Genomic DNA, 106,215 nt, shown 5'->3' with positions numbered 1-106,215 from the left:
GGTGATAACGTTGAGATGGGCGTAGAGCTTATCCACCCAATCGCTATGGACAAAGGTCTTCGCTTCGCTATTCGTGAAGGCGGCCGTACTGTAGGCGCTGGTGTTGTTGCTAACGTTAACGTTTAATACTGACCCTAGTATTTAACGCGTTAGTCAAAAGCCGTTCTCTTTATTGAGAACGGCTTTTTTTATGGGGGTTTATAAGTAAAGAAAAGTTATGGGTTTAGCCATATATAGACATACTCATTACAGAATTGAAATTCTAGATAAAATCGATCGATTGCATACAGAATCAATTTATTTCTATTCTAGACTATTGTAATCTGCAGTATAGCTTGATATATTAACGCAGCTTCTTATCAGGTACTCACATTATCAGCCTAATTAAACGGTCAGTTAATGGAGTAGGTGTGCTGAATAAGAGCAAACTAGGTAAAAGTAACAATTTTACCGCTAAAGGCTTGCATTTTATGCTCAATATTGTATAATGCTGTCCTTTACACCCATAGGCGATTGGCTCAATTGGTAGAGCATCGGTCTCCAAAACCGAGGGTTGTAGGTTCGAGTCCTACATCGCCTGCCATCTTCTTATCACATCTTTGTTGTACCCCACCATCTCCGAAGCGAGTTCTTTATGAGCAATAATCAAGATAACCTCGAGACTAAGTTATCTGATGCCAAGGCGGTTGCTGGTGGAATGCTGTCTAAAGATAAGCACATCTCAGCGGTCAATACTTCTGCTGTTGAAGTTGCTAAGACTGGCTCAATCAAAGATTTGATCTTGTGGCTACTTGCTGCAGCAGTTTTAATTAGCGCGACTCTGGTTAACCAGTATTTACCTGGCTATTGGCAACCTGCCAATGATGTTTGGGTACGTATTAGTATCATTGTCGCTCTTATTGTATTTGCATTAGTATGCTTGGCATTAACGCATCAAGGCCGCGCTTTTAAAATATTATTAAAAGATGCCGCTGTTGAGCTACGCCGAGTAACATGGCCAGGTAAAGACGAAACCTTTCAATACACATGGCAAGTTATTGTCGTGATTGGTATTGCTGGGCTTTTTGTTTGGCTGTTAGATAATTTTTTCAATTGGTTCGTTGGCATATTTATCGGTTAAATGTTTGAAGTTGAGCACACTATCGTGTATTACGATTCGCTCTAACTTAAATATTGTAACTCAACATTTTACTTATAACGATTAGGAGCGTGACATGCGTTGGTATATTGTCCAAGCGTTTTCAGGATATGAAAAGCAAGTACAGCGTTCATTAACTGATCGTATCAATCGTAGTGACTTCGCTGAATCATTCGGTGACGTATTAGTTCCTACTGAAGAAGTCGTCGAAATGAAAGACGGCAAAAAGCGTAAAAGTGAGCGTAAATTCTTTCCAGGATATGTTTTGATCCAAATGGAAATGAATGACAATACTTGGCACATCGTTAAAGAGTGTCCACGTATTATGGGTTTCATCGGCGGTACGCCTGAAACACCAGCGCCGATTACGCAAGTAGAAGCAGATCGTATCTTAAATCGTTTGAATCAGACTGAAACCGATCCACGTCCTAAAACATTGTTTGAGCCGGGCGAAGAGTTATTGGTTATCGACGGTCCATTCACTGACTTTAAAGGTATGGTGGAAAAAGTCGATTACGAAAAGTCTAAACTACATTTGACAGTAAACGTATTTAATCGACCGACTCAGGTTGAGCTTGAGTTTAGTAAAGTTGAGAAGCTAGACTAAACCCACAAAAATTCATCAACCGGGGAGCTATTAGTCAATCGGATATATATATCAGTTTGATTTAGCGTTATTACCCATTTAGGAGAGTATCATGGCTAAGAAGATTGATGGTTACATCAAACTGCAAGTGCCTGCAGGCAAAGCAAATCCTTCACCACCGATTGGTCCAGCATTGGGTCAAAAAGGCGTGAACATCATGGCGTTCTGTAAAGAATTTAACGCTGCGACCTCAAACCAAGAGCCGGGTCTACCGATTCCTACTGAGATCACTGTATATAGCGATAAGTCTTTTACCTTCATCATGAAGTCACCACCAGCTTCATACTTACTACGTAAGGCTGCTGGTGTTGCTAAAGGTTCAGGTACACCTAACACTGCTAAAGTCGGTAAAGTTGACCGTGCACAGTTAGAAGAAATCGTTAAGACCAAAGATAAAGATCTAACTGCAGCTGACCTTGACGCTGCTGTTCGTACCATCGCTGGTACTGCACGTTCAATGGGTATTACCGTGGAGGGTGTGTAAATGAGCAAGCTAACCAAACGTCAAAAAGAAATTCAAAGCCGTGTTGATAACGAAAAGCAATACACTATGGAAGAAGCCGTTCAAATCTTAAATGATTTGCCTGCGCTAAAATTCAAAGAGTCTATTGATATCGCAGTAAACTTGGGCGTTGACCCACGTAAATCTGATCAAGTGGTTCGTGGCGCTACCAACTTACCTGCTGGTACTGGTAAAACCAAACGCGTTGCTGTATTCGCTCAAGGCGCTGCTGCTGAAGCCGCTAAAGAAGCTGGTGCAGATATCGTTGGTTTTGAAGACCTAGCAGAATCAATCAAAGCCGGTAACATGGACTTTGATATCGTTATTGCTGCTCCTGATGCAATGCGTGTTGTTGGTCAATTAGGTACTATCCTAGGTCCACGTGGCCTAATGCCTAACCCGAAAGTCGGTACAGTAACGCCAAACGTTGCTGAAGCTGTGAAAAATGCTAAAGCTGGTCAAGCACAGTATCGTGTAGACAAAGCAGGTATTATTCATACTACTATTGGTCAAGTTGGTTTCACTGCTGAGCAAGTTATTCAAAATGCTGAAGCACTAATCACAGATCTAAAACGTGCTAAGCCTGCTACTTCTAAAGGTACTTTCATTAAGAAAATCACCTTGTCTAGTACTATGGGTCCAGGTATCACTATTGATGCTGTTCCTTATCGCACTGCTAAATAATTAAGTATTCACTCTTCAAATATTATTGAATAATGAGTACAAACAAATTCTAAAAAATTAGGTCAGCGTAGCATATGCTACGCTGTCTAAGACCGTAGGTAGAGAGTGGTTTAGCGTCATAGATAGCAATTTTCGAATGGTTAAATATGATAACAAGCTGCTTTTTTTAATCGGCTACAGATGAAAATCTCAGTTGTCCTACGCAGACGGTGATCCACCCAGTTGTTGATAAGAGCCGATAGTTCAATCTATCACTTGATGTCATTCTGATAACGGTGCCGTAATCAGTCGTTACTAATAAAATCTATTGCTATAGAGTTTAGAAGTAACGTGTCGTATCAAGTCAGTCTAATTTAGTCGTTTAATAATTGAAAACTTCGGTTTTTAAGAATTAAAATACTGAGCAGATTGATAAGATTAAAGGAGTCAACTTATGGCATTAACGCTAGAGCAAAAACAACAAGTTGTGGCTGAAGTGTCTGAAGTTGCTGCTAATGCTTACTCAGCAGTAGCTGCCGAATATCATGGTATTGGTGTTGCAAAGCTTACTAAGCTACGCGAACAAGCCCGTGAAAAAGGCGTTGTTTTGAAAGTGGTAAAAAATACACTAGCAAGACGCGCTTTTGAAGGCACTAAGTTTGAGAGCATGTCAGACCGTATGACTGGTCCACTACTTTTGGCTTTCTCTATGGAAGACTTGGGTTCTGCTGCTAGAGTCGTTTTCGACTTCAGCAAAGAAAACAAAGCTTTAGAGACCAAATTGGTATCAGTTGGTGGTGTTGTTTATGGTCCAGAAGAGCTAGAGCGCGTATCGAAGCTACCAACTCGCGACGAAGCACTCTCTATCTTGATGGCTACTATGAATGCACCAGTGACCAAGCTTGTCCAGACTATGAACGCAGTTCCTGGCAAGTTCGTTCGCACTGTCGCAGCAATCAAAGACGCAAAAGAAGCTGCTTAATTGCTTGTTTTAACGTAACTTTGACATCGTTGATTGCACTATATTGCCAACACTATTTGAAAATTTGGCAAGCAATCCAAGCGATATTAAAATCAATTAATTTTTATCAGATAACGGAGAGTTCTCATGGCACTATCTAAAGATGATGTGTTAAACGCAATCGCTGAAATGTCAGTAATGGATATCGTTGAATTAATCAGCGCTATGGAAGAAAAATTCGGCGTAACAGCTGCTGTTGCTGCTGCACCTGCTGCTGCTGGCCCTGCTGCTGCTGCTGCTGAAGAAAAAGACGAGTTTGACGTAGTTCTTGCCAGCTTTGGCGAGAAGAAAGTTGGCGTAATTAAAGCCGTACGTGAAGCTACTGGTCTTGGCCTGAAAGAAGCGAAAGATTTGGTTGAAAGCGCTCCAGCTCCAATCAAAGAAGGCGTTAACAAAGCTGAAGCTGAAGAGTTGAAAAAGAAACTTGAAGAAGCTGGCGCAACTGTTGAACTAAAATAAGTTTAACAGCTGTACGAAAAAAAGCTGGTAATGCCTTGCATTGCCAGCTTTTTTTTACTATAATTCGTAGCTTGACCTTTTGTGTCTGCCAACATACGTATGCAACAACACGGTGGATACCCATCAAAAGGACAGACGATATACATGCAAGCACACATGCCAGTTATTAAAATCAGTTAATATGAGCTAAACGTCCGTAGATGTTTGGCATTTTTTTGTGTCTGCATGCTTTCCTATTAACACTATAGTTTATACTGATTCTGAAAGTTATAGTTACCCCGATTATTGTTATTTCTGAAAAGCTATTGATCTTAGGTTATCCATATAGAATGATTTTACTGTCAGTATGTAGGCTCGTAGACGGTATATATCAGCGACGATAACAGTTTTGATGATGAATTTTAAACCGCAGTACAAGATATTTTAAATGTATTTGTAAATTGAGCCATAAGGGCAATGTATTGTAGATTATATGATATTGAAATTGTCAGTTTGAGTAGGCATATAGACTGACCTAGATACCAATTCCAAGATTGAATGAAGTGTGCTAAATAAGTATTGATTAGTAAAGTAGTAGTTGACCAAAAGACATGAACTGAACACGAACACCCGTTTTATATTATCGTTTACGTCGCCAAGATACATAATATCTATGCATCATGGCCTCGATTTTAATTTGTTTCCACGTTTACTGTAAGGACTCTCGATGGCATATTCTTATACTGAAAAAAAGCGTATTCGCAAAAGTTTTGCTGAATTGCCCACTGTGATGGACATTCCCTACTTATTGTCTATTCAAGTAGATTCTTACGAGCAATTTTTGCAAGAGCACAAAAAGCCAAAAGCTCGTGAGAATACTGGTTTGCAAGCTGCGTATTCCTCTATTTTCCCAATTGAGAGTCACTCTGGTAATGCTGAGTTACAATTTGTTGAGTACTATTTAGGCACGCCTGAATTTGATGAGCGTGAGTGTATCTTACGTGGTTCAACATTTGCTGCGCCGATGCGTGTCAAAATTCGTTTGATCATCAAAGACAAAGATAGCAAAGATAAAGACAGCAAAGCTGCGATCAAAGATATCCGTGAGCAAAGCGTCTATATGGGCGAAATGCCATTAATGACTGCTAACGGTACCTTTATTATCAATGGTACAGAGCGTGTTATCGTATCACAGCTACATCGCTCACCTGGTGTATTCTTTGACCATGATAAAGGTAAGTCGCATTCAAGTGGTAAAGTGCTTTACAACGCACGTATCATTCCTTACCGTGGTTCATGGTTAGATTTTGAATTTGATGCAAAAGATTTAGTATTTGCTCGTATTGACCGTCGTCGTAAGCTACTTGCTTCAATCATTCTACGTGCACTAGGTCTGACCACTTCTGAAATCTTAGATCTTTTCTTTGATAAAGTAGCTGTGTATAAAGGCGAAGAGACGTTTGAGATTGATCTGGTTGCTGATCGCTTGCGCGGTGAGATGGCTCAGTTTGATATCGTGTCGCCTGAAGGTGACGTCATCGTAGAGCAGGGCAAACGTATCAATGCACGTCGTATCCGTCAGCTAGAAGAAGCTGGTATGACGAAAATTGCTGTGCCTGATGAATATTTATATGAGCGTATCTTAGCTGAAGATATCGTGGTTAATGATGAAGTTATCGCTCGTGCTAACACCTTAATTGATCATGAATTATTGGTTAAATTGAGTGCATTTGAAGCCAGCGAATCTATCAAAGAATTCAGCATTCTGTTCACTAACGATATCGATCAGGGTAGTTATATTGCTGACACGCTACGTGCTGATAGCACATCAAGCCGTGAAGAAGCATTGATCGAAATCTATAAAGTGATGCGTCCAGGTGAGCCACCAACGGTCGAAACTGCTGAAAAACTGTTCGAAAGCATGTTCTTCAATGCAGATCGTTATGACTTGTCAAACGTCGGCCGCATGAAGTTTAACCGTCGTCTAGGGTTAGATTTTGATAATACAGATGATCCAGATATTCAGCGCGCACGTAGTGTCCTGACCAATGCTGACATCGTGAATGTATTAAAAGAATTGATTGAGATTCGTAACGGTCGCGGTGAAGTCGATGATATCGATCACTTAGGTAACCGTCGTATTCGTTCTGTAGGCGAAATGGCAGAAAACCAGTTCCGTGTTGGTCTAGTACGTGTTGAGCGTGCGGTCAAAGAGCGTTTGAGCTCAGCGGAATCTGATAACTTGTCACCACAAGATTTGATTAACTCAAAGCCTGTTGCGGCTGCGGTTAAAGAATTCTTTGGTTCAAGCCAGTTGTCACAATTTATGGATCAGAACAACCCGTTGTCTGAAGTTACCCATAAACGCCGTGTATCAGCACTAGGACCTGGTGGTCTGACTCGTGAACGTGCAGGCTTTGAAGTACGTGACGTACATGATACCCATTATGGCCGTGTATGCCCGATTGAGACTCCTGAAGGTCCAAACATTGGTCTTATCAACTCATTGGCAACTTTTGCTAAAACCAACAGCTTTGGCTTCTTAGAAACGCCATATCGCCGTGTGGTTGACGGTAAAGTAACGGATATCATTGAATATCTATCAGCCATTGAAGAAGTCGGTACGGTCATTGCACAGGCTGATTCACCATTGACTGAAGATGGTGCACTAAGTGACGAGATGGTCAGTGTCCGTAGCTATGGTGAATTCGTCCGTATGCCGCCAGAAAAAGTGACGCATATGGATGTGTCGCCAAGTCAGGTAGTATCGGTAGCAGCAGGTTTGATTCCGTTCCTAGAGCATGATGATGCTAACCGTGCCTTGATGGGCTCGAACATGCAGCGTCAGGCTGTTCCTACGCTACGTGCTGACAAGCCGTTAGTAGGTACTGGTATGGAGCGCTATGTTGCTCGTGATTCTGGTGTTTGTGTGATCGCTAAGCGTGGCGGTGTGATTGAAGATGTTGATGCATCACGTATCGTTGTTCGTGTAAACGAAGACGAGATGACTGCTGGTGAAGCGGGTATCGATATTTATAACTTAGTTAAATACACGCGCTCTAACCAAAACACTTGTATCAACCAACGTATCATCGTTAACCAAGGTGACGAGATTGCTTTGGGTGATATCTTGGCTGATGGTCCGTCAACGGATCTTGGTGAGCTAGCACTAGGTCAGAACATTCGCATCGCATTTATGCCGTGGAATGGTTACAACTTCGAAGATTCAATCTTGCTATCTGAGAAAGTGGTTAAAGAAGATCGTTTCACCACTATTCATATTCAAGAATTGACGTGTGTGGCGCGTGATACCAAGCTAGGTACAGAAGAGATTACTGCTGATATTCCAAACGTTGGTGAAGCAGCACTATCAAGTCTTGACGAAGCAGGTATCGTCTATATCGGTGCTGAAGTTGACGCTGGTGATATCCTAGTTGGTAAAGTGACGCCAAAAGGTGAAACGCAACTAACGCCAGAAGAGAAATTGCTCCGGGCTATCTTTGGTGAAAAAGCAGCTGATGTAAAAGACACGTCTTTACGTGTTCCAACATCAAGCAAAGGTACGGTTATCGACGTACAAGTCTTTACTCGTGATGGTGTCGAGAAAGATGCACGTGCAAAAGCGATTGAAAAATCACAGCTTGATAGCTATCGTAAAGATTTAAAAGAAGAGCTACGTATCTTCGAAGAAGCAGCACGTGGTCGTATTGGTAATCTATTAGATGGCCAAAAAGTCAGTGGTGGTTCTGGTCTAAAAGCCGGTACGGTTATGGCCTTGGCTGATATGAAAGATATGAGCCTTGAGACCTTGCTTGATATTCAGCCAGTTGAAGAAGAAATCTCTGAGCGTCTAACGCAAATCGCTGAGTACTTAGTTGATAAGCAAAAAGACATCGATGTTAAATTTGCTGAGAAAAAACGCAAATTGACCGCTGGTGATGATTTACAACATGGTGTCCAAAAAATCGTTAAAGTTTATCTAGCGGTTAAGCGTCGTATTCAGCCTGGTGATAAAATGGCTGGTCGTCATGGTAACAAAGGTGTCGTATCACGCATCATGCCAGTCGAAGACATGCCTTATGATGAACATGGTAATACCGTTGACATCGTATTGAACCCGCTTGGTGTACCATCTCGTATGAACATCGGTCAGGTTCTAGAGACGCATTTGGGTATGGCAGCCAAAGGTTTGGGCGAGAAAATCGATGGTATGCTCAAATCTCAAGCAGCGATCAAAGAGCTACGTGGTTTCTTGGACAAAATTTATAACCAAGTAGGCGGCGAGCAAGTTGATCTTGATAGTTTGAGTGACGATGACATCATGGCGCTATCAGACAACTTACGCGGCGGTGTACCAATGGGTACCGCAGTGTTTGATGGTGCAAGAGAGAGCCAAGTCAAAGACTTGCTAGAGCTTGCTGGTATGGACCGTGATGGTCAGCAGACATTGTATGATGGTCGTACTGGTCAGAAGTTTGACCGTAAAGTGACCGTTGGTTATATGTACATGCTCAAACTTAACCATTTGGTTGATGACAAAATGCATGCACGTTCTACCGGTTCTTACTCACTAGTGACGCAGCAGCCATTGGGCGGTAAAGCTCAGTTTGGTGGTCAGCGCTTCGGTGAGATGGAAGTCTGGGCACTAGAAGCTTATGGCGCGACTTACACGTTGCAGGAAATGCTGACTGTGAAGTCGGATGACGTTGAAGGCCGTACACGTATGTATAAAAACATCGTTGATGGTGAGCAGTATATGGATCCAGGTATGCCTGAATCGTTCAACGTACTGACCAAAGAAATCAAATCATTGGGTATTAATATTGAGTTAAAGCAAACCCATTAAGCACGGCTGGCTGAGGCTACCTTTAACATAGCTTCAGTTAATTATTATCCTTAGTGGTCAATCTAAAAGCAGTACGCGCATAGCTGCTGCTTTTAGTGATTTGTCTCAACCCTATTCATTGCCTTCATTCATCTTATTTGCGTCAACTATACGCTATCAGATGATTATAAAGATAACGGAGAAGCAACTTGAAAGATTTACTCGATATCATGCAAAGCCCTACCGGCAACGGTAACCAAGAGTTTGATAGCATTCAAATTACTTTAGCCTCACCTGACGTCATCAAGTCATGGTCACATGGCGAAGTGAAAAAGCCTGAAACTATTAACTATCGCACGTTCAAGCCTGAACGTGATGGTCTTTTCTGTGCCAAAATCTTTGGCCCAGTAAAAGATTTTGAATGTTTATGTGGTAAATATAAGCGCCGTAAGTTCCAAGGCGTTATCTGTGAAAAATGTGGCGTAGAAGTGACCACTGCTAAAGTTCGTCGTGACCGTATGGGTCACATCGATTTGGCTAGCCCAGTTGCGCATATTTGGTTCTTAAAATCATTACCAAGCCGCATCGGTCTATTGTTAGACATGACGCTACGTGATATCGAACGCGTTCTATATTTTGAAAGCTACATCGTGACTGAGCCTGGTCTAACCAGCTTAGAAAGATATCAGTTGCTTGATGATGAAGATTACTTTAAAGCCCTTGAAGAGTTTGGTGATGAGTTCACTGCTAAAATGGGTGCTGAAGCGGTTCAAGACCTATTAAAAGATATCGATTTAGATATCGAAATTGATGAGCTACGTGAAGCGATTCCGCAAACAGGTTCTGAGACTAAGCTTAAAAAGATGTCTAAGCGTCTTAAGCTATTAGAAGCATTCCGTGATTCTAATAATAAGCCTGAGTGGATGGTAATGAATATCTTGCCAGTACTACCACCAGATTTGCGTCCACTAGTACCACTAGAGGGTGGCCGTTTTGCGACTTCGGATCTAAACGATTTGTATCGCCGTGTCATCAACCGTAACAACCGTCTAAAGCGTCTGCTTGAGCTTAGTGCACCTGATATCATCGTACGTAACGAAAAACGTATGTTGCAAGAGTCAGTTGATGCATTGTTAGATAACGGTCGTCGCGGTCGTGCAATCACTGGTAGTAACAAGCGTCCATTGAAATCTTTGGCTGATATGATCAAAGGTAAGCAAGGTCGTTTCCGTCAAAACTTACTTGGTAAGCGTGTCGATTACTCTGGTCGTTCGGTTATCGTTGTAGGTCCAACATTACGTCTACATCAGTGTGGTCTACCGAAGAAAATGGCACTTGAGCTATTCAAGCCATTTACTTATAACAAGCTATTGTCTCATGGTTTGGCAACAACGATTAAAGCTGCCAAAAAGATGGTAGAGCGTGAAGAGCCACAAGTGTGGGATATGCTGGCCATGGTTATCCGTGAGCATCCAGTACTTCTTAACCGTGCACCAACGCTTCACCGTTTGGGTCTACAGGCATTTGAGCCAGTACTAATCGAAGGTAAAGCAATTCAATTGCATCCGCTCGTTTGTACCGCATTCAACGCCGATTTCGATGGTGACCAAATGGCCGTTCACGTGCCATTGACACTAGAAGCACAGTTAGAATCACGTGCGCTAATGATGTCTACCAACAACATCTTGTCACCTGCGAACGGTGATCCAATCATCGTGCCATCACAGGATGTTGTATTGGGCTTGTATTACATCAGTCGCTCGTCTATCAATGCTAAAGGCGAGAGCATGGTTTTTGCTACCGTTAATGAAGCATTGCGTGCGATTGGTTCAAACGATCTACATGTAAACGCTAAAATCAAAGTGCGTGTCACTGAGACGCATATTGATGAAGAGGGTAACCAAACAAAAGAAATCAGTATCAAAGATACGGTTGCTGGTCGTTTACTTATCTGGAACATCATGCCTAAAGGTATGACGTTTGATGAATGTAACCAAGAAATGACGAAGAAAAACATCTCTCGTCTGATTAACTCTTGCTACCGTAAAGTAGGCGTCAAAGAAAGTGTCATGTTTGCTGACCAATTAATGTATCTTGGTTTTGCTCAAGCGACATTGTCTGGCGTGTCTATTGGTATCGATGACATGGTCATCCCACCATTGAAAAAGCAAATCATCGAAGTGGCAGAAGGCGAAGTTCGCGAAATCGAAGATCAATTCGAGCAAGGCTTTGTGACTGCTGGTGAGCGTTATAACAAAGTAGTTGATATCTGGTCACGTACCAATGACAAAGTCGCTAAGGCGATGATGGATAACTTGGCAACAGATAAGATCTTGAATGCCAAAGGTGAAGAAGAAGAGCAGAAGTCATTCAACTCTATCTTTATCATGTCAGATTCTGGTGCTCGTGGTAGTGCGGCACAGATTCGTCAGTTAGCAGGTATGCGTGGTTTGATGGCTAAGCCAGATGGCTCAATCATCGAAACCCCAATTAAAGCTAACTTCCGTGAAGGTTTGACCGTACTGCAGTATTTCATCTCAACTCACGGTGCACGTAAAGGTCTAGCGGATACGGCACTAAAAACGGCTAACTCAGGTTACTTGACTCGTCGTTTGGTCGATGTCGCACAAGATTTAGTTATCACCACTGATGACTGTGGTACTGAGCAAGGCTTGCTCATGAAACCACATATTCAGGGTGGCGAAATCATTGAGAAGTTGGGTGAGCTAGTACTTGGTCGTGTCACTGCACGTGATGTGAATTATAACGATGATGCTGATAAAGTATTGATTCCAGCAGGTACGTTGATCGATGAGCATTGGGTCAATGTGCTTGACGAAAACGCTATCGATGATATCTGGGTACGCTCAGTTATTACCTGTAATGTTGAGCACGGTGTTTGTTCACAGTGTTATGGTCGTGATTTGGCTCGTGGTCATAAAGTGAACATTGGCGAGTCAGTTGGTGTTATGGCTGCACAGTCTATCGGTGAGCCTGGTACTCAGTTAACCATGCGTACTTTCCACGTAGGTGGGGCTGCAAGCTCTGCATCTGTGGACAATAGCATCTCTGTACGTAATGCTGGTCAAGCGCATTTCGAAAACATGAAAACGGTTCAACATACTGATGGCCATTTGGTTATCGTATCGCGTTCAGCTGAAATTGCATTGACCGATGATCTTGGCCGTGAGCGTGAACGTTATAAAGTACCTTACGGTTCTAGCGTTCTTGTGAAACACGAAGACCAGGTTGAAGGCGGTCAGACCATCGCTAAATGGGATCCGCACACGCATCCAATTATCACAGAATTTGCTGGTACAGCACGCTTCAGTGACATCACTGATGGTATGACTGCAACAGTGAAAGTTGATGATGCGACTGGTATGAGCTCATTTGAGATTCTAGCTACTCGTGACCGTTCAAGCTCAGCAAAAGACTTACGTCCTGCTATTATCTTGAATACTGATGAAGGTAAAGAAGTAGTTTACTTCCTACCTGCTGAAACTATCATTCGCGTTAGCGATGGTGAAAAAGTAGCAGCTGGTTCGATCCTAGGTCGTGTACCACAGGCATCATCAGGTACTAAAGATATTACCGGTGGTCTACCACGTGTTGCCGATCTATTCGAAGCACGTCGTCCAAAAGATCATGCGATCATGGCAGAAATGACAGGTGTCGTAAGCTTTGGTAAAGAGACTAAAGGTAAGAATCGCTTTATCATCACCAATGAAGATGGTGAGATTCATGAAGAGCTAATCCCGAAATGGCGTCAAATCAACGTCTTTGAAAACGAGACAGTAGCACGTGGTGAAGTTATCGCTGATGGTCCACAAAACCCACACGATATCTTGCGTCTGAAAGGACAAACTGCACTTGCTGATTATATCGTTAACGAAGTACAGGACGTTTATCGTCTGCAGGGCGTAAAAATCAATGATAAGCACATCGAAGTTATTATTCGTCAGATGTTGCGTAAAGTTGAAATCACTGACGGCGGCGATTCAAACCACTTCAAAGGCGATCAAGCAGAGTATGCTGATATCAAAGCATTGAATGAAAAACTGGAAGCGGAAGATAAATTCCCAGTACAGTTTGAGCGTCAATTACTGGGTATCACTAAAGCAAGTCTGGCAACAGAAAGCTTTATCTCAGCTGCGTCATTCCAGGAAACGACACGTGTACTAACTGCGGCTGCCGTTACTGGTAAAGTGGATGAGTTACGTGGCCTGAAAGAAAACGTCGTTGTTGGTCGCTTGATTCCTGCAGGTACTGGTCTTGCTTATCATAAAGCACGTAAAGAGAAAGCGGATCAAAAGCTACAAGATAAAGATCTTAATGCAGCGTTTGACATGACTGCTAGCACTGATAGTAAAGACTTTGCTAGCTTTGATGAAGCCTTTGCACAAGAGCTGAACCAAGATAACTAATAGTATTAGACATTTTTGATTCATTCTTAGCTTAATAAAAAAGCCAGCCTAAGTTGCTGGCTTTTTTACGTTTATAGATAAGCAAAGCAATGAGAATAATTGGCCTAATGCTATATCTAGTAAGCTAATAAGTCTTAATATAGCGCCGCTATTTTTTAGCTGATATACTTTCTAGCAAGGTTGTTCCAGTTAGTAGTACACTTAAAACAGCAGGACACTCAAAAAGTTATATCATAAGTTATGGATGTGCTAACTGGTCATATTTATGATTAATATAAGGATAAGTAGAAAATGGCAGGTAAAACCCGCGTTGCCAAGTATCAAGCTGATCGAACCAATCAAAAACTTTATTTTTGCCGTCTCTCTTGCCAATCAGCAGGAAGTACCAACGATAAGCAGTTGTATCAAGCACATTGTGAGACTGCTATTTTTCATCTATACGGGGCTTTTCTTGCATTTACTCAAGAGCTTGGTTATTTCTATAATTTGAATATGCCAGCACCAACATTGTCAGATATTGAACAAGCCTTGAGTGAAAGTACGCAAGTATCTCCTGAGATTCAGCGTCTCCAGCAGTTACAGCAGCAAGGATTTTTGGCCAATATAGAGCGTGCTTATCAGCGCTGTCTTTATGCGGTACCACCAGATACAGTCGTTGATGAACAATTAAGCAACGACACTAAGCAGTCGTCGGATCTTATTGTTAATGTGGTTACTTTATCGAACCAATGGTTACCAGATGAATCGACAATACGTGAATGGCGTCAGCAGTTTTTAGAGCTGATTGAACAGCTTCGTGCTGGAATGGTTGAGTTTTAGAAAATCTACCAGTAGAGTGGTGTAAGTTTGGTGTTGATAGAAAAGCTGACTGATAAGCTTCGTGAAGTAGGAGATCATTGCTATAATTTCCAGATATAAAAAAGCCTGTTTAGAATTGTCTAAACAGGCTTTTTATATTCAACATCAGTTAGTATTTTAGATAGTTTACTCTGGCATCGGTGGAAGCGTTTCAACTGGTGTCACCGAGAGAGGATTTTGCGGTACGACATCATTATTACGGCGACTTTCGGTTCTTGAGGTCTGTGAGTTATTTGATTCTGCAGCAGGTTCAGATGACAATTGCGTCCGCTGTTGTGTTTGCGTAGAAACTGGTTTCTCAGATGTATTGTCGTCAGCCTTACTGGTTCTTGCCGTTTTTTTCTTTTGTCTGGTAGATGTAAAACCTTTATCATTAGGCACCCACTGACGAGGCGTATCCTTAAGCTGGGCTCTCATAAAGTCCATCCAAACAGGTAATGCTGCTACACCACCGTATTCGTGACGACCCATAGTTGTTGGTTGATCAAAGCCCATCCATACAACCGTTGCATTGGTAGGGTGGAAGCCTGCAAACCAAGCATCTTTAGCATCGTTAGTAGTACCTGTTTTTCCACCAATATCATCGCGTCCTAGTGCTTTTGCACGTACTGCTGTACCACGCTGAACAACGTCACGCAAAATATCTGCCATATCAAAAGCAACTCTTGGTTTCAATATTCGAGGAGCTTGTTTGGCCAATGCATACTGAACCGCAGGTGCTTTTAAACGATCCGCTTGTGGGCTAGCATCATAGACACTTAAGTCGATGGCTTTATCATTTTGTTCAGTATCTTCTACATCTTGTTCTGCAACAATTACTTCGCTGTTGGCCGCTTTGCTCTCGTCTTCAATCGACTGATTATAATTTTCGATTGACTCTTTATTACGCTTTTCGAGATCTTTATTGAAGCATTTGGCACATGCTTGTTGTGGGTTCGCCTGAAATAATAGGTTATTACTATAATTATAGATTTGTTCGATAAAATAGGGTTGTACACGATGGCCACCATTAGCAAAAGTTGCATAGGCAGTTGCCATCTGTAAGGGTGTTGCTTGCCCTGCACCCAGTGCTAACGATAAAGTGGTTGGGAGTTTCTCTTTATCAAGGCCGAACTGATCTAATAGACTGCGGGTATCTGCGATACCAATGGCTTGTAATAGACGAATAGATACTAAGTTACGAGACAAATAAAGGCCACGGCGTAGAGTGATATCACCTAGGAAGCGTTGATCAGAGTTTTTAGGTTTCCATTCACCGACTTGAATAGGACTATCTGAAACAATAGTATCAGGACGATAGCCTTTTTCTAGAGCCGCTGTATAGACCAGTGGTTTAATCGTTGAGCCTGGTTGACGCCAACCTTGTAAAGCTCGGTTAAACTTGCTGTGATTAAAATCGAAGCCACCCACTAAGGCATTAACGGCACCAGTCGCTGGATTCAATGAAACGAGACTACTTTGTATTTTAGGTACTTGTGCCAGCTGCCAATTGCCATTACTAGTTGGGATTAAGCGAATAATATCATTCTTACTTACTATTTGGCTGGCATTGCTAGGAGCATAGCCAATACGATTAGCAGAGATGTATTTACTTGCCCAGCGCATGCCTGACCAATTAATGGTTACATTCTCACCTGAAGGCATGACGGCATCAAAACTACGAGAGTTTACCTTGGTTACTTTGGCGGGGGACATATTGCTATAGCGACGGAAGTTTTCCAAAGGCTCATCATTCGCTTCAGCACCTCGCCACCCATGACGATGATCGTAAGCAACGAGACCTTTGAGGACTGCCGCTTCCGCATCTGTTTGTGCTTTACTATCAACCGTAAGACGCACACGCCAACCACTTTGCATGACTTGTTTGCCGTAGCGTTGAACTAAAGTAGAGCGCGTCATTTCTGCCAAATAGGGCATATTGACGTCCAGCTTCTCTTTATAAAGGTTAATACCAATAGGAGAGGCAATCGCTTCATCACGCTGTACTTTAGTAATATAACCTAACTCATGCATGCGCCCGATAATCCAGTTACGGCGAGTTAATGCACGTTCAGGATTGGCCACAGGGTTGTATTTAGAAGGTGCTTTTGGCAGACCAGCTAACATTGCCGTCTCAGCAATAGTGAGATTTTCTAGTGATTTACTATAATATTTTTTAGCAGCGGCACGGACACCGTAGGCACCTTCACCTAAATAGATTTTGTTGACATAAAGTGTCAGAATGTCATTCTTACTTAGCTCATCTTCAATCTTACGCGCTAAGAATAATTCAGTTAACTTACGATTTAAAGTACGCTCTGAACTTAAAAAGTAGTTTTTGGCGACTTGCATTGTGATGGTAGAGCCACCTGTTTGACTATTATCGTCGGTAACTGCTTCAGTCACAGCACGGCCTAAACCTTTGATGCTAATACCACTATGTTGAAAAAAAGAGGCATCTTCTGCTGCTAGAAAGGCATGAGTAAGGTCTTCAGGAATATCTTCAAAAGTAATCGGTAGTGATAAGCGATTGCCATACTGACCAATTAGTTTGTCATCACTACTATATATTTGCAGTGGCATTTCTAACTTCGCCGTCTTAATCTCTTGAGTGCTAGGCAACGTTGGCGATAAATACATCGCCATACCGTAAAAACCGATAGGCACAGCAAGGGCTAAGATAACTGCTAATGCTAAACAGGCGACAAAAAGCCCTACCAAAAAATGAATGAGTCGGGCGGTAGCATTTTTTTTGATCATAAGAAGACTTATCAATTAAAATTTGCAACAGATAATGTATTATACCTTGAACAAAATAGGCAGGTCATAATAAATGTGTAAGTTAGACTGAATAACTTATTTAAATGCTTGAATCTATCTATTAAGTAAAGTATTGTATTCAATTATTACAAATAACTATCAGATTGTACACTTAATATAAGGTATAGAGTTTGTGAGGCTATTTACTTCCAAAAGTCAACATTTGATTGGTGTGGATATCTGTGCCACTTCAGTGAAGTTGGTTGACATACAGCGCCAACAAGGCATGTTTCATCTAAAATCTTATGGCATTGAGAGACTGCCGGAAGGTGTAGTCGTCGATAAACTTCTCTTAGATACGGAAGCGGTTGGTAATACGATTACCAGCTTAGCTAAACGTTGTCATGTTACTGGTGCTGACGCTGCTACAGCAGTCTCAGGGTCAGCTGTGATTACCAAAATCATTGACATGGATACCACGTTAAACGATGTAGAGCGTGAAGCTCAAATACGTTTAGATGCTGATCAATACGTGCCTTATCCGTTAGAAGACGTTAACTTGGACTTTGAAGTTTTAGGTCCTTCTTTGGCAAGTGATGAGATGGTGCAAGTGCTACTTGCCGCATCTCGCTCGGAAAATGTTGACCAACGAGTTGACGCATTAACCTTTGGTGGCTTGAAAACTAAGGTTATGGATATCGAGTCTCACGCCATTGAACGTGCTTTTGGGCTTATGGTAGATAACTTACCAAGTAACCCAGAACTGGTTGCATTGGTTGACATTGGGCATAATCAAACGACTCTATATGTCGCTAAAAATGGCGAATTCATATATAGTCGTGAGCAGTTGTTTGGTGGTGTTCAGTTGACAGAAGCGATACAAAATCGTTATGGACTATCTGCTGAAGAGGCCGCGATTAGTAAGCGTGAGCGTACATTACCTGACGATTACTACCTCGATGTGCTGACGCCTTTTATGGAAAATACCATTCAGCAAATCACTCGCTCATTACAGTTTTATTTCTCCTCAAGTCAATATAGTAGTATTGATCATGTAGTGTTAGCTGGTGGCAGCAGCTCTATCGCTGGTCTTGCAGGTATGGCACAACAAAAACTGGGTGTGACGGTTAGTATTGCTAATCCTTTTGCCAATATGACTATTGCGCCAAATATTGATAATGAGCAATTAACAATTGATGCACCAAGCTTAATGGCCGCGTGCGGTCTTGCGTTAAGGAGCTTCGACTAATGGCTCGTATTAACCTCTTACCCTGGCGACAAGAAGAACGCGAACGTCGCAACAAAGAATTTATAACGTTGGTAGTTGCGGTGATTTTGCTTAGCCTGTTGGCTGCATTTGCTTCATGGAGCTACTTTAACAATGCACTTGCTGAGCAGCGTGATGCGAATGCCTTGATAGAACAAGAAAACGTTCTTTTGGATACGGCATTGGTTGAAATTGATAGCTTAGAACAGCGCCGTGAAGATATCATCTCACGTATGCAGGTTATTCAGGACTTACAAGGACGACGTCCTGTACCTGTACGTCTATGGGACGATCTTGCTAAAGCTATGCCGCCTGCGCTTTATTTAAACAATCTAAAACGTGAAGGCGACACACTTACTTTAACAGGTCGTGCTGATAACCCTTATGTTGTGTCAAGATTGATTCTAAATCTTGATAATAGTAAGTGGATGGGTGATTCTGCAGTGAGCAACATTCAACAGAATATTAGCGCTTATGAATCTGCACCAGTACTTAACAATACCGTCACTAGTGGTGAGAGCTCTCGTCCTGTTTATCCTGAAGACAGCTATGTTCAGTTTGTGGTAACGACTAAAGTTCAGTCGGAGACCGCCGTACCTGATGATGCCAGTACTGGGCCTGGAGGTGAGTTATGAAACTTAGCCGTAAAAAAAGCCTAATCAAAACCAAAAAAACTGCCTCGAAATCAAAGAAACAGTTTGATTTACAGGAGTTTCGTCGCAGTTTTGAATCGTTAGATTCAGACAACTACGGCAGCTGGCCGCTACCCGTAAAAGTCACGGTAATTGGTCTTATCATTACGCTTATAGCAGCATTGTCATGGTCGCTACCGATTAGTAGTAAAATTGATGAAATAACTGCTGCTGAAAGCCAACAAAATACGTTGCTTGAGAGCTACCGTGAAAAAGAATCACGTGCGCGTCATTTAGAAGCGTATAAAGCACAAGTTGTTCAAATGGAAACAGAATTCAATACTTTATTGGACCAGTTACCAAAAGATACTCGTGTGTCAGAGTTGGTAGAGGGTATCAATATGACGGGTGTTGGCAGCAATATACGCTTCCAAGATATTTCTGTAGAACCTGAAATTGAGAATGAATTCTTTATTGAGCAGCCTATTCGTATTGCAGCTTTAGGTGAGTTTCATCAGTTTGGTAGCTTTATCAGTGGTCTTGCAGCGCTACCACGAATCATTACGATGCACGATTTCGAAGTTAGCAACCCACAGCCAACATTAGATGTCTTACCAGAACTTAATTTGGTACTGAACACAAAGACGTATCGCTCGAAAGAAACTGATCCTGAAGCGGTCGCTACTACTGATAATGCAGGAGGCAACTAATGACTATTCAAAAACTGCCTATGCTACTGGCTTTAAGTGTTGCTGTTTTATCAATGACAGGATGTGCTGATCGTATTGGTATGGCAGAGCAGGCAATGACGGACATCCGTAATAAGCCTGCAAAGCCCATCGATCCACCGCCCAAAGCTGAGCTCGTAGAAGACTTTGTCTATAGCGCCAGTGCACAGCGTAGCCCATTTTTGCCACCTAGTCTGGTCAATACACAAGGTCCTAGCACTTCTATCGATGGTGTTCGTCCTGACATTACCAGAGTAAAAGAGCCACTTGAGCAATATGAATTGTCACAACTGGTCTTTCGCGGCGTCGTTGTTTCACCTGAAGGTCAGCGATATGCGTTAATACAACGTCCTGATGGTTCAGTCGCGAGCGTTAAAGTAGGTGATTATCTTGGAGTAAATGACGGCCGTATTGTTGAAATCACGCCGACTCAGATTAACTTGATTGAAATTGTGCCAGACAGCCGCGCAGGGTTTGTTGAAAAACCCCAGTCGCTGGTTTCCCCTATAAGCTAAGTCGGCAGATTTTTGAGGAATAAATAATGACAGTACGCAATAACAAGGTAATGATGATGAGCAACCGCGTAACTTCTGCTTTTGCCATTTCAGCATTGGCAATCAGCATGGTAGCAGTGAGTAACAGTGCCAATGCTGCACAGCGCATTAATAACGTCTCTGTGGTACAAACTGCTCCAGCAGTAACGCAAATACGTTTAGGATTTGCAGGCGTGCCAGTATTACCTGCAGCCTATCAGCTTGATGATCCTAGCCGCTTGGTACTAGATTTTGAACAAGTGCAAAATGGACTTGCAAGCCGCTTTAGCGAATATAATATCGGTATGGTAAATGATGTTACTACCTTAAGTAGTGACAGTACCACGCGCCTTATTGTTGGTCTAAAACAGACAGGCACTTATACGACGACGATTGACGGTAATGATTTAGTATTGACCATTACTGATCCTAGCCGTTCAGTGAGGACTAATGACCCTGTCCAAGATGTACTTAATAATACAATCACAACGACACCGATTGTAGAGACGAGTAGCGCATATACCGCTGTTGATACAACCAATAAGACTGTGGCTAAAAATCAAGTACCAGCCGATACAATGGTTGTCAGAGTCAATCCATTGCTAAGTCCACAACTTGCTGCGTCGCAAGTAAGCAAGCAATATAGCTATGATGGTTTGAGTGCGGTTAATTTTGCAGCAGGAAAAGATGGTGGTGGTAACGTCAGTATCGCCCTGACTAATGAGGCCATTCCAGTTGACGTACAACGCCAAGGTAATAAATTGGTAGTAAACCTAACTGGTAGTACAGTGCCTAGAAACTTATTACGCCGTCTAAATATTAATAGCGGTCTTGTTAATAGCATTGATACCAAGAATCAAGGTCAAAATGGTGTCATTACTATCAATATGACTGAAGATTATGAGTATCAAGCCTATCAGTCGGGCAATCAACTAAATATTAGCATCAATAAGCCTGCGCTGTTACGTGAGCCGACGCTTGAAGAGCGAGTATATAGTGGTGAGCCTTTGTCTATGGAATTCCAAGACGTTGAAATTCGCAGTGTCTTAGATATCCTAGCTCAGTTTACTGAAATGAACATTGTGGCTAATGATTCAGTCTCTGGCAATATCACTTTGCGTCTTATCAACGTACCGTGGGATCAAGCGCTTGATATCATCTTAAAAAGTAAGAATCTAGGTAAGCGTGAAAATGGCAATGTCATTTTGGTAGCGCCTGCTACTGAACTGGCTGAGCAAGAAGCGAAAGAGCTTGAAGCACAGCAAGCGGTTGACTCATATTCGCCACTGCGCACTGAATACATTCGTTTAAGCTATGCCAAAGCGCAAGATGTTTTGACGCTGATTTCTCAAGGTAGTGGCTCATCGGGTGGTAGCAATAATGGCAACTCTAGTGATAGTAATAGTCTATTGTCTAACCGTGGTACAGTAACGGTAGATAACCGTACCAATACTTTAATTATCAAAGATGTGGCTGATAGTATTGAAAATATTCATAAACTGATTGCAAAGATTGATGTTCCAGTTCGTCAAGTCATGATTGAAGCGCGTATTGTCAGTGCTTCGGATAGTTTCAGTAAAGAAATTGGGGTAAGTTGGGGTATCTTATCTGATGGTGTTGCCAGTAACAGCAGTTTATTGGTTGGTGGTAGCGATCAGACATTATGGGATCTTAAAGACTTTGATACAGATAGTGATACTGGTGGGGTAACATACGATATCACTCGCCCTGACAACTTGAATGTTGATCTTGGGGTTTCTAATCCCGCTGGTAGTATTGCGTTTGGTTTGCTTGGTTTGTCAGGTTATACACTAGATCTTGAGTTATCAGCCATGCAAGCGGATAATCGTGGTGAGGTGATCTCTACGCCTAAGATTTTGACCGCAGATAAGCAAACGGCCAAAATCTCTTCTGGTACGCAAATTGCCTATCAAGAAGCATCGGCAAGTGGCGCGACCACAACTAGCTTTATAGAAGCAGCACTTAGTTTAGAGGCGACACCGAACATCACACCTGATGGCAAAATCAGTCTAAACTTAAACATCAAAAATGGCGCGCCAACGGTTTATAATGGTGCTGTGGCCATTTCTGAAGATTCTATCACGACCAATATCATCGTAGAAGATGGTCAAACAGTGGTACTTGGTGGTGTCTTCAAAAACCGTATCGCTGACGGTGTGGAAAAAGTGCCATTCTTAGGTGATCTGCCTTATGTGGGTCGTTTATTCCGCAAAGATACCCGTAGTAACGAAAAAGAAGAGTTATTGATTTTCATCACCACTAAACTGATTAATGATGGTGTTAGTCGTTTAGATTAATGATGATATTAGGTATGTAAAGCAAAATTCATACTTTGTGATTTCACAAAAGAAAAAAGCAAGCCTAAGAGCTTGCTTTTTTCTTGCCTTATTTTTACTATTAGCCAAGTTTTACTGGTAATAATAAAGCCTCATTACTAGCCAGAATATCGATGACGTTGTATGATAGCTAATTTAACTGAGTAAGTATTATGGTTGAGGAATTGCCATCGGTGTTTTTAGTAGGACCGATGGGAGCAGGTAAGACGACTATCGGTAAATTGCTTGCTAAGCAGTTAGGTCGCACCTTTGTAGATAGTGATTGGTATGTTGAATCGCAAACAGGCGCTGATATTGCTTGGATATTTGCTAAAGAAGGTGAGGCAGGCTTTCGTGAGCGTGAGACACGAGCCATCGATGAGCTGACCCAAAAAAACCAAATCGTATTAGCGACTGGTGGCGGTGCCGTTATGTGTGCTGAAAATAGAGCGTTTTTACAGCAACGCGGTATTGTGGTTTATTTAAATGCGCCCGTTGATGTGCAGATGGCTCGTACTGCTAAAGATAAATCACGCCCATTACTACAGCAGCCTAATCCTAGAAAAATACTGCAAGACTTATATAGCAAACGCGATCCACTATATCGTCAAGTCGCCCATATTATTATGCCAACCGGACATACTTATCCCCGTCATATGGTCAATCAGCTCTTACAGCAATTAGCGTCGTTTAATAACTCTGCGACGATAACGCCAGAACATAACGAAAATGAATCATAAGTAATAAGACACCAATAGCACCTCAATTATTATTACTCACATTTAGCGACTTTCATCTCATTAACAATGCTTAAGGAGTGTTGGCAATGCCACTGTTTCATGATGGTTTGACCGTTCATACGCAAAGTCATGACTATCCAATTGTCATTACTGAAAACACTGCGATAGATAATAACAGCATGGCAAAACAGGTAGCGCCATATATTAGTGGTCGCCAAGTACTGATTGTCACCAATGAGACGGTGGCGCCTTTGTATCTAAGTGCGTTAGAAGAAGCGTTGACAGAGCAGTTTACGGTTAGAGTCTGTGTACTGCCAGATGGTGAGCAATATAAAAATCAAGCCAGTATCAACCAAATTTATGATGCATTGATGGCGGATCACTTCAATCGAGATGTCACGCTTATTGCGTTGGGTGGCGGCGTCATTGGTGACATGACAGGTTTTGCTGCAGCAAGCTTTATGCGTGGGGTGAATTTCATCCAGATTCCAACGACGCTTTTGTCGCAAGTGGATTCAAGTGTGGGTGGCAAGACGGGTATCAATCATCCTCAGGGTAAGAATATGATTGGCGCTTTTTGGCAGCCCCAAATGGTGCTTGCTGACATGAGTACGCTCAAAACTTTGCCTGCTCGTGAGCTATCAGCAGGGTTGGCTGAGGTCATCAAATATGCGCTCATTATGGATGAGGCATTTTTAACCTGGCTTGAGGAAAACTTACCTGCAATGATGGCATTAGATTTGGCTGTACTTGGCGAGGCGGTCAAGCGTTGTTGTCAGTATAAAGCGGACGTGGTTGCACAAGATGAGAGAGAGTCCGGTGTGCGTGCGTTGTTGAACTTTGGTCATACTTTTGGTCATGTGATTGAAACGCATCAAGGATATGGTAATTGGTTGCATGGTGAGGCTGTTGCTGCGGGTATGTTACAAGCTGCCGAGCTGTCACAAAAAATTGGCTGGTTAACGGTCGAGGAAGTCGCTCGTATTAAACGTATTCTAACATTGGCAAATTTACCCACTACCGCACCACCTATTGATACACAGACTGCTTTAAATCTAATGGGGCATGATAAAAAAGTGAAACAAGGACAAATTCGCCTTATTTTGTTAAAATCACTGGGTAAGGCTGTATTGACCGATGATTTTGATGCCCAGCTTTTGACAGAAGTATTGTCACAACAGAGCGTATAATGTATCAAAAAATCAGAGTTCATAAGTGCATGCTAAAATTAAGCGCTTATAAGAGCTGATTCACAGTAATGCTAATGACCTGTGCATCTATTTAATGCAGTCAATTTTATTTTTACCAAGGATATTCCCATGGCAGCATCAAGACCGACGCCGCATAGCGCTAGCCAATCTTATCGACGTCAAGCATTGATCTGGCTGGTAGTGACTTTGCTGTTAGGCGTACTAACGGCTCTGATTTGGATGTTTAGTCAAACGCCAGCGATGGGTGCCAAAATTGAAAATGCTCCAATATCCGCACCGGAAACGCTGAGTACTGAGCTTGAGCAACCTTTAAAAATTGAATCGTTGCATGAGCTAGATACGGATGTACAGCCACTCAGTTTTGATGCAGCGATTCAAGACTTGCGTAATTATCCCGATGAATTCAAAGACAAGGGGTATTTGCTGGCCAATAAAGGTAAATGGACTGTGCAGGTGATGAATGTCGCTGAAAATGATGTGATTATTAATTATCTAGAAGGTCGCAAAGACCGTAGTAAATTCGCTTATTTCCGTTATCTCGATGATGAAAAGCAAATGCGTTATATGCTAACTTATGGACTGATGAGCAGCCCACAGGAAGCGGTTGGAGCAGCCAAGCTTATCGACTTTAGATTGCCTGCTGATGTGCGTGTGTTACCAGAAGAAATCAATCGATATGTTGGTATTATCGATAACTACACGCGTGCTGATCCAATGAAAGATTTGAGCACCAAACGTACTCGCTCTATTGACTTAAAACCGACTAAGCGTGAAGTACCAGTACGTCAGAAAAAACCAGTTGCTGAGACCGCAGAAAGCAACACAAATGGCAATGAAAGCATTCGTCAGTCAGCGGATACCTCTGACACCTTGTCTGTTAATGAGCAGCGTACTGTGGTGAACGAAGAGCAATCATCGTCTGTTACGACGACGAAAGATGATGGTGCTACTAGCAAAGCTGAGCAGGATAACAAAAAGCCTGCATCAGGTGCTGACACTACTCCTCCAAAACCTCCAGTAGTGCCAACACCGAAACCACCAACTGCTACGCCAAAGTCACCAGTAGTACCAGCAGCTAAGACGCCGAGTACGGCTAATAGCGCAAATTCTAGTAACACAACTGCTAATGCCAACACTCCTAAAAATGGTAATGACAGCATAAAAGCACTGATAGAAGCCAAAAGTAATTAATATTTCATTATCATTATAATTTAAAAACCCACTAACGAATAATTAGTGGGTTTTTTATGGCGCGCCATATAGCATTTTATTAACATCAAAAAGAAGGGCTTTGATGGGATAAGCTCAAATTAATTATTTCAGCCAACATAGTAATAGCTACTTCACATTAAGTTTTGCGCACGGTTTTTAGTTGTCTTATAACCAATAGTAATAAGTTCTCTTACAAAATATGGTTGATGAATCCGTAGAAAAGACTAGATTTTTTGGTCATCATTAACTAATATAACTGTGGGCGACGTTCTGTATAGTTATCGTAAAAACTACTTATTTAACAGTCAATTAGTAAAATCCCACTATTTATAAAATAGGTTACTAATTATTTTGGCTCAAGCGCTGCTACTTGTTATGCATATTCAAGCGATTACAAGTAGAGCAACCTCTCTTATTATCACCCTTTATTAGGATTGATAACGCGCTTGAATACAGAGCGTCAGATATTCAAGATTAATCAAATGCATTGTTATTAACTATTCAGCTAATTGGTTTTAAGTGCTGGACGGGGTTTAACAACAAGCGATACTCAAGATAACGATATTACGTTATTGATAACTAGGTAATTGGTATACAGGGCAGTACTTTCTCTCGCTGCCAACGGCAATTACTTACTATCTATTAAGACGCTAATTATTTATTGAGACAGATGCTATCCGTTAAAAGAGTCGAAGGTTTGACCTTACTCTTAACGCATGATGTCTATGAGCGTTGCATCATTTATTGAATCCTATATACGAATATTAACTATCAGCCCGTTCTGCTTACGGGGACTAGCTTATGTGCCGCATTGGATGTATAGGCAACCCGTTTACTCAAAAGGACCAGCTATGTCAATGATCTCCTCGCAAACTCACCTGGCTACGCCAGATGACTTTTCTGATAACTGTGGTTTTGGTTTGATTGCTCATATTGAAGGGCAAGCCAGTCATGATTTGGTAAAAACAGCTATTCATAGTCTAAGCTGTATGACTCACCGTGGTGGTGTTGCTGCTGATGGTAAAACTGGTGACGGTTGTGGTTTATTACTGGCCACGCCTACTGAGTTTTTTAGAAAGATTGCTGCTGAGCAAAAATTAGCCATCACCGAAAACTTTGCCGTTGGTATGGTGTTCGTCAATTTAGATGAGGCTAAAGCCAAGCATAGCCAGCAAGTGCTAAGTGATGAGATTGCAGCACAAGGGTTAGAGGTGGCTGGCTGGCGCGACGTACCGCTTGACCTTAGTATCGTTGGTGAGATTGGCCGTGAGACATTACCGGATTTCAAGCAGATATTCGTCAATGCCCCTGATGATTTGGCTGCGGATGACTTTAACCGTAAGCTGTTTGTGGCACGTAAAAAAGCAGAACAGCAACTGATTGATGACGAATTATTCTATGTTTGTTCATTGAGCTGTCAGACTATTATCTATAAAGGTTTGGTGATGCCATCAGACTTGCCAGCGTTCTTTTTAGATTTGCAAGATGCGCGTTTGGCGTCACATATTGTGGTGTTCCATCAACGTTTTTCGACCAATACTTTACCGCGTTGGCCATTAGCACAGCCATTCCGTTATCTCGCTCACAATGGTGAATTGAATACCATCACGGGTAACCGTAACTGGTCTGAAGCCCGTACGCCAAAGTTAAAATCAGACAAACTGCCTAACTTGAATGAATTGACACCGTTGGTAAATAGCAGTGGTTCTGATTCATCAAGTTTAGATAACATGCTTGAAGTGCTTATGTCAGGTGGCATGAACTTATTCCATGCGATGTCGATACTCGTACCGCCAGCGTGGCAGAACGTTGATAGTATGGATATGGACTTGCGTGCCTTTTATGAGTTCTATTCACAGCATATGGAAGCGTGGGATGGCCCTGCTGGTCTGGTCATTCAAGATGGACGCTATGCCGTCTGTATGCTCGATAGAAACGGTCTACGTCCTTCACGTTGGGTAACGACTAAGAATGGCTATATCACTGTCGCCTCTGAAGTTGGCGTTTGGGATTATGACCCTAAAGATGTGCTAGCAAAAGGGCGTGTCGGTCCAGGTCAGATGCTGGTCATTGATACACTAACAGGTCAGATTTTAGATACTAGAGCCATTGCTACCTTGCTCAAAAAAGCGCATCCATATCGTAAATGGTTACGCGAAGAAGCGACTCGTATCCGTGATGACGAACGCCTAGAAGAAGAGTTAGCAGCGCAATCATGTCGCGGCGATCAGCTAAAAACATTGCAAAAGATGTATCACATCACCAATGAAGAGCGCACCGAAATCATTCGTCCCAACGCCGAAAATGGTCAAGAGCCTGTCGGTTCGATGGGTGATGATACGCCAATGGCAGTGCTCTCGCAGCAAATCCGTCATGTCGGTGATTTCTTCCGTCAGCAATTCGCACAGGTGACCAATCCACCGATTGATCCATTACGCGAATCCATTGTCATGTCGCTACAGACTTGCTTAGGTGCTGAGACCAATGTGTTTGCGCCGTCAGCGCGAGACGCTCATCGTATTATCTTGTCATCGCCAGTATTGTCAGCCAGCAAGATGCAGCAGCTCGAAACCTTGGATGATCCAGCGTTCAAGATGGCTCGTATTGATTTGAACTACGATCGTACTCTAGAGTTATCAGAAGCCATCACTGCTATTTGTGAGCAAGTGGCAACTACTATTCGTGCTGGTAATACTTTAATCGTATTGTCTGACAGAGACATCGATGCGGATAAAGTACCAGCCAATGCCATCATGGTAACGGGTGCCGTGCATCATTATCTCATTGGTCAAGGTATTCGTACTGATGCTAACTTAATCATCGAGACAGGTCTGGCTCGTGACTCACATCAAGTAGCGGTATTGATTGGCTTTGGCGCGACCTGCGTGTATCCATACTTAGCTTATGATGTCATCGATGATTTGGTGGCAACTGGTGAGCTGCTCGGTGATCCGATTCAGGCGCGGGTTAATTTCCGTAAAGGCTTGGATAAAGGACTGCTAAAAATCTTATCAAAAATGGGTATCTCTACCATTGTTTCTTATCGTGCTGCTCAGTTGTTTGAAGCGGTTGGCCTCTCTGAAGAAGTGGTTAGCTTATGTTTCAAAGGCGTGCAAAGCCGTATTAAAGGTGCCACCTTTGCTGACTTGGCCGCGGATCAAGCACAATTAGCAGCCAATGCCTTTAAGCGTCGTGCACCGCTCGATCAAGGTGGTTTGCTCAAGTTTGTCTTCAATAAAGAGTACCATGCCTTTAATCCAGACGTGATCAACAGCCTACATACAGCGGTACGTACTGGTGACTATGAAAACTACCGCCGCTATGCGGATTTGGTCAATAGTCGTCCAGTCGCCACTTTACGTGACTTGTTAAAGTTAAAAACTGACAATTCCATCGATGTAAATGATGTCGAAGATATCTCTAAAATCTTGACACGTTTTGACTCCGCTGGCATGTCACTAGGTGCCTTGTCACCTGAAGCGCATGAATCAATTGCTATGGCAATGAACACCATTGGTGGTCGCTCAAACTCTGGTGAGGGCGGTGAAGATCCAGTACGTTATGGCACGTTGCGTAACTCAAAAATCAAGCAAATTGCTTCTGGTCGTTTTGGGGTGACACCTGCGTATCTACGCTCAGCAGAAGTCATGCAGATCAAAGTCGCTCAGGGTGCGAAGCCGGGCGAGGGTGGTCAGTTGCCTGGTGGTAAAGTTAACGCTTTGATTGCACGCTTGCGTTATTCGGTACCTGGCGTCACATTGATTTCACCACCGCCGCATCATGATATTTATTCGATTGAAGATTTGGCACAGCTCATTTTTGATTTGAAACAAGTCAATCCTGATGCCTTAGTTTCTGTGAAGCTAGTATCCCGTCCAGGCGTTGGAACTATCGCTACAGGCGTGGCAAAAGCCTATGCTGACCTAATTACTATCTCAGGCTATGATGGTGGCACAGCAGCCTCTCCGCTGTCTTCTATCCATCATGCAGGCTCACCATGGGAGCTAGGTCTGGCAGAGACTCATCAGTCGCTACGGGTCAATGGACTACGAGATAAAGTACGTGTGCAAACTGATGGTGGTCTAAAGACAGGACTTGACGTGGTCAAAGCAGCCATTCTTGGTGCAGAAAGCTTTGGGTTTGGTACCACGCCGATGATTGCGGTTGGTTGTAAATATCTACGTATCTGTCATTTGAATAATTGCCCAACAGGCGTTGCTACCCAAAAAGCCAAGTTACGCGATGAGCATTTCATTGGTGAAGCAGAGATGTTGATTAACTTCTTCAAGTTTGTGGCGACCGAAACTCGTGAGTGGTTAGCGGCACTTGGTGTTAGTAGTATGGAAGAGCTGGTCGGGCGTACTGACTTACTTGAAGTGCTAGAAGGCAACACTGACAAGCAGCGTCATCTTGATTTGACACCGTTATTGTTTAGTCATCCAGCGAGTGCTGGTAAAGCACAAACCTGTCAGGTAGAGCGCAACGAGCCATTTGATAAAGGTTTGCTAGCTGAACAAATGGTTAGCGATATGCTACTCAATATTCGTCAAGGAATAGGCGGTGATTATAGCTATTATGTTGGTAACTGTGATCGCTCTATCGGTGCCCGTATTTCTGGTGAAATCGCGCAAGTATGGGGCAATCTTGGCATGAGTGATATGCCAGTGAGATTGCATCTGACTGGTACTGCAGGACAGAGTTTGGGTGTTTGGAACGCAGGTGGTCTAAATATCGAGCTTGAAGGCGATGCTAATGACTATGTTGGTAAAGGCATGGCAGGCGGTGAGATTGTTATTTATCCACCGAAAGATTCAGTCTTTACTGCGCAAGATACCGCCATCATTGGTAATACCTGTCTATATGGTGCAACAGGTGGTAAGTTGTATGCAGCGGGTACGGCAGGCGAGCGATTTGGTGTTCGTAACTCTGGCGCACATGCTGTCATCGAAGGTACTGGCGATCATTGCTGTGAATATATGACAGGTGGCATCGTCACTATTCTTGGACGTACAGGTCTCAACTTCGGGGCTGGTATGACGGGCGGTTTCGCTTATGTTCTAGATATGGATGGCGATTTCTTTGACCGTTGCAACCATGAGCTGATCGATCTCAACCGTATCTCAAGTGAGCAAACTGAGGAACATCGCATTCACTTGCAACAAGTGATTGAAACGCATGTAGCTAAAACAGGCAGTGCATGGGGTCAGACGATATTAGATGACTTTGAACACTATGTTCGTAAGTTTTACTTGGTGAAACCAAAAGCGGCGAACATTGCAAGCCTTCTTAAAACGACAATGGCTGATCCGCAATAGTGTGATTGCCGATATATTTTAAGATACGTTTTAACTCACAAGTTTTAAGCAGGTAAGTGACAGCAATGATATTCATATCTTATATGTCAAATGAATCAGTCATCAAAGGCTGTCACCGCCCACTATAGAGAGATAGCATCATGGCAAAACGCTTAGAAAATAGTTTTCAGTTTTTAGATGTACCACGTCTTGAGCCAACCAAAAAAGACATCGCAACCCGTTCGACAGAGTTTGTCGAAATTTATAAACCATTTGAAAATGAAGCGGTGGCACAGCAGTCGCATCGTTGTCTTGAGTGCGGAAACCCGTACTGTGAATGGAAATGCCCAGTACATAATTATATTCCTAACTGGCTGAAACTAGCGACGGAAGGGCAGATATTTCAAGCTGCTGAGTTATGTCACCGTACCAACACGTTGCCTGAGGTATGTGGACGTGTCTGTCCACAGGATCGCTTATGTGAAGGTGCCTGTACCTTGAATGATGGCTTTGGGGCTGTGACGATTGGTAATGTAGAAAAATACATCAATGACACGGCATTTGCCCTTGGCTGGCGTCCAGATATGTCTGATGTGGTTTGTACAGACAAAAAAGTCGCTATCATTGGTGCAGGGCCAGCGGGTCTCGGTTGTGCAGATATTTTGGTTCGAAACGGTGTGAAGCCAGTTGTGTTCGATAAACGTCCTGAAATTGGTGGCTTGCTTACCTTTGGTATTCCAGAATTTAAAATGGAAAAAGATGTCATGCGCAATCGCCGCGTCATCTTTGAAGGCATGGGGATGGAGTTCCGTCTTGAGACAGAAATCGGTACTGATATCAGCATTGATGAGCTATTAAGCGAGTACGATGCTGTGTTTATGGGTATGGGTACTTATACTTATATGCGTGGCGGTTTTGCTGGTGAAGAGCTAGAAGGCGTATATGATGCACTAGACTACCTGATTGCTAATGTGAATCGTTGTAATGATTGGGAAAAGAATCCTGAAGAGTATATCGATTTTAAAGGCAAAAAAGTGGTCGTGCTAGGCGGCGGAGATACAGCGATGGACTGTAACCGTACCAGTATTCGTCAAGGCGCTGAAAAAGTGGTTTGTGCGTATCGCCGTGATGAAGAAAATATGCCAGGCTCACGCCGTGAAGTGGTCAATGCTCGCGAAGAAGGCGTTGAGTTCTTATTTAACCGTCAGCCAACTGAAATTATTGGCTTGAACGGTAAAGTCAACGGGGTGAAGGTCGTTACTACGCATCTGGGTGCACCAGACAACCGTGGTCGTCAACGTCCTGAACCGATTCCTAATTCAGAAGAAATCATCCCTTGTGATGCGGTTATTATGGCATTCGGCTTCCGTCCTAGCCCTGCTGATTGGTTTGAAACGCAGCAAGTCTCAATGGATAGCTCAGGTCGAGTATTGGCAGCAGAAAAGCAAACCTTTAAATTCCAGACCAACAATCCTAAGATATTTGCAGGTGGTGATATGGTGCGTGGTTCTGACCTAGTCGTGACCGCTATTTGGGAAGGTCGTGAGGCTGCTGAAGGTATATTGGATTTCTTAGAAGTGTAGTTAGCTTTACCTAAATTCAGTTAGATATCAATAAACTCTGAACGTGAACGTCTTTTGTCTTTCGATAGGCAAGAGGCGTTTTTTTTGATTATTGCTTTGTAAATAGAGTCGCGGCTGCTAGCATGTCCGTTAGTAACTTATGGTTTTTATCATTCGTCCTGCCTATCAACTAAAAAGAGTAACCTTGCGTGAAATCAATCCTTTGGCAGCGTGTGTCTGCTCCGTTTGTTGAGCCTTACGTCCGTTATCAATATGCAGATATTTTGCATGCCATACGCTTAGGTGTGGCTGTAATATTGGCCTTGCTAGTCAATGTCCTTACTGGTTTTCCACATGGTGAATGGACAACCATCACCGTATTCATCATTTTAGGTCTATTGCAGTATCAAGGTGCTATTTATACCAAGGCTAAAGAGCGGATACTTGGTACGCTATTGGGTATTGTCGCCGCTTTTAGTATTCTGTGGTTTAGCGACAGTGTGAATGCATGGACATGGGTTTATTATGCGCTGATTGGTTTGGTGAGTGGCTTTATCGGTTATTTAGCAGTCCGAAAGCTCGGTTATACAGGTTTGCTGACTGGTATCACGATGTTGATGATTGTCTCAAATTTGGGACAAAGCAATATGAGTCAAGACGGAATTTATCGTGCGCTGAATATCTTATTAGGTACTGGCGTTTCGGTAGCCGTGACACTTATCTTGCCACTGAAATCGACACTGATGTGGCGATTTTTACTGAGTAGCAACCTCGATGCCTGTAGCAACTTGTATGCTGGTGTGGGCAGGCATATTGATGACGCGACTGAGGACACGCCAGACAACGTGAATATAAAGCCTAACTCTGTTGTCTTTCCTGATGACGGTGTACCTGTAAATCAGACGTTGGTCAACGCATTACAACAGATTAATAAGCGTCTGCTAGCCGTTCGCCCACATATCGCGGCGACTGCCAGTGAGTCAGGCATTAACAAGACAACGCTGGAGACCATTCAACGTACTCACCGTAATATCATTGGCACCATTGATTTGTTGTTGAGTGCCGCTCCACGTTTGGCAAACATTGAAATCGATGATGACAATCATATCTTATTGATACATTATCAGAGTGAGCTGACGCAAGCCATGCAGCACATAGCAGCAGTATTGCGCAGTCCCAGTGATGAGGTGTTCCGACCCATTACTCGTATTGCTGTTTCAGAATATCCAAGTGTCAAGCATCTATCGTTTGAATGGCAAGGGTACTTTTGGTTGACTCAAACGTTACAGACTCAACTACAGCAGATGAGTGAGTTGTTACAAACAACTAAGCCACAATGGTATGCGGCATCTGGGCTTGGCTATCAACGCCGTGAGCAGCGTAGAATGAAAGAGCAGGGCGGCGAGGGAGACCTGCATTTATAACGCAAAAAAACGCTGACTATCTAAAGTCAGCGTTTTTTTGGTCTTATTTATCTTTTCGATTTTCAGAACGAAGGAGAAAACGGCGACTAACGTCCCGTTTTTAGCTTATCCCAATACTGCTGATAAAGCTGCAAGGCATCATCACCGACATCTTCTTGAAACTCAGCTTTGGCCAATACTTCTTGAGGAGGGTATATAGTTGGGTTGTTCTTCACATCATCTGGCATCATTTCACGTGCTGCAATATTTGGTGAGGCATAACCAATCTCTTCACTAACGATTTTCGAGTTTTCAGGGCGTAATAGGTAGTCGATAAATTTATGCGCGGCATCAACGTGTTTGGCGTTTTCTGGAATGACAAAGTTGTCCATCCATAAGATTGCGCCTTCGCTAGGATATTTATAAACCAAGCTGGTTAGACCTTCATCATTGGCGATTACCGCTTCGCCATTCCATGTCATACCCACTGAAGTTTCACCCTCCATATACGGCATACGTGAGGCATCTGAGTTGAAGGTTTTTACATTTGGCATTATGGTCGTGAGCTTATTATAAGCTGCTTCAATCTCTTTAGGATCGGTGCTGTTGCCCGAGTAGCCAAGCGTGAGTAGTGCCATGCCAAACACTTCGCGCATGTCATTCATCAGCATGACTTGACCTTTAAACTCAGGGCGCCATAAGTCATTCCAACTATTTACAGTCGCAGGATCGACGCTATCACCATTAATCGCTAGACCAGTGCTGCCCCACATATAAGGGATAGAGTACTTGTTCTCTGGGTCTACTTTGGTATTGGTAAATGATGTATCTAGATTTTTAAAGTTGCTTAATTTAGATTTATCTAGCTCTTGTAATAGGCCTTCTTTTGCCATTTTTTCGACATAATACGTCGATGGAATAGCCAAATCATATTGGCTAGAGTCATCGAGAAGTTTCAGCTTGGCATACATCGCTTCGTTAGAATCAAAAGTGGTGTAATTAACCGATATACCAGTCTCTTCCTCAAAGCCATCAAGAATTTCTTGCGGCATATACTCTGACCAGTTGTATAAGTTAAGAGTCTCATTGCTCGCAGTGGCACTGCCATCAGCAGCTGCATTGTCAGAGTTGCTACAGCTGGCAAGTGCAAAGCCGACAGCCATGGTCAATAGTGCTTTTGGTACGATACGGCCAATACGAGCCGACATGCTCGATGACGAACGGGGTGATGAACGGGTCAAAATATCTCTCCTAAACAAAGAATGATGCCAATCAGTGAAAAATACCGATTGATAAATGCTACTTAATATAGATAGTTACACTATTATGGCTATTTGTTTCAGTGATTTAAAGGGCAATTAAGGCAATCGATGCGAGTCGCTGTGATGAAGCGCTAATTTTCCGTTAATAATAGAGGCTTGATACGAGATATAAGGTTAGGTTTGCTCAGCCTAATGACGGTATATAATCATGCTATGATAAGTGCGGATTTGTAATGACTGTGCCATAAAATCTCTTCTCATGGCGCGCTACATAATAATAAAGGATGTAACCTCATGACTCAGAACCACTCAGTAGATGCAGCGATTCCAATGCTTCTCAAAGACAAAGTTGCTATTGTCACAGGTGCTAGCCGTGGTCTTGGCGCACAAATCGCTAAACAGATGGCCGCAGCAGGGGCCAATGTGTGTGTCAATTACCTGAACAGTAAAGACGCCGCCGAAGCGGTAGTGGCTGATATTAAGGCCATAGGCGGGCAAGCTTCTGCTTATCAAGGGGATGTGACTGACGCAATCCAAATGCAAGCAATGGCAGCGGCAGTGATTGAGCATTTCGGTGCGATTGATATATTGGTCAATAATGCTTTGCCTAGTTACCAGTTCAATCCTAGTGCGGATTACACCAGTATAGAAACCGTTAACTGGGCGCATTTCTCTCAGCAGATGGATGGCATCGTTAAGGGTGCAGTCAACACGGTGCAAGCGGTATTGCCGCAAATGAAAGCGCAGAAGATGGGCAAGATTATCAATATTTCAACCAACCTTGTCTATAATCCGGTGGTTACTTATTACGACTATACCACTGCTAAGTCTGCACTCATTGGGCTGACGCGTAACTTAGCGTCTGAATTAGGGCAATATGGTATCCGTGTCAATCTGTTGGCAGGCGGACTGTTAAAGACGACTGATGCGAGTAGCCTAACGACAGAAGAGGTATTTGATTATATTGCGACTACAACGCCGCTACGTCAAGCGACCTCAGTAGCTGACTTTGCTAATTCCGTGTTGCTAATGGCGTCTGACTTGAGTGCCGCTATCACAGGACAATCCATCGCTGTTGACGGTGGCTTGACCATGCCTTAACTGACGCCTTAACCGGTGCCTTAACGTTTGATTGGATTTGTAGAAGGGATAAAATGAATACTCGTCAAGGTGTTGGGGTCGTCACTGCTACGCTGGCTATCGTTGGCTTTATGACATTGCTTAATTCTGGCTCACCGATACCTATGATGAATTGGCCAGTTGAGACCTATATGGGTCTGACATTTACGATTGGCTGGTTGAGTGGCGTGCCTAATTGGCTGGCTTACGTGCTAGCGGCAGTGGTGCTTATTCTTATCATTGTAGGGTTTTATAAAATTGGTAGCTGGGTTTATGGTTTGGTAGCAAGTAAGCAGTAGATGTTCTAAAAGCCTTTCGCAAAAGAACGTCATTAAAAAACCCTTGTCAGTATCTGGCAAGGGTTTTTTAATGATTCTAGAAAGTACTCTTAATACGCTGTTTTCAACTGATCAAGCACTGTCTGTATGCCATATTCTTCAATCGTCCCAGTGACGAAATTAGCACGTTCTATCAGCGCGGGTTGCGCATCGCCCATCGCTACGGCAAATCCGACCAGATCAAACATCTCTAGGTCGTTCATACCATCACCAAATGCCATGCACTCGCTTGCATCTACACCATAGTATTTGCACACATCTTTAATACCTCGTGCTTTGGATGCTTCTATTGGCAATATATCGGCGCCAATATGATGCCAATGTACCAGTTTTAAATCGTATTGAGCAAAGTCAATGTCTTGCATTTTGTCTTCTTGACTATTAAAGAAAACAGAACATTGATACACCGTGTTTGATTTATAGTAATCAGGCGCAACGATAGAGTTGGGCGTGATGGCATTGAATTCACGCAAACGCTCGTTTTCACCTGACCAAGCGATATGAGTCGCTGAGTCAAATTTATGAATAAAGTCGCCCTTTAAGCACAGTTTCGCAATTTTATCCGTTTGTTCTACGGACAGTGGATAATGGCTAATTCGGCCAGCGTTGTCGAAGCTATATTGTCCATTCATACAAATAATAGCATCTAGCACATTTGACTCTAGCAAGGCTAAGATGTCATCTGGCAATATTGCTTTAGAGCGTCCTGTTGATATCACTAGTTTGATATCAGTCTCAGCAAGCTGCTTCAACGTCGCTTGGTTATGCTCAGCGATAATACCGTTGCGGCTGAGCGTATCATCGATATCAAAAAATATGATTTTGGGCATAGGTATGGGTGTGCTCTGAGCCATAATTTCTGTGGCCGTTTTATCTTCAACAAACATGATGATCCTATTATTTTTTATTCAGGGGTCAGTGACCTAAATACTACTATAACCACGTGAAGGAAGACCATAGCTATAAGGTAACGTACCCATAGATGATCTTGCTTGGTGAGCTGAGATAGGTCTACTACTCTGAATCTTATTTCTTTTTAATTCAAAGGATTAACAAAACTCTTTAAAAGATACAAGCAACTTAACAATAATTATCTATTATAAAGTTATCATTAATTATGTTTTACAAGTTTTATGATTGGTCAAAGAATGACATTTCTTGTCTGCGCTAATACACCAACTGTCTAAAGGAATGCTTATGAAAGTTTTTACCTTAAAAAAAGTGGTCGCCTCAAGTGCACTCGCTTTGTCTACCAGTACCTTTGCGATGGATGTTACGTTCAATGATAAGATGTGGAATGCTGATCACATACCTGAAGGCCAACAGTGTCTAGATTATGGTGGCAAAAGCCCAGCCACGCCGAGTATGACGGTCTCAAACATTCCTGATGGAGCTGATAGCTTAGTCTTTGTCTATAACGATGTGAGTAACAAACGTATGCAAAAGGGCGGGCATGGAATTGTCAGCTACGCATTGTCAGAGGGCAAAACCAGTGTCGAGGTGCCACGCGTGTTTGGTCACACTTATGAAGTGCCAGTCGGTGTAGAGATGGTGGCTGAATACCGTAGCCGTCAGGGCGATATCCGCGGCGCATACAAGCCACCCTGTTCAGGCGGTAAAGATCATTTGTATACGATAGATGTGCAGTCATGGCAGGGCGATATGATGACTGCTGAGACGACAATTGAGATGGGTCGGTATTAGTCGATTGGGCACTTTAGTCAGCGTAAAAAGCCGTCTATGTAGTGTGTAGGCGGCTTTTTCATGGTAGTAAGCTAAGTGCCATCTATCTATAAGATGTGCTAGCTTAGTCAATAGACAACGATTGGCCTGATACTTGCAGCATTTGACGCAATTCATAAGTGTAGGTCAGTCGTATGCTAGGGTAGAGGCAGGACTATAGGAAAATACAGATTAGACATTATAGTTATTAGAATAATGATATTGCACTGGTTGAGTCTAGTTTTATAGTACAATTGTACTCTGATAGATGCCGGTATATTATCTCACTAAAATCTCATGTCATCACAGAAAAAAGTCATGATAGATTATAAAGATTCATTGGAAGCTAAAAATATTATTGATTGTATTTTATTTTAAAGTATCTATCAATTTGGATTAATTTTTTATAAATGGATTTTCTTATGCATATAACGACAAGCCAACCTCCAGAAAATAGAAAAAGACATGGCGAGCATATTCTTATCCATATGACATATATCGCCAAAAATGTCGACCTAGATTCGGGAATTGAGCTGACTCGCGCACTTGAGTATTGGCGCAGATATTTTGAAGAAAATAATATAGTTTCAGCCTTAGTTATTAGTGAAGGTTATTTCGTTCAAAGTTTTCAAGGAACAAGGCCTGCTATTAATACTGCTTTAGAAAAAATACTTGACGAGCATTCAAGCATCTTTCCTAACATTGTTAATATAGAGGAAATAGAATCGCGTCAATGGAATGGGTTTTTAGTCAAGCATCTAACATCAAGCATTGAAGATGAAGAGTATGCTCTAAAAAGCTTCTCGGCAGGTTCTGACTACAATCCCTATCTCATGAAAAGCACTCAGATTGAAAGCTTTTTGAAGGCGGTATTTGAAGATACTGAATCTAATAAATTTTAAATGCGCTGCATTTATTTCCTAGATATTTATTTCTTAAGTATTTGTCTCTTAGGATAGTTATTTATTATAGTTAGAATAAAAAAGCCGTCTATATATGTGTGTAGGCGGCTTTTTGGTGATTCCTATTTTTGTCGTATTATTTTAAGGTGTAGACGATAAGAAACGGGTCAATTACCAAGAGTTTTATTGATTACACCTTATAATAGAGTGTATATTAATTTATATAACTATTATATAAATGGATTTTCTTATGCACATAACGACAAGTCAAACTTCAGAAAATAGAAAAAGACATGGCGAGCATGTTCTGATTAGCCTAACGTATATCGGTAAAAACATCGAAATGAAAACAGGTATAGAATTGACTCGTGCTCTTGAGCAGTGGCGAAGATACTTTGAGGAAAGTGGGTTAGTTTCAGCGCTTGTGATCAATGACGGTTATTTTGTTCAAAATATTCAAGGTTCAAGACCAGCTGTCAATACTGCTCTAGCGAAGATAGTTGATGAGCATTTCAAGATTCTCCCTAATATTGTTAAGTTGGAGGAAATAGAAGCGCTTCGGTGGGATGGGTTCGTAACCAAACACCTGACGGAAAGTGTCGAAGATGAGGAATATGCCCTAAAAAGCTTCTCAGCAGGTTCTGACTTTAATCCTTATCTAATGAAAAGCACTCAGATTGAAAGCTTTTTGAAAGTGATTTTTGAAGACGGTTAATTCAGAAAATTGTAAGCGCGTAGCATGCGCTCAGTATAAAAAAGCTGCCTATAAAGTGTCTTTTGATTTAGATAAATTTTTTATAAATAAGGTTTCTTATGCATATCGCTACTAGCCAACCTTCAGAAAATAGAAAAAGACATGGTGAGCATATTATTCTCAGCCTAACGTATATTGGCAAAAATAGTGACAGTAATAATGGAATAGAATTGGCTCGTCTGCTTGAGCAATGGCGAAGAAACAATGAAAAAAGTGGTGTAACCTCAGCGCTTGTCGTTAATGATAATTACTTCATTCAAAATATCGAAGGTCCAAGACCTCTTATCAATGAAATATTAGTAAAATTGATCAATGAATATTCTCACCTAGGACCTCATCTCAGTATGGTTGAAGAAGTAGAAGTACGTAGATGGGATGGGTTTTTATTAAAATATTTAACATCAAGCGTAGAAGACGAAGAATATACCCTAAAAAGCTTCTCAGCAGGTGCTGACTTTAATCCTTATCTAATGAAAAGTACTCAGATTACAAGTTTTTTGAAAGCGATCTTTGAGGATACAGAATCCAATAAGTCTTAGATAACTTCTCTATTTTGATTGGCGTAAAAAAGCCGTCTATACATTACATCGTATAGGCGGCTTTTTTTGTTTTCGATATCTCATATTTATAGATTTTAAAATTAAATATTTTAATTCTACATATGTTGTGTATTATCATCTGAGGCATTTGCTATTTGAATAACTTAAACGGATTATATGTATGAAGAAACTGTCTCTATTGCTCGTAACGCTTTTAGGACCATCAATCGTATTAAATGGTTGCGCGACTGCGGGTCTTGTAAATTACACCAAAACTGACCATGTGGAATATCATGAAAAAAATATTTTATCTGAGAAAGTTATTGCCGTTGGATATCCTAATAAGCCAATAACAGGATACGAGGATGCTATGATCTTAGCAGGTAAAAACTACAGCTTTTTAGTGCAACCTACGGTCAGTTCTCACACTTCGTCTGATATATTTAGAAGGATTTTCTCTCAAGTAGATTTAGGCTCACTATATATCGATACTAATCCATTATTCTATTACCCTGACCCCGATGCTCAGACAACATACGGAACTCGTGATATTCAGAAAAAAACTCAAGCTGATTCAAATGAGTTAATTCTTGATATAGATAGAGATAAATCCAGTCAAGTTAAGGATATACCAACCCTTATTAACTTAGTGTATGCAAAGCCGATAAATGAAGTAAAGAATAATGAGCAGCCACAGTTGGAAAATCTTGGTTTTAAGTGTCAGACATCAGTCATCGCTGAACAACAAAGTCTAGCCTGTCAGCGTCCAGTGTACATTGAGCTCACAGTAGCTTCTGCGGTACAGAATATTGATCAGATAAACCATAAGCTAAAGCAACCTATGACTATTCAATTGAATGAAAAATGGAGAACTAAGGACAATGCTAATAAACTTGGCGTTGCTTTGTTGCCAGTGAGTGTGGCAGTAGACATAGTTACTTTTCCCATCCAAGCTATAGGTGCTGGACTCTTATATGCAGCTCTTGCAAATGCAGATTGGTAAGTTTTAAGAGATTTAGTGGGGAAATAAGGCAGGTATGGTGCTATTAATGCACAGAATAGTTATTTGTTTTAATTAGCACCAAGAAGCAGTCTATACGTGTGTATAGGCGACTTTTTGTTAAAAATATTGTGAGCTTTAAATGTTAGCAGTTGGAGGGTGCTTTTCACGCACCTTTTTGAATCTTGTTCATATAATCAGTACGCGAAACTTCCACTACATTAGCTAATCAGCCCTACGTGCTAAAAGCATAGCCTATGTTTGTTGCTATAATTTAACCAACTACTTTACCCAATTCGTAAATAGGTAGATAAAGAGCAACAATGGTCAAAGGAATAAGAAGAATAGCCAAAGCTAAGAGAAAAAATACGATGATAGCTTGCCATCTTTTTGACTGTTCCGACAAGTAAACCAAGGGTATTGGGATCAAAGATAATCCTAGCCAGTATTTATGAGTACTTAATACTATTTTAGTAAAGACTGGTATATCAACACCAAAGCTTCTATATAATTCCTCAAAAGTGGGAATGACGAAAATTCCTGCAAGTGCGCAGAATAAAAATAAAAAAGATACAACTATCGCTAAAAATTTCATATAGTCATTAATAATTAAAGTCGTGGGTCGCGTCCAGTGTGCGATTTTTTAATGTTAATCTCATCGGTGCGTGGCGCGCACCTTACGCGCTTATTTCACCCCAAAAAAACCGACCTCATATCCTGCTTGACGCAAAACTTTCGTACCTTTTACGCTTAAGACAATAAGTGTAATAAGGTTGATGAATGGAACAAATAAAAGTACGATGACTAAAACCTTGATACCGACAGAATAATCCAGCCCTGTACAAAGACGATAAGCACCGTAAATTGCAGCAGCAGTTACCAGCAGAGAGAACACAATGACGATAACACCCAGTTCAGGCGCACTGCGTTGTGACACACCTACCAAAAAATTGGCTACAATCGAACAAATAACAATTTTTTGTCCAGAAGCGATATCTTCTACATTCATAGTATAGTTCCACACTATTTGATAATTCAAATTATTAGCGAACTATTGTAACCTAGTAAAAAATGCTTTCTATATTATTTTCACCAATAGTTAGCGTTAGCCCTCTCAAAATACCTATCCGATTAATTCACGGTAACAGAGTGGGTGTTGTTACCGTGAGTCATACCAGACAAATCAGTAACGCTACCCAACCTCAACACTCGTCACATTCTGAAAGCCTCTTGGCAGCTGACCACCACGATTGCCGCGAACACCCGTATAGTTAGCCAAATCATTTGGCTTGAGTGTCACATGGCGCTTGCCGGCGGTAATGACAAGGCTGTCCTGCTGACTAAGTGGCGTGACTGTAAGTACCTCTTCGCCGTCTTTTAACTTGATAAGTTTATTGCCTTTACCGCGCGCCTGTTCAGGCAAATCATCGAGGCCAAATATCAGTAAATATCCTGCATTGGTCGTGACGGCAACATGGTCAGGTGCCACACTTGTATTGCTATTGTCACCGTCAGTATTGGCAGTCGTATCTACTGGTGCATCGATACGTGCGACAGGGAGCAAGCGACTATCAGCCGCTAGATTAATAATGTTCTTACCTGCTTTTTGATTGCTATCTAGATTACCAACGGTATTGATAAAACCATAACCTGCGGAGCTGGCAAGGATGATGCGTTGATCGTCAGCACCCGTTAGTAGCTGCTCAAAGCTGGCACCTGCTGGTGGCTTTAACACACTGGTTAGTGGGTCGCCTTGACCACGCGCAGACGCTAAGTTATGCGCATCGATACTGTAGCTGCGTCCAGTGCTGTCGAGCACGTAGATTCTTTCATTAGATTTACCACGCACGTGCGCTTGATAGCTATCACCTGAACGATAACTCATACCAGCAGCATCGACATCATGACCTTTGGCAGCACGAATCCAGCCCGCTTTCGATAGAATAGCGGTGACAGGCTCGCTCGGCACGAGGTCTGATTCTTTTAATGCTTGTGCTTCTTCACGTTCTGCCAATGGTGACACGCGCTCATTGCCGTGTTCTTTCATATCGGCTGTCAGCTCATCGATCATCAGATTGGTCAAACTGTCTGGATTGTCCAAATACTCTTGAATAATGGCACGTTCGGCTGCCAGTTCATCTTGCTCGCGGCGCAGCTCAATCTCTTCTAACTTTGCTAATTGGCGCAGGCGAATATCCAAGATGGCATTGGCTTGAATATCAGTCAGGTCATAGTCCTGCATCAACGTCGCTTTTGGATCTTCCTCTTCACGAATGATGCGAATCACTTCATCAATATTAAGATAAGCAATCAGTAAACCTGCGAGGATGTGCAAGCGCTTATCGATTTTATCGAGACGATATTGCAAGCGGCGCGTGACCACAGAACGGCGACAGACGAGCCATTCTTCCAATATTTCTTTTAGGTTTTTGACCTGCGGTTTACCGTTTAGGCCAATCATATTCATATTGACGCGGTAATTACTCTCAAGCTCAGTACTAGCAAACAGATGGCTCATGACGCGAGCGACATCGACTCGGGTTGATTTTAGCTCAAGCACGATACGGCAGGCATTTTCGTGATCTGACTCATCGTGAATATCGGTAATCCAAGGCAGCTTTTTATCGGTCATGAGCTTGGCGATTTGCTCTTGGATTTTGTTGCCTGAAACTTGATAAGGCAGCGCATCGATGATGACGAGATTCTTTTCTTTAGGATCGACGTGGAAAGTCGCACGCATTTTATAGCTGCCACGACCAGTCTCATACATCGCTTGCAAGTCTTTTTTACTGGTGATGATTTCAGCAGGGGTTGGCAGATCAGGTGCTGGTATTGATTGGGTAAGCTGCTTAACCGATAGCTCAGGATTTTTAAGCAATCGAATAGCCGCACGTACCACTTCGTTGAGATTATGTGGCGGAATGTCTGTTGCCATACCGACTGCGATACCCGTTGTACCATTTAATAGTATGTTAGGTAGGCGGGCAGGTAGGGTGGTTGGCTCTTGCATCGTACCGTCAAAGTTGTCTTGCCAATCGACTGTGCCTTGACCTAACTCTGCGAGCAACGTATTGGCATAAGCAGACATTTTGGCTTCGGTATAACGCATCGCCGCAAATGATTTTGGATCATCAGGGCTACCCCAGTTACCTTGACCAGTGATGAGCGGATAGCGATAACTGAACGGCTGCGCCATCAGTACCATCGCTTCATAACAAGCGCTGTCACCATGTGGATGGTATTTACCCAAGACGTCACCGACCGTACGTGCCGATTTTTTGGCTTTGGCAGTCGATTTTAGGCCTAGCTCGCTCATCGCATAGACGATGCGGCGCTGTACTGGTTTTAGACCGTCAGCGATATTGGGCAGTGCCCGATCCATGATGACGTACATCGCATAGTTGAGATAAGCTTGCTCAGTGAACTCTGCGACTGAGCGAGTATCCATCGGTTCAGTGGGAATGATTGGGGCAATCGTATTATCAATAACATCAGACATAAAATAGGATTCACTTATCAGTTTTAATAGGTATAGATAATTGGTGCAAGCGTACAAATAGGATAGTGCTATCGTAAAGGAAATTGGCAGAATTAAAAAGGTATAAGTCAGAATAGACGACAGGTCGTGACGCGCTTCATTGGGTTTCTGTATAGCATTTTGGTTGATAGCTTTTATAAAACAGGTGAAGTATAGTTAATTCAACTTTTGATCACTGTGTTGTCTTTGAAAATTTTGTCATCTGTCTATTATACGGAGTAGTTACTATGTTATCTGCGTCATCTGTCTATCCATCAAGTGCGTTATCGCGTGCGTGCACTCATCATTTAACCAAGCACACGCTACTGTTGGGTATTATCACCAGTGTTGGATTGAGTGCTTGTAGCTCACAGCAGACAGTATCTGAGCAGATAGCACCCAAGCCGATGGTAGAAACCTCAAGTAGTACTACGATGAAAAAACCACGCCGTGCAGTTGCGGTATCAAATACGTCACTAGTCTCTGAGATGAGAGCTCCTGACCCTTTCATAATACTGAGAAGCCCAGCATCACCATCTTCAATATCACCACCGATGGTCAGACCTGAACCCATCAGCGCCGAACCAGAGGCAAATGATAATTATCAAAAGAACGATGCAAATCCTGTACATCGCACGACGGATATGGCGGTCTCTACTTTGTCTATCGATACCGATACGGGCAGCTATGCCAATGTGCGCCGCTATCTAAATGAAGGTCAGTTGCCACCCGTTGATGCAGTACGGGTAGAAGAGTTGATTAACTATTTTAACTATCAGTTTGATGATGGTAAACGCCTCGGTAATGCACCATTTGTGGTTGCAACTGAAGTGGTCGATTCGCCTTGGGATAGAGCAGATCAAGATAATAAGATTGTCAAAGTAGGCATTAAAGCTGTGGAGAACAGCTGGTCTAATAAAAGTGCCAATCAAATTATGCCTGCAGCTAACCTAGTGATTTTGGTAGATGTATCAGGCTCTATGTCATCGCGCGACAAGCTACCATTGGCGCAGTCGTCTCTTAAACTATTGACAGAACAGATGCGTGCTGAAGATAGCATTAGTATCGTCACGTATTCAGGCAAAACCAGTGTGGCATTGCCTGCGATCAGTGGTGATCAAAAAGCAAAAATCCTCGCCGCGATTGATGGGTTAAATGCATCAGGTTCCACCAACGGAGAAGACGCGTTAAAATTGGCTTATCGCCAAGCTGAGCAAGCGATGAAAAAGGACGGCATCAATCGTATCATGATGCTGACGGATGGCGATTTTAATGTCGGTATCAGTGATGTTGATGATATGCTGGATTTGGTCAAATCCAATCGTGAGCGTGGTATCTCACTATCTACCGTTGGCTTTGGGCGTGGCAATCTCAACGACCATATGATGGAACAAATGGCCGACAATGGTAATGGTAACTACAGTTATATTGATAGTCTGACCGAGGCCAAAAAAGTCTTTGGCGATGAGTTGGCTGCGACCTTTAATACGGTCGCCAAAGATGTAAAAGTACAAATCGAATTCAACCCTGATGTCGTGAGTGAATGGCGTTTGATTGGCTATGAAAATCGCGTGCTTAACGAGCAAGACTTTAACAATGATAAAGTCGATGCAGGCGAGCTCGGCGCAGGTAAAGCGGTTATCGCACTATTTGAAGTCACGCCTAAAGGACAAAAAGGTCTATACAGTGATCGCCGATATGCTGATAACAATGCCAGCGCCAATTCGAATAACAAACAAAACTATAATGAGCTGGGCTATCTAAAAATTCGCTATAAAGCGCCTACAGGTGATACCTCTAAACTGCTTAGTCAACCAATTAATAATGACAGTCACTCTCTGGACAAAGCCAACGCTGATACTCAGTTTGCAATGGCGGTGGCAGGTTTTGGTCAACGCTTAACTCAAAGTGAGTACATTAATGAGTGGCAATATAATGATAGCACTAAGCTAGCGACAAGCAGTCTCGCCCGTCAGTTAAGCAATGATAAGGACGGCACTCGCCGTAACTTTGTGACTTTAACAGAACTGGCTAGCGCCCTTGACAGTACAAAGTAATGAACGGGTAACAAACCATAGGATTTCTATGGATGAATGTTCGCCAATAGGACGCTAAAAACTCATTGGTTTTTAAAGTTAAATATTTGATATAAAACATTTTATTTTCCGTCAAGCCTGTTTACGAACTCAAGCACCAATCTTTTGTATTGAGTAGTTTGTACAAAGTGTGTATGTTAATAAACAAAGGGCTATTTACCGCTATATTGTTTGCTCAGCACTGTACGATTACGCCGTAGCCTTTGCTTACCACCGTAATGGTCAGCAAAGGCTTGGCATTTCGTATGTTTATCACACTGTGATTAGTATACGCTGACGGTAATGTACTATTACTAGGAGAAAAAAGATTATGGAAAATCAAGTAAATTTTACCCGTCGTGATGATAAAGTTTGGCTAAAAACGTATGAAGAGCTTGGGCTGAATTACAACATTGAAATGCCAGCTGACGATACCTCACTCATTGATGTTTTTGAAAAAAGCTTTGCGGATAATAGTGACAAGACTGCCTATATTTGCATGGGTTCATCATTAAGTTTTAAAGAAGTGGATTTATATAGCCGCCAGATGGCTGCCTATCTACAGTCGTTAGGATTGGTCAAAGGTGACAAAGTTGCGGTCATGATGCCCAATATTTTGCAATTACCAATTTCTGTCATTGCAGTACTGCGTGCAGGTTTCACCCTAGTCAACGTCAACCCGTTATATACCACCAGAGAGCTTGAGCATCAACTGACCGATTCAGACGCCAAAGTGCTGATCATGGTCGAAAACTTTGCCAAAACCTATCAAGACATCGGCCGTAGTCTAGTCGACAAGGTCGTGATTACAGGTATGGGCGATTTGATGGGTACGCTTAAGGGCTTCATGGTCAACACGGTCGTTCGCCATGTGAAAAAAATGGTGCCTGCCTATAGTATTAGCAACAGCATCACCTTCAAAAGTGCGCTGAGTCATAGCGCTGCGAGTAAATATAAACGCCCAAGCAATATCACGCTCGATGACATCGCCGTCCTACAATATACCGGTGGTACGACCGGTGTGGCCAAAGGCGCGATGCTGACGCACAAAAACTTAGTGGCAAACTTAATTCAATCCAATACCTTTTTGGGGACCGCCTTTGATGATTTCGATCAAAGAGGTGAGCAGCCTGTCATTATGACAGCATTGCCGATGTATCATATTTTCTCATTTACTGTGTGCGGTATGTTTGGTCTATATCGCGGTTGTGTGGTGCTATTAGTACCAAACCCACGTGATCTTGATAGCTTATTAAAAGCATATAAAGCCAATCCACCAGCATTCTTCCCAGCAGTCAACACGTTGTTCAACGCGCTTGCCAATAACGAAGAATTTATCGCGATGGATCATAGCAAGCTGCGTCAATCAATGGGCGGCGGTATGGCCGTATTGAGTCCAACCGCTGAAAAATGGCGCCAAGTAACGGGTAATATCATTATCCAAGGTTATGGATTGTCTGAAACAGCACCGGTAGCGACTTCTAACCCTAGCAATAGCAAAACATTCACAGGTACTATTGGTGTGCCGATGCCAGCGACTGATGTTGCCATCTTAGATGATGTGGGTAATGAAGTAGAGCTTGGTGAGCGCGGCGAGATCAGTGTTCGTGGCCCACAGGTTATGAAAGGTTATTGGAATCGCGAAGATGCGACTGCCGAAGTGATGACCGCAGACGGATTCTTCCGTACGGGCGACATTGGTATCATGGCTGACAATGGCTATGTGACGATCGTTGACCGCAAAAAAGATATGATTTTGGTGTCTGGCTTTAACGTTTATCCTAACGAAGTCGAAGAAGTTATGGCGGGTCACCCTAAAATTCTAGAATGCGGTGTCATTGGTATTAGTGACGAAAAGAGCGGCGAGACTCCTAAGATTTATGTCGTGCGCAACGATCCTAGCCTGACCGCTGAAGAAGTTCTTGCTTATGGCAAAGAAAACCTAACCGGTTACAAACGTCCTCGTCATGTTGAGTTTATCGATGAATTGCCAAAATCTAACGTGGGTAAAATTCTACGTAAAGATTTGCGATTGCTTGAAGAAAAGAACCATGGCTAATTGATTGATACTCAATACTCAATACTCAAAAACTAGTTATGAGTGCTTACAAAGACTCAATGCTCATATAGACTCAGCGCTCATAACTAATCGTAATACAGAGTAGGGTCACCACTAAAAATGATAAGATTGCGTATATGCTATCTTGTCATTTTTTTACGTCTATTTTGTCTTTAAGATGTCGCTAGGGTGAGTCTTCATTGCAAAAGCAGTAATCAAATAATAGATATTAAAGTCAAAAGAATACAATGACGCCGACAATATCGAGATATTCATCAGCTATTCGATACGGTTTGGCGAAACCTAGCCACCATTAGCCTAGTCATCGTTAGACTGGATAGATAGCCATCGATGGAGTTGAGAGCAGGACTTAGTATAGATAGAGAATTTTTGGCAAAACTGCTATAGTGCTCATCAGCGTATTGTTATATTTAACGACAACAGGATATAATTTTTTCTCTATATTTCTTGTAAAATCAACCTTGTAGGTTTGAATGTTGATTTATCCTTGTTGAGTTATTACACCACTTATCATGGACCTAATACTGCGCTTTGATTTACAAATCTTGTGAATAACGAATGCTTTTACCTTATCATCGTTTCTTATTCACAAGTTTCACTGTCATTGATCAACCACAAAAATAATGGTGTTTCCATTAGATTATTCTACGTTTTTAACGGCAACATTTAGGAAAAGTTATGACCGACAGTACCAATAAAAAGACTACAAACAATAATGCTGCGACTAATAATAACGACAGCGCATTTCCTACTATGCCGATGATACCGAGTGATAGTCCATGGTTAGGTACTTATGAGCGCTATGGTATTGCGGCTACTATCGATATGCCGGATGATAATACTTCTTTACTAGAGGTGTTCGAGCGTAATTTTAGCCGTTATGGCCAAAAGCCTGCTTATATCTGTATGGGTGCATCGATTACCTTTAAGCAATTGGATTTGTTTAGTCGTCAAATTGCCAGCTACTTACAGTCGTTAGGATTGGTCAAGGGTGACAAAGTTGGGGTGATGATGCCTAACCTCCTGCAGTATCCAGTGGTTGCATTGGGTATCATCCGTGCAGGCATGGTGCTGGTCAACGTCAACCCTTTATACACGAGCCGCGAGTTATCACATCAGCTGCATGATAGTGGTACGAAAGCTTTGTTCATCGTAGAGAATTTTGCAAAGACGTATCAAGAAGCAGAAGATAAAGGTCAAGTCGAGCACGTCATCGTTTGTAAGATTGGCGATATGCTAGGCACGATCAAAGGAGCAGTGGTCAACCTCGTTGCGCGCCATATCAAAAAAATGATTCCTGCTTATAGCTTGCCAGAGAGTGTGAGCTTCAAGCATGCCTTGAACGCTGTTTCTGCTAGCAAATATAAACGTCCTGATTTGAATTTAGGTGACGTGGCATTGCTGCAATATACGGGTGGTACTACAGGTGTGGCTAAAGGGGCAATGCTGTCGCATGGTAACTTAGTGGCTAACATGCTACAGATCAGTGCGTTGATGAACAGTGCATTTGACGATGACGCTGATGCCGACGAGGTTATCTTGACGGCGTTACCGCTCTATCATGTGTTCTCATTTATGGTTTGCGGTATGTATGGCATGTACCAAGGCTATGCGGGTTTGCTTATTCCGAACCCACGTGATCTCGATGGTCTGATCAAAGAGATGGGCAAATATAAACCCTCATTTATCCCTGCGGTAAATACGTTATTCAACGGCTTGGTACACAAAGACAGCTTTGCTGACTTAGATTTTTCTAATCTAAAAGCCTCTATCGGCGGCGGTATGTCGGTACTGCCAAGCGTGGCAAAAGAGTGGCATAAAATCACGGGTTTGCCTATCGTAGAGGGTTACGGTTTGTCTGAAACCTCGCCAGTGGTTGCTTTTAACCCAATGACCATTGCTGAATTCACAGGTAAGATTGGTATTCCTGCTTCTAGCACAGATGTCATACTGATTGACGATGATGAAAAAGAAGTCGCTCTGGGTGACCGTGGCGAGATCTGCGTCAAAGGCCCGCAGGTGATGATTGGGTATCAAAACCGTCCAGACGAAACAGCGGAAACCTTTACTGCCAATGGTTATCTAAAAACCGGTGATATCGGTATCATGGATGAAAAAGGCTTTATTAAAATTGTTGACCGCAAAAAAGACATGATTTTGGTCTCTGGCTTTAACGTCTATCCGAATGAGATCGAAGAAGCCATGAGTGAGCATCCAGCAGTGGTTGAGTGCGGTGCGATTGGTGTCCCTAACGAAAACCGCGGTGAAGAGCCAAAGTTGTTTGTGGTCAAAAAAGGTGAAGTGACAGAGCAAGAGTTACTCGATTTTGGCAAAAAGCAACTGACCGGCTACAAGCGTCCACGTAGCATCCAGTTCGTTGATGAATTACCAAAATCAAACGTGGGCAAAATCCTGCGTAAAGAATTGCGTAAGATAGAAGGTTTAGAATAAATTTAACACCAAACTTTACTGAAGCAGCGGCGTAATAGCGTGAGTGAATCTTGCTATTGCGCCGCTGTCACGTTAGGATATCTCCATATTCGCGTCTACTAAGGCACGCAGTCGCTATTTGTATTCGAGTTATATTCCTGTATGTCAGTTTTTATGAATTGATATGCGATTAATAAATATACGATAATAAATACTGGTCTGTCATGTAGCGACAACCTCTTATTTTATGACCATTTTTATCACCCTGCTTTTCAAATACTGTACTAGGAATTTTTATGCGTAATGACAATCGTGAGCTTGACCAACTTCGCTCTATCAGCTTTGAGCGCCATTATACTAAGCATGCCGAAGGGTCAGTGTTAGTGAGCTTTGGCGATACCAAAGTACTATGTACTGCTAGTGTCGAGTCAGGCGTACCACGCTGGTTGAAAGGCAAAGGCAAAGGTTGGATCACCGCTGAATATGGTATGTTGCCACGTGCGACCAATACCCGTAATCAACGTGAAGCGGCACGCGGCAAGCAATCAGGTCGTACCCAAGAGATTCAGCGTTTAATCGGTCGTAGCCTACGTGCGATGATTGACTTGAGTAAGTTGGGTGAAAACACCATTTATCTTGACTGTGACGTACTGCAAGCTGATGGTGGTACTCGTACCGCTAGCGTGACTGGTGCAGCGATCGCCCTTATTGACGCATTAGAGACCGTTCAAAAAGCCAAAAAACTAAAAGCAGATCCATTGATTGGTTTAGTTGCTGCTGTGTCTGTCGGTATGAAAGATGGGGAAGCGTATCTAGATTTGAATTATGAAGAAGACTCTAGCTGCGATACCGATTTGAACGTCGTTATGACTCAAAAAGGCGAGTTTATCGAGCTGCAAGGTACTGCGGAAGAGAAACCATTCACTCGCGCTCAAGCTGATGACATGCTGATTCTTGCCGAAAAAGGTATTGCCGAATTGATTAAAATGCAGCAAACCGCTTTAGGCTGGTAGTCTGCTTTTGATCTATTATAAACGGTGCTAATTTTTTAACACTACGACGAGCTCTGACAGATAGTTGGCTTTTAATAGCCCGCTATCTGTTGCCAACTAGATATCTCGCAACAGGTAATGATGCATGCTTAAGCTGACCGATGATGGCGCCAAAATCACCTTGCAAGGTCAGTCCCAAACGACTGATAACGGTATGTTTTGGTTTGGCTCTGCCTTATTGGTCGGGGCAGTTGCGGTCGCCTTTGCAATGAGTGTGCTACCTGAGCGCTTGGCTATCGGTGCGTTAGCGTTGCTAATTGTTGGCAGTTTTATTTTTAATCGACAACGCCAAAAACATAAAAAAGCCATGGTTGGCGCTATCAGTAGCGGCACACTGTGGGTGCGTGCTGGTGAGATGGTGCATGACAATCAAGGTAAGCGCGAGCATATCCATTTGATCGACAGTGACAAGGTAACGCTGATCGGCGAGCAGTTACAGATTGTCGATAGCAGTGACACACGTAAGTACAATATAAGCGGTTTTGAAAGTATCCAAGAAGCAACTGCTGCCAAAGCTATCTTACAAGGCCAAGCGTTATCTAAGCGCCATGTTAATATTAAGATGAGTGATAATTAAAAACTATCTCTTTCTACTTGTCCAAATCAAACCTTTCTAAAAGCATATATATTACCTTCCTAGCCTTTAGTGCTATCTTGATTTACCCCTTCTAAATTAGCGTTGTAACGCGACCATCAATCTATAATTTCATACCTTCTATCATCTATTCAAAATGAATAGTGCTTGCAGACTCACTTCTAAATAGTTTATAAGTAGGGTTGGAAATTCATCCACTACTATTTTTATGCTGTCATTTATATTTTATTGACAAGGAGTTAGTCATGTCGCGTTTGCCTATGTCTATGTCTATGTCGTCGTCGGTTACAGCGTCGTGCAGTCTTTTATTATTGACCTTTGGTTTGGTTGGCCCAGCTCATGCAGATAGTATGAGCACTCTGATCGCTCAAAAATCTACTCAACCAACGAGCAATACTTCCTATCGTTATCCAGACGTATCTCGTCAAGCGCCCACAGTACTACCTGCATTTTTATCCGGTGATTATGACAATATTGATAGTGAATATTTACCGCTATTGAGTAGTGCGGAGACCCAAAGTAGTCTGGCCGCACGTGAGGTTGTCAGTACTGCACGCAAGATGGCACTAAACGAGCGTACTATCATTCAAGGGGGCTGCTGGGACTATCTGAATGCGGTGTTCAAACGGGCAGGAGTGACGCGCGATACCATTCACAAAGGCACTTATGGTCAAGGCCCTTATGCCAATAGTGGCGAGATTGAAGTGGGAGATTGGCTCTATTATATCAACCATGGCTATAATAACGTTGAGCACAGCGGACTGTTCGTGGGCTGGGTCGATGAGCGCGCGAAGCAAGCACTAATATTAAGCTATGCTGGTGAAAACCGCCGTGAGCCAGCTCGTTACCGTGTTTATGACTTGAGTAATGTTTATCAAATCATGCGCCCTAGTGTTTAATATTTAACGTTTGATACCAACTTCAGAAATAGGGTCAGCGGTTTCAGAGTTGTTCAAGCTACTAGAGATAATAGGTCAAAAAAAGCGTCCGTCACTGATAAAGTGGCGGACGCTTTTAGTTTGTGGGTATCAATGATTCTGCTAGTGTCGGTGCTAATTTCAGAAAGGTTTTACCACGACTAAAATGACGATAAATATCAACGCAAACACTGGTATTTCATTAAACCAGCGCCAAAACTTATGTGTTTTATAGTGTGGATTATCAATCAGTTTTTTGCGATATAGCCCGCATGCACCATGATAGCCAGATAGTAATACCACTAGTAAGAGCTTAACGTACAGCCAACCTTGAGTTTTATACACATCCCAACCCAGACCTAACATCCACAGACCAAAGACCCATGTCGCTATCATCGATGGCGTCATAATGCCACGATACAGCTTACGCTCCATAATGGTAAAGCGTTCTTGGCTGATAGTGTCATCACTCATCGCATGATAGACAAATAGGCGTGGTAAGTAGAAAATTGCCGCAAACCAACAAACCATCGAGATGATGTGCGCCGCTTTAATCCAGTTAAAATAATCTGCCATTACTTAATCTCTTGTTATCAGCCATTTGGAATGAGGACATACCCTGGGCTTATTTTCATATGCTTGTTATAAGGGCTAATGGATGACACAGCCCAAACGCAAGTGCAATGCAGATTATTGATGAACACTAACTGCACACCGTCAAACTAGTCAGCCAATACGACTTGTGTTTGATGACCGTTCATCGCGTCCATTACAGGCAATACTTTAGGTGCTCTTGGCGCGGCAAACTGCTTTGTTAGGCCAAGTTCACGCATGAGTCTGTCATCGCCTGATTGACTGGCATTCCCAGTCGTTAGCAGTTTATCGCCATAGAAGAACGAGTTGGCACCTGCCATAAAGGCCAAGGCTTGTTCAGAGTCAGAGAGGCTTTCGCGGCCAGCAGATAGACGCACATAGCTGGTCGGGCAGCAAATACGCGCCACGGCAATGGTACGAATCCACTCAAGTACAGACAGCTGACCTTCGGCAAGCACTTTGTCACCGATAGGGGTGCCGGCGATAGGCACGAGCAAGTTGACTGGGATCGATTCTGGCGCTTTTGGCATTTTTAGCAGTTCATGTACCCAATCGATACGGTCATCACGGCTCTCGCCCATACCAACGATATTACCGCTACAGACATTGATGCCTGAGTTGCGTACATTGTCTATGGTATTTAATCGCTCGTCATAGCTGCGCGTGCTGACGACTTGCTCATAATAGCTGCGTGAGGTATCTAGATTATGATTGTAATAGTCTAATCCGGCATCTGCTAATTGCGTTGCTTGATTGGTATCTAACATACCAAGCGTCATACAGGTCTCAAGCCCTAGCGCTTTTACTTCTTTAACTAACTCAACCACGTAAGGCATGTCTTTTGCACTTGGATGTTTCCATGCCGCACCCATACAGAAGCGTGATGAGCCACTATTTTTGGCACGTTTAGCAGCAGCAATGACTTTGTCCACTTCTATGCGTTTCTCTGCTTGTAGTTTTGTGGTATCGCGATGATGACCTGATTGTGAGCAGTAGCCGCAATCTTCAGGGCAGTTACCTGTTTTGATAGAGAGCAAGGTGCTGATTTGTACTTCATTGGCAGTAAAGTTCGCCCGATGTATCGTTTGTGCTTGCAACAACAAATCCATCAAAGGCAAATCAAACAGTGCGGCGATTTCTTCGCGGCTATGCTTATGTGGCGTTGGTTGGTTGGCATCGGCGGCTAAACTGGCCAAAAAATCATCGCTACTGTTTTGATGATTGAGTGTCTCAGTGTGGCTATCGGCATTGGGTTCTGAGATGTTAAGTAATCCTGCCATGAGATAAATCCTTTTATAACGGTATTGGGTACATCTAAATGTTTTTGTGTTTTTAAAATAATAAAAAAGGCTGCGATATAGTATACCGTAACCTTTTTAGAAAATCAGAGTGCTGCTAAATAGTATTTATATTGAATACAATAAAGTAGGTCAATAGTAACTATTTGCTGATCAGTTTGCTATTTAACGTTCTAATTATTTGTATCTGGTTATTTTCCCAGTTTGTGCTTGGCAACACCAATCCAATGGTTTGCAAAGTTTTGTGCTTTATAAGCATAAGGCTTGGCTTTGTCCAGATAAGGTTTGCACTCTTCTGGCACTGCTGGAACGATATGCTTGGCAAGCTTATTAAACCACATCATAAGGCTATAATCACCCTCGATGCTTAAATTTCCTTCTTGAACCGCTGTCATAAAGGCTGGAAGATTACCTTTGGTCAATAGCTTAACACCAGTCATAGAATCTTTAAAGTTGATAGTCAGGTCTGCTGCTTTTGCATGACCACTATACTGGTTGAAGCTCCCATTATCAAAGACAAAATAACGAGCGATATCCGCTTCGGTACTGGCAAGCTCAATCGTAACATTACGATCAGCGAATAGCTTTTGAACAGCTTCATCGTCGCTATCAGCTAACATAGATAAACGGTAACCGATCACAGCCAATAACACGTCTAAAGGATCAGACTTAATATCTAGAACAGGAATAGTAAACATAATCGAACTCCTAAAAATGAGACGCAAAATAATGCGTACTTTATAACAATTTTTGCGACAAATATATAATTACATTATAAACGATGGATAGGTTGTTATTCTTTAGGAGTTACGTAGAGAGCGTTAAGTATCTTGTAACATTCGATGACGTCAGCATAGTTGCTACAGGATTGACTGCATTAGTGAAAGCGCGGTTTATAGTCATCATCGTAGACAGGCGTATGTTCGATATAGCGTGCTGCCTCTAACTCACGTTGTAGCTGAACCGATTGACTGACATCCTCATAACGTAGCGCCCGATACAAGACCCAAGCCGCTAAAGGCAGCCAGCTGATACCCATGGCGATGATATAGCTGTGCCAGTCTGATAATTCTGACAGCATCAGCCAACTTGATAGTATGCTGTGAATGACTTCTACGCCTAGCCAATATGCCATACCACCGAACAAATACAGTAGTAACCAGCGCTGTGACGAGAAGGCGAGTGCCGCTATTATCACTGCCAATAAGCCGTAACCAAGTAAAGCCGCATTGCTCCATGCCGCTATGTCGATAAAAGAAAATATAGTTAGTAACATCATTCATCTCGCTATTCATAAGGTGAATTCCAATGAGACCATTATGAAAGTTTGCGAGGCAAAGCTAAAGAGGGTAAAGGCGAGTTTGCGACAACCGATGACGTTTGGTTTTTTAGCGTATTTTGATGATTTTCTATTGCAGATTTTGAGAGTAAGCGCCGTAAGGGTAGGCGCTTATTTTGAGAGGGAAATAAGAGGTTTTTTAATTAATAGCGACTAAACGTTGTTATTAATGATGGTTATTACGCTTGCCCCACCACGATAATAACGACACTAACACAGCACCTAATAACATCAACCCTAGTGTGCTGAGCCAGTGTGGACCAGTAGGGTAGTGCCATGGCATGACGTTGTTTATTGCTTCGTTATCTAAGGTGTTCAAGATATCTACTTTCCACGGCCATATCTTCATCAAAGAGCCAGCGATAAAGCCGGTGAGCAATGCTAGCGTTGCTTGATAGTAGCGAGCCAATAGCCATTTCAGTGCGTGGGTAAACAGTAAAAGTCCAGTGAGCATACCAGCCATAAGCGTAAAAATAACCGTGAAATTAAGGGTATGCACGGCTTCTAATACTGTGTCATAAGCGCCCAATAATAATAGGATAAAGGAGCCTGATATGCCCGGTAATATCATGGCACAAATCGCGATTGCCCCTGCAAAAAATAGATAAGGCAAGCTTGGCGTGGTGGTGAGTAATGGCAAACTACTGATAACCACGGCACTGACGAGACCGATGCCAAATAAGACAATACGCCCTATGTTCCAACGCTTAATTTCAGTTAATAATATAAATATGGTTGCAACGACCAATCCAAAGAAGAACGACCAAATCAGCAGTGGTTGATTGTCTAGCAAGTACTTAATCATGCCCGCCAAGGTGGCAAAACTGGTGGCGATACCTAATAACAGGAATAATAAAAATGTTGCATCAACTTGTCGCCATACCGCAAGCAAACCCTTGATGCCACCTTCTTTTCGGAATGTCTGCCAGAGCTTGGGGCCAATACTGCCAAGCGCATTAATCAATCGCTCATAAATACCAGCAATCAGCGCAATAGTACCGCCAGAGACGCCAGGTACGATATCGGCTGCACCCATCGCCATTCCTTTGATATAAACGCCTAACAGCTGTTTTGGGTTGTCAGTATTAGTAACACTGGTATCTAATGGTTGCGGTGCTGACGACTCGCTTGGTTTAGGGGATTGGGGTGCCGTCATGGACAGTCCTTGATTGATTTAAAATGAGCGTGGAAGGTGAGTGGTAATGGTTAGATTAAAGTTTAGTTAGACTGAAATCATGCTCAGGCAGCAATGTTAACAGTAGTTCTATCAAAGTAGCAGCATCGCTAGATTTTTTCATCAATAAAACATAGAAGCTAGAAGTATAAAAGCCAGATCAATGACAAAGACATTAACCTAGCTTTTTACAGTGTTTCTAGTTTTTAGACATTATTTGGTAGGAGCAAGCGCTGGATAGCCAAGTGCATAAAGCGTGCCTTCAAGACCAGTCACGTTAACCGCCGCATCAGCCCGTGCTTGGACGATAGGTTTTGCATGATAAGCGATGCCTAGATCGGCGATGGCCATCATCGGCAAATCGTTAGCACCGTCACCAATACAGACCACTTGTGACATATCGATGCCTAAGCGCTCTGCCGTATGTTCGACGATGGCGGCTTTTTTGGCACCATTGACGATGGGTAATTGCACGTGACCTGTCACCATGCCTTCGTCAATATCTAAAAAGTTGGCATGAACTTCGTCAATACCCAACTGCTCTGCGATATAGCGGGCAAAATAGGTAAAGCCGCCTGATACTAGTACGGTGTGATAACCCAATGCTTTGAGCGCACTGATCGTGGTGCGTGCGCCTACCGATAAGGTTAAGCGGCTACAAATATCATCCAGTACGTCAATTGGAATGTCTTTTAATAGTGCCACACGTTTGGCAAAAGATTCGTCAAAATCGATCTCACCGCGCATCGCCGATTCAGTGATGGCGGCAACTTCTTCACCGATACCTGCTGTTTTGGCCAGCTCAACGATGACTTCTTGCTCGATTAAGGTGGAGTCCATATCGAAGCAGGCAAGCTTGTGGGTACGTAGCATATGACCAACAGATAAGATATGGCAATCAACGACATTCAAATTATCCGTACTGTCAGCACTGCTCGTACTCTTATACGCTTCAGCCAAATCATGACGCAAGCGTCTGGTCAGCTGCTCATCGATGATATGAGCGGCAGCGGTTTTTTTGGCGGGATGCATGAGCGTATCGGTGACTGGTACCAGTAGATAGCGAAATACTTGTGCCTGTGTAAAAGGAAGGCGCTGTGCATTTCCGTCTGTTGGTTCTGTATCAGAGACAGTGATATTCACAAAACTTGCATCAGTATCTTCAGCGACAGTGACCAAATGCCAGTTCGGCTGCTCATCGACCCATGACTGCACATATTGATGAATATCAAGGGTTGATACTTTGGTCGGTAGCACCACAATTAGTGCAAAAACGGGTAGGGACTGTAGCGCGTCAAAATCCTGTAGATCAGTACCATCAGGTAGGAGCGAGGCAATAGAGTCAACGGCTTGTTGCCATGCTTTGCTGTCTTTTGGTAACGAATAAGATGTATTGTTTGGCATGGCTTAATTGTCCCTTGTATGCTCGTATAAGATTGGGAATAATAGCAGCTTTCCTCGGCAGCGCCTATAGATGACATGCAAAGTATCACGGTTAACTAAAAAGGGCTGTACCAGACAGAAAAGCGTTTGAAATTGAATGTTATTATTATGATAAATTTATAAAGCTGCTAACGCTATAAGGTTTATTATGGTGATATAGTAGATAGGATAAGCGAGCTGTATTTATGATAATGTGTTCAGTCATAACAAGTCTACTATGCGGTCGTTTATCCTATAGTCCTTCCACTATAAAAGTATGACAGCGTTAACCTCGCTTGAAGTATCACATATACATCTACACTCGGTTGCCTTGTACTACTTTTTAATTGAATCGACTATAAGTGATGGTTTACCCAGATATACGTTATAAAGACACGCGTTACAAAAAGATGCCTGCATTACCGTTTTTTAAAATAGCCAAAAAATGAGCAATAGCCTTGTTTTTTAATTTCTTTTATCCAAAAAAGTTTAACATATCATGACGTATTTAGCGCCGCGGCAAGGGTTGTTTGCCATTATTCTTCTGGTTAGTTTTTGTTTGCAGACTCTATTGTTGGTCATTAGTACTGATCAACAGTTGAGCAACAGTCGTGCGTTAAAAGGCGAGCAGATGGTTGCTCAGCTGATTGATGAGGCAAGGTTGTCTTTAGAGAATAAAGACCGTGTCAGTCTAAGCGTGATTGCCAATCGCTATACCAGCGAGCAAGACGTGACGAAGATCTTGATTACAGACAATAACGACGATATCTTGGTGCCAGTTGGCAATGCGCCTATGCAGCAAGGTGATACGATTCGTCAAATTGCTACCAACGGCGATGCTGTGATTGGTAGTGTGGCACTGACATTAAAGGATATTAGCAAAGGTGAAATTATCGCCATGCAATGGCCATTTGTCATCGGTACTATGCTACTGCATTTATTGCTTTGGTTGATTTACGGCTATCTTGCCCGTCCTACCAAAGAGCAAATCAATGCCCTCAGCCGTGATATTCAAGATTTGCATCGTGAGCAATATATGCAAATTGATCAGCGCAGCCGTAACCACGAGCGCCGCTCAGCTGACCGTCAAACAAACGATCTCCAAGAAAATGACTCTCAAACAATGAGCAGCTTGGATGAAGACGGCGCAGAGCATAAGCCAGCTGACCTTCGTAAGTTTGATGTAAATAGTGAAGTAAACCAGTATTTAAGAACACAACAAAATCAAAGTGCGGCGAGCGATACCGCTCATTCTAGTACGGCTATTGATGGTGCGGCAGATGACCAAGTAGAAAATCTAGCAGCGGAAAGCACGCAAGATGAAATGAGCGGCAGTAGTACTCAGAGATCTAGCAGCGCCTCGCGATTGTCTGCCACACGAGCATTTGACAGCGTGAAAGTACAGATTGTATTCCATGACGAGTTCAATATGCTTGAGCGTCTTGCACCTGCCCAGCGCTTGCCTTATTTGGCATTATGCACTCAGCTATTGAACCAAGCAGCGACTGAGCTACTCAAACAGCCATTGTTGCTAGGTGTCAGCATGATAAATGAGCCTAAGTTCGATGACAGCGGTGCGAGTGTGCTATTAAAAGCTGATAACAGCCATGCCAAAGTGGCGTTAGCAGGCGTGATGCTTGGTAAGCTATATTTAATGCTTAACAAGATTATCCATGACAAGCATATCGAGCTGTCGCGTTTTGCATTACCTGCCAAAGCGGGCGTCAGTGATGATGCACAAAGCGATGCGATGACGCAATTGCTGCACAGTGTTGGCAAAAAAGAGCAGATGCTGATCTTGCTACCGAATGCTGGACTCAAGCAAATCAGCCATCATGTACAAGTACAGAGTATCATGCGCCCAACCACCGTTTATGAGCGTGAATGTGCCGTATTCGATGGTGGGAATGATTCAATGATTCAACGCTTGGCTGACGTCCGAAATTCGGTACTGATGATTGAAAATGAAGACGAATCACATACTTAATAGTATCTGTGTAATGATGTTTCATTAGCGGCAATTGTTTTTGTTTTTATGTACACAATTGTCTGTTATATTACCTGCATCATTACCTTGGTATTATAGGCGAAATAGGCCATAGTGATAAAAAGCATTGACAACGTTCAGTAGAGACTTTATAAGGCATATATATATTAATGTATTCTTAATACCTTTGCCAAAAATGATAGGAGTTTGTCATGAGTGACGCTGATATTGACAACGATTTTGATGATGATTTCATCGATGATGATGATGCAAAGATGGTGGAAGAGGCTGAGACGAGTGTACGTACGCGCTTAAGCAGTCTTGAAAAACGTCGTCTAATCGATAATTTGTTAGAAGAAAAACGGTTGGCTAAAGAGCTAAAAGACGATTTAGATGACATCGATAACTTCGATGAAGATGGCGATGACTGGGATGATGACGACTTTTAAATTTTAGAATAAAGTCCTCACACAATATAAGAAAGTTCAGTCGTTTAAGCCGACTAAAGCCACGTAATAATGACTCGTTACCTAATAGTATTGGGTTGATGATATCTTATTTATTACTTTTCTATGGTTGCCAGCAGCCCATCTATGCAGTAATTCTGACTTTATAATGGTTGTTTGAATATTTATTCGAATGACCTTTATCCTCAAATTATCACTGATTTTGCACGTAACTGAACGTTTATTGCGCATTTATTAAGACTGTCGCAATCCACCTTTCAAGGACAATTAGACCATGAGTAACCAATTAAGTTTTGACGAATTACTAGACTATATGGACAATCAAGAGAGCCAGTTCGTGCTCGACAGTGTCGCTGCGCATGGTTTTTTGACAGCGACAGTCATCGGTCGTCCATTGCCTAACTGGATGGATGCATTGTTTGAAGGCCACACTAGTGAGATTCCAGAAAACGTGATCGATGGCATCACTCGCTGGCGTGATTCGATCATCGCTGAGTTAAAAAATGAGACGCCTATCGAGCTACCATTTGGTGAAGACGCTGGTGATGAAGAAGTGGCCGTCGACTTTTCAGATGACTCAGATATCGTTGCTTGGTCAATCGGCTTTGTCGATGCGATGTATGGTGATGAAGCCAGTGATTGGTTTGAAGATGAAGAAACTGCAGAAGACGTAGCGGTTTTGACCTTACCAATGATCGTATTGAGCGGTATCGATGACGAAGATCCAGAGCTTGCTGAGATGCGTAAAGATGAAGATAAGCTAGTGCAAATGGCCAATAGCATTGAAGGCAATTTGACTGAGCTGTTTTTGTTGTTTCATACCAACGACTAACAGTTAAAAAAATATCTTTTATCTTAATTAATAGTGGTTCTAGCTTTACTTAAGGCGCTGTTATAATAATATTAGCTTGTTAAATTAGAGAGAAATATGAAAAAATCATTATTGCCACTACTTTTAATCGCAGGTTTGGCATCAGGATGCGCAACAACCTCTACTCTATCAACTAAAGACAACGTTAGTGTCGCGAAGGTGAAGTTAGACTCTGTTAATGTTAATTTAAATCAAAAATATGATAACCCTGTATTTTATAGTCAAGCTGATATTGAGCAGTACCTTAGTAAGTGTTTAGTTGCTGAGTTGTCTAAAGAAGGCAAGTATCAAACGAATGCAAAAGCTAGTGTAAATATAAATATAGACTATAGAAGAATTTATTCGGGCGAAGCATTTGGTATGCAAAAATCTATCGGTAGTCCCGAAATTGCCTATAGCTATAAAGTTATTAGTGACAACAAGATCCTACAGCAAAATGAAGAAAAAGAGCTTTTTGTAAACGCAGGATTACTAGGAAATTTTAACTATGTAGGTAATACTGAAAAAGAAGATGAAAATATGTATATAGATGCGTTATGTCGTCATATCGCTCAGAAAATTTACTGATTTTTTAATTAGGTCACGATACTATGCAGCTTTCCAATCTTGAGCACTTGCCTAACTATCAAATCACCGAGCGTTTAGATGTGGTGTACGGCAGTACGGTACGCTCAAAGCACGTCGGTAAAGACTTGTTTGCTGGACTAAAAAACATCGTCGGTGGTGAGCTGACAGCTTATACCGAGCTGTTAGAAGAGTCGCGTCAAGAAGCGATAGACCGCATGATTGTCAAGGCAGAATCTTTGGGTGCTGATGCAGTCGTTGGTTTGCGTTTTTCGACCTCTAGTATCGCGCAGGGAGCCTCTGAGCTATTTGTTTATGGTACTGCTGTCAAAGCGATACCGATGCCGCAGCAATCACCTCAAAACCCGCCAAGCGATTCTTATTATCAAACGGGTCAATCGCATCACTCAGGTCAACACCCAAGCACGCAAACTCCACCATCAGAACCTACTGATGAGTTGCCACGTTTCAATCCTTTTGGTTAGATAACCGAATCTTAAAGCATTGATGCTTTTGTATGATAAGAGACGTGCCATGAACAACTCCCTTACCCAATTTCTCATCAACTATGCACCGTTTGTTTTATTATTCGCGGCTGGCTGGTTTTTTGGCACGCGTCACGAGCGTCAGCATTTGGCACAGTTGAGCATCGACGAGCAAGCACTGAGTCATATCATTGTGTCAAGCGAACGCTTTTATCGTCCTAATATTGCGGCTAATAGTCAGGGTGAGTTGGTACTGGGTAGTGTGGTGATTGGTCAAGATTACTTCAAAATGATTATCGCCCGTGTCTTAAGTATCTTTGGTAAAAACCTGACCACCTACGAGACGTTATTAGATCGCGCCCGCCGTGAGGCCATCGTACGGATGCGTACCGAGGCCAATGCCAAAGGTTGTAATCATATTTATGGTCTGCGCCTTGAGGTGACTAACGTCAATCAACTAGGCAGTATGGTAGAAGCCATCGCCTATGGTACGGCAGTCATCAGTACTGACCGTCACTAAAGTCATGCCAATCTGAGGTATATCTTTAATCTTATCTTCCTTTTTATCCCCAAAATAAGCACTTATCTTAGGGTGTGTCCTCATTTTAAAAATGATGATCAAAATAAGATAAATTGCAGTCAAACGAGGAAAATAGCGCAGATAATATCGGGATATTAACCAGATATTTGACGATGTTTGGCAAAATTTAGCTATTTTTAGCCCATTTAGAGGGCACTCGTTTGAATTGAGGACACGCCCTAGTTATCCTTGCGTTGCTATCAATTTCTAACAAGAAATTATAGAGGGTCGACTATATTATGCTTGAACTTGTCTTCTGGGGCTTCCTGCTACTTTTACAGATTATTTTTGGGTTACTGATGTTTTATGGTGTGTTTAAAGTGATGCTCTGGTCTAGTCGTACAAAGCTTTCAAAGCGTACTTCAAGCTCATCTTCTGGAGATGACATCAACAATAGTAATAGTAATCATAGCGGATATAGCAGCAATGACTCTTGTGGTGGAGATGGCGGCGGGTGTGATTGATTACTTTCTTAGCGGCAAACCTGCTCGTGTTAAGCCTAACAATATAAATAATGGGATACCCTAAAATTTTCTGTACTTTTATATGGCGGATATCCTACGTTTGAATACTGACTGGTGAGTAGTTGAATAAAATAGATAAAGCTGCCTTTACAACGATATACTTTATGTTACCGCTTTATTACGATTACTGAATATATGTGAAAGATGGCATGGAATGCTGTCAAGTAATGTTGTCATATAAAATATTGATGACGTCGATGGCTTTTACCCAAAATCTCAGCAGGATTGGCTGATTAAGCATCACAAAGTTGTCATAAAACTGCCTATGTAAAGGCTCTATCTACAAGGATGTAGTTATGGAAGGTGTGGAGTTAGTCACGTTTGTAAATTCAAAAGTCATTCCTATTGGTATTTTTTTGATCATGATGGGGATGGGTCTGTCCTTAGTTACCAATGACTTTAAAAGAGTCGTCAAATACCCCAAAGCAGTCGCAATAGGCCTAACCAATCAGCTAATCTTCTTACCATTGGTTGGTTTTGCCTTGGCAACCTCGATGTCCCTAGAACCTGAATATGCCGTTGGGGTTATGTTACTGGTGCTTTGTCCTGGCGGCACCACCTCAAACCTATTCACTTATCTGGCCAAAGGTGACGTCGCACTGTCGGTCACCATGACCGCTATTGCAAGCGTCATTACCGTGTTTACCATTCCTATCGTCCTCAGTTTTTCGCTCGTGTACTTCATGGGCGCGGGTAGTGAGTTTCAATTGCCAGTGGTTAAAACCATGGTCAGCTTGATTGCTCTAACTATCTTACCTGTGAGCGTTGGTATGTTGATCAAACGCTATGCGCCTACGGTTGCAGATAAAACACAGGTCATGGTTTCTCGTTTTGGTGTGATATTCCTGAGTTTCTTGGTTCTATTCTTAAGCTATGTGCAAAAAGACATCATTGTAGAAGCATTGATAGCCACTGGCCCTGTATCATTGATATTGAACGTGTCGACGATGGCGCTTGGTTATTACACTAGTAAATGGTTTGGTCTGAATCCAGCACAAAGAAGATCGATTACCATGGAAGTCGGCCTACAGAACAGTACGCTTTCTATGTTTATGGCATTGACACTATTGGCTAATTACAAAATGTCGCTGACCCCAGCTATTTATACGCTAATCATGTTCTTAACCGCAGGTATTATGGTGAGAGTATTCAGTGCGCAACACAATAAGGCGAAGCAAACGGAGATAGATAGTAGTGTGATGGCAGCACGCAGACTCTAATCTGAAGATTATAAATTACTCAGTCGCTTTTTAATTAACAGCTCTATAAATTGCGACTAAGAATTTATTGATTGAACTCCATGACCAGCTTGATATTTCAACGCTTGTTATGGGGTTTTTGCATTTATGATCACTATATTTCATTACATACAGACTGTAGGACATAGCGCAAGACAGGGTTAATAACAGAGCTTAACGATGACGTAAATCTACTCTTTCTTTGGCATTGGCTGTCTGCTCTTTCACTTTTTCAATTTCAAACAAGAAGGTGCGGTTTTTCAGTACTGCGACAAACACCACGCCACCGACCGTATTGCCCACCAGTACCACTGCCAAGAAGACTAAATAGCGCCATAGGCTGACGGTATTGCCGTACAGTAACGCTGAAAATACTTCGATATTACCTACGATACTGTGATGTAAACCCAAAAATCCGATACTGCCCGTAATGATGGTAACTAAGACAATGCGGCTCAGTGTATCGCGTGCCGAGGTCACCAGCCACGCCGTCACGCCCATCATCCAACCTGCCAGTACGGCACTACCAAATATCACCCACCATTCAAATCCTAAGACATGCTCGGCATACGCGTCAATGTCGCTGACGCTGAACAACTGCATGTTCAAACCGAGGCCAATCATTAACGCAGCAAATAAACAACCACCCACCACGTTACCAGCGATCACGATGCCCCATAGACGTAGCAACTTAGTTAACGGTTCAATGCCGTTGAGTACTGGTAGACTTAAGAGAGAGGTTTGTTCGGTAAATAATAGTGACTGACCAATGACAACGATAATAAAGCCGATGGGGTAAAGTAACGAGGCGAGTACAAGAGCGTATTCACTGGGTAGTACTCTGCTGAGGAGCGCAAAAGCTGATAAAATCATAAAGAAGCTAATACCAATCTCAAGCCCAGCGGTAAAAGCACTGGTGAATAGCGAGCCAAGCGAGCGCTCAAACGTCTCTTTGGCGTCCATGACTTGTTCGACTAAGATACTGGCATAGCTTTTTGCATGACTCAAATTGTCATCATTGGCGACTTTTTTGATGGTTTCTTTGTCTTCGTCACTGATTTCTTCTGGCAAATCATTATCTTTTAGGTCTTCAGTGACGTTTGTCTCATTGGTGTTCTCGTTATTATTGTCATTAGCTTTGTCATGAGCTTTGTCATTGGGACTGTTTTCTTGAGATTCTTTTTGACTGTTTTCTTGATGATCTTCTTTCTGGTTTCTTTGAAATTCTTCTTTATGACTGTCATCAGCCAAGTGCTCATAATCTGTAGATGAGGTCTGCAAGTCTTTCTGATGTTCAGTATGACTATCAATATCTTGGGACACGGTAAACTCACTGGTTAAGAGATAATAGTTTTGCTATATAAGAAGTATCGAACGTAGAGATAGAAACTATATTGAGACAGAAGCTATATTCTATCGTACGACGATCGCTGATTATGTTTAGCATTGAGCCGATTGGTGTTGTTAATTGTTTAATAATTTGCTCAAAAACTGCCTTCAGGCTTTATAAATTGCCTTACCATCTAACAAAATCTGCCTATCTGCGTTAAAATCACTCTATTCATTATTTTTCTAATTTTTATATTCGCTTTAATTCAATTAACTTTGATCACATTCAATCAATAAAAGATAATGCCATTATGAGTAACCACAACCTAACCGCCTCTATCCAAGCGGCCTTAAGCCAACTTGAAAACGCCTATAATCCTGCGGAAGTCGAAGCAGGCATGTATCAGGGCTGGGAAGAAAGCGGCTATTTTCAGCCGACTTTTGACAAAGACGAGTCATTTTCTATCGCGCTACCACCGCCGAACGTCACTGGCTCACTACACATGGGTCATGGTTTTAACAACGCGATCATGGATGCGCTCACCCGTTATCACCGCATGGATGGTGACAATACGCTGTGGCAGCCAGGTACGGATCATGCTGGTATCGCCACCCAAATGGTCGTTGAGCGTCGTTTAGAGGCGCAAGGTATCAAGCGCCGTGACATGACGCGTGAAGACTTCATCGATAAAGTATGGGAATGGAAAGAAGAGTCGGGCGGTAATATCACTAGCCAAATTCGCCGTTTGGGCAGCTCGGTTGACTGGTCACGTGAGCGCTTTACCATGGATGACGGTCTGTCCAATGCGGTAAAAGAAGTGTTCGTTCGTCTGTTTGACGATGGCCTTATATATCGTGGTAAGCGTCTAGTAAACTGGGATCCAAAATTCCAAACCGCGCTGTCTGATTTAGAAGTGGAAAACCACGATGAAAAAGGCAGCTTGTGGCATTTCCGCTATCATTTCACGGATAAAGATTTAACGACCCAAGATGGTAAAAACTATCTGGTCGTCGCTACTACGCGCCCTGAAACGCTACTTGGTGATACCGCTGTCGCAGTCAATCCTAGCGATGAGCGTTATGCGCACTTAGTCGGCAAAACCATTACTCTGCCAATCACTGGTCGCGTCGTGCCTATCGTTGCTGATGATTATGTCGAAAAAGACTTCGGTACGGGCTGCGTAAAAATCACTCCAGCGCATGATTTTAACGATTATGAATTGGGTCGTCGTCATAGCTTGCCATTGATTAACATCCTTGATGAGCGCGCCAATATCTTAGCATCGATGGAAGTGTATCCTGATCTGCAAACGCGTGAGCCAGAGCTAGCGACCACGCCTAGCGAGTATGCAGGACTTGAGCGTTTTGCCGCTCGTAAGTTCCTTGTGGCGCAAGCAGGCGAGCAGGGCTGGCTAGAAGACATCGAGGACTACGCGCTAAAAGCCCCGCGTGCTGAGCGTGGCGGTACGATCGTTGAGCCGTGGTTGACCGATCAATGGTATGTCGCTGTCAAAGAGCTTGCCAAGCCTGCGATTGACGCGGTAGAAGACGGTAGCATCGAGTTCGTCCCTGCGCAGTACAAAAACATGTATATGTCGTGGATGACCGACCTACAAGATTGGTGTATCAGCCGTCAGCTCTGGTGGGGACATCGTATCCCTGCATGGTATGACGATGCGACGGGTGAAATCTATGTCGCCCGTGACGAAGCGGAAGTGCGTAGCAAGTACAATCTAAGCGATGATATCGTGTTACGCCAAGATAATGACGTGCTCGATACGTGGTTCAGCTCAGGTCTATGGACGTTCAGTACACTTGACTGGGCAGACGTTAACGCTGATCCACGCGTGATGGACACCTTTCACCCAACTAGCGTATTGGTGACAGGTTTTGACATTATCTTCTTTTGGGTGGCCCGCATGATCATGATGACCATGCACTTCGTGAAAAACGAAGATGGCACGCCGCAAGTACCGTTTAAGACCGTCTATGTGCATGGTCTGGTGCGCGATGGTAATGGTCAAAAAATGTCAAAATCAAAAGGTAATGTCTTAGATCCGATTGACCTAATCGACGGTATTGATCTAGAAGCGCTGGTAGAAAAACGCACCAGCAATATGATGAATCCAAAAGACGCGGCCAAAATCGAAAAGCAAACGCGTAAAGAGTTCCCAGAAGGCATCCCAGCCTTTGGTACGGATGCACTGCGCTTTACCTTTACCTCCCTTGCCAGTACTGGTCGCGATATCAACTTTGATCTAAAGCGTGTCGAGGGCTATCGTAACTTCTGTAATAAAATTTGGAACGCCAGCCGTTTTGTACTCATGAACTGCATCGATAGCGAAGGCAGTGCCAAGCCTATCGACCAAGCGGCAAACCCTGATGTTTGGGAATTACCAGAAAAATGGATCATGAGTCGTCTGAACTCTACCGTTGCCGATATCCATCAGCATTTCGCCCAGTATCGTCTCGATATGGTCAGCCAAGATATCTATGAGTTTATCTGGAATGAGTACTGTGATTGGTACGTTGAGCTTGCCAAAGCCAGTCTAAATGATGACTCAGTATCTGACGAACGTAAAGCGCAAATCCGCTATGTACTACTGCATGTGCTAGAGACGGCGCTACGCTTCACGCATCCAATCATGCCGTATCTGACTGAGCAAATCTGGCAGACGGTTGCACCACTACTTGGTCGTAAAAACACGGACAGCATCGTCGTCGCTGACTATCCAAAAACGGATGAGGCACAAATCAGTGAGCAGGTCGAGGCGGATATGGCGTGGCTACAGGAGCTAATCGCTAGCGTCCGTAATATCCGTGGTGAGATGAAACTGGGTAACGCGGTACGTCTGCCAGTGCTACTACAAAATATCTCGCTAGCAGAAGACGAGCGTCTATCACGTATCGCCAATCAGTTTAAAGCGCTTGCCAAGGTAGACAGCTTAACCATTCTAAAAGAAGGTGATGAAGTACCATTGTCATCATCAAGCATGGTCGGTCAGCTACGGGTACTCGTACCGATGAAAGGTCTCATTGATCCAACGGCTGAGCTGGCGCGTTTGGGTAAATCATATGATAAGTTGAAGGGTCAATCCGAAGGTATCGCCCGCAAGCTAGGCAATGAAGGCTTTGTCAGTAAAGCACCTGCGGAAGTGGTCGATGCTGAGAAGGCAAAACTGGCTGAGTTAGAAGGGCAGTTGACCGCGATGACGGCACAGATGGAAGAGTTAAAGAACCTGTAATTGCTATGACAATAGCTGTATGAATAAAAAACGCCATCACAACTGTGATGGCGTTTTTTATTGTCAGGATGACGGCCAGTAAGATGTCTACTTGATGGACGTAAGATATAGTCAAAGAAATCTAAAACAGCTACAAGGCAGCCGACCGCAGATTGTATATATAGTACCTCTAAGGAGGGTAACACCGTAGCGGTTTAGTAGTTCGCTGACGATAGCATCGCCCAAACGTACACTGTTAAAGAGTAGTAATACGTTAGTAGTCAAATAGGAATGACTCATCAGCGTTAAGGGGTGTATATTGCATGCTGTTTTTTTATTTTTGAGCTCACTTTACCCATTTGATTTATTTGAAACATTATTTTGAGGGATATTATGCTAGCTGCTTATCGAGATGATACGTTTTTTCTTAATCGAGCGTTACCTGTATTGGTTGCTTTAGCGGCTATTTATGGGCTGTTGTCGCTGCTGTCTATTCCGATCAATGCTGTGGTGTTGGCCATTGTACTCATGGTTGTATTCTGTCTTATTAAGATTCCTGTTGCGGTTTCTTTGGTATCAGCGGCTTTGCTAGGTGGTCTGCATGCACAAATGGCGTTTCCAGATATCTTGCAAGTATTGAATGACAACTTACTCAGTGGTGCGCAGGTAGGTATGACTTATATCATGGTCGGTGCATTTGCCGTTGCACTGTCGAGGAGTGGTGTGCTTGATTGGGTCGCGCAGAAAATGGCTCGTAGCCTAAATCGTGAAGGTGCTCATGTACGCAAACAGGTCAAATGGATGCTGTTTATACTGTTCATTGTCGCCTCGTTACTCTCACAAAATTTGATCCCAGTACATATTGCTTTTATTCCAGTACTTATCCCGCCATTACTTGGATTGATGAATCGTCTGCAAATTGATCGTCGTGCCATCGCTTGTATTCTGGCTTGTGGTATCAGTGCGTCTTATCTGTTATTACCGTTTGGCTTTGGTGCGATTTATCTCAATGAAATTTTATTAGAAAATTTTAATACGGTGGGTGCGGCATCTGGGTTTGTTGCCACAGCGAGTATGGCGCCTAAAGCGATGTTTTTTCCAGTGATGGGTATTTTGGCTGGCATGCTGGTTGCTGTATTTATCACGTATCGTAAGCCACGCGCTTATATCGAATCACAAAAACAAGAAATATCAGCATCTACCGATCAAGAAAAAATAGAAATAGGGTTACAGCCTTTACTATTTACCGCATTGGCAGTGATAGTGGTATTGCTGTTCCAAATGTATTTTGACTCACTGTTTATCGGCGCAATGATAGGGTTTATGATTCTTGGCTTCTCTGGTATTTATCGCTGGCGGGCTCAGGATGATGTCTTTACTCAAGGCGTTCGATTAATGGCAGAAATCGCCGTGATTATTACTATCGCCTCCAGTTTCGGTGCGGTATTAACGGCCACAGGTGACATCGACCCATTAGTGGCTTCTGCTACTCAGGTTTTAGGTGATAATAAGCTGTTCGGTGCTGCAATGATGCTAATCGTGGGCTTGTTTATCACTATCGGTTTTGGTGATTCATTTGCCTCTGTACCGATTTTGGCGCCGATTTATATTCCATTATGCGTAGCGCTTGGTTTTTCTCCATTAGCGACACTGGCTATGCTTGGTGCGTCTGCGGCATTGGGTGATGCTGGTTCGCCTGCGTCTACACTCACGCTTGGTGCGACTGCTGGTTTGAATGCGGATGGACAGCATGACCATATTAAAGACAGTGTGATTCCGACTTTTTTCCATGCCAATATCGGTATGCTGCTATTTACTTTGGTCGCTGTGGTATGGCTGTTGGGCTAAACTCGCTGAGTGTGAAGGGTGGTTGACGGCGCAGATGGAGCAGTTGAAAGCGTTGTCACTAAAGCATAAATATCTATAGTAATAAAAGACGCTGTCACAATTGTGATGGCGTTTTTTATTGTCTACTGGTTAGTTCTGTGTCTTATTTCAAAATATAACTGAATATTTGTGTGCTATTATCTATCGTATTTTGCGCCGTTATATTCTTTAATCAAAGCCGTATGGTAATACTATATTAAATACTGAAAAAATTAAGGTGGTGCAAATAGTTACTGCTTATGTGGGTTTATTAACTAATCTATAAAGATGGCCTCTCTTTTGTACAAGAGAATCAATTTATTACTATATGGCTGATAACGTGCTGTTAATCAAGCAAAGGGAATATTCATGGTTAATGAAAAATATCACAGGGGTTCTGAATGGAGAAAATGGGATTTACATATTCATACGCCTGCTTCATTCCATTGGAGTGGCAAAAGATTCAGCAGCGATCCTTGTGATCCTATTAATGCTCTATTAGTTGATGAAATGATTAATGCTATGAATACTGCCGAACCAGCTGTATTTGCAATTATGGATTATTGGACTTTTGATGGCTGGTTTGCCTTGAAACATCGTTTAACTCAAGAGAATGCTCCTGAGTTAAAAAAAATAGTATTTCCTGGAATAGAGTTAAGACTAGTTGCTCCGATGACGGGTCGCCTTAATGCTCATGTGCTTTTTTCAAATGAAGTAGATGATCAAGTTTTACATGACTTCCAAGGGGGTCTAAATATTGCACTAATTGATCGACCATTATCGAATTATTCACTAAAGCATTTAGCCCGCTTTGTTGGAGAAGATCTTTTACAGTCAAAAGGCTTTAAGAAATCTGAGATCGATGAGGTTGATGACAAAGCACTTGAAGCTGGTTCTATGATTGCTGAAATAACATGTGAAAGTTATAAAAAAGCACTTCTTAGCGTACCTAACAATATGGCTTTAGGTTTTATGCCTTTTGATACTAATGACGGTTTAGCCGATGTGAAGTGGCAAGAACACTATGCTTACGTTTTAGGGCTTTTTGAAACATCCCCTATCTTCGAAACGAGAAATTCTGACCTTTGTGCCGCTTTTGCAGGAGTAACAACAGAAACAAATAAAAAATGGGTTAGTGATTTTCAAAGGGCTTTGAAAAACACACCGAGGTTAGCTGTTTCTGGGAGTGATGCTCATCAGTTTGTTGGTGTTCAAGGTGATAATAATCGTCGCGGTTATGGTGATTACCCATCAGGGAAAATTACTTGGATAAAAGCTAATCCAACATTTGAAGGCCTTCAGCAAGCAATACGTGAACCTGCGAAAAGATCATTTATTGGTAGAATCCCCCCTAAACTACAACTAGTCAAAGACAATAGAAGTTTGTTTATAGATAAGTTGTTGATAAATAAAGATATTGGTTCCACTTACAATGAGAATTGGTTAGATGGAACGGAATTAATGCTTAACCATGATTTAGTTGCCATTATTGGTAATAAAGGCAGTGGTAAAAGTGCTTTAGCCGATGTTATTGCTTTTTTAGGTGACTCAAAACAAAGTCAGCACTTTTCATTTCTTCAAAAGAATCGTTTCAAAGGCAAAACAGGAGTACCTGCAAAGCATTTTGATGCACAATTATTATGGGAAGATAAAGAAGTTGTAGAAAAAAACCTAAATGAAGAAGTGGGGTTTGGAAATGTAGAGCTTGTAAAGTACATACCTCAAGGGCATTTTGAAGAGCTTTGTAATGCTCATATACTAGGTGAGTCAGATGCTTTCGAAAAAGAGTTGAGGTCTGTTATCTTTTCTCACGCAGATAATGTTACTAGATCAGGTGCTTACGACTTTGAACAGCTGATCAACCTTCAAGAAAACCCATTATTAAGCCAGATTGACGGTTTAAGAAGCTCTCTACATGGAATCAACCGCGAAATAGCTTCTATTGAAGAACAGATGACATCTGAGAACCGAAAGGCAATTGAAGAAAGTTTAGATCATGAAGAAAGGTTATTACAAGAACATTCAAGGACTAAGCCTACAGAGTTACCTGAACCAACAAATGCTTTGACTGAAGACCAGCAGGTGATATCTGCACAGTTAGCAGATACCAATCGTCAAATTGAAGACGTAGTTAATCAGCAGGAAATTAACAAAGGTAATTTATATAAACTTACTCTTAAAAGAAGGGCTTACCACAATATTGTACAAGGTGTTGAAGCTGTTAAAAGCTTGCACTCTTCATTCAAAGAAAAATCTTCAAATGATGCAGAAATCTTAAATATAAATTTAGATGATCTTTTATTATTAGAGGTAAAAGAAGAAAAGTTAGAAGAAATCGAAAGTGTTATTTCCAATGAAGTTAAGAACATTGAAACTAATAACAGTATGATTGAAGTCACAAAAAAAGCTTTGCTAAGTCAGAAGGAGTCATTGAGTAATCAGCTAAATGTACCGCAACGAGAATACCAAAACTATTTAGAGTTGCTAAGAATCTGGACTGAAAAGCATATCGAAATATTGGGTTCGGTTGATATGCTTGAATCAATAGAGAATCTGAAACATCGAATTGATCAGCTAGATCAGTTGCCAGAGCAAAGAACAAAATTGCAAATGCAAAGGATAGGTATTACAGAGAAGATATTTGACAAATTAGAAGCTCAACGCTTTAACAGAGAGTTATTATTTAGGCCTGTTCAAGAGTTAATTCAAAATAATAATTTAATACGTAATGACTATAAGTTGAGGTTTAAAGCGGAAATTAATAGCACACCTGATATCATCGATACTAAACTGTTCAGACTAATTAAAAAAGATACAGGAGAGTTTAGAGGGGAGAATGAAGGCTTAACGTTACTTAAAAGTATGATGGACGAATTTGATATTGGCGAGAAAAAATCTCTATTAGAGTTTGTTGTAGACCTTGATGGTCGGCTTGATCGAGCATCAAACTTACCAGGTGTGAAATCACTACTTAGAAAAGGCTCCACAGCTAATGAAGTCTATGATTTCATATTCGGTCTAGAGTATTTAGAGCCTAGATATACTCTAATGTTTCAAGATGCTCATATAGAACAGCTTTCACCGGGTCAAAGAGGCTCTCTACTCCTGATTTTCTATCTATTAGTCGATAAAGGAGATATGCCCATAATTTTAGATCAGCCAGAGGAAAACTTAGATAACGAAACGGTTGTTAGTTTACTAGTTCCTGTTTTAACTGAAGCAAAACAGAAAAGACAAATAATCATGGTTACTCATAATCCAAACCTTGCAGTCGTTTGTGATGCAGAACAAATCATACATTGTGAGTTTGATCGAACTGATAACCATAATATTAAATATTTTTCAGGGGCGATTGAGAGTAGCTATATTAATAGTAAAGTGGTTGATATTTTGGAAGGCACTATACGTGCATTCAATAATCGTAGGATAAAATATATAGAGGATAGGACTTAACTTATTACTACTTTCTAAGTTTTTAGTGTAAACCGCCACAGCAAAACTGTAGCGGTTTTTTAATATCAGTAATTAGTCTATTATCTTTAAAGGAATAGAAATCTAACATAAGGAATACCATGAACCATCTCACCGTCGGACAACGCGCGCCTCTAAACAACCTTGCTATTGACGATACCGCACCCATCACGCTTAAGTTCACTCGTCAAAGCCCAATAGAGATGGACATTAGCTGCTTTGCCTTAGATGCAGCGGGCAAGCTGATCAATGATGATTACATGGTGTTTTACAATCAGCCAACTTCACCTTGCGGGCAAATCAAGCTCACCCATTGCGAGTCAAAGCCAACGGCGAATAAAGGTATCCAAGCCGAGTTTGAAGTTAATTTATCCAAACTGGCTGCGAATATAGACAGCTTGTTTTTTGTATTATCAGCCGACACACCGCTGAATCAAATTCAATCGTTAGAGATTGGCATTTGGCAGCAGTCGCAAAAAGCACAAGCAGAATATCAAGCGGCAGACTTTGCCCAGCAGCAAGCCAGTATGCTGATGCAACTTTACCGTAAAAGTGGCGTTTGGCGAGTATCTAACGTCGCGCAAGGCTTTAATGGTGGACTGGCCGCCATCGTGCAGCATTTCGGTGGCGATGTAGAAGAGGGTAATTCTACAGCAGCAGAGGCGACCGTCACGCCAGTTCAAACAAAACTGTCGTTAGAGAAGGTCATGCTAGACAAAGCCCCAAAACTGGTCAATCTGGCCAAAAAAGCCACGATATCGCTTGAAAAACGCCAATTGCAGCAATTAACCGCAAAGGTAGCGTTGGTGTTAGACGCCTCAGGCTCAATGAACAGACAGTACAAAAAAGGCCGCGTGCAAGAAGTGGTCAACCGCATATTGCCATTGGCAGTGAGCTTCGATGACGACCAAGCGTTAGACTGCTGGGCGTTTGCCCGAGATCCGCAATATTTGGGCGAGATTGGACTGAGCAACTATGACGGTTTCATTGACAACGCTCATGGCGGCTGGCGCAAATGGGCACTTGGCCCGCGCATCAACAATGAAGCCGAAGTCATGAAAGCCGTGACGGAGTTTTACCAAAAGGACGGCTTAGATGTGCCTATCTACGTGCTATTTATCAGTGATGGCGGGGTGAATGACAATCGCGGTATCACAAGAGTCATGACGGAAGCGGCGAAACTACCGATATTTTGGCAATTCGTGGGCTTGGGTGGTCGTGGTTATGGCATCCTAAAAAAACTAGACGACATGGCAGGGCGCGTGATTGATAATTGTGACTTTTTTGAACTAGATGACTTAGATGATATCAGCGAAGAAGCATTGTATGAAAACATGCTAGAAGAGTTCCCAATGTGGCTCAAAGAAGCCAAGCAGCTAGGCATAGTGACTGGCGGTAACTAATAACCAGTCGATAAATACCTAGATAGGTATCCATAAAGATAACGTAAGAGATAGGTTTGGTTGTTTATTTACCCATCATTAACCAAACCTACCTATTTATAGCAAAAACCTCGCAAAAATAGTCTTGTATCGCTTTCGGTGGTATTGCATGCTTACTTACCTATATAGGTAGCTATTTTATAAATCAGTAGTTGCTTGCCTTTATCGCCGTATTGTCTAAAAACATGACTTCTATGACTCAATCAAAAAAAACGTTTTATCACCGTCCCAAGACCAATCAATCGAAGAGCCCTACCGTGCGTTGGCTGTTTTTGACGTTAGGCTGGCTGTTTTTTGTATTGGGAATAGTGGGGGCGTTACTACCAGTGATGCCCACCGCGCCATTTATATTGCTGGCGGCAGGGTGCTGGGCGCGTAGCTCAAGGCGTTTTCATTTTTGGCTGATCAACCATAAGTTCTTTGGAAAGTTTGTCCGTGATTGGGAAAATAATCATGCAGTACCTTTCTATGCCAAGTGGTTAGCCACGATAATGATGGCAATATCGACATCTATGTTATTTTATCGTTTACCTGCCGATATGATGTGGATGGCATGGGCGGTAGCGGTGGTCTGTAGTGGGGTAGCGGTGTATTTGTTCCGATTACCAAATGCCTAAAAAACAGTGAAAATAGGTCAAAAAACAGCGAAAAAAGGCCTCCAGTTACACGAAATCTCAGATAAGACTTGCGAAATCAGGATGTTCCCCTTATAATACGCCCAAGCTTAAGAGCAGTTCTGCACCAAATCATTACCTCGTAGTATTAGTTATAATCCTTCGTTTTAATATTTATCGTTCAGTAGCTATTTGCAAGCGTTACCGGTCACTAGGCCATTAATAAATTAAAAAGTAGGATTATCAATATGTCAGATACTCAAAAAGGTACAGTTAAGTGGTTCAACGAAGCTAAAGGCTTTGGTTTTATCGCTCCAGAAACTGGCGCAGACGTTTTTGCTCATTACAGCGAAATCACTGGTTCAGGCTTCAAAACTTTAGCTGAAGGCCAAGAAGTTGAGTTCACTGTAACTCAAGGTCAAAAAGGCCCACAAGCACATAACATCGTTGCTATCTAATTTGTCTTTATAGACAGATAGATGAATAGATGTAGAAAAGCGAACCTTCGGGTTCGTTTTTTTTCGTCTGTCATTTGTCATTTGATAGGAGCCGTTAAATATCAAATGGCTTTGACATCAAAATATAGAATCAAAAATGCCTACATACTATTTTGATAGTTGTAGGCATTCTTGTTTTTATGGAGTGTAATGAATAATAGGGTACTAAAGCTTAGAGCTAGTGTAGCGCTAAAGAAGTGAATCTATCAGATAGAGCTGATAGCGATATTAATCAGGCCGCCGCCCAGTATTAACCAGCCAAACATAATGGCTCCCAAGATGAGTGGCTTCACGCCAGCTTGCTTAATCGCGCTCAGATGAGTCGTCAATCCTAGTGCAAACATAGCCATCGTCAGCAAAACATCATCAAACTTGACCATACTTCGCTCAAAGCTGTCAGACATCGGCACCCATGTGTGCAATACAACGATAAGAATAAAAATAAAGGCGAACCATGGCACGTTGACTTGTTTGATGCGGTCTACAAATGACAATGTCTCGCCATGACTGTCATTGTCACCCTTGGTTAAAGCAAAGGATAAAATCAGTAGAAAAGGGGCGAGCATCATGACGCGTATCATTTTGGTCACGACGGCTGTATTGCCAACTTCAGGATTGATCGCGTTACCTGCGACCACGACTTGCGCCACTTCGTGTATGGTCGAGCCAGTGTAAATGCCGTATTGTTGAGCATTTAGCCAAGGCTGTAACCAGCCAAGATGATACAAAAATGGATAGAGCAGCATCGCAATAGTACCAAAGACGACGACAGTTGCCACAGCGATAGTGACTTTATGAGCTTCTGCTTTGACCACTGGCTCTGCAGCAATGACTGCGGCTGCTCCGCAAATGCTCGCGCCTGAACCAATCAATAGAGTCGTTTTTTTATCGACTTTTAGCCATCTAGTACCCAGCCAATAGGTCAATAGAAAGGTCGATGTCAGTACCAGTGCATCGGTCATAATTGCTGGCATACCCACGCTAGCCACTTGCGTCATCGTCAGTTTAAACCCATAAAACATAATGGCTAAGCGCAAGATTTGACCTTTGGCAAAGCATACACCAGCATTTAGCTGCTCGGCGAAATTAGGGTATACCGTATTGCCCAACAGCATACCGAGCAAAATCGCTAATGTTAAAGAGGATAATCCGACGATGCGCCCGTTCGACCAAGTGTCTAGACCATTATTGAGCCATAAACAAAATAAGCTACCGACCAGCACCACGAGCAATCCTGCTAAGTGCCGATTGCTTGGGAGATAGTTGGTCACTGTTTTGGTTAAGGCATTCATGACAGGTTGTCCTATTGTCATTAATCGAAATAAGCATAAGTTTATGAATGGACAGTATAAGATAAGCTGATTTATAATAAAAACAGATTAATAAGATACAAACTATCGATTTTTTAGGTTAATACTGATGGTTCAAGATTGATAGTAAAAATATTGAGATTGAAACAAGATAGGTATAGCGAATAAAACAGGCTAAAAACTGACATAAGGCGTCATGAACTAATGAAAAAAGCGATGCAGACGCTACCTAAGATTACGCTAAAGCAATTGGCGGTATTTGTGAGTATTTATCAGACAGGCAGCACCAGCCGTGCCGGTGAAGAGCTGCATTTATCACAGTCAGCGGTCAGTAGCGCGCTGACTGAGCTTGAATCCAGATTGCAAATGCCGTTGTTTGAGCGCGTTGGACGTCGGCTCAATCAGCATCCCAATGCCCATCCCATTTATGTGCAAGCGCAAGCGATATTGGGACAGTCATTGACGCTTGAGCATTATCATAAGCACCAAGCAGGGCAAATTCATATTGGCGCGAGTACCACCATAGGCAACTATGTATTGCCACCGCTGCTGGCTAAGTTATACAAAGCATTGCCAGATGCGAGTGTGAACACTTATATTGCCAATACTCAAGAAGTGGTCGCTGAGGTTGAGCAACTCAACATTGATATTGCCCTAGTAGAAGGGATGCCGCGTCCGACAGATATGAAGGCCATTGAGCAGCGAGCATGGCGAACGGATACGTTAATGATCTTTGCCAAGCGTGACAGCCAGTGGCTAGTAAATATCGCGGCTTATAATGATGTGGAACATTGCTACGAGCTTAGTATCGAACAACTGGCACGATTACCATTATTGGTGCGAGAGGCAGGCTCAGGTACGCGGCAGATCATCGATGAGCAGTTGCTAAAGCATTTACCCGATGCGGAGGTGATTATGGCGATTCAACAATCAGAAGCCATCAAAAACATGGTCAGTGCCGATATTGGACTGGGTTGTCTGTCGCAGCATGTGATTGAGACAGAGCTGGAAACAGGTACACTAGTACAAGTGAATGTGGCAGGAATCGATCTATCGCGGACATGGTGGCTAGTCTGGCACAAAGCTCGCCATCAGAGTCCCATTTGGCAGACGTTTATTGATATTTTGACATCAGAATAAGGGTCAAAGCGTTAAAAACAGACAATAAAAAGCGTTCCATAGTAATTTTCTATGAAACGCTTTATTAAGGGCTATTTTTAATACAAGCCACTTAGTTTAAATCTCATTAACTAAACTTTAAAACGTAAGCTATTTTGAGACAGGTTTATCTAGTCTGACTACCAAACTGTCACAAGGCACGTTTGGTAAGATGTTATCTGCAGTGGCACCGCTCAACCAAGCGACAATACCATGGCGTTCGTGACGACCGATGACCAATAAATCTACCTCGTGCTTATGACAGTAGTTGACGATACCTTCGCTGTTTGAGATAGCAGTGGTTACCTCAGAATTGACGGCATTTAACTGGTTGCGTTCCAAAAATTCTGCCAATTTAGCGCGGGCTTCTTGGCAACGTTCGTCATCAATCTCATCGTATAAGCTTGAGGCGGGCACCAGCTCATAGCCAAAACCAACCATCGTATCTTTGACAATATGTAATACTGATAACTTAGAGCCAGGACGATTATCGACGATACGTTTGGCCTTTTGGGCGACCACGTCAGCATCAGATAATAAGTCGGTAACCAGTAATATATGTTGATAACTCATGAGATTTTCCTCGTAGCAGATAATCTTAACTATAGCACTACCCATGGCTGCTGTTAAGTAAGCGTTGGCTATCTTTTTCTGAATAATCGATTACTGTGTTACAGGCTGATCAAGCTTCACCACTAGGCTGTCGCAAGGCACGTTTGGTAGTATGTTGTCTGCAGTCGCCCCAACTAACCAAGCGGCAATACCACGTCGCTCGTGGCGTCCGATAATGAGTAAGTCGACAGCTTTTTCTTGGCAGTAATTGACGATGCCTTTGCTATTGGATATGGCGGCAGTTACCTCAGCGTCGACTGCGCTCAGCTCATTGCGCTCTAAGAACTGTGCTAGATTTGCCCGAGCTTCTTGCCAGTGTTCGCCATCGACATCACCTGACAGACTAGAGGCAGGCACCAACTCAAACCCAAAGCGTACCATATCATCCTCAACAATATGCAAGACTGTCAGTTTGGCTTCAGGAGAGCCTGCAAGGATGCGTTTGGCTTTTAGGGCAACCTTATCAGCATCGGACAATAAGTCTGTGACTAATAAAACATGTTGGTAGCTCATTATATGTTCCTATTAATAGTTAACTTCATAGTAACAGTGGCGACTGGCTTTGTTAAGGGCTAAATCCATTATTTAATTGTGGTAATGATTGAGTGCTGTTGTATGATTTTGATCACAAAGGTTTTAACTATAAAAGTCTGAGGCAAAAAGGTTTGAGGCAAACAGGCTTTAATAGAAAAGAGAGTCAAGCCAACCGAGTGCCGATTTATTTGGAATACTTCAAGCAAGGTTAATGCTGTCACTAGTCTATAGAAAATTGACTGTATTATTGCCAGATGGATGGCTTGACTTATGACAGTGTAAACCCCATCTACTTCCGTTAGGCAAATTCTTTTTAATTTATACAGGCGTATCGCTGTCATTTGAGATGATGTATTGATACCTGCCATTAAATTTGAATATTACTCATAGGTTAATCACAATAATACTCACAATATTTTATATGAATAGCATATAAAAACGACCCTACGATAAGTATTACATTCACTAGTTATTTATTGTTTACCTTGATTTTATTTGATCGCTACTGGCTAGATTTGGTCATAAATAGCATATTATTCTAAATAAAATAGGGCAATCCATAAGGAAAATTATGACCGACACGTTATTTACTGCTGATCTAACTTTGCATCCTGCATTTGAGCTGCTAGAGCATCGCCATATTGATGCGCTCTCGATGGACGTGTTGATAAGCCAACACGTCAAAACAGGCGCAATGCATTATCACTTGGCGCATCCGAGTGACGAAAATGCCTTCTTGGTTGGCTTTCGCACACAGCCGATGGATTCAAAAGGGGAAGCCCATGTGTTAGAGCATGTGGCGCTATGTGGCTCTGAAAAATTCCCTGTCCGTGATCCGTTTTTCTCAATGATTAAACGTTCGCTCAATACTTTTATGAATGCGATGACCGCCGCTGATTGGACGGCTTATCCATATGCAACGCAAAACAAAAACGACTATTTCAACTTGCTTGCTGTCTATCTTGATGCCTCGTTTTTCCCTAATATTCATCCGCTCGACTTTGCTCAAGAGGGCATTCGTGTTGAGTTAGATGAAAATGACAAGCCACAATTCAAAGGTATTGTCTTTAACGAGATGAAGGGCGCAATGAGCGGTGAGATTGACCAGTTGTATCATACGGTCGCTCATCATTTGTTCCCAACGACGACGTATCACTATAATTCAGGCGGCGATCCTGCGGATATTCCTGATTTGACGCATACTGAACTGGTTGAGTTTCATCAGAGCCATTATCACCCATCAAACAGTGTGATTATGAGCTTTGGTAATATTCCGGTCGCTGAAACGCAAGCCAAAATTCATGACGATGCCTTGACTCAATTTGAAGCGGGCAAAAAGCACGTATCGCGTCCAGAGCAGCGTTTGTCTGCGCCTGTTAGTGCGGTAGATACTTATACGGCTGACGAAGCTGGCCCTGATCAAACCCATCATGTCGTGGCATGGTTATTACCATCGATTACTGATCCCAAGCAGCGTTTGGCATTACGTCTATTAGAAGGCGTATTGGTTGAACATGCTGGCTCGCCGCTGCGTGCCTATCTTGACAGCCATCCACTGGGTAAAGCGCCAAGTCCGCTATTGGGACTCGATGACAGTCATTACGAGATGGTTTTTTATACGGGTCTACGCGGTTCGAACCCTGAGCATGCCGAAGCGGTAGAACAGGGTATTCTTGATTTGCTCACAGAAGTTGCCAGCTCGCCAGTCGATGACGAAACCATCGAAACTATTTTGCACCAGATCGAGATTGATCAGCGTCATATCGGCGGTGATAGCATTCCTTATGGTCTGAACTTGATGTTAGAAGGGTTTAGTACGGCGATTCATGATGGTAATCCTATCGATGTGTGGGAAGTTGATGAGCATTTACAATGGCTGCGCGAGCAAGTAAAAGATGCGCAATGGCTACCGAATTTAATCAAAACCCATCTGTTAGACAATCAGCATCGTGTACGCGTAACGATGACCCCTGATAGCGAAAAAACAGCACGTTTGGCAGCAGCTGAGCAGACGCGTCTAGATACTATCGCGATGGATTTGACTGCTGATGATAAAGCTGTTTTGAAGCAACAAGCCTTAGATTTAGCAGCACGCCAAGCGGCACCTGATGATTTAAGCTTATTGCCAAAAGTTGGTTTAGAAGACGTACCAACGGATATTAGCTTTAAACAAGGCACGCAAAAGCAGGTGCGTTTAAGCGGGCAAGACAGTACTTTATTTGAATATGAAGCAGGTACCAACGGTATTTATTACTATCAAGTCATCATACCGCTGACCGATGCGATTGGTAATGCGAACGCAGATGCGCTACCAGTCAATGACGTGATTAATCATCCATTGCTGCCTATCTATTTAAGCTTATTGTCAGAGTTAGGTACGGACACGCTCAGTGCTCATGAAATGCAAGCGAAGCAAGCGGCGCATTCATCAGGGGTCACGGCTCGTATCAGCCAACGTACCAATGTCGATGATAGCCAAGCGATTAGCAGCTATTTCGTTGTGGCAACGCGTGCGCTCAATCGCAAGCCTGAAGCGATTGATTTGCTCAAAGAAGTCATGGAACACAGTATCTTTTCTGAGCATGACCGTATCAAAGAAATCTTGCAGCAGCGTCAGGCAGGTTGGCAGTCAAACCTTGCAGGTTCTGGGCATTCTTATGCCATGCAAACTGCTAGTCGTGGTATGAGTCGTCAAGCACAGTTAGAATATGTGCGCAGCGGTCTGCCAGCATTGAATGCGCTAAAGGACTTCTTAACGCATGCCAGTACGGATGATGCCCAGTGGGATAAATTGGCCACTAGCTTGATGGATTTACATCAACGCTTGATCAGCTTACCTAAGCACGCCGTTATCATCTGTGAAGCTGAGCAAAGCGAACGCTTAAGCGGCTTGATTGTCGATAGTTGGAAAGACAGCCAAGCGCCAAAGATTGCCGAGCAGATCCGCAGTTCTGAGAATAGCATTGAAGACAGTATCCCGAACGAGTTTGCAGATTTGCAACTTGATACAGCGCTGAATGGTGTGACTGATACGGTTAAAGCGTTAGAGAGTGGCGACGATGTTAAAAACGACGTGCTCGATGTTGAGGATTTGGCTTGGCTAGTACCAACCAACGTCTATCATAATGCCAGTGCTTATACCGTTCCAGCAGCCGACCATCCTGACACGGCAGCATTGATGGTATTGGCGCCTTATTTACGTAATGGCTATCTACATAGTGCCATTCGTGAGCGTGGTGGTGCTTATGGTGGTGGTGCTGGTTATGATGCCAATGCATGTGCGTTTAAGTTCTTTAGCTACCGTGATCCGCAGTGTGCTGAGACCTTTGCTCACTTTGATGCTAGTATCGAGTGGTTGTTGAATGAACCTCAGACCGACGAGCAGTTAGAAGAAGCTATATTGGGTATTATCTCAGGTATGGATAAGCCAGGCTCTCCAGCTGGCGAGGCTGTCAAAGCATGCTTCGCTGATTTACATCATCGCGGTGTTGAGTGGCAGCGTAAAATGCGCGCGTCAATATTGGCAGTGACGGTTGCTGATTTACAGCGCGTTGCCAAGCAATATCTGCAAGGCCAGGAGCATGTACGTGCAGTATTAGCGCCTTATGATAAAGAAGAAGCTGTTAAAAATCTTGGCTTTAACGTTTGTAAAATAAAGAGCTAATATCGCTTTTTATATAAGAAATCTTTAAATAAAAGCCAGATTTTATAGTGATCATTAAATAAGCAGACAATACTAAAATATTGTCTGCTTTTATTTTGTCTGCAAATAATTTAAGATGGGGCTATTTTTAGCCCATTTAGATGACTAACGAATGAATTGAAGATACGCCCTAAAGTATAAGGAATATAATGAGGTTTTATAAAGCTATCCGTTGGGCAAGCGTACCTGTGTCAATACTGGCACTATTAATGACAGGTTGTGATGCATCATATACATCTACGGTGTCAGCCACCGAAGCGGCTATCGAAGATGATGTCTTTATAGAGGATGAGACAGAAAGTGCATCGGCTTATTTACAAAAGGAGTTTACGCCAGCGGATGAGTCAGCAGCCACAGCAGAGGGCATCCAACGTATTGCGACCGCTAATAATAACTTTGCGATCAAGATGTATCACCAGTTAACGAAAGAGGACACATTAGACAACCTTGTATTTTCTCCTTACAGCATATCTTCAGCCATGGCACTTGGATATGTAGGTGCTAAAGGCGATACCTACGATGAAATACAGCAAGTTTTTGATTATTCAGCTATAGATCAGATGCTGCCTAATGCTGCAGCACTTTACAATCAACTAAACCGACCTAATGTAGACTACATGCTGTCTAGTACTAATGGATTATGGGTGCAGCAAGGATTGGATCCAAATCCAACTTACTTAGATAGTATAAATCGTTATTTACAGGCAGAAGTTAATCCAGTAGATTTTATGTACGATCCAGAGTCGGCAAGAACAACCATCAATCGCGCGATTGCTAAACAGACTCATGATCTTATCCCACAGATTATACCGATCAATGGCGTTGATGAGGCAACACGCAGTGTGTTGACCAATGCCCTTTATTTTAAAGGGGCTTGGTACCATGAGTTTTATGATGGTAGCACTGAGTCGATGCCATTTGAGACGTTCCAGATGACAGGTAGCGCTACCAGTGCGCCGATGGTAGATATGATGCATCAGTACAATGGATTCCAATACGTGGAAGATAAGCAAGCACAGGTCATCGATTTGCCCTACGTAGGGAAAGAGATATCGATGATGGTGATACTGCCCAAAATAGCCGATAAGCAAGGCTTACAGCAGTTGATGGCATCGTTAACGACTGAAAAAATAACATCATGGCAAGCAAAGTCTGATTACGAGGATATCAATTTATATCTGCCCAAATTTAAAATGAATGTAAGAGATGAAGAATTGGCTGATAAGCTAATGACGATGGGCATGCCAACGGCTTTTTTACCTGCTGCTGATTTTTCAGGGTATCACGAAATTTCGCCACTGGTATTTGATAAAGTTGTCCATCAGGCCGTGATAGAAGTGGATGAATTGGGAACAGAGGCAGCAGCAGCCACCACAGTGATGGACATGGCTGCTTCAGCTGAAGAAGAGCAGGAACCTATCATTCCCATTGTGTTTAAGGCAGATCATCCGTTCATTTATATGATTTATCATAAACCAACCAACGCTATTTTATTTTTGGGGCAGATGGTCAAGCCGTCTAGTGACTGATGTTGTATCAAATAACTATTTGAATTAAGCCTATATCCTCCAGTTTTCAACATAAAAAAGAGCCGCTATTTCTATTCGAGATAGCGGTTTTTTAACAGAAAGACTGGTCGTTGAGCCGACGTTTAAAAACGTTTGATACTTTGATCTTTGCCGATATGATCTTGATGTATAGGAAAGTCAGCATGGTTATCGAAATTTTTACGGTCTTCAAAATAGCTTTTTAGAGTACGACGTATCGCTTCAAAGGCCAGTTTATCCCATGGAATATCTTCTTCGGCAAACAAAGCAGAGTCAAGGCTTTCAGATCCAATCCCATAAGCACCGTCTTTAAGGTCAGCTAAATAAATAGAGTATATTTGCCCGATATCTGGAATATCATATAAGCAATATAAGTGTGGATTGATAACGACCGCTTCAGCCTCTTCATAGCTTTCACGTGCAGCACCCTCTGCCATGGTTTCCCCATTTTCCATAAAACCTGCTGGTAAAGTCCATAAGCCGTATTGAGGCTCAATGGCACGGCGACATAGCAACACTCGGTTTTTATGTACGACAAGTGAACCACAAATAACCTTTGGGTTTTCGTAATGAATATAGTTGCAGTTTGGGCATACTAAGCGCGGTATATTATCTGTGGGTGGTATCTTTCGTTCTGCTTTATGACCGCATTGGAGACAATAGCTCATATCAACTGCCTTGTATAATGATAGTAGGGATAAAAAATAGATAAGAAAAAGATGTCATTATTTTAAGAATTATCATTCTTATTGTAGGCTGATAGCCCATCTTGTTTTCATTTATGGCCAAGCCGTTTATGGTTAAACCATTTATAGCCAAACCATTTTATATTGGTTAGATCATGGCTTTAACCACATCGCTTTGACCACTTTTAGCATTTGGCTGTCTTTTATTTAAACTGTTTAGACTTGCCATAGTCGTCATGCTTCAGTCTAAGATACCACAAATTTTGTCGTACGAGCAGTGCTCGCAAAAACAGACCGTTTGCCGCTGATTAATTTTGATACGCTTACTCTGTACTTGCGAGTGCACTAGATAAGGAGTCGCGGTCACATAAAGCATGTGCAGTGATAGGGTATACTGCGCTAATATCTTAAAAGAGATAACCTTCTCGTAATGATTATGAATACTGATAAAAATATAGGGCGATTACAATGTTACTTCCCCCACAGTCTGTGAGTTTGGATGAATTTTCAGTCGCTGTGCCAACCTTTATTCGTTATCCCACGCTCAGAAAGCTGGCTGAGCGGGTGCAACGTGAAACTTTAAATACCGTTACTGGTTCAATAGTGCCTGACTCTTATCAGCGTTCTCACAGTGCTCGTCTTTTAGACAGCTTGTATCAAACACCGATTGCGGATGCCTCAGTATTGGTAGCCATTACTCATGAGCGTCACCCTAAGTTGCTACTGACGCTTCGGGCTGCGCACATGAACAGTCATGCGGGCGAAGTGTCCTGTGCAGGTGGTAAGCATGAAAGGGGCGACGGCAATAATGTGGTCACTGCCTTACGTGAAGCATGTGAAGAGACGGCGCTACCGCCTAATAAAGTACAGCTGCTCGGCCAACTGCCTATCCAGACCTCTAAAAGTGGCATGAGTGTCAGACCTATCGTTGCGCTCATTGCGCCCGATTTAATATTGGTACCAGAACCTGGAGAAATCTCACGTATTTTTTGGGCAGATTTTGAGTCGTTAGTCACTCAGCCTACTGTGGAGTACGCTGTAGAATATGCGATGCAAGATGAAAAGGCGACCATTCTCACGCCCAGCTGGCAAGTGGATGGTGAGACGGTATGGGGTCTGACAGGTCGAGTGATTGCCAGCTTATTAGAGACGGGCTTTGATCGACAGCTTGAATGGTACTACCGTATACAAGACACGCGGTTATAGTCAATCTTTTATAAATTGGCTACGGTGTCAGTCTCACTTAGCCTACTAGCTGTACTTTCACTCGTCTTCCTTGTATCCAAATTATATTGAACTGACTATAGTCAGCGAACTGCTAAACCGCTACGGCGTTACCCTTTTTAGATGTACAATCTGCAGTCGGCTGCCTTGTACCCATTTTAGAGTTCTTTGACTATATATTATGATTATTTATAGTAGTCATCGTTTTTCTTTAGCCACCAATTCATATTATCTTGTCGTTTAAATCGGAATGCTTCTAGTTTTTTAGCAACACTCTGATTGTGCTGTCGTGCGGTATCGAGCGCAAAAAGAATAGGAACTGAAGACAAGACGCCAAAACGTATCTTAGATTTCGGTAAATCTAGCCCATCACCAATATCATCGCCAACTAACGTACGTGTCACGCTGGCATTGACCATTTCAACGAAGCGTCCACGTCTATTGTCTTCGCCCATAAGCTGGCGTGGTAAGTCATGTAGCGCTTTTGCCAGTGGTTGTCCCATCTTAAAATCAAGCTGTTGGATGGAAAGGTAGGTATAGAGCCACTCCCAACAGGCTGCCTCGTCTTTTGGCAACCGATCCAAATCAACGCCCATCCAGTAGCTGGCCAGATTCCATAAATGCAAAATCCCCTCCGCTTCCTCGGTGCTGATGCGTGCACCTAGCAATCGCAATCCGCGCATAATCAATAATGAGAACTGTAAATGCGTAGCAATCATATCGGTTTGATTGATCGGAATGCCCCAATAGTCAGTATTCCAGCTGCCATCAGGATTACGGTGCTGATCTACCTCTGCTATGACGCCAGTGGCAGCATTGCCTTTACCTTTCAGCAGGTTTTGACGTACTAAGGTATGAATTTGACGCACCTTGATAGACTGTCGCCAGCCTTCAGAGCCAATAGCTAGCACTTCATCAATAGGTTTTTGGTCATTGCTCATGCTCGACTGAGGATGTTCAGAGACAGCCAAGATATAAGCATAGGTGCGCATCAAGCGCGGTAGGGCATCGTGCATCAATGCGCCAGTCTGAATCAGTGGCAAAGACAGAGCAGGGATGCTATAGCCTGCCATCAATGCGACATTACGCAATAGCCAAATGAGCATGAGTGGATAACGGCGATAGGCGACCGCACCAATTTGCGCCAGTTTGGGATCGAACCAATCAGGATGGCTGCCAAACTGCGCTGTTAACGTATTGAATGAGGTGTTTTGTGTAAGGTCACTATCTACTTTTCCATCGATGATTAGTTGCTGTAATGGCTTTGCAAAACGGATACCATCATTAGCCAATGCATCTGCTAGCGGGTCGCCAATATCGTATCCTGCGACTATTTCATCTAATAAGTCTTGTGAGATGACAAAGTTTTTGGGTAATAAATAGCGTTTGATGCGTTTTAGGACTTGTAGGTCGCTGTGGTCATCTATCGCAGTGGTACGCCCATGACGTAGATAAGACTCTACTGACGGCTGCTTGTGGGGTAAGGTGCTATCAGTTGCTGTTTTATTGATGTCGATTGAATCCATATTTATCAAGTGCCGTTATGGTTGGACTTTCTCAGCACGCCCTAATGTCCATTGTTCTGATTTAATGAGTCCAATTGCCTTTGCCTGTCATCGATACGACGTTTGATTTGGCGTCGCTCATCAGCGAGTAATAGTAAACGTGCACGCGCTTCTTTTTCGTTGGCAAAGCCTAGCATCGCACCACCTTCCAATTTATCGAATTCTTCTTGGTACTCTTCTAACAGTCTTTTGTCACTATCTAGTTGATTCTCTAGATTATAGTACTCTAAACCACGCTGATTGGCTTGTTGTAGCGTACTCGCTATGGCGACTGGACAGACATTATTGAGCTTGCGTCCGCGTCTGCCAAGGTTATAGGCATTGTCAGTGATGCAGTATTGTTTGAGCCCTAACTGGCGACCACGCTCCCATGCTTGATAGTCAGGAGCCACACTGGCCTTGGCACAGGCTTTGGCATGTGATGCTAAGCGGTCTGATTGATAGCCTGCAACGCCATCATTATAGCCGATAGCTTGCCAGTCGCCGATGAGGCATTCTTGCTTAGAGAGAGTGGCACATCCTGATAGTAGAGAAATGCTACCGATGATAGCCATACTTGACGAGAGTCGCTGTATAAACCGTCGCATCCTTGTCTCCTATAGCGATGAGCCACTTATGAGCGATATAGCAAATAAGTGGCTTGCCTTATTATCAATGCGGACGAGTCAAATCAACTGACGTACCACTTACATTGTCTTTCAAGCTGACTTTGAGCATTAAGTAACCTGCCACACCAGAGACGATTGAACCCATGATAATACCTAAGCGCTCATCGAACAGCGCAGTTTCGCCAGCGAATGCTAAGCCACCGATGAATAAGCTCATGGTAAAGCCCACACCGCATAGTAAAGCAGCACCGTAAACCTGCTTGTAGTTCATGCCTCTAGGCATCGTTGAGATACCAAGTTTAAAGATTAACCAGCACATGACCATGACGCCAACTTGCTTACCGATGAATAGACCAGCAGCGATACCTAGCGGGACAGAATGGAACAATTCTGCCAATCCTGCACCTTTGAGTGATATGCCTGAGTTGGCAAATGCAAACAATGGCAAGATACCAAATGCAACGGTATTGTGTAGATCATGCTCTAACTCCTCAAGCGGAGAGTGCTCAGGATCCGTACGGTCAAACATAGGAATAAACAGTGCTAAAACCACACCAGCCAAGGTAGCATGAATACCAGACTTGAGTACGGCGACCCACATAATCACACCGATGAGTAGATAAGGCGTGATACTAGTGACATTGCGGCGATTAAGGATATATAGGAAAGGCAGACATAACGCTGCTAATGCCAATGACTGTAAGGACAAATCGCTGGTATAAAATAAAGCGATAATCAAAATCGCACCGATATCATCAAAGATAGCAATCGATACTAAGAATACTTTTAGGGAGTTGGGAACGCGGTTACCTAGTAAGCTTAAGATACCAAGCGCAAATGCAATATCAGTGGCCGCAGGAATCGCCCATCCTTTCCAAAACTCAGGCTCATTATAGTTAAAGAGTAGGTAAACGATAGCGGGGGCAATCATGCCGCCCAATGCCGCACCAGCGGGTAGTATGATTTGTTTGACGTTAGATAGCTCGCCAATTAAGACTTCGCGTTTGAGCTCAAGGCCAACTAAGAAAAAGAAAATCGCCATTAGACCATCGTTGATCCAGTGATGTGCGTCTTTAGCGATAGCAAATTCACCGATTTGGATAGCAACAGGGGCATGGATAAAGCCTTCATACCACGTATTAAGAGGGGAGTTAGCAATAATCATTGCAGCAATCGCAGCCAATGCTAAGACGATACCACCTGCCGCCTCAAACTCAAAAAACGCCTTAATCCTTCGTATTGCCATATCATCCTCATTTGCTAAATACAATTTACTAAATAGTTCAATAACTTCAAATATCTATACTACTGCTCTCAACGATATAGTAGCCAGACAAGAACAGTTTCTCATACTCTTATTAATATACACAACAAAATACGTCAATCAAAAACTATTAGCTCAGCATATTAGTAATAGCGATGCGACAAATTTGAGGTCATAGATAAAAATACAGCCAGTCGATACAATCTTTAGTCAGACTGTTTTTATCTTGCGTATTTGGTAAGTGGTTAGACAAATTTAACAGACTTTGCCATGTTTTTGGTTTTTTTTAGCCCTTTATCTCTATAATGAGCGACATTAGTAAAATCAATAGCTACCCTAAAAGCTACTTCAACAGCAACTTTAATAGCAATGCTCATAGCAGTATTTTAAATCTAACTTCCAAAGCCGATTTTTAGGGCTTTCTTTTTTTATTATAAATTTTGCAGGTCAGAGTCATGGACTTATCACTTTCATTAGAAGTCATTTTAATGCTTACGGCTGTGGCAGCGTTGGCAGGGTTTATTGATGCCATCGCGGGTGGCGGCGGTTTACTGACCATACCAGCCATGTTGCTTGCTAATATCCCACCAGTACTCACGCTAGGTACCAATAAGCTACAAGCTGCATCAGGTGCGCTTGCAGCGTCTATTACGATGATTCGAAAAGGTGTCGTAAAGCCACAACGCATAAAGGTGGGCATTATTGCTGCTTTTATTGGTTCCGTTATCGGTACGATTGCCGTTCAGATGTCGCCACCGGATTTGCTCGAAAAGCTGATTCCGTTTTTGATTGCCGCTATTGGTATCTATACATTGTTTGCACCTAGACTGGGTGAAGTAGAGGCAGCACCACGCATATCCGAAAGTAAATGGCAAAAAGTCGTTGCACCAATCATTGGTTTTTATGATGGCTATATTGGGCCAGGCACTGGTATGTTTTTTGCGCTTGGTAATGTGGCATTGCGCGGTCGCCAGATTATAGAAGCGACAGGCGCCGCAAAAGTATTGAACCTATCTACCAATGTAGGCTCGTTAATCTTTTTTATCATAGGCGGTAATGTCTTGTGGAAAGTAGGGCTGGCGATGATGGTTGGACAAACAATAGGGGCGTACTTTGGCTCTCATATGGTAGTCAAGGGCGGTAGTAAGCTGATTCGTCCGATGATTGTGGTGGTGTGTTTGGCGATGATTACTAAATACGTATTTGGCTAATTAGTTGTTGGTTTTACTGGTTATTGATTATAAAAAACCTCAGCCAATTTTGACTGAGGTTTTTATTTTATGGACGTCTCTTTAGCAAGCGTGGTTAGCTGCGACGATCGACATCATCGTACTCGCTACCCATGATGCCATCACTAAAGACTTCTGAGAATTCGCGCTCATTATCTTCATCAATATGACCGTCAAACACGTCTTTGGCACCAGCATTAGGGTCGTTATAAATGGCTACATCCATTTTACCTTCTGATTTTGCTACGATAGCTGTCACAGCAGCATCACCACCAACGTTCACAGCAGTACGTAACATATCAAGAATACGATCCACACCTAAGATTAAGCCAATACCTTCGATAGGCAGACCAACTTGTGCAAATACCATTGATAGCATAATCAGACCAACACCCGGTACACCAGCGGTACCGACAGAGGCTAATACTGACATCAAGATAACGGTTAGATATTCGGTCACACCCAAATCAATACCATAAATATTGGCAATGAATATGGTCGCTGTACCTTGCATGATTGCCGTACCATCCATGTTGATGGTGGCACCAAAAGGAACGGTAAACGAGGCAACAGAGTTATTCACACCCATACGCTTAGTAACGGTACGCAAGGTAATAGGAATCGTTGCGTTCGAGCTTGAGGTACTGAATGCAAAAATCTGTACTTCACGCATTTTTGCCAAAAATGTTTTGATTGATAAACCTGAAGCGACTTTTAGGACAATCATCATGGTGATAAAGAAATGGAACGCCAATGAACCGATCAATACAGCCACATAACCAAGCAATGACCAAATCAAATCTAAGCCAAGCTCTGCCATGGCTTTGGTTAATAGTGCAAAGACACCATAAGGTGCTAGGTTCATAATGATGGTCACCATTTTTAAGATGACTTCATTGATTAGCTCTAAACTTTTAACCAAGCCTTTGGCAGGCTTGCCTACCATCAAGATACTAACGCCAATCAGAATCGCAAAGAAAATGATCGATAACATATCGCCATTGGCCATCGCGCTGATAGGATTTGATGGGATAATGTTAGAGAAAACATCTAGCAATGGCGGCGCTGAAGCTGCTTCAAATTCTGCTTTTGTCTCGACATTCATGCCTTTGCCAATACCAAACAGAATACCAAGTCCAATCGCAGTGGCAATCGCCAATGCTGTGGTCATCATGTATATCATAAACGTTTTGGTACCAATACGACCCAGTAGGCGTATGTCACCAATACCGCAGACACCGCAAATCAATGAGATAAGTACTAGCGGTACGACCAACATTTTGAGGGAGTTAACAAATAGCTTGCCAATAATAGCGAGGAAGCCATTGGTTATATAGGTATTAACAAAGCTGCCTTCAGCGTTTAGTCCTGAATAGTTTATAAACAAACCCAGTATGATACCGAGCGCCATGGCAACCATGATCTTGCCTGTCAGTCCCATATTTTTCCACATAACCTCTATCCTTTCGTGTACAACGTCCAATGGCAGGTATGATAATAAATCAATGCGTAAATGATTGCTGTTTCTACACCCGATCTTGCTACGTCTATAAATTTTGATTGGTCACTTTATGTCAGGCTCTCAAACAATATAAAATAATTGTTAAGGTTACTGCAACATTTTTTTATGATTCAGCCGAGATAAACCTGATAATAGAGCAGTTTATAAGGCTACCCACGGTTTTAAGAGAGCAGATAATACTGTTTTTTTCCGCCAATGATAAGCAAAAGTTTTTGTTTGTAACCAAAAAAAAGACTGCCCAAGTTGGACAGTCTTTTTAAGTTAAACAATAGTTATGTAGTATTTGAGAACTTTACCTCTTGAGTAAGGTCACATTCATATATTACCGTGTTTACACGTTATCGCTCTCATCGCGACGCAGACCGTCTCGCCACTTGCTATCGGATACAGATGATTTTGCTACGTGATCCTCTACTGGTGAGTTTTCGGCGCTATCCAGATGATTGGATTTTTGTACGCTATCATTCATGGCTTCCAAATGGTCAGATTTGTAAGTGCTATCCACGTTATCAGAATCTTCAGCGTTGTACTGATTGAGACGATGGTTATTACTCATGCGTTCGCTCAAATGTGACTCTGCGTCACGGTAACGAGGATCGAGGGCTTCTGTCTCAGGATCTGATTCATTGAAATCTGTCTGCAAGCTCGTCTCTTTAGCAGTGTCTTGCTCACTGACCATTGCGACATCACCATCACTTTCATAGCCATGATTGGGATTGGCATCGCCGGTCTGCTCGTTAGCACGATGAGACGTATCAAGATCATCATCTGCAACATCGTTATCCGTTGCAATGCCATTTCTCGCTTGTGCAGCACTTTTCAGTTGTGCATAGTCAGTCAGTTGCTGTACCGCATTGTCGAGACTGTGAGGGTTAGGGCGTTCTTGAGCTTGCGATAGGTGCTCATCGAACACATCGGTCAATAATGAGTCAAAACGGATAGCATTATACTGGATGAGCACTTCCGCTTCTTCTTCAGTGATGTCTTCGTTTTGACTGGCATAAACCACATGATCTTCAAACGTCAGCCCTTCGAAGCTGTCTTTGTGCTCGGCCTTTTTAAACTTCTGCCATAGTGGCTCGATATGGATAAGCGTTTGATAAGCATACTCCATACGCCCAGTCACATCATCCTCTTCAGTATTATAATAAACCATGGTTTTTAGATAATCGCGGAACGGGTTGGCCTCAAAGTCATCCATAAAGGTGTCACCCAATTGGCGTTTAAGCTCATCGCTTGGCGGCGTAAAGATGCGACCTGTTGGGAAAGTCACAAAGCTGACCAATTTGGCTGCCATACGATTTGGGAAGTTATCAAAGAAAGATAAAAATGCTTCTTGAATGGTGTATAAGCTATTTTGCAAGGCAACTTCAGCATGTAAACGTTCAGACTTTGATTTGGTGCCATGTTCATAAAACTGCAAAATAGCCGTTGCGATGAATAAATGACTATGAATATCGGCTAAGCGACCAGAGAGCATTTCCTTACGTTTTAAGTCACCAGCCAACAGTCCTAGCGCCATATCAGCCGTTAGGGCAAAGCCCGCGCTTAAGCGGTTAATGTGTTTGTAGTAGGGGCGGGTAAAGCTATCCGAAAAACTCGGTGCATGATTACTACCACCGACATACCCTGCGACGAAGGCTTTTGCCCCACGATTAAAAGTGTAGCCCAAATGTCTAAAGAAAAGCGTATCGAATTTTCGAGTCGCACCTTCTTTATCTTTGCTCTGTAGCAGTTGTAGCTCATCAAATAGATACGGATGGCAGCGCATGGCACCTTGACCAAAGATCATCAATGAGCGGGTCAGTATGTTAGCACCCTCAACCGTGATAGAGACCGGAATCGCTTGATACGGCGTCGCCAAAAAGTTACGTGGCCCCATCTGTACTGCTCGTCCACCAGCGACATCCATACCATCGTTGATCACACTGCGCATGGTCTCAGTGGCATAGTATTTCGCCATGGCGGTCATGACTGACGGCGTACCACCTTGGTTCAATCCGCACGTAACGAGATGGCGAAAAGCTTCTAGCATATAGGTATTACTGGCCATACGGCTGGTGGCGTCTTGTACGCCTTCGAATTTGCCAACAGAGATTTTAAACTGCTCACGAACCTTAGCAAAAGCACCAACAGACAGATACGTCATCTCACTGGCTGAGGTTGAGAGTGCAGGTAGAGAGATGCCGCGACCAACGCCCAAGCATTCCATCAGCATGCGCCAACCGCGACCCGCATTTTCGACACCGCCGATGATGTAATCTAATGGGATGAAGACATCTTTGCCATCGACTGTACCATTCATAAATGGCGAGCCAATCGGGTTGTGACGTGGCCCTGTGATGACGCCTTGATGGTTGGCAGGAATGAGTGCACAGGTAATACCGTAATCGGTTTTTTCAGAATCTCCGAGCAGGCCTTCTGGGTCATGCATTTTGAATGCTAAGCCCACGACTGTGGCGATAGGTGCCAACGTAATCCAGCGCTTTGAGAAGTTCATCCGTAGGCCGAGTACTTGCTCGCCTTCATGCATGCCGTAACAAACCACACCTGTATCAGGAATAGCGCCTGCATCTGAGCCTGCTTCAGGACCCGTTAGACCAAAGCAAGGTACTTCCTCACCTTTGGCAAGACCGGGTAGCCAGCGTTGTTTTTGCTCATCCGTACCATAATGCATCAACAGCTCACCAGGGCCGAGCGAGTTTGGCACCATACAGGTTACAGCGGCTGTAGGAGAGCGAGAGGCGATTTTACTCATGATACGGCTTTGCGCATACGAGCTAAAGTCTAGACCACCAAATTCTTTAGGAATAATCAGACCTAAGAAGCCATTGGCTTTAATAAATTGCCACGCCTCAGGCGACAGGTCTTTATCTTCATGCTGAATTTTCCACTCATCAAGCATGGCACACAGCACTTCTACTTCATTGTCTATAAAGCTTTGTTCTTCTTCTGACAGTTCTGGATACGGATAATTGGCAAAAGTGTCCCAGTTAGGCGCACCCATAAATAGCTCTTTTTCCCACCAGCTCGTGCCCGCGTCAAGTGCCTCACGTTCGGTATCACTCATGCTCGGCATCGCGCCGCCCAATGCTTTATAGACAGGCTTGGTAATCAGTGACTGACGAAGAGGGGCTACGAGTAGTACCAAGCACAGCAGCGCTATCGGCACACCTAATATAAGTGACCATGGACTGATAACGGCAGTAACGATGACAGTAACAAGGGCAGTAATACTGCCAGTGACACGTGACAGGGACAACAAAAAGATGGCCAAAACCATGGCTAATTGAATGATGATTGCCAAAATAAATAAGCCAATTGCCATGACTGTCTCCTTTGTAACGCTGAACCAAAAGCGTGAGAAATGTAGGTGTAAAAATGTTTGAATCTATATAGTTGTTATTTTTCGGACATTTAGTGGTTTTATAGCTAGGTTAAGCCAACTACCAATAATTGGCTTTGAAGCCCAATTAGGAAAAGACACATAAAAGATAAAGATAGCCATCAATATGAAACAGTTGTCGGCGACTATCAACGGTTAAAATGCTACGCTGTGTCGATAATATGTATCAAGCTGCATAAAGTATATAGCTAGTGCGACCAAAGACCAAATAAGTCAGATAAAACTACCCAAAAGGTGCCAAACAGCTTTCGGCATAGGATAGAGTATCGTTGCGTCCGACGATGATATGATCGACTAAAGATATGTCTAATAAATCACAGGCCTTTTTTAGCTCATAGGTGAGTAAGTTGTCAGCTGTCGATGGCTTGGAGTCTGTATGAGGATGATTGTGTGCGATGATTAACTGGCTAGCTGCATGACTCAACGCGTGGCGTAGTACATGCTTCATGCAGACGGAGCATGATGAGATGCCGCCTGTGAATAGTATCTCAAAGTTTAACAGGTTGAGAGCATTGTCCAGACAAAGAACGGCAAAAACTTCACGATGCTCACCGCGCAACTGGGTGCTGATATAATCTTTGACTGCTTGAGAGTGCCCAAGTGCTTGGCCTGTTTTGAGCTGACTGTCTAGATAGCGCGTACCCATCTCAAGCGAGGCTAATATCTGTGAGTATTTTGCAGGGCCGATACCATGACAGGCTAGGACAATATCTTGCGGGGCTGCCAATAGTTCTGCTAAGCTACCAAACTGCTCGATCAAATGACGAGCCAGTTCAATCGCTGACTGAGATTGGGTGCCTGTACGTAGAAATATGGCTAATATCTCTGCATCAGACAAATGAGCCGCACCAAACTTCAACAACTTCTCACGTGGTCTGTCATCTTCATGCCAGTCTTTGATCGCCATTATCACTCCTTGAAAATGGATTGCTGCTAGAGATATTTGGTAAATATCGAAATTCTTACCCAACTTATCTCATAATTGTTACTATAAGCGCAATTTTATCTTTCAACTTTTTTATTGTTGCCATGCTTATGTCTAATATTGTGCTTGCTATCACTGGCGGTATCGCCGCTTATAAATCTGCTATATTTGCTCGCTTATTAATTAAAGCGGGCTTTAATGTGCGCGTCATTATGACCACAGGTGCACAGGCCTTTATCACACCGCTGACCCTACAAGCGTTGACTGGTAATGAGGTGCATATCTCACTACTGGACGAGCAAGCAGAAGCAGGGATGGGGCATATTGAATTGGCTAAATGGGCAGATTTAATCGTCATTGCGCCAGCCTCGGCCAATACGCTCGCACGTCTTGCGATGGGTATGGCGGATGATCTGCTAACCACCGTTTGTCTTGCTACTACCGCACCTGTCATTGTCGCCCCTGCAATGAATCAGCAGATGTGGGCGCATCCAGCGGTAAACCTGAATGTGCAAACGCTGGGCGACATGAATTATCATGTGATACAGCCTGCAAGCGGTGAACAGGCTTGTGGTGATGTAGGAGCAGGGCGACTACCTGAGCCTGAAGAGCTATTGGCCGAAGTATTATTATTCAATGCCATGCAAACGACACCGCAACTACTTGCAGGCAAGCGAGTGGTGATTACCGCTGGGCCGACAGTAGAAGCAATTGATCCGGTTCGCTATCTGTCTAATCACTCTACCGGAAAAATGGGTTTTGCTTTAGCGCGTGCTTGTGTGGCTGCTGGTGCCGAGGTGATTTTGATCACAGGTGGTAAGGTGGCACTGCCTACACCGCTTAAAGTCACGCGTATAGATGTTTTATCTGCGCAAGATATGCTGACTGCCGCGCAGCAATGTGTGGATGGTACACATAGCGAGCTACAATACATATCTGAAGACGAGCATGACCACGACCACGATCATGGTCATCATCATGACCACTCACACGAACATTCACACGACCACCATGGTGATTGCGATTGCGGGGACGAGCAGGATGATGTCACGGTTAGCACCGATGATAATGTGAGAGTCGCTGATATCTTTATTGCGACGGCTGCTGTTGCTGACTACCGTACGGAAGAGGCTGCTCCGCAAAAAATCAAAAAAACGCAAGATGCCATGGCGCTAAAATTGGTTAAAAACCCTGATATTTTGGCCACTATCTCTCTTGCTCATCCAGAATTGTTTGTCGTTGGTTTTGCTGCAGAAACCCAAGATGTCGAGCACTACGCTCGTGGTAAGCTTATTTCCAAAAACTTAGATTTGATTGCTTGTAATGATGTCTCACGGGCTGATATTGGCTTTGCTAGTGACGATAATGCTATGCAGGTATTTTTCTCAGAGCGTTATGAGAATGATAGCGTCATGCTTGAAAAAGCAAGCAAAGATAAGATTGCTGAGCAACTGGCTAGTATCATCGGTGAAACAGTTTGGCAGCGCCATAATAGCTAAGATATGCGTTCAATCTAAATAAGACAGTATGTGATGCGCCAAAACGAAACTGGCTAAGTCCACATCGAACGGCATTAAGGACAGGTAATATGAAAATATTATCTGTCCTTAGTTGCTTTACTTGACTAAGATTTATTGCGTTTTTATCGCCATTATTGAAATTAGGGCAGTCATTAATGCTGTCGCTATAAATGTAAATATAAAGCCGCGAGTGGTATGACATATGATGGAAATGGCGGGTAACGATAGCACGCAGATGCTAATACTGACTTTGATTTTTGCAATGGCGTCGCTGCTGCATGGTATTAGCGGGCTAGGTGTGACGTTGGTGACGACCACAGCTCTTGCGAGCATTTACCCGTTACCACACGCAATCGTGTTGGTTATTTTCCCCTCTATATTACTCAATGCGATGACTTGGTTGTCTGGTGGTGGCCGTACGATTTGGCAAAACTTTACTTATTATGGCAGGCGTTATTGGTTACTGGCATTGACCAGTTTACTTGGCAGTATATTGGGTGCCAAGTTATTACTGTGGATAGATAGTGCTTATATTTTATTAACATTGGCAGCGGTTATTGCCTTTTATGTCATCAGTAGTTTACTTGGCAAACAAATACGTCTACCAGATACCAAGCCTGTGCTGATTATGGTGGGTTTTAGCGCCGGCGTTATTGGCGGTGCGACCAATGCCATGTCGACCATCCTAATGATGTATCTGCTGTCTGCTAGCGATGATAAAAACACCATCGCGAAAGTCGGCAATATGTGTTATTTCTTGGGTAAAGTTGCCCAGATTATCGTACTACGTGAACCGATTATGGCGTTGACCAGTGGTGAGTGGCAGCTGATTACTTTGCTTAGTGTGATATCTATCGTCACTCTTTTGGTTGGTATTCGCCTGCGTCGTTACTTACCGCAAGCTCGTTTTCGTCAGCTTATTTTATTGATTGTCACGGTGCTTGGTATTCGTGTGGGCTGGCAGGTGATTACGGCACTTTTGTAGTAGCCAACTCTTTAAGTTGGCATAGGTGCGGTTTACTTACCAAAGAATATCTGCTGCGCCAGACGGAAAGTATTGCAGTGCGCTTCAACCACATCTTCGATATCTTCTGAATAGCCACCACCCATCACGATAGCAACAGGGATGTTGGCGGTTTTTGCTTGCTGCAACACATATTCATCACGCGCTTTGCAACCCTCCATCGTCAAGCCAAGCTTCCCTAATTTATCAGTGGCCAATACGTCTACCGCAGACTGATAAAAAATCATGTCGGGTGCAAACTCTTTTATCAAGCGCGGTAGCGTATCCTTTAATATCTGTAAATACTCGGCATCACCTGTATCGTTATCTAGCTCAATATCTAAATCTGATATTTGCTTGCGAAAAGGATAATTCTTTGCTCCATGCATACTGAACACAAAAACGCGTGGCTCATCTGCCATGATGCTAGCGTTGCCATTACCTTGATGTACGTCTAAATCAATAACCAAAATATTTTGTGCCAATCCGCGATCTAATAATAAATTGCTAGCAATACAAACATCGTTAAAGACACAAAACCCTTCGCCATGATCGGCAAACGCGTGATGTGTGCCACCTGCGACATTCATTGCCATGCCATATTGCTGTGCATATAATGCGCATTCATAGGTGGCATGGGCAATATAACGACCACGCTCTACCAGCTCTGTTGTCATCTCAAAACCGATGGCACGGGCTTCTTTTCGTGGTAACGTTTGCGTTTTCAGTTGATACCAGTAGTCATGCGTATGGGTGGTCAAAATCTCATCTTCACTTAAACGTGCCGGCGCAAAAAAGTTATCGGTCGTGATAGTCCCTTCGGCCACTAAGCGCTCAGGAATCATGGTGTACTTCTGCATAGGGAAGCGATGCTTTTCAGGCACTGAGTAACGAAAAATATCAGAGTAAGCAATTTTTAGCATAAGGGCGATGATTTTCTAAACGGGTGAGTGGGACAGTTAGGTAAATGGCTAACGATAGCTATAGTTCTATTGCACAAACTGCGTGGGCAAAAAGAACGAGCGAGCGTCTGCTTGTTGGTGTAGCTCTGCAAGTAATGTTTGCATGTCTTCTGCAGGGTCTTGATTATTGATCAAATCACTAAATAACTCATGGGCGACAGTGGTCATAGCAACCACACTTTGTAGTAAGTGTTCGATAAGCGCCTTGTCGATATCAACTGCTTCGACATCGATGGCAGTTTTGTAGCGTATTTCTCCGTCATTGACATCCATCTCCAAGTTACCAATCATCATGTTGTAATTGATTTGAGTGATTAGTAGCATCGCAGCGCTTTGATGACTCTCTGGGATTGAAAATGGCAAAATACCATAGACGGCCAGCAGTTTGTTTTGCTCCTGCCAACGAAATAGATAAGCAGAGATCAATTGTTTATGACGCATCGAAAAAGACAAATGGTGCGATTGCTGTTCATCATTGGCTTTCGGGCGATGGTAAGTATAGTGCCATTTTTTGGTATGAAAGTACTGTTTCAAAAAGTCGATAATAAGTGTGTCATGTTGTTCGGGTTTTTCTTTCTCTAAGCTTAAAGCATTAGTTTGTACATGCTTGCTTTCATTTTCAGTGGTAGAGTTAGAATCACTCTTATTATGGTTGTTATGCGAGTCATTATGGTCATGTGAGCCACTATAACCATTAGTTATATCATCATTACTCATATCAGTGTCAGCAACAGCCTGCGGTGTAGCGGCAGTCAATAACTGTTTGAGTTTTTGCCACAAGCTGAGTTTAGTTGTTTGGCTCATAATTATAGGTTGCTGATCAATAAGTGAATGATAATAGCGTCTGCTGCATAACTCAAAATGTTGAGTTACTCGTTATTGAGTGCCAATCCTTCTTTAATATGCGATTGTGCATAAAATGCCTCTAACATCTCACGGATATGTGCCACAAACCATGGGCTATCAAGCGCATCGTGTACGACAGGCAGTAGCGCCGTACTAAACTGTGTCATGGCCTGCTCATCAATATGCAAACTGGCAGCAACAGTCGCAATCGTGTCTGCTTGATGATTGTCATACCAAGTATCGATGCTTGCTACTGCTAGTGTATGCAAATAAGGTGACACGCGCAGTCGGTTATAGCTCTGCTGAATACTGGCTTCGATATGATCGATACTACTGTTGTCAGTCTCGTCATGCAGATAAGTTTGCAAATGACTAACTGGTTGCTCTTTGATGCGCGCCCAACCAGTGACTAGTAACCGTGCCACTTCTTCATTTGATAGATGTGCTTGTGCATTGGCTTCTGCTCGACGTGTTAAATCTTTAATATTACGGTGCAAATAAGCTTGTAGTTTTTCGTCAAGGTTTCTGTTGGTCGCCTTTTCAAAAGAGCTGCGTCCCAGTTTCATCAATTTACCCACACCGCCCGCTTTATCTAGTGTGCTTTCCATAAAGTCGTTAATCGCGTGATATAGCGTTTGGGTCAGTAAGTCTGCAAAGGTTTCATTGCCAACTAGTGTGTGAATTAAAACATTGCGCTGCTGTTCATGACTGCCTACATAGTTGGCTAGTGTCTCAACCTGTGTATCATCTACTAGCTCGGATAGGGGTACGTTATCATTGACTGGGTGATAAATAACCGTGTGCAAGATGTCACGGATATCCTTACGCATCACCGCCGTCATGGGCTGGCTCAGTAGCCAGTCACTCATCAAATGCTGCAAGTTATCACGACTGATATATTTGTTAAGTGGTTGTGCGCCAAACCATTGCCAAGCTTCCATACTCAGTGGCTCAGCCTGCTGGCGTAACCATTGCTGCATAAAATCAACTTGGGCGTCGATTAAGTTATTAATAGTGAACGTCGACGTGTTTGTTTCTAAGTCTAGGTTTTGGTTATCTTTTGAAGTCTGCATAGGTTTTGAGGTCATAGTAATCGACAATTTGTTATACTGGGTGTTTGTGGTAAGC

The 106,215-nt window shown here is 42.8% G+C and carries 80 protein-coding genes and 1 tRNA gene; 55 read left to right on the top strand and 26 right to left on the bottom strand.

What is annotated here, in order from left to right:
• The 11 genes from DFP82_RS12875 to DFP82_RS12825 all read left to right on the top strand — a co-directional run.
• Positions 1-126, top strand: a 126-nt coding sequence (locus DFP82_RS12875) for an EF-Tu C-terminal domain-related protein (RefSeq protein ID WP_484277974.1), incomplete at its 5' end; no start/stop codon positions are given.
• Positions 127-507: 381 nt separating this feature from the next.
• Positions 508-583: transfer RNA gene (locus tag DFP82_RS12870), tRNA-Trp, on the top strand.
• A 51-nt stretch (positions 584-634) separates the two neighbouring features.
• Positions 635-1,120, top strand: coding sequence for a preprotein translocase subunit SecE (gene secE / locus DFP82_RS12865; protein WP_110924117.1), 486 nt, complete (start codon positions 635-637; stop codon positions 1,118-1,120).
• A gap of 94 nt (positions 1,121-1,214) precedes the next feature.
• Complete coding sequence (gene nusG, locus DFP82_RS12860) at positions 1,215-1,745, top strand: transcription termination/antitermination protein NusG (protein ID WP_110924116.1); 531 nt, start codon at positions 1,215-1,217, stop codon at positions 1,743-1,745.
• A 91-nt stretch (positions 1,746-1,836) separates the two neighbouring features.
• Positions 1,837-2,268, top strand: coding sequence for a 50S ribosomal protein L11 (gene rplK / locus DFP82_RS12855; RefSeq protein ID WP_110924115.1), 432 nt, complete (start codon positions 1,837-1,839; stop codon positions 2,266-2,268).
• Positions 2,269-2,970: a 50S ribosomal protein L1 gene (rplA, locus tag DFP82_RS12850; RefSeq protein WP_110924114.1), complete on the top strand. Its 702-nt coding sequence runs from the start codon at positions 2,269-2,271 to the stop codon at positions 2,968-2,970.
• Positions 2,971-3,403: 433 nt separating this feature from the next.
• Positions 3,404-3,931 (top strand): 50S ribosomal protein L10, encoded by a 528-nt coding sequence (rplJ, locus tag DFP82_RS12845; RefSeq protein ID WP_110924113.1) that lies wholly within the window; start codon positions 3,404-3,406, stop codon positions 3,929-3,931.
• 126 nt (positions 3,932-4,057) lie between these two features.
• Positions 4,058-4,429, top strand: a complete 372-nt coding sequence (gene rplL, locus DFP82_RS12840; RefSeq protein ID WP_011514491.1) for a 50S ribosomal protein L7/L12 — start codon at positions 4,058-4,060, stop codon at positions 4,427-4,429.
• Positions 4,430-5,135: 706 nt separating this feature from the next.
• Positions 5,136-9,254, top strand: coding sequence for a DNA-directed RNA polymerase subunit beta (gene rpoB, locus DFP82_RS12835; RefSeq protein WP_110924112.1), 4,119 nt, complete (start codon positions 5,136-5,138; stop codon positions 9,252-9,254).
• 188 nt (positions 9,255-9,442) lie between these two features.
• On the top strand, positions 9,443-13,660 hold the full coding sequence (gene rpoC / locus DFP82_RS12830) for a DNA-directed RNA polymerase subunit beta' (RefSeq protein WP_110924111.1): 4,218 nt from the start codon (positions 9,443-9,445) through the stop codon (positions 13,658-13,660).
• A 291-nt stretch (positions 13,661-13,951) separates the two neighbouring features.
• Positions 13,952-14,479 (top strand): DUF6586 family protein, encoded by a 528-nt coding sequence (locus DFP82_RS12825; RefSeq protein ID WP_110924110.1) that lies wholly within the window; start codon positions 13,952-13,954, stop codon positions 14,477-14,479.
• 165 nt (positions 14,480-14,644) lie between these two features.
• Here DFP82_RS12825 and DFP82_RS12820 read toward each other — a convergent pair whose 3' ends face one another.
• On the bottom strand, positions 14,645-17,257 hold the full coding sequence (locus tag DFP82_RS12820; protein ID WP_110924109.1) for a penicillin-binding protein 1A: 2,613 nt from the start codon (positions 17,255-17,257) through the stop codon (positions 14,645-14,647).
• 193 nt (positions 17,258-17,450) lie between these two features.
• On the opposite strand from DFP82_RS12820, the gene DFP82_RS12815 reads away from it, so the two are divergent.
• The 11 genes from DFP82_RS12815 (at position 17,451) to DFP82_RS12765 (ending at position 34,196) form a co-directional block, all read left to right on the top strand.
• On the top strand, positions 17,451-18,506 hold the full coding sequence (locus DFP82_RS12815; RefSeq protein WP_110924108.1) for a pilus assembly protein PilM: 1,056 nt from the start codon (positions 17,451-17,453) through the stop codon (positions 18,504-18,506).
• On the top strand, positions 18,506-19,159 hold the full coding sequence (locus DFP82_RS12810) for a PilN domain-containing protein (RefSeq protein WP_110924107.1): 654 nt from the start codon (positions 18,506-18,508) through the stop codon (positions 19,157-19,159). Before DFP82_RS12815 ends, DFP82_RS12810 begins: the two co-directional genes overlap by 1 nt.
• On the top strand, positions 19,156-19,866 hold the full coding sequence (locus DFP82_RS12805) for a type IV pilus inner membrane component PilO (RefSeq protein ID WP_110924106.1): 711 nt from the start codon (positions 19,156-19,158) through the stop codon (positions 19,864-19,866). The genes DFP82_RS12810 and DFP82_RS12805 overlap by 4 nt, the downstream gene beginning before the upstream one ends.
• A complete protein-coding gene (locus DFP82_RS12800; RefSeq protein WP_110924105.1) occupies positions 19,866-20,399 on the top strand; it encodes a pilus assembly protein PilP in 534 nt (177 codons plus the stop codon). Before DFP82_RS12805 ends, DFP82_RS12800 begins: the two co-directional genes overlap by 1 nt.
• A gap of 26 nt (positions 20,400-20,425) precedes the next feature.
• Positions 20,426-22,735 (top strand): type IV pilus secretin PilQ, encoded by a 2,310-nt coding sequence (locus tag DFP82_RS12795; RefSeq protein WP_110924104.1) that lies wholly within the window; start codon positions 20,426-20,428, stop codon positions 22,733-22,735.
• Positions 22,736-22,926: 191 nt separating this feature from the next.
• On the top strand, positions 22,927-23,493 hold the full coding sequence (aroK, locus tag DFP82_RS12790) for a shikimate kinase AroK (RefSeq protein ID WP_110924103.1): 567 nt from the start codon (positions 22,927-22,929) through the stop codon (positions 23,491-23,493).
• Between the two features lie 86 nt (positions 23,494-23,579).
• A complete protein-coding gene (gene aroB, locus DFP82_RS12785; RefSeq protein WP_220034747.1) occupies positions 23,580-24,683 on the top strand; it encodes a 3-dehydroquinate synthase in 1,104 nt (367 codons plus the stop codon).
• Between the two features lie 129 nt (positions 24,684-24,812).
• Positions 24,813-25,895: a hypothetical protein gene (locus DFP82_RS12780; protein ID WP_110924101.1), complete on the top strand. Its 1,083-nt coding sequence runs from the start codon at positions 24,813-24,815 to the stop codon at positions 25,893-25,895.
• 836 nt (positions 25,896-26,731) lie between these two features.
• Positions 26,732-31,231 (top strand): glutamate synthase large subunit, encoded by a 4,500-nt coding sequence (gltB, locus tag DFP82_RS12775; protein ID WP_425450613.1) that lies wholly within the window; start codon positions 26,732-26,734, stop codon positions 31,229-31,231.
• 140 nt (positions 31,232-31,371) lie between these two features.
• Positions 31,372-32,793, top strand: a complete 1,422-nt coding sequence (locus DFP82_RS12770; RefSeq protein ID WP_110924099.1) for an FAD-dependent oxidoreductase — start codon at positions 31,372-31,374, stop codon at positions 32,791-32,793.
• Positions 32,794-32,981: 188 nt separating this feature from the next.
• Positions 32,982-34,196 carry an FUSC family protein gene (locus DFP82_RS12765; RefSeq protein WP_110924098.1) on the top strand — a complete coding sequence of 405 codons (1,215 nt, stop codon included), beginning with the start codon at positions 32,982-32,984 and terminating at the stop codon, positions 34,194-34,196.
• Positions 34,197-34,282: 86 nt separating this feature from the next.
• Here DFP82_RS12765 and DFP82_RS12760 read toward each other — a convergent pair whose 3' ends face one another.
• The gene (locus DFP82_RS12760) at positions 34,283-35,416 is read right to left on the bottom strand and encodes an ABC transporter substrate-binding protein (protein WP_245905722.1); all 1,134 of its coding nucleotides are present in this window, start codon (positions 35,414-35,416) and stop codon (positions 34,283-34,285) included.
• Positions 35,417-35,731: 315 nt separating this feature from the next.
• On the opposite strand from DFP82_RS12760, the gene DFP82_RS12755 reads away from it, so the two are divergent.
• Together DFP82_RS12755 and DFP82_RS12750 are read left to right on the top strand one after the other, a co-directional pair.
• The gene (locus DFP82_RS12755) at positions 35,732-36,538 is read left to right on the top strand and encodes a 3-oxoacyl-ACP reductase (protein WP_110924097.1); all 807 of its coding nucleotides are present in this window, start codon (positions 35,732-35,734) and stop codon (positions 36,536-36,538) included.
• A 53-nt stretch (positions 36,539-36,591) separates the two neighbouring features.
• Complete coding sequence (locus DFP82_RS12750; RefSeq protein WP_110924096.1) at positions 36,592-36,855, top strand: hypothetical protein; 264 nt, start codon at positions 36,592-36,594, stop codon at positions 36,853-36,855.
• Positions 36,856-36,944: 89 nt separating this feature from the next.
• Here the strand turns inward: DFP82_RS12750 and DFP82_RS12745 are convergent, their stop codons facing one another.
• Complete coding sequence (locus DFP82_RS12745) at positions 36,945-37,781, bottom strand: HAD family hydrolase (protein ID WP_110924095.1); 837 nt, start codon at positions 37,779-37,781, stop codon at positions 36,945-36,947.
• 310 nt (positions 37,782-38,091) lie between these two features.
• Between DFP82_RS12745 and DFP82_RS12740 the strand changes: the two genes are divergently transcribed.
• The 5 genes from DFP82_RS12740 (at position 38,092) to DFP82_RS12720 (ending at position 41,814) form a co-directional block, all read left to right on the top strand.
• Positions 38,092-38,598 carry a hypothetical protein gene (locus tag DFP82_RS12740; RefSeq protein WP_110924094.1) on the top strand — a complete coding sequence of 169 codons (507 nt, stop codon included), beginning with the start codon at positions 38,092-38,094 and terminating at the stop codon, positions 38,596-38,598.
• Between the two features lie 440 nt (positions 38,599-39,038).
• On the top strand, positions 39,039-39,518 hold the full coding sequence (locus DFP82_RS12735) for a BLUF domain-containing protein (protein WP_181416323.1): 480 nt from the start codon (positions 39,039-39,041) through the stop codon (positions 39,516-39,518).
• A 250-nt stretch (positions 39,519-39,768) separates the two neighbouring features.
• Positions 39,769-40,233: a BLUF domain-containing protein gene (locus tag DFP82_RS12730; protein WP_181416322.1), complete on the top strand. Its 465-nt coding sequence runs from the start codon at positions 39,769-39,771 to the stop codon at positions 40,231-40,233.
• Between the two features lie 98 nt (positions 40,234-40,331).
• A complete protein-coding gene (locus DFP82_RS12725; RefSeq protein ID WP_110924091.1) occupies positions 40,332-40,811 on the top strand; it encodes a BLUF domain-containing protein in 480 nt (159 codons plus the stop codon).
• A 181-nt stretch (positions 40,812-40,992) separates the two neighbouring features.
• Positions 40,993-41,814, top strand: a complete 822-nt coding sequence (locus DFP82_RS12720) for a YidX family protein (protein WP_110924090.1) — start codon at positions 40,993-40,995, stop codon at positions 41,812-41,814.
• Positions 41,815-42,085: 271 nt separating this feature from the next.
• Here DFP82_RS12720 and DFP82_RS12715 read toward each other — a convergent pair whose 3' ends face one another.
• The 3 genes from DFP82_RS12715 to parC all read right to left on the bottom strand — a co-directional run bounded on the left by DFP82_RS12715 (position 42,086) and on the right by parC (position 45,310).
• Positions 42,086-42,406: a hypothetical protein gene (locus DFP82_RS12715; protein WP_110924089.1), complete on the bottom strand. Its 321-nt coding sequence runs from the start codon at positions 42,404-42,406 to the stop codon at positions 42,086-42,088.
• Positions 42,407-42,496: 90 nt separating this feature from the next.
• Complete coding sequence (locus tag DFP82_RS12710; protein ID WP_110924088.1) at positions 42,497-42,820, bottom strand: hypothetical protein; 324 nt, start codon at positions 42,818-42,820, stop codon at positions 42,497-42,499.
• Positions 42,821-43,003: 183 nt separating this feature from the next.
• Positions 43,004-45,310, bottom strand: coding sequence for a DNA topoisomerase IV subunit A (parC, locus tag DFP82_RS12705; RefSeq protein WP_110924087.1), 2,307 nt, complete (start codon positions 45,308-45,310; stop codon positions 43,004-43,006).
• A 266-nt stretch (positions 45,311-45,576) separates the two neighbouring features.
• On the opposite strand from parC, the gene DFP82_RS12700 reads away from it, so the two are divergent.
• The 6 genes from DFP82_RS12700 to DFP82_RS12675 all read left to right on the top strand — a co-directional run bounded on the left by DFP82_RS12700 (position 45,577) and on the right by DFP82_RS12675 (position 54,459).
• Complete coding sequence (locus DFP82_RS12700; RefSeq protein ID WP_110924086.1) at positions 45,577-47,385, top strand: vWA domain-containing protein; 1,809 nt, start codon at positions 45,577-45,579, stop codon at positions 47,383-47,385.
• Positions 47,386-47,734: 349 nt separating this feature from the next.
• Entirely contained in the window at positions 47,735-49,462 is a 1,728-nt protein-coding gene (locus DFP82_RS12695; protein WP_110924085.1) for an AMP-binding protein, read from the top strand.
• Positions 49,463-50,161: 699 nt separating this feature from the next.
• Positions 50,162-51,934 carry an AMP-binding protein gene (locus tag DFP82_RS12690; RefSeq protein ID WP_110924084.1) on the top strand — a complete coding sequence of 591 codons (1,773 nt, stop codon included), beginning with the start codon at positions 50,162-50,164 and terminating at the stop codon, positions 51,932-51,934.
• A 275-nt stretch (positions 51,935-52,209) separates the two neighbouring features.
• Entirely contained in the window at positions 52,210-52,926 is a 717-nt protein-coding gene (gene rph, locus DFP82_RS12685; RefSeq protein ID WP_110924083.1) for a ribonuclease PH, read from the top strand.
• 124 nt (positions 52,927-53,050) lie between these two features.
• Positions 53,051-53,542: a hypothetical protein gene (locus DFP82_RS12680; RefSeq protein WP_110924082.1), complete on the top strand. Its 492-nt coding sequence runs from the start codon at positions 53,051-53,053 to the stop codon at positions 53,540-53,542.
• A gap of 263 nt (positions 53,543-53,805) precedes the next feature.
• Positions 53,806-54,459 carry a hypothetical protein gene (locus tag DFP82_RS12675; RefSeq protein WP_181416321.1) on the top strand — a complete coding sequence of 218 codons (654 nt, stop codon included), beginning with the start codon at positions 53,806-53,808 and terminating at the stop codon, positions 54,457-54,459.
• A gap of 159 nt (positions 54,460-54,618) precedes the next feature.
• Here DFP82_RS12675 and hemJ read toward each other — a convergent pair whose 3' ends face one another.
• The 6 genes from hemJ to serB form a co-directional block, all read right to left on the bottom strand.
• Positions 54,619-55,053 carry a protoporphyrinogen oxidase HemJ gene (gene hemJ, locus DFP82_RS12670; RefSeq protein WP_110924081.1) on the bottom strand — a complete coding sequence of 145 codons (435 nt, stop codon included), beginning with the start codon at positions 55,051-55,053 and terminating at the stop codon, positions 54,619-54,621.
• A 146-nt stretch (positions 55,054-55,199) separates the two neighbouring features.
• The gene (gene bioB, locus DFP82_RS12665; RefSeq protein WP_110924080.1) at positions 55,200-56,351 is read right to left on the bottom strand and encodes a biotin synthase BioB; all 1,152 of its coding nucleotides are present in this window, start codon (positions 56,349-56,351) and stop codon (positions 55,200-55,202) included.
• A gap of 209 nt (positions 56,352-56,560) precedes the next feature.
• Positions 56,561-57,067, bottom strand: a complete 507-nt coding sequence (locus DFP82_RS12660; protein ID WP_110924079.1) for an SCP2 sterol-binding domain-containing protein — start codon at positions 57,065-57,067, stop codon at positions 56,561-56,563.
• A 179-nt stretch (positions 57,068-57,246) separates the two neighbouring features.
• The gene (gene aciT, locus DFP82_RS12655; RefSeq protein WP_227680935.1) at positions 57,247-57,648 is read right to left on the bottom strand and encodes an AciT family ciprofloxacin tolerance protein; all 402 of its coding nucleotides are present in this window, start codon (positions 57,646-57,648) and stop codon (positions 57,247-57,249) included.
• Positions 57,649-57,874: 226 nt separating this feature from the next.
• Positions 57,875-58,864, bottom strand: a complete 990-nt coding sequence (locus tag DFP82_RS12650; protein WP_110924078.1) for a DUF368 domain-containing protein — start codon at positions 58,862-58,864, stop codon at positions 57,875-57,877.
• A gap of 231 nt (positions 58,865-59,095) precedes the next feature.
• The gene (serB, locus tag DFP82_RS12645; protein WP_110924077.1) at positions 59,096-60,286 is read right to left on the bottom strand and encodes a phosphoserine phosphatase SerB; all 1,191 of its coding nucleotides are present in this window, start codon (positions 60,284-60,286) and stop codon (positions 59,096-59,098) included.
• 517 nt (positions 60,287-60,803) lie between these two features.
• On the opposite strand from serB, the gene DFP82_RS12640 reads away from it, so the two are divergent.
• From DFP82_RS12640 to DFP82_RS12605, 7 genes are all read left to right on the top strand, one after another.
• A complete protein-coding gene (locus tag DFP82_RS12640; protein ID WP_110924076.1) occupies positions 60,804-62,291 on the top strand; it encodes a hypothetical protein in 1,488 nt (495 codons plus the stop codon).
• A gap of 212 nt (positions 62,292-62,503) precedes the next feature.
• On the top strand, positions 62,504-62,740 hold the full coding sequence (locus tag DFP82_RS12635; RefSeq protein ID WP_110924075.1) for a PA3496 family putative envelope integrity protein: 237 nt from the start codon (positions 62,504-62,506) through the stop codon (positions 62,738-62,740).
• 292 nt (positions 62,741-63,032) lie between these two features.
• Positions 63,033-63,590, top strand: a complete 558-nt coding sequence (locus DFP82_RS12630) for a YecA/YgfB family protein (protein ID WP_110924074.1) — start codon at positions 63,033-63,035, stop codon at positions 63,588-63,590.
• Between the two features lie 96 nt (positions 63,591-63,686).
• Entirely contained in the window at positions 63,687-64,196 is a 510-nt protein-coding gene (locus tag DFP82_RS12625) for a hypothetical protein (RefSeq protein ID WP_110924073.1), read from the top strand.
• Positions 64,197-64,219: 23 nt separating this feature from the next.
• A complete protein-coding gene (locus tag DFP82_RS12620; RefSeq protein WP_110924072.1) occupies positions 64,220-64,678 on the top strand; it encodes a YbjQ family protein in 459 nt (152 codons plus the stop codon).
• A 49-nt stretch (positions 64,679-64,727) separates the two neighbouring features.
• A complete protein-coding gene (locus DFP82_RS12615; protein ID WP_110924071.1) occupies positions 64,728-65,198 on the top strand; it encodes a YbjQ family protein in 471 nt (156 codons plus the stop codon).
• Positions 65,199-66,078: 880 nt separating this feature from the next.
• Complete coding sequence (locus DFP82_RS12605; protein ID WP_110924069.1) at positions 66,079-67,002, top strand: bile acid:sodium symporter family protein; 924 nt, start codon at positions 66,079-66,081, stop codon at positions 67,000-67,002.
• A gap of 192 nt (positions 67,003-67,194) precedes the next feature.
• On the opposite strand, the gene DFP82_RS12600 is transcribed toward DFP82_RS12605, so the two are convergent.
• Positions 67,195-68,343 (bottom strand): formate/nitrite transporter family protein, encoded by a 1,149-nt coding sequence (locus DFP82_RS12600; RefSeq protein ID WP_245905721.1) that lies wholly within the window; start codon positions 68,341-68,343, stop codon positions 67,195-67,197.
• 317 nt (positions 68,344-68,660) lie between these two features.
• Here DFP82_RS12600 and DFP82_RS12595 point away from each other — a divergent pair, with 317 nt between their 5' ends.
• From DFP82_RS12595 to DFP82_RS12570, 6 genes are all read left to right on the top strand, one after another.
• Positions 68,661-71,594 carry a valine--tRNA ligase gene (locus tag DFP82_RS12595; RefSeq protein ID WP_110924068.1) on the top strand — a complete coding sequence of 978 codons (2,934 nt, stop codon included), beginning with the start codon at positions 68,661-68,663 and terminating at the stop codon, positions 71,592-71,594.
• Positions 71,595-71,966: 372 nt separating this feature from the next.
• Positions 71,967-73,421, top strand: coding sequence for a Na+/H+ antiporter family protein (locus DFP82_RS12590; RefSeq protein ID WP_110924067.1), 1,455 nt, complete (start codon positions 71,967-71,969; stop codon positions 73,419-73,421).
• A gap of 387 nt (positions 73,422-73,808) precedes the next feature.
• On the top strand, positions 73,809-76,892 hold the full coding sequence (locus DFP82_RS12585; RefSeq protein ID WP_110924066.1) for a TrlF family AAA-like ATPase: 3,084 nt from the start codon (positions 73,809-73,811) through the stop codon (positions 76,890-76,892).
• A gap of 119 nt (positions 76,893-77,011) precedes the next feature.
• Positions 77,012-78,313 (top strand): VWA domain-containing protein, encoded by a 1,302-nt coding sequence (locus tag DFP82_RS12580; protein WP_110924065.1) that lies wholly within the window; start codon positions 77,012-77,014, stop codon positions 78,311-78,313.
• Positions 78,314-78,546: 233 nt separating this feature from the next.
• Positions 78,547-78,969: a YbaN family protein gene (locus DFP82_RS12575; protein WP_110924064.1), complete on the top strand. Its 423-nt coding sequence runs from the start codon at positions 78,547-78,549 to the stop codon at positions 78,967-78,969.
• Positions 78,970-79,214: 245 nt separating this feature from the next.
• Positions 79,215-79,424: a cold-shock protein gene (locus DFP82_RS12570; protein ID WP_010201661.1), complete on the top strand. Its 210-nt coding sequence runs from the start codon at positions 79,215-79,217 to the stop codon at positions 79,422-79,424.
• A 245-nt stretch (positions 79,425-79,669) separates the two neighbouring features.
• On the opposite strand, the gene DFP82_RS12565 is transcribed toward DFP82_RS12570, so the two are convergent.
• A complete protein-coding gene (locus DFP82_RS12565; RefSeq protein ID WP_110924063.1) occupies positions 79,670-80,755 on the bottom strand; it encodes a YeiH family protein in 1,086 nt (361 codons plus the stop codon).
• 222 nt (positions 80,756-80,977) lie between these two features.
• On the opposite strand from DFP82_RS12565, the gene DFP82_RS12560 reads away from it, so the two are divergent.
• Complete coding sequence (locus tag DFP82_RS12560) at positions 80,978-81,913, top strand: LysR substrate-binding domain-containing protein (protein WP_110924062.1); 936 nt, start codon at positions 80,978-80,980, stop codon at positions 81,911-81,913.
• A 129-nt stretch (positions 81,914-82,042) separates the two neighbouring features.
• On the opposite strand, the gene DFP82_RS12555 is transcribed toward DFP82_RS12560, so the two are convergent.
• Together DFP82_RS12555 and DFP82_RS12550 are read right to left on the bottom strand one after the other, a co-directional pair.
• A complete protein-coding gene (locus DFP82_RS12555) occupies positions 82,043-82,504 on the bottom strand; it encodes a universal stress protein (RefSeq protein ID WP_110924061.1) in 462 nt (153 codons plus the stop codon).
• 90 nt (positions 82,505-82,594) lie between these two features.
• Entirely contained in the window at positions 82,595-83,056 is a 462-nt protein-coding gene (locus tag DFP82_RS12550; protein ID WP_110924060.1) for a universal stress protein, read from the bottom strand.
• A gap of 592 nt (positions 83,057-83,648) precedes the next feature.
• Here DFP82_RS12550 and DFP82_RS12540 point away from each other — a divergent pair.
• Positions 83,649-86,741, top strand: coding sequence for an insulinase family protein (locus tag DFP82_RS12540; protein ID WP_110924058.1), 3,093 nt, complete (start codon positions 83,649-83,651; stop codon positions 86,739-86,741).
• Between the two features lie 188 nt (positions 86,742-86,929).
• Positions 86,930-88,309, top strand: coding sequence for a serpin family protein (locus DFP82_RS12535; protein WP_110924057.1), 1,380 nt, complete (start codon positions 86,930-86,932; stop codon positions 88,307-88,309).
• Positions 88,310-88,431: 122 nt separating this feature from the next.
• Here DFP82_RS12535 and DFP82_RS12530 read toward each other — a convergent pair whose 3' ends face one another.
• A complete protein-coding gene (locus DFP82_RS12530; RefSeq protein WP_110924056.1) occupies positions 88,432-88,995 on the bottom strand; it encodes an NUDIX hydrolase in 564 nt (187 codons plus the stop codon).
• Between the two features lie 486 nt (positions 88,996-89,481).
• On the opposite strand from DFP82_RS12530, the gene DFP82_RS12525 reads away from it, so the two are divergent.
• Entirely contained in the window at positions 89,482-90,219 is a 738-nt protein-coding gene (locus DFP82_RS12525) for an NUDIX hydrolase (protein ID WP_110924055.1), read from the top strand.
• Positions 90,220-90,422: 203 nt separating this feature from the next.
• On the opposite strand, the gene DFP82_RS12520 is transcribed toward DFP82_RS12525, so the two are convergent.
• The 3 genes from DFP82_RS12520 to nhaA all read right to left on the bottom strand — a co-directional run bounded on the left by DFP82_RS12520 (position 90,423) and on the right by nhaA (position 93,656).
• Positions 90,423-91,763, bottom strand: coding sequence for an oxygenase MpaB family protein (locus tag DFP82_RS12520; protein ID WP_110924054.1), 1,341 nt, complete (start codon positions 91,761-91,763; stop codon positions 90,423-90,425).
• Positions 91,764-91,804: 41 nt separating this feature from the next.
• Positions 91,805-92,389: a DUF2799 domain-containing protein gene (locus DFP82_RS12515; protein WP_110924053.1), complete on the bottom strand. Its 585-nt coding sequence runs from the start codon at positions 92,387-92,389 to the stop codon at positions 91,805-91,807.
• Between the two features lie 64 nt (positions 92,390-92,453).
• Positions 92,454-93,656 (bottom strand): Na+/H+ antiporter NhaA, encoded by a 1,203-nt coding sequence (gene nhaA, locus DFP82_RS12510; protein WP_110924052.1) that lies wholly within the window; start codon positions 93,654-93,656, stop codon positions 92,454-92,456.
• A 473-nt stretch (positions 93,657-94,129) separates the two neighbouring features.
• Between nhaA and DFP82_RS12505 the strand changes: the two genes are divergently transcribed.
• Positions 94,130-94,885, top strand: coding sequence for a TSUP family transporter (locus tag DFP82_RS12505; protein ID WP_110924051.1), 756 nt, complete (start codon positions 94,130-94,132; stop codon positions 94,883-94,885).
• 94 nt (positions 94,886-94,979) lie between these two features.
• Here the strand turns inward: DFP82_RS12505 and DFP82_RS12500 are convergent, their stop codons facing one another.
• The 3 genes from DFP82_RS12500 to radC all read right to left on the bottom strand — a co-directional run bounded on the left by DFP82_RS12500 (position 94,980) and on the right by radC (position 100,738).
• Entirely contained in the window at positions 94,980-96,356 is a 1,377-nt protein-coding gene (locus tag DFP82_RS12500; protein WP_110924050.1) for a dicarboxylate/amino acid:cation symporter, read from the bottom strand.
• Positions 96,357-96,756: 400 nt separating this feature from the next.
• Positions 96,757-99,753 (bottom strand): acyl-CoA dehydrogenase, encoded by a 2,997-nt coding sequence (locus tag DFP82_RS12495; protein ID WP_110924049.1) that lies wholly within the window; start codon positions 99,751-99,753, stop codon positions 96,757-96,759.
• Positions 99,754-100,054: 301 nt separating this feature from the next.
• The gene (gene radC / locus DFP82_RS12490; protein WP_110924048.1) at positions 100,055-100,738 is read right to left on the bottom strand and encodes a RadC family protein; all 684 of its coding nucleotides are present in this window, start codon (positions 100,736-100,738) and stop codon (positions 100,055-100,057) included.
• A gap of 128 nt (positions 100,739-100,866) precedes the next feature.
• Here radC and coaBC point away from each other — a divergent pair, with 128 nt between their 5' ends.
• Together coaBC and DFP82_RS12480 are read left to right on the top strand one after the other, a co-directional pair.
• Positions 100,867-102,255, top strand: coding sequence for a bifunctional phosphopantothenoylcysteine decarboxylase/phosphopantothenate--cysteine ligase CoaBC (coaBC, locus tag DFP82_RS12485; protein WP_110924125.1), 1,389 nt, complete (start codon positions 100,867-100,869; stop codon positions 102,253-102,255).
• Positions 102,256-102,478: 223 nt separating this feature from the next.
• Positions 102,479-103,261, top strand: a complete 783-nt coding sequence (locus tag DFP82_RS12480) for a sulfite exporter TauE/SafE family protein (RefSeq protein ID WP_110924047.1) — start codon at positions 102,479-102,481, stop codon at positions 103,259-103,261.
• 32 nt (positions 103,262-103,293) lie between these two features.
• Here the strand turns inward: DFP82_RS12480 and DFP82_RS12475 are convergent, their stop codons facing one another.
• From DFP82_RS12475 to DFP82_RS12465, 3 genes are all read right to left on the bottom strand, one after another.
• Entirely contained in the window at positions 103,294-104,202 is a 909-nt protein-coding gene (locus DFP82_RS12475; protein ID WP_110924046.1) for a histone deacetylase family protein, read from the bottom strand.
• 66 nt (positions 104,203-104,268) lie between these two features.
• Positions 104,269-105,045: a YbjN domain-containing protein gene (locus tag DFP82_RS12470; protein ID WP_110924045.1), complete on the bottom strand. Its 777-nt coding sequence runs from the start codon at positions 105,043-105,045 to the stop codon at positions 104,269-104,271.
• Positions 105,046-105,110: 65 nt separating this feature from the next.
• A complete protein-coding gene (locus tag DFP82_RS12465) occupies positions 105,111-106,160 on the bottom strand; it encodes a hypothetical protein (RefSeq protein ID WP_245905720.1) in 1,050 nt (349 codons plus the stop codon).
• Positions 106,161-106,215 lie beyond the last annotated feature (55 nt).

The sequence above is a fragment of the Psychrobacter fozii genome, assembly GCF_003217155.1.
Lineage (GTDB): Bacteria > Pseudomonadota > Gammaproteobacteria > Pseudomonadales > Moraxellaceae > Psychrobacter > Psychrobacter fozii.
Note: the sequence above shows the minus strand (reverse complement) of the source record. Positions and strands in the feature narration are given on the sequence as shown.

Excerpts from the sequence above, each read along its gene's own strand:
- secE (WP_110924117.1), top strand. The coding sequence starts at position 635 with ATGAGCAATAATCAAGATAACCTCGAGACTAAGTTATCTGATGCCAAG.
- nusG (WP_110924116.1), top strand. The coding sequence starts at position 1,215 with ATGCGTTGGTATATTGTCCAAGCGTTTTCAGGATATGAAAAGCAAGTA.
- rplK (WP_110924115.1), top strand. The coding sequence starts at position 1,837 with ATGGCTAAGAAGATTGATGGTTACATCAAACTGCAAGTGCCTGCAGGC.
- rplA (WP_110924114.1), top strand. The coding sequence starts at position 2,269 with ATGAGCAAGCTAACCAAACGTCAAAAAGAAATTCAAAGCCGTGTTGAT.
- rplJ (WP_110924113.1), top strand. The coding sequence starts at position 3,404 with ATGGCATTAACGCTAGAGCAAAAACAACAAGTTGTGGCTGAAGTGTCT.
- rplL (WP_011514491.1), top strand. The coding sequence starts at position 4,058 with ATGGCACTATCTAAAGATGATGTGTTAAACGCAATCGCTGAAATGTCA.
- rpoB (WP_110924112.1), top strand. The coding sequence starts at position 5,136 with ATGGCATATTCTTATACTGAAAAAAAGCGTATTCGCAAAAGTTTTGCT.
- DFP82_RS12825 (WP_110924110.1), top strand. The coding sequence starts at position 13,952 with ATGGCAGGTAAAACCCGCGTTGCCAAGTATCAAGCTGATCGAACCAAT.
- DFP82_RS12820 (WP_110924109.1), bottom strand. The coding sequence starts at position 17,257 with ATGATCAAAAAAAATGCTACCGCCCGACTCATTCATTTTTTGGTAGGG.
- DFP82_RS12810 (WP_110924107.1), top strand. The coding sequence starts at position 18,506 with ATGGCTCGTATTAACCTCTTACCCTGGCGACAAGAAGAACGCGAACGT.
- DFP82_RS12805 (WP_110924106.1), top strand. The coding sequence starts at position 19,156 with ATGAAACTTAGCCGTAAAAAAAGCCTAATCAAAACCAAAAAAACTGCC.
- DFP82_RS12800 (WP_110924105.1), top strand. The coding sequence starts at position 19,866 with ATGACTATTCAAAAACTGCCTATGCTACTGGCTTTAAGTGTTGCTGTT.
- DFP82_RS12795 (WP_110924104.1), top strand. The coding sequence starts at position 20,426 with ATGACAGTACGCAATAACAAGGTAATGATGATGAGCAACCGCGTAACT.
- aroK (WP_110924103.1), top strand. The coding sequence starts at position 22,927 with ATGGTTGAGGAATTGCCATCGGTGTTTTTAGTAGGACCGATGGGAGCA.
- aroB (WP_220034747.1), top strand. The coding sequence starts at position 23,580 with ATGCCACTGTTTCATGATGGTTTGACCGTTCATACGCAAAGTCATGAC.
- DFP82_RS12780 (WP_110924101.1), top strand. The coding sequence starts at position 24,813 with ATGGCAGCATCAAGACCGACGCCGCATAGCGCTAGCCAATCTTATCGA.
- gltB (WP_425450613.1), top strand. The coding sequence starts at position 26,732 with ATGTATAGGCAACCCGTTTACTCAAAAGGACCAGCTATGTCAATGATC.
- DFP82_RS12770 (WP_110924099.1), top strand. The coding sequence starts at position 31,372 with ATGGCAAAACGCTTAGAAAATAGTTTTCAGTTTTTAGATGTACCACGT.
- DFP82_RS12755 (WP_110924097.1), top strand. The coding sequence starts at position 35,732 with ATGACTCAGAACCACTCAGTAGATGCAGCGATTCCAATGCTTCTCAAA.
- DFP82_RS12750 (WP_110924096.1), top strand. The coding sequence starts at position 36,592 with ATGAATACTCGTCAAGGTGTTGGGGTCGTCACTGCTACGCTGGCTATC.
- DFP82_RS12745 (WP_110924095.1), bottom strand. The coding sequence starts at position 37,781 with ATGTTTGTTGAAGATAAAACGGCCACAGAAATTATGGCTCAGAGCACA.
- DFP82_RS12740 (WP_110924094.1), top strand. The coding sequence starts at position 38,092 with ATGAAAGTTTTTACCTTAAAAAAAGTGGTCGCCTCAAGTGCACTCGCT.
- DFP82_RS12735 (WP_181416323.1), top strand. The coding sequence starts at position 39,039 with ATGCATATAACGACAAGCCAACCTCCAGAAAATAGAAAAAGACATGGC.
- DFP82_RS12730 (WP_181416322.1), top strand. The coding sequence starts at position 39,769 with ATGCACATAACGACAAGTCAAACTTCAGAAAATAGAAAAAGACATGGC.
- DFP82_RS12725 (WP_110924091.1), top strand. The coding sequence starts at position 40,332 with ATGCATATCGCTACTAGCCAACCTTCAGAAAATAGAAAAAGACATGGT.
- DFP82_RS12720 (WP_110924090.1), top strand. The coding sequence starts at position 40,993 with ATGAAGAAACTGTCTCTATTGCTCGTAACGCTTTTAGGACCATCAATC.
- DFP82_RS12715 (WP_110924089.1), bottom strand. The coding sequence starts at position 42,406 with ATGAAATTTTTAGCGATAGTTGTATCTTTTTTATTTTTATTCTGCGCA.
- DFP82_RS12710 (WP_110924088.1), bottom strand. The coding sequence starts at position 42,820 with ATGAATGTAGAAGATATCGCTTCTGGACAAAAAATTGTTATTTGTTCG.
- parC (WP_110924087.1), bottom strand. The coding sequence starts at position 45,310 with ATGTCTGATGTTATTGATAATACGATTGCCCCAATCATTCCCACTGAA.
- DFP82_RS12700 (WP_110924086.1), top strand. The coding sequence starts at position 45,577 with ATGTTATCTGCGTCATCTGTCTATCCATCAAGTGCGTTATCGCGTGCG.
- DFP82_RS12695 (WP_110924085.1), top strand. The coding sequence starts at position 47,735 with ATGGAAAATCAAGTAAATTTTACCCGTCGTGATGATAAAGTTTGGCTA.
- DFP82_RS12690 (WP_110924084.1), top strand. The coding sequence starts at position 50,162 with ATGACCGACAGTACCAATAAAAAGACTACAAACAATAATGCTGCGACT.
- rph (WP_110924083.1), top strand. The coding sequence starts at position 52,210 with ATGCGTAATGACAATCGTGAGCTTGACCAACTTCGCTCTATCAGCTTT.
- DFP82_RS12680 (WP_110924082.1), top strand. The coding sequence starts at position 53,051 with ATGCTTAAGCTGACCGATGATGGCGCCAAAATCACCTTGCAAGGTCAG.
- DFP82_RS12675 (WP_181416321.1), top strand. The coding sequence starts at position 53,806 with ATGTCGCGTTTGCCTATGTCTATGTCTATGTCGTCGTCGGTTACAGCG.
- hemJ (WP_110924081.1), bottom strand. The coding sequence starts at position 55,053 with ATGGCAGATTATTTTAACTGGATTAAAGCGGCGCACATCATCTCGATG.
- bioB (WP_110924080.1), bottom strand. The coding sequence starts at position 56,351 with ATGGCAGGATTACTTAACATCTCAGAACCCAATGCCGATAGCCACACT.
- DFP82_RS12660 (WP_110924079.1), bottom strand. The coding sequence starts at position 57,067 with ATGTTTACTATTCCTGTTCTAGATATTAAGTCTGATCCTTTAGACGTG.
- aciT (WP_227680935.1), bottom strand. The coding sequence starts at position 57,648 with ATGATGTTACTAACTATATTTTCTTTTATCGACATAGCGGCATGGAGC.
- DFP82_RS12650 (WP_110924078.1), bottom strand. The coding sequence starts at position 58,864 with ATGACGGCACCCCAATCCCCTAAACCAAGCGAGTCGTCAGCACCGCAA.
- serB (WP_110924077.1), bottom strand. The coding sequence starts at position 60,286 with ATGCCAAACAATACATCTTATTCGTTACCAAAAGACAGCAAAGCATGG.
- DFP82_RS12640 (WP_110924076.1), top strand. The coding sequence starts at position 60,804 with ATGACGTATTTAGCGCCGCGGCAAGGGTTGTTTGCCATTATTCTTCTG.
- DFP82_RS12635 (WP_110924075.1), top strand. The coding sequence starts at position 62,504 with ATGAGTGACGCTGATATTGACAACGATTTTGATGATGATTTCATCGAT.
- DFP82_RS12630 (WP_110924074.1), top strand. The coding sequence starts at position 63,033 with ATGAGTAACCAATTAAGTTTTGACGAATTACTAGACTATATGGACAAT.
- DFP82_RS12625 (WP_110924073.1), top strand. The coding sequence starts at position 63,687 with ATGAAAAAATCATTATTGCCACTACTTTTAATCGCAGGTTTGGCATCA.
- DFP82_RS12620 (WP_110924072.1), top strand. The coding sequence starts at position 64,220 with ATGCAGCTTTCCAATCTTGAGCACTTGCCTAACTATCAAATCACCGAG.
- DFP82_RS12615 (WP_110924071.1), top strand. The coding sequence starts at position 64,728 with ATGAACAACTCCCTTACCCAATTTCTCATCAACTATGCACCGTTTGTT.
- DFP82_RS12605 (WP_110924069.1), top strand. The coding sequence starts at position 66,079 with ATGGAAGGTGTGGAGTTAGTCACGTTTGTAAATTCAAAAGTCATTCCT.
- DFP82_RS12595 (WP_110924068.1), top strand. The coding sequence starts at position 68,661 with ATGAGTAACCACAACCTAACCGCCTCTATCCAAGCGGCCTTAAGCCAA.
- DFP82_RS12590 (WP_110924067.1), top strand. The coding sequence starts at position 71,967 with ATGCTAGCTGCTTATCGAGATGATACGTTTTTTCTTAATCGAGCGTTA.
- DFP82_RS12585 (WP_110924066.1), top strand. The coding sequence starts at position 73,809 with ATGGTTAATGAAAAATATCACAGGGGTTCTGAATGGAGAAAATGGGAT.
- DFP82_RS12580 (WP_110924065.1), top strand. The coding sequence starts at position 77,012 with ATGAACCATCTCACCGTCGGACAACGCGCGCCTCTAAACAACCTTGCT.
- DFP82_RS12575 (WP_110924064.1), top strand. The coding sequence starts at position 78,547 with ATGACTCAATCAAAAAAAACGTTTTATCACCGTCCCAAGACCAATCAA.
- DFP82_RS12570 (WP_010201661.1), top strand. The coding sequence starts at position 79,215 with ATGTCAGATACTCAAAAAGGTACAGTTAAGTGGTTCAACGAAGCTAAA.
- DFP82_RS12565 (WP_110924063.1), bottom strand. The coding sequence starts at position 80,755 with ATGAATGCCTTAACCAAAACAGTGACCAACTATCTCCCAAGCAATCGG.
- DFP82_RS12560 (WP_110924062.1), top strand. The coding sequence starts at position 80,978 with ATGAAAAAAGCGATGCAGACGCTACCTAAGATTACGCTAAAGCAATTG.
- DFP82_RS12555 (WP_110924061.1), bottom strand. The coding sequence starts at position 82,504 with ATGAGTTATCAACATATATTACTGGTTACCGACTTATTATCTGATGCT.
- DFP82_RS12550 (WP_110924060.1), bottom strand. The coding sequence starts at position 83,056 with ATGAGCTACCAACATGTTTTATTAGTCACAGACTTATTGTCCGATGCT.
- DFP82_RS12540 (WP_110924058.1), top strand. The coding sequence starts at position 83,649 with ATGACCGACACGTTATTTACTGCTGATCTAACTTTGCATCCTGCATTT.
- DFP82_RS12535 (WP_110924057.1), top strand. The coding sequence starts at position 86,930 with ATGAGGTTTTATAAAGCTATCCGTTGGGCAAGCGTACCTGTGTCAATA.
- DFP82_RS12530 (WP_110924056.1), bottom strand. The coding sequence starts at position 88,995 with ATGAGCTATTGTCTCCAATGCGGTCATAAAGCAGAACGAAAGATACCA.
- DFP82_RS12525 (WP_110924055.1), top strand. The coding sequence starts at position 89,482 with ATGTTACTTCCCCCACAGTCTGTGAGTTTGGATGAATTTTCAGTCGCT.
- DFP82_RS12520 (WP_110924054.1), bottom strand. The coding sequence starts at position 91,763 with ATGGATTCAATCGACATCAATAAAACAGCAACTGATAGCACCTTACCC.
- DFP82_RS12515 (WP_110924053.1), bottom strand. The coding sequence starts at position 92,389 with ATGCGACGGTTTATACAGCGACTCTCGTCAAGTATGGCTATCATCGGT.
- nhaA (WP_110924052.1), bottom strand. The coding sequence starts at position 93,656 with ATGGCAATACGAAGGATTAAGGCGTTTTTTGAGTTTGAGGCGGCAGGT.
- DFP82_RS12505 (WP_110924051.1), top strand. The coding sequence starts at position 94,130 with ATGGACTTATCACTTTCATTAGAAGTCATTTTAATGCTTACGGCTGTG.
- DFP82_RS12500 (WP_110924050.1), bottom strand. The coding sequence starts at position 96,356 with ATGTGGAAAAATATGGGACTGACAGGCAAGATCATGGTTGCCATGGCG.
- DFP82_RS12495 (WP_110924049.1), bottom strand. The coding sequence starts at position 99,753 with ATGGCAATTGGCTTATTTATTTTGGCAATCATCATTCAATTAGCCATG.
- radC (WP_110924048.1), bottom strand. The coding sequence starts at position 100,738 with ATGGCGATCAAAGACTGGCATGAAGATGACAGACCACGTGAGAAGTTG.
- coaBC (WP_110924125.1), top strand. The coding sequence starts at position 100,867 with ATGTCTAATATTGTGCTTGCTATCACTGGCGGTATCGCCGCTTATAAA.
- DFP82_RS12480 (WP_110924047.1), top strand. The coding sequence starts at position 102,479 with ATGATGGAAATGGCGGGTAACGATAGCACGCAGATGCTAATACTGACT.
- DFP82_RS12475 (WP_110924046.1), bottom strand. The coding sequence starts at position 104,202 with ATGCTAAAAATTGCTTACTCTGATATTTTTCGTTACTCAGTGCCTGAA.
- DFP82_RS12470 (WP_110924045.1), bottom strand. The coding sequence starts at position 105,045 with ATGAGCCAAACAACTAAACTCAGCTTGTGGCAAAAACTCAAACAGTTA.
- DFP82_RS12465 (WP_245905720.1), bottom strand. The coding sequence starts at position 106,160 with ATGCAGACTTCAAAAGATAACCAAAACCTAGACTTAGAAACAAACACG.